Annotated in this window: 99 protein-coding genes, 3 tRNA genes and 2 pseudogenes (2 of these 104 cut by a window edge); 43 read left to right on the top strand and 61 right to left on the bottom strand. The window is 67.8% G+C overall.

What is annotated here, in order from left to right:
* A protein-coding gene (locus I4J89_RS05075) for a YncE family protein (RefSeq protein WP_196412622.1) crosses the window boundary here: on the bottom strand, positions 1-844 show its 5' portion. 857 nt of this gene lie to the left of the window's left edge; only the first 844 of its 1,701 coding nucleotides appear in the window; the start codon lies at positions 842-844; the stop codon falls past the left edge of the window.
* Between the two features lie 136 nt (positions 845-980).
* Here I4J89_RS05075 and I4J89_RS05070 point away from each other — a divergent pair, with 136 nt between their 5' ends.
* Positions 981-1,655, top strand: coding sequence for a M23 family metallopeptidase (locus I4J89_RS05070; protein ID WP_196412621.1), 675 nt, complete (start codon positions 981-983; stop codon positions 1,653-1,655).
* Between the two features lie 4 nt (positions 1,656-1,659).
* Here I4J89_RS05070 and I4J89_RS05065 read toward each other — a convergent pair whose 3' ends face one another.
* Positions 1,660-2,376 (bottom strand): MarR family transcriptional regulator, encoded by a 717-nt coding sequence (locus I4J89_RS05065; RefSeq protein ID WP_196412799.1) that lies wholly within the window; start codon positions 2,374-2,376, stop codon positions 1,660-1,662.
* A 225-nt stretch (positions 2,377-2,601) separates the two neighbouring features.
* Between I4J89_RS05065 and I4J89_RS05060 the strand changes: the two genes are divergently transcribed.
* The 5 genes from I4J89_RS05060 to I4J89_RS05040 all read left to right on the top strand — a co-directional run bounded on the left by I4J89_RS05060 (position 2,602) and on the right by I4J89_RS05040 (position 6,256).
* Entirely contained in the window at positions 2,602-3,264 is a 663-nt protein-coding gene (locus I4J89_RS05060) for a DUF4097 family beta strand repeat-containing protein (protein WP_196412620.1), read from the top strand.
* A 34-nt stretch (positions 3,265-3,298) separates the two neighbouring features.
* On the top strand, positions 3,299-4,249 hold the full coding sequence (locus I4J89_RS05055; RefSeq protein ID WP_196412619.1) for an ATP-binding cassette domain-containing protein: 951 nt from the start codon (positions 3,299-3,301) through the stop codon (positions 4,247-4,249).
* Complete coding sequence (locus I4J89_RS05050) at positions 4,246-5,028, top strand: ABC transporter permease (protein ID WP_196412618.1); 783 nt, start codon at positions 4,246-4,248, stop codon at positions 5,026-5,028. Before I4J89_RS05055 ends, I4J89_RS05050 begins: the two co-directional genes overlap by 4 nt.
* A 72-nt stretch (positions 5,029-5,100) precedes the next feature.
* A complete protein-coding gene (locus tag I4J89_RS05045; RefSeq protein WP_196412617.1) occupies positions 5,101-5,637 on the top strand; it encodes a PadR family transcriptional regulator in 537 nt (178 codons plus the stop codon).
* Entirely contained in the window at positions 5,621-6,256 is a 636-nt protein-coding gene (locus I4J89_RS05040; RefSeq protein ID WP_196412616.1) for a GyrI-like domain-containing protein, read from the top strand. The genes I4J89_RS05045 and I4J89_RS05040 overlap by 17 nt, the downstream gene beginning before the upstream one ends.
* Positions 6,257-6,308: 52 nt before the next feature.
* Here I4J89_RS05040 and I4J89_RS05035 read toward each other — a convergent pair whose 3' ends face one another.
* Positions 6,309-7,238, bottom strand: a complete 930-nt coding sequence (locus I4J89_RS05035; protein WP_196412615.1) for a hypothetical protein — start codon at positions 7,236-7,238, stop codon at positions 6,309-6,311.
* Between the two features lie 251 nt (positions 7,239-7,489).
* Between I4J89_RS05035 and I4J89_RS05030 the strand changes: the two genes are divergently transcribed.
* Positions 7,490-7,732: a hypothetical protein gene (locus I4J89_RS05030; RefSeq protein WP_196412614.1), complete on the top strand. Its 243-nt coding sequence runs from the start codon at positions 7,490-7,492 to the stop codon at positions 7,730-7,732.
* On the opposite strand, the gene I4J89_RS05025 is transcribed toward I4J89_RS05030, so the two are convergent.
* Positions 7,729-8,970, bottom strand: a complete 1,242-nt coding sequence (locus I4J89_RS05025) for a PP2C family protein-serine/threonine phosphatase (protein WP_196412613.1) — start codon at positions 8,968-8,970, stop codon at positions 7,729-7,731. The genes I4J89_RS05030 and I4J89_RS05025 overlap by 4 nt on opposite strands.
* Positions 8,971-8,986: 16 nt before the next feature.
* Positions 8,987-9,247, bottom strand: coding sequence for a hypothetical protein (locus tag I4J89_RS05020; protein WP_196412612.1), 261 nt, complete (start codon positions 9,245-9,247; stop codon positions 8,987-8,989).
* Between the two features lie 314 nt (positions 9,248-9,561).
* Here I4J89_RS05020 and I4J89_RS05015 point away from each other — a divergent pair, with 314 nt between their 5' ends.
* The 4 genes from I4J89_RS05015 to I4J89_RS05000 are packed head-to-tail and all read left to right on the top strand — an operon-like array spanning position 9,562 to position 13,329.
* Positions 9,562-10,833, top strand: a complete 1,272-nt coding sequence (locus tag I4J89_RS05015; protein WP_196412611.1) for an AI-2E family transporter — start codon at positions 9,562-9,564, stop codon at positions 10,831-10,833.
* Complete coding sequence (locus tag I4J89_RS05010; RefSeq protein ID WP_196412610.1) at positions 10,830-11,813, top strand: diacylglycerol/lipid kinase family protein; 984 nt, start codon at positions 10,830-10,832, stop codon at positions 11,811-11,813. Before I4J89_RS05015 ends, I4J89_RS05010 begins: the two co-directional genes overlap by 4 nt.
* Positions 11,782-12,573: a GAF and ANTAR domain-containing protein gene (locus I4J89_RS05005; protein ID WP_230858327.1), complete on the top strand. Its 792-nt coding sequence runs from the start codon at positions 11,782-11,784 to the stop codon at positions 12,571-12,573. The genes I4J89_RS05010 and I4J89_RS05005 overlap by 32 nt, the downstream gene beginning before the upstream one ends.
* Before the next feature lie 24 nt (positions 12,574-12,597).
* Entirely contained in the window at positions 12,598-13,329 is a 732-nt protein-coding gene (locus I4J89_RS05000; RefSeq protein WP_196412609.1) for a GAF and ANTAR domain-containing protein, read from the top strand.
* 6 nt (positions 13,330-13,335) lie between these two features.
* On the opposite strand, the gene I4J89_RS04995 is transcribed toward I4J89_RS05000, so the two are convergent.
* The gene (locus tag I4J89_RS04995; RefSeq protein ID WP_196412608.1) at positions 13,336-14,358 is read right to left on the bottom strand and encodes a fatty acid desaturase family protein; all 1,023 of its coding nucleotides are present in this window, start codon (positions 14,356-14,358) and stop codon (positions 13,336-13,338) included.
* A gap of 317 nt (positions 14,359-14,675) precedes the next feature.
* On the opposite strand from I4J89_RS04995, the gene I4J89_RS04990 reads away from it, so the two are divergent.
* Positions 14,676-15,101: a DUF5994 family protein gene (locus I4J89_RS04990; RefSeq protein ID WP_196412607.1), complete on the top strand. Its 426-nt coding sequence runs from the start codon at positions 14,676-14,678 to the stop codon at positions 15,099-15,101.
* A 14-nt stretch (positions 15,102-15,115) separates the two neighbouring features.
* Here I4J89_RS04990 and I4J89_RS04985 read toward each other — a convergent pair whose 3' ends face one another.
* The 3 genes from I4J89_RS04985 to I4J89_RS04975 form a co-directional block, all read right to left on the bottom strand.
* Positions 15,116-16,777 carry a Na+/H+ antiporter gene (locus I4J89_RS04985; RefSeq protein ID WP_196412606.1) on the bottom strand — a complete coding sequence of 554 codons (1,662 nt, stop codon included), beginning with the start codon at positions 16,775-16,777 and terminating at the stop codon, positions 15,116-15,118.
* Between the two features lie 65 nt (positions 16,778-16,842).
* Positions 16,843-18,093: a WD40 repeat domain-containing protein gene (locus I4J89_RS04980; protein WP_230858326.1), complete on the bottom strand. Its 1,251-nt coding sequence runs from the start codon at positions 18,091-18,093 to the stop codon at positions 16,843-16,845.
* A 69-nt stretch (positions 18,094-18,162) separates the two neighbouring features.
* Positions 18,163-21,561, bottom strand: a complete 3,399-nt coding sequence (locus tag I4J89_RS04975) for a PQQ-dependent sugar dehydrogenase (protein WP_230858325.1) — start codon at positions 21,559-21,561, stop codon at positions 18,163-18,165.
* Between the two features lie 249 nt (positions 21,562-21,810).
* Between I4J89_RS04975 and I4J89_RS04970 the strand changes: the two genes are divergently transcribed.
* Positions 21,811-24,030: an MMPL family transporter gene (locus I4J89_RS04970; protein ID WP_196412796.1), complete on the top strand. Its 2,220-nt coding sequence runs from the start codon at positions 21,811-21,813 to the stop codon at positions 24,028-24,030.
* Positions 24,031-24,126: 96 nt separating this feature from the next.
* Here I4J89_RS04970 and I4J89_RS04965 read toward each other — a convergent pair whose 3' ends face one another.
* From I4J89_RS04965 to I4J89_RS04940, 6 genes are all read right to left on the bottom strand, one after another.
* Positions 24,127-24,672 carry an alpha/beta hydrolase gene (locus tag I4J89_RS04965; protein WP_309238203.1) on the bottom strand — a complete coding sequence of 182 codons (546 nt, stop codon included), beginning with the start codon at positions 24,670-24,672 and terminating at the stop codon, positions 24,127-24,129.
* Between the two features lie 21 nt (positions 24,673-24,693).
* Positions 24,694-25,398, bottom strand: a complete 705-nt coding sequence (locus I4J89_RS04960; protein ID WP_196412604.1) for an alpha/beta fold hydrolase — start codon at positions 25,396-25,398, stop codon at positions 24,694-24,696.
* An 11-nt stretch (positions 25,399-25,409) separates the two neighbouring features.
* Positions 25,410-26,363, bottom strand: a complete 954-nt coding sequence (locus I4J89_RS04955) for an alpha/beta hydrolase (protein WP_196412603.1) — start codon at positions 26,361-26,363, stop codon at positions 25,410-25,412.
* A 33-nt stretch (positions 26,364-26,396) separates the two neighbouring features.
* Positions 26,397-26,858 carry a RidA family protein gene (locus tag I4J89_RS04950; protein ID WP_196412602.1) on the bottom strand — a complete coding sequence of 154 codons (462 nt, stop codon included), beginning with the start codon at positions 26,856-26,858 and terminating at the stop codon, positions 26,397-26,399.
* Positions 26,859-26,989: 131 nt separating this feature from the next.
* Positions 26,990-28,282 (bottom strand): helix-turn-helix domain-containing protein, encoded by a 1,293-nt coding sequence (locus I4J89_RS04945; protein WP_309238187.1) that lies wholly within the window; start codon positions 28,280-28,282, stop codon positions 26,990-26,992.
* Positions 28,279-29,532: a serine hydrolase domain-containing protein gene (locus tag I4J89_RS04940; protein ID WP_309238186.1), complete on the bottom strand. Its 1,254-nt coding sequence runs from the start codon at positions 29,530-29,532 to the stop codon at positions 28,279-28,281. The genes I4J89_RS04945 and I4J89_RS04940 overlap by 4 nt, the downstream gene beginning before the upstream one ends.
* Before the next feature lie 169 nt (positions 29,533-29,701).
* On the opposite strand from I4J89_RS04940, the gene I4J89_RS04935 reads away from it, so the two are divergent.
* A complete protein-coding gene (locus I4J89_RS04935) occupies positions 29,702-30,517 on the top strand; it encodes a helix-turn-helix transcriptional regulator (protein WP_196412600.1) in 816 nt (271 codons plus the stop codon).
* A 207-nt stretch (positions 30,518-30,724) separates the two neighbouring features.
* Complete coding sequence (locus I4J89_RS04930; RefSeq protein ID WP_196412599.1) at positions 30,725-31,378, top strand: lysophospholipid acyltransferase family protein; 654 nt, start codon at positions 30,725-30,727, stop codon at positions 31,376-31,378.
* 18 nt (positions 31,379-31,396) lie between these two features.
* On the opposite strand, the pseudogene I4J89_RS04925 reads toward I4J89_RS04930, so the two are convergent.
* The 12 genes and pseudogenes from I4J89_RS04925 to I4J89_RS04870 form a co-directional block, all read right to left on the bottom strand.
* A pseudogene (locus I4J89_RS04925) lies at positions 31,397-31,740 on the bottom strand (VOC family protein); the annotation flags it as partial.
* Positions 31,741-31,742: 2 nt separating this feature from the next.
* Positions 31,743-32,198 (bottom strand): iron chaperone, encoded by a 456-nt coding sequence (locus tag I4J89_RS04920; protein ID WP_196412598.1) that lies wholly within the window; start codon positions 32,196-32,198, stop codon positions 31,743-31,745.
* Between the two features lie 190 nt (positions 32,199-32,388).
* Positions 32,389-32,556, bottom strand: coding sequence for a Uma2 family endonuclease (locus I4J89_RS49305; RefSeq protein WP_196412597.1), 168 nt, complete (start codon positions 32,554-32,556; stop codon positions 32,389-32,391).
* 30 nt (positions 32,557-32,586) lie between these two features.
* Positions 32,587-32,748 carry a hypothetical protein gene (locus I4J89_RS04910; RefSeq protein WP_196412596.1) on the bottom strand — a complete coding sequence of 54 codons (162 nt, stop codon included), beginning with the start codon at positions 32,746-32,748 and terminating at the stop codon, positions 32,587-32,589.
* A gap of 198 nt (positions 32,749-32,946) precedes the next feature.
* Positions 32,947-33,267 carry a MerR family transcriptional regulator gene (locus tag I4J89_RS04905; protein ID WP_196412595.1) on the bottom strand — a complete coding sequence of 107 codons (321 nt, stop codon included), beginning with the start codon at positions 33,265-33,267 and terminating at the stop codon, positions 32,947-32,949.
* 868 nt (positions 33,268-34,135) lie between these two features.
* Positions 34,136-34,408 carry a hypothetical protein gene (locus I4J89_RS04900; RefSeq protein ID WP_196412594.1) on the bottom strand — a complete coding sequence of 91 codons (273 nt, stop codon included), beginning with the start codon at positions 34,406-34,408 and terminating at the stop codon, positions 34,136-34,138.
* 316 nt (positions 34,409-34,724) lie between these two features.
* Positions 34,725-35,099 carry a SpoIIE family protein phosphatase gene (locus I4J89_RS04895; protein WP_196412593.1) on the bottom strand — a complete coding sequence of 125 codons (375 nt, stop codon included), beginning with the start codon at positions 35,097-35,099 and terminating at the stop codon, positions 34,725-34,727.
* Positions 35,100-35,460: 361 nt separating this feature from the next.
* On the bottom strand, positions 35,461-36,420 hold the full coding sequence (locus I4J89_RS04890; protein ID WP_196412592.1) for a diacylglycerol/lipid kinase family protein: 960 nt from the start codon (positions 36,418-36,420) through the stop codon (positions 35,461-35,463).
* An 84-nt stretch (positions 36,421-36,504) separates the two neighbouring features.
* On the bottom strand, positions 36,505-36,801 hold the full coding sequence (locus I4J89_RS04885) for a hypothetical protein (RefSeq protein ID WP_196412591.1): 297 nt from the start codon (positions 36,799-36,801) through the stop codon (positions 36,505-36,507).
* Positions 36,802-36,923: 122 nt separating this feature from the next.
* Positions 36,924-37,268: a transketolase-like TK C-terminal-containing protein gene (locus I4J89_RS04880; protein WP_196412590.1), complete on the bottom strand. Its 345-nt coding sequence runs from the start codon at positions 37,266-37,268 to the stop codon at positions 36,924-36,926.
* A 305-nt stretch (positions 37,269-37,573) separates the two neighbouring features.
* Positions 37,574-38,755: a glycosyltransferase 87 family protein gene (locus I4J89_RS04875; protein ID WP_196412589.1), complete on the bottom strand. Its 1,182-nt coding sequence runs from the start codon at positions 38,753-38,755 to the stop codon at positions 37,574-37,576.
* An 871-nt stretch (positions 38,756-39,626) separates the two neighbouring features.
* Positions 39,627-41,768 carry an RICIN domain-containing protein gene (locus I4J89_RS04870; protein ID WP_196412588.1) on the bottom strand — a complete coding sequence of 714 codons (2,142 nt, stop codon included), beginning with the start codon at positions 41,766-41,768 and terminating at the stop codon, positions 39,627-39,629.
* A 201-nt stretch (positions 41,769-41,969) separates the two neighbouring features.
* Here I4J89_RS04870 and I4J89_RS04865 point away from each other — a divergent pair, with 201 nt between their 5' ends.
* From I4J89_RS04865 to I4J89_RS04855, 3 genes are read left to right on the top strand one after another with little or no spacing between them, the layout of a single operon-like run.
* On the top strand, positions 41,970-43,250 hold the full coding sequence (locus I4J89_RS04865) for an ABC transporter substrate-binding protein (RefSeq protein WP_196412587.1): 1,281 nt from the start codon (positions 41,970-41,972) through the stop codon (positions 43,248-43,250).
* Position 43,251: 1 nt separating this feature from the next.
* A complete protein-coding gene (locus tag I4J89_RS04860; RefSeq protein WP_309238185.1) occupies positions 43,252-44,169 on the top strand; it encodes a carbohydrate ABC transporter permease in 918 nt (305 codons plus the stop codon).
* Positions 44,166-45,071 carry a carbohydrate ABC transporter permease gene (locus tag I4J89_RS04855; protein ID WP_196412586.1) on the top strand — a complete coding sequence of 302 codons (906 nt, stop codon included), beginning with the start codon at positions 44,166-44,168 and terminating at the stop codon, positions 45,069-45,071. The genes I4J89_RS04860 and I4J89_RS04855 overlap by 4 nt, the downstream gene beginning before the upstream one ends.
* On the opposite strand, the gene I4J89_RS04850 is transcribed toward I4J89_RS04855, so the two are convergent.
* The gene (locus tag I4J89_RS04850; RefSeq protein ID WP_196412585.1) at positions 45,064-46,077 is read right to left on the bottom strand and encodes a substrate-binding domain-containing protein; all 1,014 of its coding nucleotides are present in this window, start codon (positions 46,075-46,077) and stop codon (positions 45,064-45,066) included. The two genes, I4J89_RS04855 and I4J89_RS04850, sit on opposite strands and share 8 nt — an antisense overlap.
* A gap of 60 nt (positions 46,078-46,137) precedes the next feature.
* Here I4J89_RS04850 and I4J89_RS04845 point away from each other — a divergent pair, with 60 nt between their 5' ends.
* The 4 genes and pseudogenes from I4J89_RS04845 to I4J89_RS04830 form a co-directional block, all read left to right on the top strand.
* Positions 46,138-48,495 (top strand): glycoside hydrolase family 3 N-terminal domain-containing protein, encoded by a 2,358-nt coding sequence (locus tag I4J89_RS04845; protein ID WP_196412584.1) that lies wholly within the window; start codon positions 46,138-46,140, stop codon positions 48,493-48,495.
* Between the two features lie 579 nt (positions 48,496-49,074).
* Entirely contained in the window at positions 49,075-49,752 is a 678-nt protein-coding gene (locus tag I4J89_RS04840; RefSeq protein ID WP_196412583.1) for a PilZ domain-containing protein, read from the top strand.
* A gap of 365 nt (positions 49,753-50,117) precedes the next feature.
* Positions 50,118-50,384 (top strand): hypothetical protein, encoded by a 267-nt coding sequence (locus I4J89_RS04835; protein ID WP_196412582.1) that lies wholly within the window; start codon positions 50,118-50,120, stop codon positions 50,382-50,384.
* 739 nt (positions 50,385-51,123) lie between these two features.
* Positions 51,124-51,303, top strand: a pseudogene (locus I4J89_RS04830) (transposase); the annotation flags it as partial.
* A gap of 30 nt (positions 51,304-51,333) precedes the next feature.
* On the opposite strand, the gene I4J89_RS04825 reads toward I4J89_RS04830, so the two are convergent.
* A complete protein-coding gene (locus I4J89_RS04825; protein WP_196412581.1) occupies positions 51,334-51,891 on the bottom strand; it encodes a zinc finger domain-containing protein in 558 nt (185 codons plus the stop codon).
* A gap of 245 nt (positions 51,892-52,136) precedes the next feature.
* On the opposite strand from I4J89_RS04825, the gene I4J89_RS04820 reads away from it, so the two are divergent.
* On the top strand, positions 52,137-52,769 hold the full coding sequence (locus tag I4J89_RS04820; RefSeq protein ID WP_196412580.1) for a zinc finger domain-containing protein: 633 nt from the start codon (positions 52,137-52,139) through the stop codon (positions 52,767-52,769).
* A 166-nt stretch (positions 52,770-52,935) separates the two neighbouring features.
* Here I4J89_RS04820 and I4J89_RS04815 read toward each other — a convergent pair whose 3' ends face one another.
* Positions 52,936-53,862 carry a hypothetical protein gene (locus I4J89_RS04815; RefSeq protein ID WP_196412579.1) on the bottom strand — a complete coding sequence of 309 codons (927 nt, stop codon included), beginning with the start codon at positions 53,860-53,862 and terminating at the stop codon, positions 52,936-52,938.
* Between the two features lie 143 nt (positions 53,863-54,005).
* Between I4J89_RS04815 and I4J89_RS04810 the strand changes: the two genes are divergently transcribed.
* A complete protein-coding gene (locus tag I4J89_RS04810; protein ID WP_196412578.1) occupies positions 54,006-55,469 on the top strand; it encodes a hypothetical protein in 1,464 nt (487 codons plus the stop codon).
* Positions 55,470-55,642: 173 nt separating this feature from the next.
* Here the strand turns inward: I4J89_RS04810 and I4J89_RS04805 are convergent, their stop codons facing one another.
* The 15 genes from I4J89_RS04805 to I4J89_RS04735 form a co-directional block, all read right to left on the bottom strand.
* The gene (locus I4J89_RS04805) at positions 55,643-58,525 is read right to left on the bottom strand and encodes a pPIWI_RE module domain-containing protein (RefSeq protein ID WP_196412577.1); all 2,883 of its coding nucleotides are present in this window, start codon (positions 58,523-58,525) and stop codon (positions 55,643-55,645) included.
* A 29-nt stretch (positions 58,526-58,554) separates the two neighbouring features.
* The gene (locus tag I4J89_RS04800; protein WP_196412576.1) at positions 58,555-62,040 is read right to left on the bottom strand and encodes a pPIWI_RE_Z domain-containing protein; all 3,486 of its coding nucleotides are present in this window, start codon (positions 62,038-62,040) and stop codon (positions 58,555-58,557) included.
* Positions 62,033-63,190 (bottom strand): pPIWI_RE_Y domain-containing protein, encoded by a 1,158-nt coding sequence (locus I4J89_RS04795; RefSeq protein WP_196412575.1) that lies wholly within the window; start codon positions 63,188-63,190, stop codon positions 62,033-62,035. Before I4J89_RS04795 ends, I4J89_RS04800 begins: the two co-directional genes overlap by 8 nt.
* The gene (locus I4J89_RS04790) at positions 63,162-64,610 is read right to left on the bottom strand and encodes a PD-(D/E)XK nuclease family protein (protein ID WP_230858321.1); all 1,449 of its coding nucleotides are present in this window, start codon (positions 64,608-64,610) and stop codon (positions 63,162-63,164) included. The genes I4J89_RS04795 and I4J89_RS04790 overlap by 29 nt, the downstream gene beginning before the upstream one ends.
* Positions 64,611-65,127: 517 nt before the next feature.
* Positions 65,128-65,847, bottom strand: a complete 720-nt coding sequence (gene drmC, locus I4J89_RS04785) for a DISARM system phospholipase D-like protein DrmC (RefSeq protein WP_196412574.1) — start codon at positions 65,845-65,847, stop codon at positions 65,128-65,130.
* On the bottom strand, positions 65,837-67,894 hold the full coding sequence (gene drmB / locus I4J89_RS04780) for a DrmB family protein (protein WP_309238184.1): 2,058 nt from the start codon (positions 67,892-67,894) through the stop codon (positions 65,837-65,839). The genes drmC and drmB overlap by 11 nt, the downstream gene beginning before the upstream one ends.
* Entirely contained in the window at positions 67,891-71,580 is a 3,690-nt protein-coding gene (gene drmA / locus I4J89_RS04775; RefSeq protein ID WP_196412573.1) for a DISARM system helicase DrmA, read from the bottom strand. Before drmA ends, drmB begins: the two co-directional genes overlap by 4 nt.
* Positions 71,577-75,647, bottom strand: a complete 4,071-nt coding sequence (locus I4J89_RS04770) for an Eco57I restriction-modification methylase domain-containing protein (protein ID WP_196412572.1) — start codon at positions 75,645-75,647, stop codon at positions 71,577-71,579. The genes drmA and I4J89_RS04770 overlap by 4 nt, the downstream gene beginning before the upstream one ends.
* Positions 75,647-78,781 carry a DISARM system SNF2-like helicase DrmD gene (gene drmD / locus I4J89_RS04765; RefSeq protein WP_230858425.1) on the bottom strand — a complete coding sequence of 1,045 codons (3,135 nt, stop codon included), beginning with the start codon at positions 78,779-78,781 and terminating at the stop codon, positions 75,647-75,649. The genes I4J89_RS04770 and drmD overlap by 1 nt, the downstream gene beginning before the upstream one ends.
* Before the next feature lie 404 nt (positions 78,782-79,185).
* Positions 79,186-79,809 carry a hypothetical protein gene (locus I4J89_RS04760; RefSeq protein WP_196412571.1) on the bottom strand — a complete coding sequence of 208 codons (624 nt, stop codon included), beginning with the start codon at positions 79,807-79,809 and terminating at the stop codon, positions 79,186-79,188.
* Positions 79,802-80,242, bottom strand: a complete 441-nt coding sequence (locus I4J89_RS04755; protein WP_196412570.1) for a hypothetical protein — start codon at positions 80,240-80,242, stop codon at positions 79,802-79,804. The genes I4J89_RS04760 and I4J89_RS04755 overlap by 8 nt, the downstream gene beginning before the upstream one ends.
* A complete protein-coding gene (locus tag I4J89_RS04750) occupies positions 80,239-80,952 on the bottom strand; it encodes a hypothetical protein (protein WP_196412569.1) in 714 nt (237 codons plus the stop codon). Before I4J89_RS04750 ends, I4J89_RS04755 begins: the two co-directional genes overlap by 4 nt.
* A complete protein-coding gene (locus tag I4J89_RS04745) occupies positions 80,945-81,214 on the bottom strand; it encodes a hypothetical protein (protein WP_196412568.1) in 270 nt (89 codons plus the stop codon). The genes I4J89_RS04750 and I4J89_RS04745 overlap by 8 nt, the downstream gene beginning before the upstream one ends.
* Positions 81,215-81,260: 46 nt before the next feature.
* On the bottom strand, positions 81,261-81,995 hold the full coding sequence (locus I4J89_RS04740) for a YbaB/EbfC family nucleoid-associated protein (RefSeq protein WP_196412567.1): 735 nt from the start codon (positions 81,993-81,995) through the stop codon (positions 81,261-81,263).
* Positions 81,996-82,287: 292 nt separating this feature from the next.
* Positions 82,288-83,142 carry a replication-relaxation family protein gene (locus I4J89_RS04735; RefSeq protein WP_196412566.1) on the bottom strand — a complete coding sequence of 285 codons (855 nt, stop codon included), beginning with the start codon at positions 83,140-83,142 and terminating at the stop codon, positions 82,288-82,290.
* Positions 83,143-84,040: 898 nt separating this feature from the next.
* Here I4J89_RS04735 and I4J89_RS04730 point away from each other — a divergent pair.
* The 5 genes from I4J89_RS04730 to I4J89_RS04710 all read left to right on the top strand — a co-directional run bounded on the left by I4J89_RS04730 (position 84,041) and on the right by I4J89_RS04710 (position 88,502).
* Positions 84,041-84,382 (top strand): hypothetical protein, encoded by a 342-nt coding sequence (locus tag I4J89_RS04730; RefSeq protein ID WP_230858320.1) that lies wholly within the window; start codon positions 84,041-84,043, stop codon positions 84,380-84,382.
* Positions 84,382-85,836, top strand: a complete 1,455-nt coding sequence (locus I4J89_RS04725; RefSeq protein ID WP_196412790.1) for a site-specific integrase — start codon at positions 84,382-84,384, stop codon at positions 85,834-85,836. The genes I4J89_RS04730 and I4J89_RS04725 overlap by 1 nt, the downstream gene beginning before the upstream one ends.
* Before the next feature lie 672 nt (positions 85,837-86,508).
* Positions 86,509-87,378: a hypothetical protein gene (locus I4J89_RS04720; protein ID WP_196412565.1), complete on the top strand. Its 870-nt coding sequence runs from the start codon at positions 86,509-86,511 to the stop codon at positions 87,376-87,378.
* Between the two features lie 78 nt (positions 87,379-87,456).
* Entirely contained in the window at positions 87,457-87,963 is a 507-nt protein-coding gene (locus tag I4J89_RS04715; RefSeq protein WP_196412564.1) for a helix-turn-helix domain-containing protein, read from the top strand.
* Complete coding sequence (locus I4J89_RS04710; protein WP_196412563.1) at positions 87,960-88,502, top strand: DUF6036 family nucleotidyltransferase; 543 nt, start codon at positions 87,960-87,962, stop codon at positions 88,500-88,502. Before I4J89_RS04715 ends, I4J89_RS04710 begins: the two co-directional genes overlap by 4 nt.
* A gap of 136 nt (positions 88,503-88,638) precedes the next feature.
* Here the strand turns inward: I4J89_RS04710 and I4J89_RS04705 are convergent, their stop codons facing one another.
* From I4J89_RS04705 to I4J89_RS04690, 4 genes are all read right to left on the bottom strand, one after another.
* Positions 88,639-89,628, bottom strand: a complete 990-nt coding sequence (locus tag I4J89_RS04705) for a cellulose binding domain-containing protein (protein ID WP_196412562.1) — start codon at positions 89,626-89,628, stop codon at positions 88,639-88,641.
* 1,275 nt (positions 89,629-90,903) lie between these two features.
* Positions 90,904-90,976 (bottom strand) — tRNA-Arg (locus I4J89_RS04700).
* A 39-nt stretch (positions 90,977-91,015) separates the two neighbouring features.
* Positions 91,016-91,106, bottom strand: a tRNA-Ser gene (locus I4J89_RS04695).
* 387 nt (positions 91,107-91,493) lie between these two features.
* Positions 91,494-92,003 carry a hypothetical protein gene (locus I4J89_RS04690; RefSeq protein WP_196412561.1) on the bottom strand — a complete coding sequence of 170 codons (510 nt, stop codon included), beginning with the start codon at positions 92,001-92,003 and terminating at the stop codon, positions 91,494-91,496.
* Between the two features lie 217 nt (positions 92,004-92,220).
* Between I4J89_RS04690 and I4J89_RS04685 the strand changes: the two genes are divergently transcribed.
* A complete protein-coding gene (locus tag I4J89_RS04685) occupies positions 92,221-92,769 on the top strand; it encodes a hypothetical protein (protein ID WP_196412560.1) in 549 nt (182 codons plus the stop codon).
* Here the strand turns inward: I4J89_RS04685 and I4J89_RS04680 are convergent.
* Positions 92,727-93,500, bottom strand: coding sequence for a CPBP family intramembrane glutamic endopeptidase (locus I4J89_RS04680; protein ID WP_196412559.1), 774 nt, complete (start codon positions 93,498-93,500; stop codon positions 92,727-92,729). The two genes, I4J89_RS04685 and I4J89_RS04680, sit on opposite strands and share 43 nt — an antisense overlap.
* Before the next feature lie 97 nt (positions 93,501-93,597).
* On the opposite strand from I4J89_RS04680, the gene I4J89_RS04675 reads away from it, so the two are divergent.
* Positions 93,598-94,707, top strand: a complete 1,110-nt coding sequence (locus I4J89_RS04675) for a globin domain-containing protein (RefSeq protein WP_196412558.1) — start codon at positions 93,598-93,600, stop codon at positions 94,705-94,707.
* Here I4J89_RS04675 and I4J89_RS04670 read toward each other — a convergent pair.
* Positions 94,704-96,233 (bottom strand): peptide deformylase, encoded by a 1,530-nt coding sequence (locus tag I4J89_RS04670; protein WP_196412557.1) that lies wholly within the window; start codon positions 96,231-96,233, stop codon positions 94,704-94,706. The two genes, I4J89_RS04675 and I4J89_RS04670, sit on opposite strands and share 4 nt — an antisense overlap.
* A gap of 354 nt (positions 96,234-96,587) precedes the next feature.
* Between I4J89_RS04670 and I4J89_RS04665 the strand changes: the two genes are divergently transcribed.
* The gene (locus I4J89_RS04665; protein ID WP_196412789.1) at positions 96,588-97,310 is read left to right on the top strand and encodes an IucA/IucC family C-terminal-domain containing protein; all 723 of its coding nucleotides are present in this window, start codon (positions 96,588-96,590) and stop codon (positions 97,308-97,310) included.
* Positions 97,311-97,427: 117 nt separating this feature from the next.
* Here the strand turns inward: I4J89_RS04665 and I4J89_RS04660 are convergent, their stop codons facing one another.
* Positions 97,428-98,519, bottom strand: a complete 1,092-nt coding sequence (locus I4J89_RS04660) for a calcium-binding protein (RefSeq protein ID WP_196412556.1) — start codon at positions 98,517-98,519, stop codon at positions 97,428-97,430.
* 76 nt (positions 98,520-98,595) lie between these two features.
* Positions 98,596-100,578, bottom strand: coding sequence for a DUF6311 domain-containing protein (locus tag I4J89_RS04655; RefSeq protein ID WP_196412555.1), 1,983 nt, complete (start codon positions 100,576-100,578; stop codon positions 98,596-98,598).
* 280 nt (positions 100,579-100,858) lie between these two features.
* Between I4J89_RS04655 and I4J89_RS04650 the strand changes: the two genes are divergently transcribed.
* Positions 100,859-101,572 carry a class I SAM-dependent methyltransferase gene (locus tag I4J89_RS04650; protein WP_196412554.1) on the top strand — a complete coding sequence of 238 codons (714 nt, stop codon included), beginning with the start codon at positions 100,859-100,861 and terminating at the stop codon, positions 101,570-101,572.
* Between the two features lie 63 nt (positions 101,573-101,635).
* Here the strand turns inward: I4J89_RS04650 and I4J89_RS04645 are convergent, their stop codons facing one another.
* The 4 genes from I4J89_RS04645 to I4J89_RS04630 all read right to left on the bottom strand — a co-directional run bounded on the left by I4J89_RS04645 (position 101,636) and on the right by I4J89_RS04630 (position 105,289).
* A complete protein-coding gene (locus I4J89_RS04645) occupies positions 101,636-102,166 on the bottom strand; it encodes a YbhB/YbcL family Raf kinase inhibitor-like protein (protein WP_196412553.1) in 531 nt (176 codons plus the stop codon).
* 348 nt (positions 102,167-102,514) lie between these two features.
* Entirely contained in the window at positions 102,515-103,342 is an 828-nt protein-coding gene (locus tag I4J89_RS49300; protein WP_230858319.1) for a C40 family peptidase, read from the bottom strand.
* A gap of 235 nt (positions 103,343-103,577) precedes the next feature.
* The gene (locus I4J89_RS04635; RefSeq protein WP_196412552.1) at positions 103,578-104,231 is read right to left on the bottom strand and encodes a DUF4352 domain-containing protein; all 654 of its coding nucleotides are present in this window, start codon (positions 104,229-104,231) and stop codon (positions 103,578-103,580) included.
* A gap of 95 nt (positions 104,232-104,326) precedes the next feature.
* Positions 104,327-105,289, bottom strand: a complete 963-nt coding sequence (locus I4J89_RS04630; RefSeq protein WP_196412551.1) for an NAD(P)H-quinone oxidoreductase — start codon at positions 105,287-105,289, stop codon at positions 104,327-104,329.
* 67 nt (positions 105,290-105,356) lie between these two features.
* Between I4J89_RS04630 and I4J89_RS04625 the strand changes: the two genes are divergently transcribed.
* Positions 105,357-105,441, top strand: a tRNA-Ser gene (locus tag I4J89_RS04625).
* Between the two features lie 61 nt (positions 105,442-105,502).
* Here the strand turns inward: I4J89_RS04625 and I4J89_RS04620 are convergent.
* Both I4J89_RS04620 and I4J89_RS04615 read right to left on the bottom strand, forming a co-directional pair.
* On the bottom strand, positions 105,503-105,928 hold the full coding sequence (locus tag I4J89_RS04620) for a hypothetical protein (protein ID WP_196412550.1): 426 nt from the start codon (positions 105,926-105,928) through the stop codon (positions 105,503-105,505).
* Positions 105,929-106,345: 417 nt separating this feature from the next.
* A complete protein-coding gene (locus tag I4J89_RS04615) occupies positions 106,346-106,621 on the bottom strand; it encodes a hypothetical protein (protein ID WP_196412549.1) in 276 nt (91 codons plus the stop codon).
* A gap of 76 nt (positions 106,622-106,697) precedes the next feature.
* Between I4J89_RS04615 and I4J89_RS04610 the strand changes: the two genes are divergently transcribed.
* The 7 genes from I4J89_RS04610 to I4J89_RS04580 all read left to right on the top strand — a co-directional run bounded on the left by I4J89_RS04610 (position 106,698) and on the right by I4J89_RS04580 (position 112,839).
* Positions 106,698-106,865: a hypothetical protein gene (locus tag I4J89_RS04610; RefSeq protein WP_196412548.1), complete on the top strand. Its 168-nt coding sequence runs from the start codon at positions 106,698-106,700 to the stop codon at positions 106,863-106,865.
* Entirely contained in the window at positions 106,856-107,134 is a 279-nt protein-coding gene (locus tag I4J89_RS04605) for a hypothetical protein (protein ID WP_196412547.1), read from the top strand. The genes I4J89_RS04610 and I4J89_RS04605 overlap by 10 nt, the downstream gene beginning before the upstream one ends.
* Entirely contained in the window at positions 107,131-108,219 is a 1,089-nt protein-coding gene (locus tag I4J89_RS04600; RefSeq protein ID WP_196412546.1) for a hypothetical protein, read from the top strand. Before I4J89_RS04605 ends, I4J89_RS04600 begins: the two co-directional genes overlap by 4 nt.
* Positions 108,220-108,248: 29 nt before the next feature.
* Positions 108,249-109,937 (top strand): helicase HerA domain-containing protein, encoded by a 1,689-nt coding sequence (locus I4J89_RS04595; RefSeq protein ID WP_309238182.1) that lies wholly within the window; start codon positions 108,249-108,251, stop codon positions 109,935-109,937.
* A 135-nt stretch (positions 109,938-110,072) separates the two neighbouring features.
* On the top strand, positions 110,073-111,305 hold the full coding sequence (locus tag I4J89_RS04590) for a helix-turn-helix domain-containing protein (RefSeq protein ID WP_230858318.1): 1,233 nt from the start codon (positions 110,073-110,075) through the stop codon (positions 111,303-111,305).
* A gap of 324 nt (positions 111,306-111,629) precedes the next feature.
* Positions 111,630-111,974: a hypothetical protein gene (locus I4J89_RS04585; protein ID WP_196412544.1), complete on the top strand. Its 345-nt coding sequence runs from the start codon at positions 111,630-111,632 to the stop codon at positions 111,972-111,974.
* Between the two features lie 658 nt (positions 111,975-112,632).
* Positions 112,633-112,839, top strand: a complete 207-nt coding sequence (locus I4J89_RS04580; RefSeq protein WP_196412817.1) for a hypothetical protein — start codon at positions 112,633-112,635, stop codon at positions 112,837-112,839.
* A 288-nt stretch (positions 112,840-113,127) separates the two neighbouring features.
* On the opposite strand, the gene I4J89_RS04575 is transcribed toward I4J89_RS04580, so the two are convergent.
* The gene (locus I4J89_RS04575) at positions 113,128-113,730 is read right to left on the bottom strand and encodes a C40 family peptidase (RefSeq protein WP_196412543.1); all 603 of its coding nucleotides are present in this window, start codon (positions 113,728-113,730) and stop codon (positions 113,128-113,130) included.
* Complete coding sequence (locus I4J89_RS04570; protein WP_196412542.1) at positions 113,727-113,945, bottom strand: holin; 219 nt, start codon at positions 113,943-113,945, stop codon at positions 113,727-113,729. Before I4J89_RS04570 ends, I4J89_RS04575 begins: the two co-directional genes overlap by 4 nt.
* A gap of 26 nt (positions 113,946-113,971) precedes the next feature.
* On the opposite strand from I4J89_RS04570, the gene I4J89_RS04565 reads away from it, so the two are divergent.
* Positions 113,972-114,286, top strand: a complete 315-nt coding sequence (locus tag I4J89_RS04565) for a hypothetical protein (protein WP_196412541.1) — start codon at positions 113,972-113,974, stop codon at positions 114,284-114,286.
* Between the two features lie 246 nt (positions 114,287-114,532).
* Positions 114,533-115,343: the 5' portion of a pentapeptide repeat-containing protein gene (locus I4J89_RS04560; protein WP_196412540.1), read on the top strand. Its footprint extends 689 nt past the window's final position; the window shows 811 of its 1,500 coding nt (coding positions 1-811); the start codon lies at positions 114,533-114,535; the stop codon falls past the right edge of the window.

Below are 115,343 nucleotides of genomic sequence, written 5' to 3'. Positions count from 1 at the left end.
CGGTCGTCTGGTTCGCCACCGAGATCGCGACCCGCCCGTCCGAGGCGACGTCGACGCCGTTGGCCCGGGCGAACGCCGGGTAGGTCGCGGTGGTCGACAGGTCGGCGACGCTCTCCTGCCACTCGGCGTCACTGGTGACCCGGATCAGGTGTGCGCCGTCCGCGGTGAAGGCGGTTTCCTCGATAGCACTGCCCTGGTCCACCTTGCGAGCGGTCACGACTTCGGTCCCGGACGAGACGTCATACACCGTGGCGGTGCCACCGCTGGTGGACTCGTCGGCCGTCACCACCAGCACGCCGGGTGCCGCGTGGCTGGAGAAGACGACCGGTGCGGAGTCGACGAAACCGTCGGCCTTCTCCGAAGGATGCAGGTGCACAGTGGAGTCGGCCGGATCCACCGACCCGAAGCCGCCGGCGGACCCCTCCGCGTACCCGAACCACAGTTTTCCACCGGCCGGCGCGACCGAATACGGATTCCGGTCACCGACCGGGTAGAGCTTCGGATCGGCCAAGGTCGCGGTGGGCACGACGGCGATCGCGTGGGCCTGCCCCGCTGCCACGTAGAGCTGGCTGGAGTCGCTGGACAAGGCGAGACCGTTTGCCCACCCCAGTCCGGTCAGCTGACCGACCACCGCACCGCTGTAGTCGGTCGCGATGACCTTTCCGGCTACCGGATCGCTGATGAAGACACGCTTGTGGACCCCGTCGACGACGACGTCACCGAACGAGCTGATCGCCAGGGGCGCCTGGGAGTCAGCCGAGGCGACGCCGGAGCTCACCGCGAAGGCGAGCCCGGAGATGCCGACAAGGATCGATGCCGCCGGGGCGATCCGAGACTTTCGCATGATCAAGAGCGTACGGATCGATTGACGGGTCCAAGATCGACCGAAAGGACGAGTCGTACCCGGTTCGTCGTAACGACTCCGCTACGGCGTGAGGGCGGGACAGCGCAGCGCCCTGTTCTCCGCTTAAGGTGGCGCGATGCGACTTCGTACCAGACTGTCGGCATTGATGGTCTTCGCCGCATGCCTCGCCGGCTGCGGCAGCGACGGGCAGCCTGCGGCGGCGCCCGCGGCGCCGCAATCCGTGCAACAGCCCGCCCCGGTGCCGGCTCCCACGGACCTCGAGCTCGCTGCGGCCGCCGCCAAACCCAGATACGTCTTTCCGGTACGCGCGAAGAACGTCTCGTTCCACAAGACCCACGCCGGCTACCCGGCCACCGACATCTTCGCCGCCTGCGGCAAGCCGATCCTCGCCACGACCAGCGGCGTCGTGCTCGAGGTGAGCCGGGTCGACAGATACGTCCCCGGCAAGCCGGCCGGTCCCAACAACGGCGGCAAGTTCGTCTCGATCCTGGGCGACGACGGGGTTCGCTACTACGGCTCGCACCTGAGCAAGGTGCAGGCCGGCATCAAGAAGGGCGTCCGGGTGAAGGCCGGTCAGGTGATCGGCAAGCTCGGCAAGACCGGCAACTCCAGCGGCGTCTGCCACCTGCACTACGGCATCTCGCCGCCGTGCAAGAAGACCGGCGACTGGAAGGTGCGGCGGGGTGTGGTCTGGCCCGCGAAGTACCTCACCTCGTGGCGCAAGGGCGGCCAGAAGAGCCCGGTCGCGGCCGTGACGGCGTGGAAGAAGAAGCACAACTGCAAGGCCTGAGCCGTTACCGCTCGGCTTTCGTGTAGAGGATCTCGCGTGCCTGCTCCGCGGCCCGGACGATGCTCTCGCCGATGAACTCGACGAAGCGGGCGATGCTCTCCAGGCGGACCGCCGCCGGAGTGTCCGCGCCGAGGATGCTGACGCCCTGCCGTGCGGTCTCCGCGAGCTGGGCGTTGGCTCGGGCGCTGGCGATCGTCGACTGGTAGAAGACGTCGTCGTCGACGACGTAACGCTCGCGGCGGCGCTCGTCGCGTTCCCGGCGAACGAGACCCAGGCTCTCGAGCAACGTGATCGCTTTGGAGATGGACGCGGCGCTGACCTGCAGGTGCTGGACGAGCTCGGACGCGGTGACGGTGCCCGTGTCGGTGGTGTAGAGGCGGGTGAGCACCCGAGCCGTCATCTTCGGCAAGCCCGATTGGATGAAGACGGCGGCGAGGGTGTCCTCGTAGTCGCGCACGGCTTCGGTATCGCGCCCGTGCGGCTGCGCGGGCGCCTGTGACCCCCGCGACGTGGACTGCCTGCGCCGATGGGCGCGGCGCTCGGTGGCGTGGTGGGCCAGGTCGGCGCGGTAGGCGGTCGGCCCGCCGTTGCGCATCACCTCACGCGTGATCGTCGAGGTGGGCCGATCGATGCGCCTGGCGATCTCCGCGTAGGCGAGCCCGTCGGCCAGCCCCAACGCGATCTGCTGGCGTTCCTGCTGAGTGAGCCTGCCTCCCGGCATCGCCGCCTCCTTCTCCTTGCTGGACCACCGCAGCATAGCGTTCACTCTCTAGCCATTGCAACGCGTTGAGTCGTGGCGTTGCATTATCTTTCAAGGCCGTTGCAACGAAATACTGCCTTTGAACTGGGCATTTACGTCTCGGATGCAACAAGCATGTTGCCTGATATCTGAACGCAACGTAGCGTTTCTCACGTCAGAAACGAGCGACGAACCCCGGAGAACACGATGCTGAAGTTCGACACCCCCGCCCCGATCGCGACCGTCCTGAACATCCCGGCCGGCCGCGTCCAGCTCATCGCCGCCGACCGCGCCGACACCACCGTCGAGGTCCGGCCCGCCGACCCCGGCAAGCGCCGCGACGTCCAGACCGCCGAGCAGACCACCGTCACCTACACCGACGGCGTCCTGCGCATCCACACCGAGCCCAAGAACCCGCTCTTCGGTTCGTCCGGATCCGTGGAGGTCACCGTCCAGCTGCCGGCCGGCTCCCGCGTCGAGGCCAAGACCGAGAGCTCCGAGCTGCGCGGTGTCGGCCGCCTCGGCGACGTCACCTTCGACGGCGCCTACCGGCAGATCAAGATCGACGAAGCCGCCGATGTCCGTCTCTCCGCCGTCGACGGCGACATCGAGATCAGCCGGCTCACCGGCTCTGCCGAGATCAGCACCCCCCGCGGCGACATCCGCATCGCCGAGGCCATCCGCGGCACCGTCGTGCTCACCACCCAGTCCGGCGACATCTCGATCACCGCCGCCGCCGGCGTCTCGGCCGCCCTGGACGCCGGCACCGGCTACGGCCGGGTCAGCAACGCCCTCAAGAACGACGGCACGACCGACCTCGACATCCGCGCCACCACCTCGCACGGCGACATCGACGCCCGCAGCCTCTGATCTCGCCCGCAGTCAGTCTCTGAGGAGCAGAACCATGACCAACCTGGCCATCGCAGCGCACGGGCTGCGCAAGTCCTACGGCGACAAGGTCGTGCTCGACGGCGTCGACCTGGCCGTTCCGGAAGGCACGATCTTTTCCCTGCTCGGCCCGAACGGCGCCGGCAAGACCACCGCCGTCAAAATCCTCTCCACCCTCATCTCACCCGGCCCGGCCTCCGGCGCCATCCGGGTCGGCGGCCACGACCTCACCGCCGACCCGCAGGCGGTACGCGCCGCGATCGGCGTCACCGGCCAGTTCTCCGCCGTCGACGGCCTGATCACCGGTGAGGAGAACATGCTCCTCATGGCGGACCTGCACCACCTCTCCAAGCCCGAGGGCCGCCGGGCCGCCGCCGAACTGCTGGAACGCTTCGACCTGGTGGAGGCCGCGAAGAAGCCCGCCGCCACCTACTCCGGCGGCATGAAACGCCGCCTCGACATCGCGATGACCCTGGTCGGCAACCCCCGGATCATCTTCCTCGACGAACCGACCACCGGCCTCGACCCGCGCAGCCGCCACAACATGTGGCAGATCATCCGCGAGCTCGTCTCCGACGGCGTCACCGTCTTCCTCACCACTCAGTACCTGGAAGAGGCGGACGAACTCGCCGACCGTATCGCCGTGCTCAACGACGGCAAGATCGCCGCCGAAGGCACCGCCGAGGAGCTGAAGCGGCTCATCCCGGGCGGGCACGTCCGGCTCCGCTTCACCGACCCGGCCGCGTATCAGGGAGCCGTCGCCACACTGCCGGACAGCACCCGCGACGACGAGTCGCTGTCACTGCAGATTCCCAGCGGCGGCAGCCAGCGCGACCTGCGCTCCATCCTCGAACGGCTGGACTCCGCCGGCGTCGAGGCGGACGAGCTGACCGTGCACACCCCCGACCTCGACGACGTGTTCTTCGCCCTGACCAGCACCGACCAGCCCAAGGAGACCGTCCGATGAGCACACTTGCCCTGGCCGCACGCGACTCGTCCACGATGCTGCGCCGCAACCTTCTGCACGCGCGGCGCTACCCGTCCCTCACCTTGAACCTGCTGCTCACGCCGATCATGCTGCTGTTGCTGTTCGTCTATATCTTCGGCGACACGCTCGGTGCCGGGCTGGGCGGCGGCCGCTCCGAGTACATCGCGTACCTCGTCCCCGGCCTCCTGCTGATGACCATCGGCAGCACCGTGATCGGCACCGCGGTCTCCGTCTCCAACGACATGACCGAGGGCATCATCGCCCGGTTCCGCACCATGGCGATCCACCGCGGTTCGGTGCTCGTCGGGCACGTCATCGGCAGTGTGCTGCAGTCGGTCATGAGCGTGGTCCTCGTCGGCGCCGTCGCCGTGGCCATCGGCTTCCGGTCCACCGACGCGACCGTCCTGGAGTGGCTGGCGGCGTTCGGGCTGCTCGTGCTCTTCGCCCTGGCGCTGACCTGGATCGCGGTCGGCATGGGGCTGGTCAGCCCGAACGCCGAAGCCGCCAGCAACAACGCGATGCCGCTGATCCTGCTGCCGCTGCTGTCCAGCGCGTTCGTCCCGGTCGACGCCATGCCCGGCTGGTTCCAGCCGATCGCCGAGTACCAGCCGTTCACGCCGGCCATCGAAACCCTGCGGGGCCTGCTGCTCGGCAGCGAGATCGGCCACAACGGGTGGCTCGCGGTCGTCTGGTGCGTGGGACTCGCGGTGCTCGGCTACTTCTGGTCGACCTCGACCTTCAACCGCGACCCGAAGTAGTCGCATTTCCCAGGCCCGAGGGGCGGCGGCGTACGCCGCCCCTCGGGCCTATTCTAGCGCTAGAATACTGCCGTGGATCTGACTCCGGCTGAACTGACCGTGCTGGGCCTGGTGATCGAGCGCCCACAGCACGGCTACGACCTGGAGCAGATGATCGAGCAGCGCGGGATCCGGCAGTGGACCGACATCGGCTTCTCCTCGATCTACTACCTGCTCACCAAGCTGGAGCGGCGCGGCCTGCTGCACGTCCCGGACGCTCCGGCCGCCGCGAAATCCCGTCGCGTCTTCCACGCCACGGCCGAAGGCCGCGAGGTCGCCGCGCGTACCGCGCTGGTTCTCATCGCCGAGCCTCGGCCGGCGCCGAGCCCGCTGCTGGTCGGCGTCGCCAACCTGCCCCTGCTCTCACCGCGGGAATACGCGCGGGCGCTGCGCGCCCGGCTGGCGCGGATCGAAACCCGGATCGCCGCGGTCGAAGCGGCGCGGCAGGCGCAGGCCTCCGTCCTCCCGCCGGCGGCACGAGAGGTGTTCTCGTACTCACTGAGCCTCCTGGAGGCAGAAAGGCAGTGGCTCGCCACCCGAGCCGAGGTGCCCGATGACGAACAAGATTGACTTCCGGAAAACCCTCGACGCCTACCGGGCACGAGCGGGCCAGATCCGCATCCTGGCCGTCCCTGACCTGCGCTATCTGATGATCGACGGCCACGGCGATCCGAACACGTCACCCGCCTTCACCGAGGCGGTCGAAACGCTCTACCCGGTGGCGTACAAGTTGAAGTTCACCAGCAAGAACGAGCTCGGGCGCGACTACGTCGTCCCACCTCTGGAAGGTCTGTGGTGGGCCGAGGACATGGCTGCCTTCACCACCACGCGAGACAAGTCCCGGTGGGACTGGACGCTGATGCTCATGGTCCCCGACTGGATCGATCAGGCCACGTTCGTCACCGCCGTCGAGCGAGCCGGCGCGAAAAAGCAGCCGCCACGTCTCGGCGACGTCCGCCTGGAGTCCCTGGCTGAGGGCCGGTGCGTCCAGACCCTGCACGTCGGCTCGTTCGACGACGAGGCGGCCGTGCTCGCACGACTGCATCACGAGTTCATTCCCGGCCAAGGCCTCCGCATGGCCGGGAAACACCACGAGATCTACCTGAGCGACTTCCGCAAGGTAGCGCCTGAGAAACAGCGCACCATCCTCCGGCAGCCGGTCAGTTCCGAGACGCCGGCCGCCGCGTAGCAGACGAACGGCCCCGCGGAGTTCCGCGGGGCCGTTCCAGGTCGCAGCCGGATCAGCCGGCGACCGTGATGTTGAAGGTGGCGAGGTTTGCGCCGTCGGTCTGCGCGACCACGTCGCCGGCGACCTCCACCAGCGTCGTCGCGGTGCCGATCGGACCGGCCGGGGTCTCGGCGGGCGCGGTCAGCACCCACTCGAAGGCTCGCTCCTGGCCCTCGGCCAGCTGCCCGCCGTACAGCGTGCAGCTGACACTGTTGCCGCCCGGCGGGATGGGCAGCTGATCCCCACCGAAGCAGACCTCGCTCGGCTCGATACGCGACAAGCTGTCGATGCCCGCCGGCGTCGCCAGCTCGGTGAACAGGTCCCGGTGCGGGGCGTCGCTGTTGTTGCGGACGGTGACCGGCACACGGCCGGCGAAGGTGCCGTCCTCCTGCCGGGTCAGGGTCACGTCGCCCGCCGCCACGCTCAGCGCCTGGGTGGTGTCCGCCACGTACGGACTCGGGTTGCGCAGCGACCCGGTGGTGGAGCGGAACAGCGCGGGGAACTCAGCGGTGACACCGTCGACCTCGACGCTGCCGTTCAGCGGTGCGATCTGAGCGTACGCCTGCGGCTTCGCCGGCGAGCGGAACTGGACCGTGACCACGGTGCTGCGGCCGGGCTTGATGACCTTGTCGAGCCCACACATCGCGATGGTGCGATTGTCCGGCGTCGTGTTGTGGCCGCAGCCGGAGGCACCCTCGGTCTGGACGAAGGTGTACGGCATCGGCTCGGTGATCGTGATGCCGCCGCTGAAGGGCTCGCTCGTGCCGTTGCGGACGACGATGCGGATGCTGCCGGTGTGGCCGTACTCCGCCGGTTCCAGGATCAGGCGGTTCACGGCGACCGTCACGGTGCCGACCGGAGCGGCCTGGGCCGCGACGGCGCCGCCGAGTACGACAGAACTCGCTGCGAGCGCGATGGCGCCCGCGCGCATGAGGGTACGCAAGTGTGACTTCTCCTCTACATCGATACCCCGTACCGGGCGGTTCGCGCCCGGTGATCGATTCGGGAGTCACCCTAGCGACGATCGACCTGTCTCGCTGCCTCAATCGGTCCGCTTCGGACTCGAAGGGCGCCTTGACGTGCGCTTCCGCAGCCCTCGGTCGGCCAAGAGTGAGCTATCTCGCAAGCCTCTTGCATTCGGCCGCGATCGCCTCGCGTGGTGTGATCGCGCATCCGGCCGGGTAGATCCACGGAATGACTTCGCACGATGAGGACTCCTTCCGGCAACGGACCGCCGCGACGATGCACGACACCGCGGAGAAGCTGGAAGTCGCCGAGGCCATCCTGCATCGCAGCGCCGAGGACTCGCCGGACCCGGCCACCACCACACGGCTGCACACCCTCGGCGACGACGTCACCGCGCAGGCACGGGCCATCGCCGAGCGCGCCGACCTGCTCACGCAGGCGGACACCGACCGCCAGGAGGCCCGGCGCTAGACCGCGCCGATCGGTGTGCTGGCGCGGTGGGGATCGGCGCCGGCGGTGGTGTCGCGAGTGTCGCCGTGATTGCCGTGCCAGTCGAGCACCAGCAGGCAGGCATCATCCGCCAGGGTGGGCCCGGCGACCTCGAGGACGAGGTCACCGATTACGCGCACGACCTCACGGGGATGCAGCCCGCTCAGCTCCCGCAGTCGCACGGGCAGGTCGAGAGCGGCCGCGCCCCGCTCCAGCATGCCGTCGGTGACCAGCACCAGCCGGTCACCGGGCTGCAGACTGATCTCGACCTCCAGGTAGGTCCGGTGACGTAGCACCCCGAAAGGCCGGTTGGCCGGCAGCGCCACCGGCTGGGTGATCCCGTCGCGGACCAGCAGGGGCGTCGGGTGTCCGGCGTTGACGACGGCCAGGATCCCGGTGCGCAGGTCCAGGCGGCCGACCAGACCGGTGGCGAGAGTGAACCCGCCGGGAGCGTGGTCGAGCAGCGCGTTGTTCGCGTCCTGTGCCTGTTCGAGCAGGGTGCCGCCGCCGCGGCGGGTGTTGCGCAGGCTGCCGACGCACAGGGTCGCGGTCAGCGCGCTCTGAACGCCGTGCCCGACGGCGTCGGTGATGCTCAGATGCAGGTGATCCCGGGCGACGCTGTAGTCGAAGGTGTCACCGCCGATGCTCGCTGCCGGTTCCAGCCATGCCGCCAGAGTGAACGAATCGGCTTCGCAGGTGAACGACGCGGGCAACAGCCGACGCTGGATCTCCGCGGCGAGGGTGAACGGAGTGGTGCGCTGTCCCCACTCGAACAGGTCGGTGTGCCGGCGGTTGGCGATGATCACGAACGCCAGGGTGTGCGCAGCCCTCGACACCGTCTGCACGACTGCCTCTGAGGGCGCCAACGGCAGGCCGATCTCCAGCAGTCCGATGGCTTCCCCGCGTTGGGTAACCGGCGCTCGGACCACGAACATGCCACCGGATTCCTCGATCAGCACGCGCTGGCTACGCAGCGCCTGTTCCGGTGGCCCGCCGTCGAAGGGCAGCACCATCGCGACGTCGCGGTCCTGCTGACGTCCGTCGGGCAGGTCGCCGAACGGGACGTGCGACAGCCGTACCAGGGCGCGGCCGCTCATGTCCGCCATGAGGAATGACACCGACAACGCGCCGAGGTGTGCCCCGATGCTGCGGGTCACCGCCACCACTGCGTCGACCGGGGCGGCCTTTTCCACCTGGAGCAACACATCGCTCAGATCCATACCGCATCCGCACTGGCTACAGATATTGGCCCGTGTTCTCGCTGTCCTGCTTCGCCACCCGTACGGAAACCACGTTGGCAAGGTTGATGAGCACGGCGGTCTCGTCGGCCTCACGGTTGTATCTGGCTCGCGTCAGGATCAGACTGCGCCGCTCGTCCAGGGCCCGGGCAATCGCCTCGACCGCCTCTTCCGGACCCGCGAAGTCGCTGGTCAGCACCGACACGTCCTCACCGCCGACCGGGTGGAAACGGACGATCAGTTCAACTCTGTCCGGCACGATCCACTCCTGCCGTCCTCGATCCGCGACCGTAATCGGAGTCGCGATTCACCACGAATCGCTATCAAAATCAACGTAGCACGCATTGTTGATCTGAACCGACTGCCGAGGCACAGTTTGCGATCCGCCCGGTGGGGTAGTCCTGATATACAACGTTCGATGCCGTGATCATGCCATTTGCCTGGTCACGGCGGCCGTCCGGACCGCTGCGGCCGCATTTCCTCTCTGCCGCAGCAGCTTGTCCGCACGATGCGTTGTCGTCGACGTCCCAGCTCCGAGCGGTTCTCGTTCCACGTCGGTGAGGAGCTGACGAGATGCCCCTGGTCTGGGTGGACACCGCCCGTAGGCGGGCACAGAACCGGTTGTCGGTCGCCCGGCGCACCTGGACACCGCCACCGTTCACCGCGGATCCGTCGCTCGGTGAGGCGTCGGTCGTACTGGTGGAACAGGCCACCCCTTCGGTGGACGACGGTCTGCCGCGCGGCGTACGCCTCGCGGGGGCCTGGGCCTGGCGGATCATCCTGTTCATCGCAGCCGCGTACCTGCTGATCCGGGTGATCAGCATGCTCCGGATCGTGGTCATCCCCATCGCGATCGCACTGCTGCTGGCCGCGCTCTTCGAACCGCTGGCGGCCGCCCTGCGTAGGCGGCACATGAACCGCTCGCTCGCTGCCGGGCTCGTTCTCGTCAGCGGGCTGATCGTGGTGTTCGGCGGCCTCACGCTCATCGTGCAGACGTTCATCTCGCAGCTGGACGACCTGAGCACGCAGGTCGGCGAAGGCATCGCCGAGGTGCAGGGGTGGCTGGCCCAAGGACCACTGCACCTGTCCCAGAGTCAGCTCAGCGACGGTCTGGTCCGGCTGCAGAACGCGATCACCGAGAATCAGGGCGCACTGACTTCCGGGGCGCTGAGCACCGCCACCACCCTCGGCGAAGTCGTGGCCGGCTTCTTCCTCGTACTGTTCACCCTCTTCTTCTATCTCCGTGACGGCGGGCAGATCTGGACGTTCGTGTGCCGGATGCTGCCGCGTACCGCCCGGATTCCCGCCGCCCGGGCCGGGCACTACTCCTGGCACACCCTGGTGTCGTACGTACGCGCCACCGTCCTTGTCGCCTTCGTCGACGCGGCCGGCATCGGCATCGGTCTCGCGATCCTGCGCGTTCCCCTCGCCCTGCCGCTGGCGGCCCTCGTCTTCCTCAGCGCCTTCATCCCCGTCATCGGCGCCACGCTCTCCGGTGCCGTCGCCGTCCTGGTCGCACTGGTCACCGTCGGCCCGATCAAGGCGCTGATCGTCCTGGCCGTGGTCATCGCCGTACAACAACTCGAAGGCCACGTCCTGCAACCACTGATCATGGGCCGCGCTGTCGCCCTGCACCCGCTGGCCGTGATCCTCGCCATCGCCATCGGTGTCGTCGTCGCCGGCATCATCGGCGGGCTCGTCGCCGTACCGGTGCTCGCAGTGCTCAACACCGCCATCCGATACCTGTTCCACCACCCCGACGGCGAACCGACCCCGGATCGCGAGGCGCCGGGAACCAAGCCGGCTGACGAACTCTCACCCGCGGAAAGCGAGTTGCCACGATGACGGTCACCACCGGCCAGAGCAGGACCAACCAGGCGCCCCGATCGGCGGTTGTGGTCAACCCTTCGAAGATCGACGACATCGGCGAGCTACGTCGTACCGTGGATGACACGCTGTCGGCGGCCGGCTGGCCGGCCCCGCGATGGTTCGAGACCACCGCGGACGACCCTGGCCTCGGGCAGACCCGCACGGCCATCGAGTCGGGCGTCGAGGTGATCTTCGTCTGCGGCGGCGACGGTACCGTGATGTCCGCGGTGTCGGCGCTGGTGGGCACCGAGGTGTCGATGGCCGTTCTGCCCGCCGGTACCGGCAATCTGCTCGCCGCGAACCTGGGGCTGTCGACCGATCTGGCCGCCGGTCTCGCCGTCGCGCTGGAGGGCGGCCTTCGGCACCTGGATGTCGGCGCCTTCGAGGGCCGGCACTTCGCCGTGATGGCAGGCATGGGCTTCGACGCCCACATGCTCGAAGCGACGTCGGACACGGCGAAGGCGAGCATCGGCTGGCCGGCGTACGTACTCGGCGCGGTGAAGCATCTCAGGGACCGGCCGATGCGGGTCACGGTGAGCATCGACGGCGGGACGCCGATGCGGCGCCGCGCCCGGTCGGTACTGGTCGCCAACGTGGGCCGGCTGCAGGGCGGGGTGCGGCTGTTAGGTGACGCGCAGCCCGACGACGGCATCCTGGACATTGCCATCCTGACGCCCAACACGCTGCGCAAATGGGTACGCCTGGGATGGGGGCTGCTGCGGCGCAGCGACCGCGTCCCGTCGATGGAGGTCTTCCGCGGGAGCCGGATCGAAGTGATCAGCAACCGGCCGCAGCCGCGTCAGCTCGACGGCGATCTCGTCGAGACCGGTGACCGGCTGCTCGTCGAGGTCATCCCGCAGTCCCTCTGGCTGTGTGTGCCGCAGCCGGCCGAGGATCCCGATCTCGCCGCCGACGAAGCGGCGGATGAGCTACCGACTTGGTCCGGCGTGGGATGAGACCCATCGGTCGGCGGTCCTCTCCCGCGCACCCGTCGTCATGACTTCGGCCGCGAACGAGGATGAGCACCGGACGCTGGTCCGGCGGCTCATCGAACGGCAGCCGGCGGATCTTGGCCTGCTGAAGCGGATCTGCGTCGCCTCCGCCGAGGCGTTGTCGGCCAGCGGTGCCGGGATCAGCGTGATGACCGCCGACGGGACGCGGGGAGTGTGCGCGACATCGGATCCGGTGAGTGAACGCGTCGAGGAGCTGCAGTACGTTCTCGGCGAGGGTCCGTGCATCGACGCCTTCGCGGCTCGCCGGCCGGTGCTCGCCGCGGATCTGTCCGATGCCGCGACCTTCCAGTGGCCGGTCTACGCTCCGGCCGCCCAGGACGACGGCGTATGCGCCGTCTTCGCGTTCCCGCTGCAGGTCGGGGCTGCACGGCTCGGCGTCATGGACATCTTCCGCGACCATGTGGGCCGGTTGACCGGTACGGAGCTGCAGACGGCGTTCACCTTCGCGGTGGTCACCGTGGAGGCGCTGCTCGACATGCAGCAGAACGGGGTCGCGCGCGACGGTGACGACACCGCGGTCCTGGATGTCGGGCGCCGCGCCGAGCTGTTTCAAGCGCAAGGGATGGTCATGATGCAGCTGGGGGTATCCATCGGTGAGGCACTCGTACGCATGCGGGCATACGCCTATGCCGAGAACCGCCGTCTCGAGGACGTCGCCCGCGATGTCGTCGAGCGACGGCTGCGGTGGGACGGTAACAAGTAATGAACGGCCATCAGGAGGCACGGCATGAACACCGTTTCTGCTGAGCGGCTAGCCACGATCTTCGTGGAGGCCGCCGATACCCTGGTCGACGAGTTCGACCTGCTCGAATTTCTGCACATGCTCACCGACCGGGCCCGCAGCCTGGTCGAGGCGGCCGCCGCCGGGCTCATGCTGGCCGACGAACGGGGGCAGTTGGAGTTCATGGCGGGTTCCGACGAGAACGTCCGCCTGGTCGAACTGTTCCAGTTGCAGAACGACCAGGGCCCGTGCCTGGAGGCGTTCCGTACCGGGCAGCCGATCATCAACATCGACCTGGGTGCCGCGACGGACCGCTGGTCTCGCTTCGCGCCGCGGGCGGTGGAGGCGGGCTTCCGGTCCGTCCATGCCTTCCCGCTCCGGCTGCGCACTCAGGTGATCGGCGCGCTGAACATCTTCGGCAGCTCCGCCGGCGGAGATTTCCACCCCGCCGACGTCCCGATCATGCAGGCGCTCGCCGACGTCGCGACCATCGGCCTGATGCAGGAACGCGCGATCCGCCGCAGTGAAGCGCTTACCGAACAACTACAGGGAGCCCTGAACAGCCGGATCATCATCGAGCAGGCCAAGGGCGCCCTCGCCCAGGTGCACGGGATCACCGTCGATGAGGCGTTCCGCCGGATCCGCGCGTACGCCCGGAACAACAACCGGCGGCTCACCGAGGTCTCCGAGCTCATCGTCACCGACCTGACCCGCCTGCCAGGCCTGATGCAGCCCTGACCGGACCTACCTCCGCTTGTCGCGCAGCGGGGCGCCCACCTCGTGCAGGTGCCGCAGTGCCTGCCGGTACGACTCGACCAGCCCCGTCTCCACGTACGGGACGCCCACCTGCGCGCAGTACGCCTTGACGATCGGTCGCGCCTTGCGCAGGTTCGGCGTGGGCATGGCGGGGAACAGGTGATGCTCGATCTGGTGGTTCAGACCGCCCAGCGCCGCGTCGATCAGCCAGCCGCCGGCGACGTTGCGCGAGGTCAGCACCTGCTTGCGCAGATAGTCCTCGTCGCCGGTCGGATGCGGCATCCCCTTGTGGTTCGGCGCGAACGTCATCCCGAGGTAGACACCGAACACCGCCTGATGCACCGCGGCGAACGCGAGCGCCTGCCAGGGCGACATGACGACGAGCAGAACGGTCACGTAGGTCACCAGGTGCAGGGCCATCAGGCCGGCCTCCAACGCCCGGTGCTTCATACCGGGTCGCCGGAGCGCCTTGATGCTGGAGATGCGCAGGTCGATGCTGAGCAGAGACAGCAGAGGGAAGAACAGTCCCGCCTGGTGACGTGCGACGAAAGCCTTCAGCCCACGCCGGCCCAGCGCCGACTCGGTGGCCCAGATCAGCAGCTCCGGCTGTACGTCCGGATCGAGATCGTCATGATTGGGATTGTTGTGATGGCGGGTGTGCTTATCGACCCACCACCCGTAACTCATCCCGACCCCGACGTTGCCGACCGACCGGCCGACCAGATCGCTGGTTCTCCTGGTGCGGAAGACCTGCCGATGGGCCACGTCGTGCGCCAGCAGGGCGACCTGCGAGAACGCGACGCCCATGAACCCGGCGACAGCGAGTTGCCACCACGACGAGCCGATCAGGAAGACGGCCGCCCAGGCGGCCGCGAACATCACGGCCACGACGGTCATGCGTACGGCGTAGTAGGCCGGTCGCCGCTCGAGCAGTCCAGCCTCGGTGATACGCCGGTTCAACGCGGCGAAGTCACTACCGGCCGTCCTCGGCCGGTCCAATGCGGACGTCATGACGTACGGGCCGCAGACGTGCTGAAATCGGGTCGCCGCGAAGCGGTACAAACAGGATCAAGAGCGCTCATCGCGCGACTCCCTCGCAACATGCTCCCCGCCACGATCGGACGTATTGGGTGAGCGGGACTTTGACGCAGGTTGCGGGAGTCTGGACAACCCTGCTTGTAGTGCTGGGAGAAGTACCCCGTCGCGCGCCCGTTAAACAGCGCCGAGGCGCGTACGGTGAAGGAATACCGGCTTCACGACGTCTCCCGACGAGCGCACCGCGCCCGCCCCTAGATGGCGCGGATGTCGCCTACACGGAAGGCCCGCTGATGCCCAAGACCGCCGACGCCGCACGACTGCGGCTGGACCCACATCCTTCCCGGACCACCCTCCTCGACGGCGCTTGGTGGCCCCGGTCGACCAACGCGATCACCGAGCTCCCCGGTCTGGTGGAAGCTCTGTCCGATTCCCGGGGTGAGATCACGCATGTGCTGCTGAACCCGGCCGAGTGGGACCTTCCGCATCCCCCGCGGGCCCACGCGGGCCGTTCGGCGGCACGGCTCGGCTGGTATTCCTCCCAGCCGGCCGGGCTGATCACCATCATGAGCGACTTCGGGCGCGACCGCTTCGACCTGCTGGTCGTCCCGCCGGACGCGAGCCCGAAGTCGGCCGACGCCGCCCTGACCGCCGCGGCGAACGCCGAGGACAACCAACACACCCCCGAGCTTCTCGCCCAGATCGAACGCGTCAGCTGAGCGGCTCCGCCGCCCTACCGTTGCACCGGCCGGTCCGGCAGCAGGTGCTCCTCATGGTCGAGTTCGCGTTCCAGGATGCGCAGGCCCTCGTCCGGAAGCCGGCCGGAATCACGCCACCGCAGCAGTTCCTCCCGCTGAGCGTCGAGCGCGGTACGGCGTACGTGCAACGCGGCCTCGTACAGCGGTGACACCGGCAGTCTGGCCGGATCGCTCTTGCGCAGGAGGGCGACCCGGCCACGGTATCGGGCCAGCCGCGCCCGCAACTGCGCGCGCATCGTCTCGATCTGATGGACGTGGATGTCGTCGTGTTCCTGCGCTTCCAGATCGTCGAGGGCGACGAGAGCCGCCTCGACGGAAGCCGCACGCGCCTCGTTACGCAGGCGGGCCTTGTCGTTCTCGTTCGCGCGCAACCCGAGCGCCCGGACCAGCGGCCCGAAGGTGAGACCCTGCCCCACCAGCGTGACGAGGACGACCACGAACGTGCAGAACAGCAGCAGGTCGCGATCGGGGAACGGCGTTCCATCGGCGGTGACCAGCGGCAACGTGAAGATTGCGGCAAGGCTGATCACGCCCCGCGTGCCCGACCAGCTCAGCGCGACGACCTCCCGGCCGGTCAACGGCGCCCCGTCGTCCGCCTCGGCGTCGCCCTTGCCTGATCTGTCGCTGCCCAGCCAGGTGTGCAGGGACCGGGGCAGCGACTGGGTCAACAGGAGCCACAGGGGCCGCAACAGCAGGACGACACCGACCGTGATCGCGACGGCGACGACGATGGTGGACGGTTCGTACTTCGCCAGGCCGCGGACCACCGCCGGCAACTGCTGACCGATCAACAGGAACACGAAGCCCTCGAGCAGGAAGTCGACAAGCCTCCACACCGCGCTGGTCTGCAGCCGGCCCGCGCCGGAGGCCGACCGCGGCGTGTGGTGCCCGACGATCAGCCCCGCCACCACGACGGCCAGCACGCCGGAGACATGTATCTGCTCGCCGAGGAGATAGGCGCCGAACGGAACACTGAGCGAGACCGCGTTGGCAATCAACGGGTCACCGCTCAACGGCCGGGACAGCAGGCGGACAGCGAAGGCGACCAGCACACCCACGGCCACCCCGCCGACCGCTGCGATCACGAACTGGCCGAGCGCGGCCGGCGCCGAGAAGCCGCCGTCCACGGCCGCCGCGACGGCGACGCTCAGGATGGTGAGAGCGGTGGCGTCATTGAGCAGCCCTTCACCCTGGATCAGGGTGACGAGACGGGGAGGTAGGCCGGCCTTGCGGCCGACCGCCAGCGCGGCGACCGGATCCGGCGGAGCCACCGCCGCACCGACCGCGATGCCGGCAGCCAGAGTGGCGCCGGCAACGAACCACGCGAAGCCCAGGCCGATCACCAGCGCGGTGAGCAGGACCAGAAAAACCGACAAACTCACCACGGTACGCAGATTGCGGCGGATCCCCAGCAGCGAGGAATCCAGGGCCGCGCTGTAGAGCAGCGGCGGCAACACGAAGGTCAGCACGATGTCCGGTTCGAGTGTGATGTTGGGTCCCGGCAGCAGCGCATAACCGACGCCGATGATCGGCAACATCGCCGCGGCGGGCAGCCCGGTCAGGTTGGCGACCCACCGCACCACCACGACCACGGCGACAGCGGCAAGGACGAAAGCCAGCAACACATGGACGCTCATGCCCTGACCTTTTCCAGGGAGCGGCCCCGGCATCCGCGATGCGTACGGTAAGTGACACCGCTGGGTCAGGCCGCGGTCTTAGTGGTGAGGCGCCACAGCCGAACCTTGCCGTCGTCGCCGGCGGTGATCAGACGTTTGTCGTCCGGGCTGATCCGCACTGCCCAGACCGGCCCGTCGTGCCCGGTCAAGGGCGAGCCCTCGGGGCTTCCGGTCGCGGCGTCCCACAGCCGTGCCGTCCCGTCGTCGCTGCCGGTGGCCAGCAGCTTTCCGTTCGGGCTGAACCGCATGGCGCGGACCGGCCCGGCATGACCGGTGAGGGGTGCGGCAGCCGGCCGACGGGTCGCCACGTCCCACAGCCGTACGGTGTTGTCGCCGCCGGAAGAGGTGGCCAGGCGTGTTCCGTCGGGGTTGAACGTGAGGGCGTACACCGGTCCGGAACTGCCGGTGAGTGGTTCGCCCGCGGGTTTGCCGGTGACCGGGTCCCACAGCCGTACGACGCTGCCGCCGTCAGAGGTGGCCAGGAGATGGCCGTCGGGGGTGAAGCTCATCGCGTACACCGGGCCGGGGTTCGCGGCCAGCGGCTCGCCGATCGACCGACCGGTGCTGGTCTGCCACAGCCGCACGGTGTTGTCGGCGCCGGCCGTCGCGAGGAGTTGGCCGTCCGGACTGAACACGACCGAACTGACCGCGCCGGCGTGACCGGTCATGGTGCGTACCAGAGATCCGGTGCCGGAATTCCACAGCCGAGCCGTGCCGTCGTCGCCGGCGGTGGCCACCAGTTTCTCGGTGGAGCTGAAGGTTACCGAGCGCACCGGCCCGACGTGGCCGGTCAGCGGCGATCCGGACCGCTTCCCGGTGGTGGGATCCCACAGCGACGCCTCGCGGTTGCCGGCGACGGCGAGCAGCTTGCCGTCGGCGCTGAACGCGATGGAGTTGATACGCCCGATGCCGCTGGCGAGCGGCCGTTCGGCCCGGCGTCCGGTCGCCGTGTACCACTGCCTTACCGCCCCGTGGCCAAAGGTGGCGAACACTTTCCCGTCCGGGCGCACGGCGATGATTCCCGCCTTACCTGGCACGACCCTGCGGGCGCTGGCGGCGCCGAAGGGCTCGCCTGCGGCGTCCGCGACCTGGCTGTGCGCTACGAGCTCCGGATTCAGGGCGAGCGCGGATTGCGAGTCGGCGCGCTCGGTGGCGACGGTGGCGGTGATCGCGAGCAGCCCGATCATGGCCGCGGCGATGGCCGGGCCGATGCGTCGTCGATGACCACCTACCAGAGAGTCGCTGTAGGTGTCTTTACGGTCTCTCTGCGTAGTCATTTCTGCACCGTAGCGATCTTGTCCGTCGGATGTTCGGCGCCTTCGCCGCGATTCATCCGGCCGGGTGCGCTACGAGGCGTAGATCGAGTACTTCGCGGTCCAGCGGGTGGACGTACCGAACGAGGACGGCCATGTGCCGAACGGGCGCGGCTGGCTCCAGGCACCCTGGTTGGCGCTGCCGGCGTCGTAGCTCATGTTGTTGTCGCCGTTGGTGTTGTACATGAGCCAGTACGCCGTGTTCGGCGCCAGCGTCGCGGCGACCGGCCGGCTGTTCCACGAGTTGGCGGTCAGCGTGCCGGACGTGCTCGACGCCACCAGCGTGCCCGGCGAGCCGTTCACGTCGGTGTAGACCGCCACCTGGTACTGGTTGGCCGGCGCGGCCTGCACCGCCTTGAGGTAGACGGAGATCTGGCTCACCGTGAGCGCGGTGGAGCCGTTGACGAACCGAGAGCCGTTCATGTAATTCATGTCGCCGGAGTCCAGCGAACCGCCCACCTCGTCGTACCCGAACCGCGGGGCGCTCGGGTCGATCGTGGTGAACGAGAACTGGTGGTCGGCCGCGAGCGCGTTGCCCGCCGAGTCGGTGACGCCCGTCCGGACGGTGACCGTGTACTGGGTGGAGGCGGCCAGCGCCGCGGACGGCGTGATCGTCGCCGCCTGGTTGGCCGCGTCATAGGCGACCGTCCGGTTGACCAGCGTGCCGCCCGGACCGCGTAGTTCCAGGTTCGCCGGGGTGATGCTGCCGGCCGCCATGCCCTCGCTGAACCGTACGGTGATCGGCGCATTCAAGGCCACTCCGCTGGCGCCGCCGGCCGGCGTAGTAGAGGTCACCGCCGGCGCGGCGGTGTCCGCGCCGGTGGTCGCGTAGATGGAGAACTTCGCGTTCCACCGGCTGGACCCGCCGAACGTCGCCGGCCAGGTGCCGAACGGCGTGGACGCGCTCCAGGCGCCCTGGTTGGCCGTTCCGGCGTCGAAGCTCATGTTGTTGTCGCCGTTGGTGTTGTACATGAGCCAGTACGGCGTGCCGGCGGCCAGCGTCGCGGTGATCGGCCGAGTGTTCCACGAGTTGGCGGTCAGCGTGCCCGACGTGCTGGTGGCCAACCGGGCACCGGGCGAGCCGTTCGCATCGGCGTAGATGGCGAGCTGGTACTGATTGTTCGGCGCCGGCTGCACGGCCTTCATGTACACCGACATGGACGTGACCGTGGCCGGGTCCGACCCGGTGACGAACCGCGAGCCGTTCATGTGGTTCATCTCGCCGGTGTCCAGCGACGTCCCGACCTGGGTGTAGCCGATCCGCTGCGGCGCCGGGACGGCCGTGTAGGTCGCGGTGTACGTCGTCGCCGCCGTGGGCGCGGTGATGACGTGGGTCTGCGCCCCGCCGTCGGACCACGACGCGAACGCCGAGGAACCCTGCGGCGACGGCGCGGACACCGAGTTGGTCGAGCCCTGGATCACCGTACGCGAGAACGGCGTGGTGCCCGACGACGAGCCGACGGTGAGCTGGAGTCCGGACGGCACGGTGTTGAAGGTCAGGTCGACCGTCTCAGGGTCCAGCCGGCGCGTCACGACGTGCCTCAGGCCCTCCTGGTCGGTGGCCACGAGCCGGAGCTCCAGATAGGACGGGAACTCGTGATCGGGCGCCTCGAACGACCCGGACGCGACGCCGGTCCAGCTGCGGATGGCGTGCTCGTGGCAGTTGTCCGGCGCGGAGCAGTGGTGCATGACCAGGTCCCAGTCGAGGCGGGACGCGGGTAGGTCGCCCTGCTGCGGATCGGTGGCGTGGCCGGAGAAGGCGATCGTGTCGCCGACCTTCCAGGTCGTGCTCACGGTCGGCGTGTCGATCACCGCGGTCGGCGCCTCGTTGCCGGGCGTGATGCTGACCGTGCTGGTGTGGGTGGCGTTCAACGTGTCGGTCACCGTCAGCCGCGCGGTGTACGAGCCCACCGCGTTGTAGGTGAACGTCGCCGTCGGCGAGGTGGAGTCGGTCACCCCGTCGTTGGTGAAGTCCCAGGCGTACCGCAGGCGACCCTCGTCGGCCGGATCGGGATCGGTGGAGCCGGCACCGTTGAACGTCACGGTCAGCGGCGCCGGGCCCTGCGTCGGCGACGCGTCGATGACCGCGCTCGGCGGCTGGTTGCCCGGGAAGTAACGCACCCGGCGGATGGTGCCGCCCAGGTCGGCGTAGTAGAGCTCGCCGCCGGGGCCAACCTCGAGGTCGACCGGGCCGGCGGCGTCGGAGACGAACGTCTGCAGGTTGGCCGCGCTGGGCAGGCCGCCCGGCGTGGACGGCAGCGACGCCCAGATGCACCGGCGCGAGTAGTCGGCGAAGAAGATCGCGCCGTTGTACGCGTCCGGATAGGGACCGCCGGCCGTCGGGTAGAACGCCACGCCGGTCGACGACGAGCTCCCGGTCGGGCAGGCCTCGCCCGCGACGAGCTTGCTGGCGTGGTTCCAGGCGACGAACGGCTGGGTGTGCGTACCCGCCGGTGCGGTGTAGAGGTTTTCGCAGATCGGCAGGTTGGCGCTGTCGTACCCGGGCTGCCGGCCGTTGCCCTCCCAGCACGGCCAGCCGAAGTTGGTCACGCCCGCGGTGGGGTCGACCACCCGGTTGACCTCTTCCCAGGTGGTCCACCCGGTGTCGGAGATCCAGGTCTCGTTGGTGCCCGGCCGCATGGTGATCCGGTACGGGTTACGCAGGCCGTTGGCGACGATCCGGCGGGTGTTCGGGTCGGCGGAGCCGATGTTCGGGTTGCCGGCCGCGGCCGCGCCGGTGGCCGGGTCGAGCCGCAACAGCGTGCCGTCCAGCTGCGTCTCGTCGGCCGGGGTCCGGATGTCCTGAGCTCGCAACGCCCCGCCCTCGCTGGGCGGGTCGGCGCACGGGTTGGTCGGCGCACCGGCGGGCAACTGGCCGTAGTCGACCGCGCTGAAGCTTGCGCCGTCACCGGCGGCGACGTAGAGCATCCCGTCGGCACCGAAGGCGAGGTCACCGATGGAGTGGCTCGGGAACTGCTGACACCAGTCGTGCAGCAGCACCTGCTCGCTGCCGGCGGTGTTGCCGCTGGCCCGCAGGCGGGAGAGCCGGCCGGTGACCACGCAGCGCCCGTTGTTCGCGTTGGAGCACACGTCGTTCCAGACCGGCGCGGTCTCGCCGGGCGGCGCGTCGTAGGTGTACAGCACGTAGACGTACGGGTCGGCGGGGAAGTCGGGCGCCAGCGCCATGCCGAGCAGGCCCCGGTCCCACTGGTTGTGCACGTTGACCGACAGGTCGGCGAACACCGTCGGGGTCGTGTCGGCGAGGTCGTCGAAGATCTTGATCCGGCCGCCCTTCTCGGCGACGAGGACGCGACCATCCGGCGCGAACTCCAGATCGACCGGCGAGCTGAGGCCGCTGAAGACGATCTGCTCCTGGAAACCGCTCGGCAGCGCGACCGCGGTCGCGGGCTGCGACCCGACGAACGACGACATCGCGAGCACGCTCGCAAATGCGACAAACCCATTGAGCGTACGCCGAAGCACGGGCATTCCCCTCCCCGGTCGGGACGGCTGTCCCCGTCCCAGAAGAATGACGAAATCCTATTTGGACGACGGGTCTCCGGGGCGTCGGCTGTCCGACTCGACCGCCCGCCGACCGGCCAGAACTGGCCATACGTCCGGAGGATGCACGTCGATCGATGACTGGCGCTCCACACACGAGGGTGTTTGCATGCCCCGGTGATGCTCATTGCGCTCGGCCGTTCGTGTGCCCGCCGGCGGTGGCCGATTCTCGGCGCCTGGCTCGTCCTGCTCGTCGCCGGGCTGGTCCTGGGCGGCCAGGTCTTCGACCGGCTCACGACCACCGACAGCCTGCGGAAGGACGCCGAGTCGCAGCTCGCGGACCGGCGGATCGACCAGTTGCAACCCGAAGGTCCGGTGGTCGTCGCCGTCGTCGGCGGGCGCGACGTGTTCGAGCAGGCGCTGGTCGACGACATCACGGCGGTCACCGGCGAGATCCGCGAGATGGACGGCGTCGCAGAGGTCGAGGACCTGTACGGCGCTCCGGGCGGGCGGATCGGTGCCGACAACCGGCGTTCGATGATCCGGGTCGAGCTGGAGCGCGGCCTGCCGGACGACCGGCGGGAGCGGGTGGAGGACGCGGTCGCCGACGCGCTGCACCGCATCGACGCGCCCGAGGTGCTGGTCGGCGGCGATAAGCTCGCCGAGCGCGCGTTCGCCGACCAGGCCATCGCGGACACCGCCTTCGGCGAGTCGGTCGCGATCGTCGTCCTGCTGATCGTGCTGGTGCTGATTCTCGGCGGTTTCGTGGCCGGCGCGATCCCGCTCGCCGCCGCGCTGGCCACCGTGTCGGTGACGCTGCTCGGTCTGTTCGGGCTGACCGCGCTCACCGGGGTCAGCGAGTTCACCGTCAACGTGGTCACGCTGCTCGGTATCGGGCTCGCCGTCGACTACGCGCTGCTGGTGATGGCTCGGTTCGTCGAGGAGCGCGACGCCGACCCCGACGCCCCGGTCGCCGACCTGGTCGCCCGCACCGTCGCGACCGCCGGCCGGACCGTACTGATCTCCGGGCTCGCCGTCGCCGCGGCGATGATCGGCCTGGCCGCGTTCGCCGAACCGCTGCTCGGCGCGATGGCGCTCGGCGGGGCGGTCGCGGTGCTGCTGGCCACCGCGGCCGGGCTGACCGCCGTACCCGCGCTCATCTCCGCGGCGCACCGCCGCATCCCGCGCTCCCGCGACTCGACTCGGGTGCTGGCGTTCCGCCGCGCGGTCGCGCTGCGTCGCCGCGCCGAGCCCGGGCCGGGCCTGCTCGCGCGGCTCGCCGCATTCGCGCAGGGCCGGCCGGCGCCGGTCGCCCTCGCCGTCGTGGCCGGCCTGCTCGCGCTGTCGCTGCCGTTCCTGCTCGCGGTCAATCTCGAGAACTCCGACGCCCGCGCGCTGCCCGCCTCGGCCGAGACACGCAAGCTTCAGGAGGCGGTGCAGCGCGACTTCAGCGGCGGCCAGGCAGACCCGATTGTCGTACTGGTCGACGCCGACCCGGCCGATTCCCCGATCCGCGACTTCATGAACGCGCTCAACACGCTGGACGGCGTGCTGCGGGTGGAACCGCGCCCCGACATCCTCGGGGCGGCCATCATCGACGTCACGCCGGAAGGCGAGACCGCCGGCCAGATCTCCCGCGACGTCGTACGCGCGATCCGGGCTCAGGACCCGCCGTTCCCGGTGCTCGTCGGCGGCGCCGCCGCGGAACTGGTCGACTACCGCGACTCGGTGGCCAGCCGTTTCCCCATCGCGCTGCTGATCGTCCTGCTGCCCACGGCGGCGCTGCTGTTCGTGCTGACCGGCTCGCTGATAGTGCCGCTCAAGGCGCTGCTGATGAACGCGCTCACCCTGCTGGCCACGCTCGGCGTGCTGGTCGTCGTATTCCAGTGGGGCATCGGCGACGCGCTGCTCGGCTTCAACTCATGGGGCGCGATCGACGTCACCACACCCGTCCTGCTGTTCGTGTTCGTGTTCGGGCTCTCGATGGACTACGAGGTGTTCCTGCTCGCCCGGATCAAGGAGGAGTGGGACGCCCTCTCTGTTTCCGGACGCCGCCCGCCAAACGGCGACCAAGCCGTACGCGCCGGCATCGAAAAGTCCGGCCCGGTCGTCACCGCCGCCGCGCTGTGCATCGGCGTGGTGTTCCTCGGCTTCCTGCTCGGCGACCTGATCGCCGTCAAGGAGATCGGTTTCGCGATGGCGGTGGCGCTGCTGCTCGACGTCACGGTCGTCCGCGGCCTGCTTCTGCCTGCACTGATGAGCCTGCTCGGTGAGTGGAACTGGTGGGCGCCGGCGCGGCTGCACCGGCTGCACGAGCGCTGGTTCGCGCCGCCCGCCGGCACCCCGGAGCGGGCGGCCGCGCGGTTGTCCGTGCGCCGGACAGCGAGCACGCATCGGTAGAGCCGCCGTCTCCGCGGTGCGTATGCCGCGCTGCCTGTGCGGATCGTCGGCCGTGACCCTTTCCATGGGTCACGGCCGTCATCTCGATCTGTCAGATCATCGCGCTGTAGCAGCGCGGACGATCAGGTCCGCGACAGGGCGCGGGTTCGACACACCGACCGCGTGCGACGCCTTACGAATCTCGATCGTTGCCCGGGAGCCGGCGCGATCGGCCATCCAGCGCTGGGCCTCGACCGGGATGTTGTGGTCGGAACCGGCGACGAGGAACCAAGAGGGGATGTTCTTCCATGCCGGCTCCCCGGAACCCTCGCTGAGCGCCGCATCACGGATCGGCCGCTGCGTCACGGCCATCAACGAGGCCTGTTGCTTGGACACATCGGCCGCGAACTGTTGCCGGAACAGGTCCTGCCGAATGTAGAGGTCAGTGGTTCCATCAGCGAGCGGCACCGGAGCGAGGGTGCCGCCGAGTGTGCTGCCGGGGAACTTGCTGGACAGCTCGAGTGCGCTCTCGCCCTTGTCGGGTGCGAACGCGGCGATGTAGACGAGCGCCTTGACGTCCGGGTCGCCGGCGGCGGCGTTGGTCATCACCGCGCCTCCGTACGAATGGCCGGCGAGCACGATCTGGCCTGGCACGGAGTTGATGACGGCCCGAGACCGACGCGGTCAGACGACCGAGGCAGCGGCCTGGAGGATGACTCCGGCGACTGCGGCGGGCTCGGAGGCGGGGATGGCGTGCGACGCTCCGGGCAGTTCCACACGTTCACGGGCGCCGGCACGCTCGGCCATGAAGCGGTGCGCTTCGAGCGGGATGTTGTAGTCCAGCTCGGGGTAAACGAACCAGGACGGCACGGTCTTCCAGGCCGGCTCGCCGGATCCCTCGTTGAGCGCCGTGGTGTTCAACGGGCGCTGGGCGACGGCGTCGAGAGCGGCGCGCACGGCCGGGACGTCGGCGATGAACTGCTGGTGGTACCGGTCCTGCCGGATGTACAGGTCGACGGTGCCGTCCGGGAGCGGCACCTCCTTGAGGGTGTCACCGAGGGTTCCACCGGGGAACTTGCCGGACAGCTCGCCGATGCTCTCGCCGGCCTCGGGTGCGAAGGCGGCGACGAACACGAGCGCCTTGACGTGGTCGTGGCCGACGGCGGCGTTGGACATGACAGCCCCGCCGTACGAGTGACCGACGAGCACGACCGGTCCGTCGACGGTCGCCAGGATGCTGGAGACGACGGCGGCGTCGCCGGACAGGCTGCGCAACGGGTTGGGCGCGGCGATCACCGGGTAGCCGTCGGTGAGCAGCCGCTGGGTCACCTCGTTCCAGCTTGCGGACTCGGCGAACGCGCCGTGGACGAGGACGATGGTGGGTTTCATGGCAGGGCCCTTCAGCGGGTCGACAGGACGGTGGACAGGAAGTCGGCGGCCTGGCGGATCGCGCCTTCGGCCGCCCGGGTCTCGCGCAGCGCATTGAGCATCACGAAGTCGTGGATGATGCCCTGGTAGCGCACCGCGGTGACGGGCACGCCGGCTCGGCGCAGGTTGTCGGCGTACGCCTCGCCTTCGTCACGCAGGACGTCGGCTTCGGCGACGATGACCAGCGCCGGCGGCAGCCCGGTCAGCTGCTCGGCGGTGGCGCGCAAGGGCGAGGCGGTGATCTCGGCACGCTGGGCCGGGTCGGCGGTGTACTGGTCCCAGAACCACCGCATGGCGTCGCGGCGCAGGAAGTAGCCCTCGGCGAACTGCTGGTACGAGCCGGTGTCGAACCCGGCGTCGGTGACCGGGTAGAACAGCACCTGGCCGGCAAGTGGCAGATCGCCCTGCTGCTTGGCGGTCAGCGTGAGAGCGATGGCCATGTTGCCGCCGACGGAGTCCCCGGCGACCGCGATGCGGGCCGGGTCGAGCCCGTGGGTGGCGCCGTGGGCGACGACCCACTGCGCGGCGGCGTAGTTCTCCTGAATGGCGATCGGGTACGCGGCCTCGGGCGAGAGGCTGTAGTTGGGGAACACCACGGCGGCGCCGACGCGAACGGCGAGTTCCCGTGCAAGGCGGTCATGGGTGTGGTCGTTACCGAACACCCACCCCGCGCCGTGGATGTAGAACACCACCGGCAGCGGGCCGGTCACGCCGGTGGGCCGGAAGACGGTCACCGACACCGACCCGGTGGGGCCGCCGGGAACGGTGAGCGTCTCCTTGTCGGTGCCCGGCACGTCGGCCGTGGGGCTCTGCACGGCGTCGACGGCCTTGCGGCCCTCGGCGGGCGGGATCTGAAACAGGTAGGGCGGGTCGGCGGTCGCCTCGACGAAGGCCTGCGCGGCCGGTTCCAGTACGGGCTTGTTCATAGGGGTACTCCGGTTCGGTGTGCGAAGCATCGGTCAGGACGTGATCTCTACCTGGAGTTCCACCTCGACCGGGCTGTCCAGTGGCAGAACCGCCAGGCCGACGGCGGAGCGGGCATGGATCCCGGCCGAGCCGAAGACGTCGTGCAGAAAGGTGGAGGCGCCGTTGAGGACCTGGGCCTGGCCGGTGAAGGACGGCAGCGAGGCGACGAAGCCGGTCACCTTGACGACGCGGACCACCGCGTCGATGCCGACCAGGGCGTCCACTGCCGCGAGGGCGTTCAGTGCGGCGGTACGTGCCAGGTCGGCCGCCTGAGCGACGTCGACACTGTCGCCGACCTTGCCGGTGATCGGCAGTGTCCCGCCGACGAAGGGCAGTTGGCCGGAGGTGAAGACGTACATGCCGGAACGGATCGCCGGTGTGTAGCCGCCGACCGGTGTGGCGACATGCGGCAGGGTGATGCCCAGCTCGATGAGCCGGTTGTTCCAGATCCCCATGGTGCGCCCTTTCGTGTCGCGGCCGGGCCGGCTCCTGCCGGGCCCGTAGTTGATCTCACCCGGTCTGAGCGCCGCGGAACACGCGAGAACGCATGCAGAAGTAGTTCCGCATGTGCAGTTGCCGGCGGCGGCTACGGCCGAACGCGCTCGGCGGCCGGTTCCTCCTCAGTGAGCCGCTCCCGGGCGAACAAGCGGATCAGATTGTGGAAGCGGTACCGGCCGTCGACATGGGCTTGCAGGAGGCTCAGCTCGACGAGTTCGTCGAGGGCGTCCTCGATGCCCTGCGAGTCCGCCGGATCGAGTGTTCTTGCGAGCAGCGCGTCGAAGTCCGGGACGGGCGCCAGCGACAAGCGGCGGAACAGCCGGCGAGCCTGCGGGGACAACTGTTCGTACGAGAGGCTGAAAGCAGCAGCGATCCGCAGGTCCCCGGCGATGAGCTGGTCGAGCCGTCGGTGTTCGTCGGACAGCCGGTCGGCCAGATGCCGCACTGTCCATTGCGGCCGGCTCATCAGCCGGTTGCCGGCGATGCGCAGCGCGAGAGGCAGCCGTCCACACAGCTCGGCCACCTCGCCGGCCGCGTCGGGTTCCCGATCGCCGATGATGCGCCGCAGCAGTGTCGCCGCGTCCTCGGCCGGTAGCTGCGTGAGGTTGAGCCGGTGGACGCCCTCCAGCCCGGCGAGCAACCGGCGGCTGGTGATGACGGTCAGCGAGGGCCCCGGACCGGGCAGCAGAGGCCGGACCTGCGACTCATCCGCGACGTTGTCGAACACCACCAGGACTCGCCGGTGGTGCAGCAGTTCCCGGTACATGCCGGCCCGGTCGGTCTCCTCTGCCGGGATCTCGTCGTCTCGGACGCCCAGCGCGCTGAGCAGCCGGGCAAGCGTTTCCGCGGCACCTGACGGGCGGGCATCCATTCCCCGGAGGTCGACGAAGAGAGTCCCGCCGGTGAACGCCGCACCGAGCAGGTGAGCCGCCTGCACAGCCAGCGTCGTTTTGCCGGCACCGGCGGTTCCGGAAACGGTCACCACCGGCGCGACCGTCGGTGCCGGCCGGGCCGCGGTCGCGACGCGGCTCAGCTGGGCCAGTTCCCGGCTACGGCCGGTGAAATCGGGTACCGGACGCGGCAACGCACAGCAGCCGACCGGCACGGTTGCCATGGCCCTCGGGCGACCGGCCCTGGCCGCGGCGAGGAAAGCCGGCTGCTCGGCCTCCGGCAATGCCAGGGCCTCGGCCAGCGCCTGGACAGTACGCCGTTGTGGCGCGACGCTGCGTTCGCGTTCCATGTCGCTGATCGCGCGGGCGCTCACTCCCGATCGCTCCGCCAGTTGCTCCATCGTCAACCCGGCCGTGTGCCGGTGTTCTCGCAGCCGGCGACCGAAGGTGGCTGTTCTTCGCCCGGCAGGGTGGGTCGTCCGATCGATCACCGGTAGCCTGACCGGCTTCGCCGGTGGCCGGACCCGTGGCGTGTCCGGGCACTCGCGGTGTCAGGTCGCTGCGGCATCTCACCGAGCACGCTGACGAACAGCGCCTCGCGCAGCGCCACCTCGCGCGGGTCGTCCCAGAGGTGGAAGCCGAGCCGGTTCATGGCGTAGGCGAATCCGATCCCCGTGTCCGGATCGGCGAAGCCGAAGGAGCCGCCCAGGCCCATCGTGCCGAATGCCTTACCGGAGGCGGATCCGAAACGGAACGCGGGGAACGGCTTCACATATCCCAGCGAGTACTGGGTTGGCAGGCGCAGCACTTGATCAGCGAGCCCTCGGGACGGCGCTTCTGCCGGGCTCTTCAGCGCGTCCAGCGTTGATGCGGTGAGCCCGAGCCCGGCGCCACCGACCGCGGCTTCGCCGTAGAGCCGCGCGATCGATCGCACCTGGCCGATACCGTTGACGGCGGGGATCTCCGCCGCCTGTACGTCGGGCCGGTTGATGTTGTCGGGGACGCCGAGCACCCGCGGATTCTGGAATGCTCGGGCGCTCAGGCTCCACGGATTCGCGAACGCCCACGCGAAAGCCGGCGGCATCGCGTTGACGTGGACCATCATCTCCCAGGTCCGGAAGCCGTGGATCCGGGCGATGCGGCGGCGATCGACGCTTGCCGGCAGGCCGATGTGAAACTCGAGGTCCAGTGGCGCGGCCACCTCCTCGGCGAAGAACCGCCCCAAGTGCCGGCCTTGCGGGTCGACTCGGCTGACGAGCTCGCTCTCGTACCAGCCGAGCGTCGTGCCGTGATAACCGTGACGCTCCCCCGGCGTCCAGGCCGGCCGCTGCTCCGCCAGCGCCGTGGCCAGCGCCGCAGAGCCGGACAAGTCACGCAGACCGAGCGGGCGGTCGATCACCGGCAGCCCCGCCTGATGAGACAGCAGCTGACGCACGGTGACGTCTGCCTTGCCGGCGGCCCCGAACTCCGGCCAGTAGGCCGCCACCCGCTGGTCGTAATCCAGCAAGCCGCGTGCGTGCAGGACCGCGACCGCCATCGACGACACACCTTTGCTCGTCGAGAAGACCGGCACCATCGTGTCGCGCTCCCACGGCTCGCGTGCCACCCCGTCGCGATAGCCGCCCCACAGGTCGACCACCTTCCGGCCGTCGCGATAAACCGCACAGGCAGCGCCGATCTCCCGCCCCTGCTCGAAGTTGCGCCGGAACGCATCGGCCACCGGGCCGTAGCCCTGCTCCACATCACCGCGAACCATGGCAGACGGCACGTGAACTCTGAGCACCAACTCGACCTCTTCCTCATCCGCGAGACACCGAACGGTGGCATGAGGTGCAGGTACGTGCCAGGGATCGGCACTCCCTGGCACGCAGCACAACGGGAGGTCAGAAGCCGCGTCGTAAGATCACGAGGTGAATCGCGAAGAGTTGGCAGACTTCCTGCGACATCGCCGGGCGGCCCTCATCCCGGCTCACCGCACGGCCCGCCGAACCCGCGGACTGCGGCGCGAAGAGGTCGCCGAGCGCGCGTACATCTCGATCGACTATTACACCCGGCTCGAGCAGCGGCGCGGGCCGCGACCGTCACCCGAGGTAGCGTCGGCGCTCTCCCGGGCGCTGGACCTCACCATCGACGAACGCGACCACCTTTTCCACCTGATCGGCCATAACCCGCCCCAGCAGACCGCGGACCTCGACCGGGTCGATCCGGGGTTACGCCGAGTGCTGCATGCGCTCGAGGGGAATCCCGCAATGGTCATCTCGAACCTGGCTCACACCCTGTTGCAGAACCGGTTGGGCCTGGAACTATTCGGTGACCAGACCCATTACACGGGTCTGGCCCGAAGCGGCTACTTCCGGTGGTTCATGATGCCGGAGGAACGCAGCATCTATCCCGTGGACATCCACGCCGCACAAAGCGCGACCTTCGCCGCCAGCGTCCGGGCAGCGGCGGACCTCGAGCCCGATCCCGCCGAAGCAGAACAGATGATCGCGACGCTGCTGGCCGGAAGTGCCGAGTTCCGTCGTCTGTGGGACAACCATGAAGTAAGGCTCTGCCGGCAGGAGACCACGTCGCTGCTGCACCCGACGGCAGGCCGGGTGGACTTCGACTGCGAGGTCATCTTCAGCCACGACCGCCGGCAGCGGATGCTCGTCTTCACGCCCCGCGACGGCACGGATCTGCGCAACCTGGTCGCATCCGGTCAGCCGAGCGGCCACGCCACCTGACCTTCTGATCTGTGGGCAGCAAGCAATCGCTCGACGCCAGAGCTTGCTGACGCCACACCACGCTGCCGTCGCGTTGCTGAGGGCCGCTCCACCTGTTAGACAATGCCGGGTGAGTCGCCGTCTCTGCGTTGTGAGGACGGTATTCGCGAGCAAACCAGCAAGCGGCCGCTGGTGAAACGGCATTGGCCTGGACAGTGAGAGTGAGCCATGAAGCGCAATCGTCCTGCCGCTGCTACGAACGACGCCAGCCGGATCCCGCCGGTCTACCGAGCGGTCATGGCGGCGGCTGGACCGATCGTCCGCTGGTGGGGCCGCCTCGAGGTGGTCGGCTTGCACCACCTCCCGATGCACGGCGCGACGATCGTCCCGGCCAACCACGACAGCGCGTGGGACCCGGTGGTCATCGCGTTCGCCGCTCGCCGGCACCGGCAGATCCAGGCCCTCGCCAAGTCATCGCTCTGGAAGAATCCGCTGCTCCGTCGCGTGCTCGACGGGATGGGACAGATCCCCGTCCGGCGCGGCCAGGCCGACACGGACGCGCTGGATGCCGCGGTGCAGTGCCTTTCCGCCGGCGGCTGCCTCGGGATCTTCCCGGAAGGCACCCGCTCACAAGGCAGGCAGCTGCGTGCCCGAAGCGGTGCCGGACGCCTTGCTCAGGCCGTGCCGCAGGCCCGCATCGTCTGCGCGGCGGTCTCCGGGACCGTGGACATCGCCCGTTTTCCGCGACGCCCACGGCTGAAGGTGACATTCTTCGAACCCACACCGTCGTCGCCGTCGGAATCCGCGTTGGAACTAGCCATCAGGCTGACCGCCGAACTCCGCGCCGTAGCGCCGGTGGCAGCGGCGGGACGACACTCATAGGCGACACCGCGCCGTCAATGCCTGGAAGACGGCGGAGAAGCCGGCGAACAACGCCTTCTTGGCGGGTTTGCGGATGGTCGCCCCGTGCCGCGCGGCGGCATCGAGGGTATTCCGTACGTCACAGGCTGGCCGACGATGTAGCTGAGGACGTAGCCGCGATAGCCCGGGGCCGTGGGCTCGGTTCCCGCCCGTGCGGCCAGTACCTCGACCGGGCACACCGCCAACTGGGCGACACCGTGCAGATCCAGCTCCACCCGCTCGTCGCCGTGGCGGACGGCGGTTGGCGAGAACACCGACGCGTAGAACGCCTGCGCGGCTCGGACGTCGGCCGCGCCGAGCGTGATCACGTCGGGCAGCAGCATGCTCAACCCACGGCCTTCTTCAGCAACGGCCGGATCATCGCCTCGGCCTCGTCGCTCAGGTCCGTCAGCGCGAACGACGTCGCCCACAGGCCGCGGGCCTCGTCGAGTTTCGCCTCCGTCGAGAAGCCGAACGTCGAGTAGCGCTCCTTGTCAGCCTGGCCGCTGCGGAAGAAGCAGATCACCTTCCCGCCCAGGGCGTAGGCCGGCTGGCTGTACCACAGCTTCGGCGCCAGCTCCGGAACGGTTTCCTTGATGATCGCGTGCAGGCGCTCGGCCACCCCGCGGTCCGGTTGTGCCATTTCGGCGATCTTCGCCAGCACGTCCCTCTCGTCGGCCGCCGCCCTGTCCGCGCTCTTCGCCCGGCGCGCCTGCGACCGCACCTCCGCCGCGCGGTCCTTGACTGCGGCGCGCTCGGCCTCGGAGAGGCCATCCTTACTGGAATTCGAGGCTGGGCTCACTAGAGTCTGCTCCTTCGTCGTCGTCGACAGCGTCCCGATGAAGCTAACGGGGAATGCCGCGGCCTTACTTCTCCATTCCTGATCAGTCCAAGGCTGCCGCCCATAGATTGACGGAGACTCGCACCTCGGACGCCAACGGCGCCTCGGAGGTCGAATGGCGGGGCAGCTCAGGAGATCTCAGAAACGGTAGTCAGCAACCACGCGATGGGCTGCGGCCCGCGGGATCCGGCTCGTACTCACCGCTATCGGTGTTCAGGCGGTGCCGGTGCACGGTAGTGACGCTGTCGCGCTCGACGATCCAGTAACCCGGAATCCCGGCCTTGGCGTATTCCGCTGTCTTGATCACCCGGTCGACCACTTCGGAACCGCGGGGATACCACTTCGACGGCTAGTAGTAGTCCAGCCGTGCCGGCGTAGCTCGGCGAGCCGGACGCGGCATGCCCTCTGCCCCCACCGTCAGATCCGGGACCCGGCCACCGCCCACGTTGATGCCGCAGTCCGTGACGACCTGTTCCGGGCCATAGCCGTTGGTGAGGAACCAGGCGATCATCCGAGAAAACGAGGAGCGCGTGGTCGGGATCCGCGGGCGGCGCGACTGAGCGCTCCCTCGAGGGCTGATAGCAACCACGAACAGAAGGCATCTGATCCATAGGCCACTGAGGTCCGTCGGCGCATGGTGCAGATCCGCGTGGGGCGGTACGACAAACGGTCCCTCTCGTGCTGGAGAAGGACCGTCGGGCGACATAAGTCAGGCAGCGTCCGCGTGCCGTCGGTGCTGATAGCGCTGGTTGAGCCGGAGAGCGTCGTCGAGCTGGTTCTCGAGGATGATGATCCGGCAGGCGGCTTCCAGGGCGGTGCCGCGGTCGACCATTTCCCGGGCCCGTGCGGCGAGACGCAACTGGTAGCGGGAGTAGCGACGGTGCCCGCCACGGGACCGGAACGGGGTGATCAGTTTGGCCTCGTCGAGTCGGCGCAGGAAGTCCTGCGAGGCGCCGGTGATCTCCGCGGCGCGACCCATCGTGTAGGCGGGGTAATCCTCATCGTCGAGCAGGTCATCCGGTTGGGCCATACAGATACCTCCATGACGAGGGCCCCGGCGCGGAAGCGCCGGGGCCCAGGGCTACGGGTTTACTACACCATTTACCGACAGGTTCGTCGGCTTGTCGTATCCACACCGGCCGCGAACTTCAGCGGCTTGCGGTGCGAGGATCGCATAAGCGTGACCGGAGACCACCTCACGTTCGATGGAGACTGCGGTGTCCACCCCAGAACCAGAACTGCGTCCTGACGGCGGGCGATCCAACGGTGCTGAACCCTCCCTTTCCTCTGCTTCCAATACCTGTGCTGCTGTAGTGCCTCTGCCGGTGTCGGAGCCCCACGCAAACTTCATGGCCCCGCACGTACGGCAGATCGTTCCTGCATCAGGCAAAGCCCTGAACGTGCATCGGCCCTACCTGTGTGCCTTGACCTGGAACTTCGTCAAGGTCTTGACTGCTACTTCACTGTCTTACAGCGTGCGGTACTACGTACTTCTTCTTCGATTGCATCAGGCAGAACCCTGAACCCGCATCAGCCCTGCCTGCATGTGCCCTGACCTGGAATTACGTCAAGGTCTTGTCTTGCCAATAACTAGTTTTGCTGGGGTGCGGTCGTGCACTCCATTGCGGTGCCGAGCGAGCCGCGAACATTCCCGGCCCTGCTTGACGCTCGGACTGCTACGTCTGCGTCTTCAACGATCTTTGCTGTCAACGGGAGAAACACTAACCGGCCATACCGAGAAAGTCTAGTGGGTTCGACATAGATTTCCTGAGCCGTGGCTTCCAGCTTCGGCACGCATCGAAGATGGTGCGCTTCCCGCCCACTGCGCAGACCACAGCACCTGGTCAGCGCGGTGTCTGCTCCGGCTGCTCCTGATCATGTAGCCGCGGGACGGGAGCTCACGGTGAGGTCATGCGCCGCTTGTCGGATGCGGCAACCTCTTCGGCGCTGCTGACGGCCCAACGTTCAGTACGGCTGTCGTAGAGGATGATGCTGCCGTCGTACAGGACGATCCGGTCACGGTAGCTGTCCGGGTCCGCCGCCGTGGTGGCCTCCTGATCGAACTCCGCGAGCGCCGGAATGACGTCGGCCAGAAGGATCGCCATCGTCATGGACGGTTCGTCGAAGGCGCGATTCAGTTTTTCGGCGACCTCGTGCGCAGTGGCGGTCATGGTGAGTCCTTCGTCGTGCGCGCTGGTGGGAGTGGGTGCGGTGCCGGTGGACGGTGCTGTGCCCGCGATGGGTGCCGCTCATGCGCCGTGCACGCACGGGCGGTTCCGGATGCGTCAACTGCCGCCGGTCATGGCTTCCCCGCGATGTTGCCACGTGTAAGCCCTGCTGCCGGTCGACCGGGCCGCAACGTGGTCACCCGATCCGACAAACTCGTGGCGTGCACTGCGGCGTCCGTCGCTTGAAACGACCTGACGCTGGACAGCACAACGCCTCTGCTGTGGCGCGGTAGTGCGTCCCCGGGGCGTTCGCCGGTGGTTACGCGGCTGCGGTGGCGGGTGTGCTGCTGCGGTGGAGGTCGGCGGCGGTGTGGCGGATGGTGCCGTGGCCGCCATGCCAGTCGAGGACCAGCAGGCAGGCGTCGTCGGACAGGGTGGGTCCGGCGACGTCGAGGACGCGGACTACTTCGCGAGGGTGTTGACCGCTCAGTTGCTGCATGCGCACGGGCAGGTCCAGGGCGGCGCCTCGTTCCAGCATGCCGTCAGTGACCATCACCAGCCGGTCGCCTGGCTGCAACGCGATCTGCGCCTCCCGGTAAGGGCGGTGGCGTAGCACTCCGAAGGGCCGATTGGCCGGAAGCGGCACGGGCCGGGCGGTGGCGTCGCGGATCAGCAGCGGGGTGGGCAACACCACCGCGACGTCCTAACCCTGCCGCCGGGCGTCCGGTACTGCGCCGATCGGTACGTGGGGCAGCCGAACCAGGGCGCGACCACATGTCCGCAACCAGGAACGACACCCACAACGCCTCGAGATGGCTGCCGATGCTGCGAGTCACCGGCTCCAGGGCGTCGGCCGGGGCGGCCCGCTCGACCGCGAGCAGCACATCGCTGAGATCCACACCGCTCCCCCCGCTGCCGGTCAAGCGAGGCAGCATAGACGCGAAAGGTGTAGCGAGGGTGTGTAGCACCTATGGGCGGCACGTCACCTCTGCGGAACCGCCGCCGTGAGCCGTCCGAACAACGCGTCCGCTCGCATCACCGGTAGAGATCCCGGATCAACGCAGCTCGCGGGCGTCGCGCTCGACCGCGGCCGCGTCGTGGGTGAGGTCGGGGTCGGTGGCGGGTTGGGGCACGCAGAGCAACAGAGCCTTCGGTCGTACGGTGACCGTCAGCTCCTTGCCGGGGTCGATGAGGTCGCCGTCGAGTTGGCGTGGCTGCGCGCGCTTGCTGCGGATCTGCACGCGGGTGGCGGTGTAGGTCTCCATGCGCGGCACGCGGTGTTTGCGGCGCAGCACGCCCCAGCCGAGGGCGGCCCAGTGGCGCAGGGTACGAGGGCTGAGGATGGCGACGTCGAGCAGCCCGTCGTCGGGTTGTGCGTCGTTGAGCAGTCGCATGCCGCCCTGCAACCGGCCGACGTTGCCGACGATGACGGTGCGGGGCCGGCGGGTGAAGGACGGCTTGTCGTCCAGTGTGATGCGCAGGTGCATGGGGCGGTCGCGCAGGTGCTGGGCGGCTCCGGCGGCGTAGGCGAGCCAGCCGATGTGTTTCTTGGCGGTGTCGTTGGTGGCGTCGAGCATGTGGGCGTCGAAGCCCATGCCGGCCATCACCGCGAAGTTCTGCTCGCCGACCGCGCCCACGTCAATGCGGCGGCGTCCGCCTTGCAGGACGACTTCGAGGCCGGTGGCGAGGTCGCCTGCGAGTCCCAAGTTGGCAGCCAGGAGGTTGCCGGTGCCGGCGGGCAGCACGGCCAGGGCGACGTCGGAGCCGGCGAGGGCGGTCACGCAGGCCATCACGGTGCCGTCGCCGCCGCAGGCGAAGACGAGTTCGGCGCCGTCGCGGACGGCTCGGGTGGTCTGGCCGGCGCCGGGGTCGTCGACGGTGGTCTCGAGCCACATCGGTTCCGGCCAGCCCTCGGCGGTGAGAGCGTCGGTGATGGCGCGGCGCAGTTCGTCGAGGTCGGGCACCTTCACCGGGTTCACCACGACGGCTGTTCGTAGGGGGCCCGTACTGGTCATGACGTCCACGGGAAAGTCCTTTTCAATAGGGGAAACGCGACCGCCGCCGCCCCGTCGGGGGTCGGCGGCGGTCGTCAGCGCTCGTCAGGCGTCGGCGTGGTCGCGGCTGCCGGACTTCGCCAGGCCGCGGCTGACCAGGTAGCCGATGGTCAGCAGCACGACGTAGAACCAGGCGCGGTCGGCACGGAAGTAGTCGCCGCCGGCGCCGTTGTCGCCGTTGCCGTTGCCGTCGACCACCAGGGAGGCGATCAGGACAGCGACCGTGATGACCACGTACGCGATGAACTCGGTGGTCTTGAACGCGGCCTTGGTCTCGGTCGAACGACGACGCAGCGTCCCGTTCACGGAAGCGTCGGTGCGGTTGGTGGTGGTGCTGGACATGATGTCTCCAGGAGCCGACTATGCGTGGACCGCTACCGCTCTGACGGCACGGGGTTGAGAAAGCTTTGCAGGCGATGACTATTTATCGCCGTCAATTAAATGAATGCCCTGATTGAATTCCTCTAAACGGGACGTACGTCACTCGGGCCGATCGCCGGCGCCGCCCGTGATCGGGAGGCGGTCTGCTGGTCGCCGCCGGGACGGACCAGGCCGGAGGTGGCGTGGATGCTGTCGCGGGCCGCCTGAGCGACGGCTTCGGCGGTGATGCCGAACTCCTGGTAGACCCGCTGGTGGTCGGCAGAGGCGCCGAAGTGCTCCAGGCTGATGATGCGCCCAGCGTCGCCGCCGATGTCGCGCCAGCCCTGGCCGATCCCGGCCTCGACGCTGACCGGCGGGCGCACCGGCGGCGGCAGCACCTCGTCCTGGCAGGCGGTGGGCTGCTGGGCGAACCATCCCCGGCACGGCATCGACACCACCCAAGCGGTGATGCCCTCGCCGGCGAGCAGGCCACGGCGTTGAGCAAGTAGGTGCCGGGGGTGAAAACAGGTTCAGGCCCTGTCGAGCGTGGAGTTGATCCGGGCGGGGCAGTCACTGAGCTTGGCGACGTAGGATTCGCATCGAGATACGAGGTGTCCGGGTGTTCAGCCCACTGGCACCTGCGGAGTCGCGCCGCCGAGCGGGCACGAAGATCCTGTGGCGGCCGGCGTTGTCAACGTAGAGGTAAGCCTTCTCCCCGGCGACGGGGGTGATCGTTCAGCCCCAACTTCGAGGCCTACACCGTGGAGTTTGTCAGCGTGGGGAGCGGACGCCGCTCGAGCGCCGGCCAGCCCCGACTGCCGAGTTTCACCACCGCCCAGATGGAGAGGGCCAGGGCGGCGAGGAGGTAGGCGTTACCGGGAATGTGCTCGACCAGGCCCCACCTGTACTCGCGCCTGTCACCCCACGGTGGCCACGCCAGCGGACGCGCCACGAACACCGCGATCCACCCGACGCCCGCCCACCGGCCGTGCTCCCATAGCACCAGCCCGACAGGCACAGCCCACACCCAGTGGTGAGACCAGGAGACCGGCGAAGCGAGCAACATGGCTAACGCTCCCAAGCTGGTGCCGAGCACCCGGTCGCCACGGCGCCACCACACGGCGCCGACGACCACGACCGCAAGAGCGAGCGGCCCGGCGACCGCGAGCCACAGCAGAGTCGGTGGCGGACCGTCGAACAGCCGGGTGAGCGCGCCGAAGACCGATTGGTTGTGGGAATTCTCCGGGGGACCGACCCTGCCCGCCTTGATGAGATTGTGGGTCCAATACGCCCTCGCCGAGCCGGGGATCATCAGGAACCCGATCGCGACGGTGCCGGCGAAGGCCAGGAGCGCCCGTCCCGCAGTCGTCCGACGACCGACCAGCACCAACAGCACGACGAACACGAGCGGGGTCAGTTTCACACCGGCTGCGACACCCACGAGCACGCCAGACCAGCGCCGTTCCGACCCGACCAGGTCGATGAGGACCGCCACCATCAGCAACAGGTTGACCTGGCCAAAGGTCAGGTTTTGCCACACCGGTTCCAGAGCCAGCGCCCCAACGGTCAGCAGGGCGACCAGCCACCGAGAGACGGTACGGCGATACGCGCGGCACACCATCAGGACGACGCCCGCCAGCGCGCCTACCGACACCGCAGTCCACAACGCCGTGGCCAACCAGCCTGGCAGCAGCGCCAGCGGCACCATCGCCACCGCCGCGAACGGCGGATAGGTGAACCGCAGCCCGGTCACCGGGTCACGGGACCCGTAGAGCGGCAGACCGTCAAGCACGAGCCGGCCACCGTGCTGGTAGGCGGAAAGATCCACGAATCCCCCGTGGAGGCTTAGCTTCGCGGGTGCATCCGCCCAGGCAACCGCACCTGCCAGGACGGCAACGGCGACGACCACGGCCAGGACCGGGCCGAGCCCCTCCAACGCGCGTGGCTTCCTCACCGGAGCAGGTACCGATGCGAGGCTGTAGCCCCGTCGCACGCTCTGCGGATCCGGAGCCGTGGTGAAAACTGCATGTCCGCCATCATGCAGGACGCCATGATCTGGATCTCTCCGCGGAACGTTCTCTGTCGGATCCTCCGCTGCACTCAAGCCTCCGGCAGCTGGTTCAGTTCTGCCCGGAGGGCGCGGCGGCCATGGCGAGGCATGGACGCGCGCCCGCCAAGAACGCCACGCGCCGGAACTCCCTAAAGCCCCTGGTCCGATGGCCAATCCAGAACAACCGATCACCACAGGATCACCACGTCCCACTTAACGGGATTCTGGTGGCCTAAGAATGGGAAACAAAAAGGCCGTGATCCGCGTTTCCGCAGGTCACGGCCTTTTTAAGAAGTGCGCCCGAAGGGACTCGAACCCCTAACCTTCTGATCCGTAGACAGCGCCGCAATCACCCCTGATCGGAACCCCATTGGCCCCGCCGAGGTGCGCCCAGTTTGGGACTATTCACTACGCTTCAGCTCTCAACAACTTGTCTCACATAATAAGATGGCCGGACCTGTGAACGAGTCGCGCGTCATATCTCCCGGCCGAAATTTGTCCGCCATGCAACTCACAGCCCCCTGACTACAAGGGCTATGTCCTGCATCTACGGTGTCCGCAAGGCGCTGCGCTCCACGCCAACTCGACCCGGCCGGCTGAGTCGTCGTTTGCGGCCTGCCCGATGGCTCTGGGGATTGACTGCACGGATTTGCCTTTCCTCGGCGATGTGGGGCTACTTCGATCGGGAAGCGTGCCGGGCCCGGAACCGATTACGAAAATGTCGCCGTAGGAGCCGGGCCCGGTTTGTCGATGCCGGTTATCCGCGGGTCCAACGCTGGGTGGCGTTGCCGAAGGCGGTCCAGAGCTGGACCGGTGAGCCGTTGGTGGTGCCCCAGTTCGCGACGTCGAGGACGAGGCCGTTGGACCGGTTGACGATCGACCCGTCGACGCGCAGCGACCACTTCTGGCTGGTCTTGCCGTTGCAGGTCCACAGGATGGGCCGGGTTCCGGCGGTGGTCCCGTCGTTCTCCGCGCCGAGGCAGTTGTTGTTGATCCGCAGCTCCCCGGCGGCGGTCGCGGTGATCCGCTGGTTGGCGTTGCCGGCGGTGCAGTCCCAGATCTGCGCACGGGCGCCGACCGCACCGTTCGGGATGTCGAGGCAGCGGCCGGAGTTCACGCCGGTGAGGGTGAACGGCACGTCGGGGTCGGCGACGAGCTGCCACTGCTGGGATTGGTCGGCGGCGAGCGGCCGCAGGTCGGCGGCGCTGGTCAGGTACAGGCTGGTGTTACGCACCGAGCGGATCCGGTGGTAGCCGTCCCCGGTTGCCTCCAGGGTCCACTGCTTGTCGGTGGCGCCATCGTCGACCCACTGAGCGACGCGCTGCCCGCTGGTGGCCGTGCCGGTCCAGATCGCGACGGCGCGGCCGCCGGCCTTGTTGAGCAGGGTGACGCCGGCGCCCTTGGCGGTCAGGTGCCAGCGCTGCCCGATCGCGGTGGCATCGCGGGCGGCCAGGACGAGGTCGGGTACGTCGCCGGTGAGGTTGGCGTCCTGGGTCTTGCCCGAGGCCGGGGCCAGGGCTTGCCCGGTCTGCCGGTTGACCAGCGAGTAGTGGGTGCCGTCGGAGCGACCGAGGTCGACCTCGGCATAGCGGACCGGTCCGACGCTGCCGCCGGCCCAGGCTGCCTGCAGGATGAGCACCCGGCCGGTGCCGTCGACGTACTGCAGGTTGCGGCTGTATCCGGCGGCCATCGTGGTTTGGTATTCCTTCCACGTTCCGGTGCTGGAGCCGGACTCGTTGACCCAGACGTTGCCGCTGCCCGCCGCGTTGTAGACGATCCGCCCATCAGGCATCGGTAGCAGCACCGGGCTGCCACCGGTGGCCAGGGTGCGGCCGCCGGCCGGGACCGGGAGGGCGGTGATGGACGCGTCGCCGACGGTGTGGAACCGCAGTGGGTCGTCGGCGATCTTGTAGTGCACGTTGGCGCCGCCGCCGAAGAACTCGTACGTCAGCAGCCACCTGCCGTCGGTGGTCGGTGCGATCGTGGTCATGCCGGGCCGGCCGCCGCCGATCTTGCCGCCGGAGGTGTTGCCGGCGACGTCGACGACGGGCTGGCTCCACGCGGTGCTGCGCCCGTCCCATGTCTTGTGTACGAGGATCTGCCCGTGGGAGTCGGCGCCGGCGCTGTTGGCCGGGTCGAGCACCGGCACACCGGTGGTGGCGTTGTAGCCGGTGTATTCGTTCTCGTCGGAGTAGTAGGCAACGAGCTGGCCGTTGCGGGCGACCAGGTGCGGTTCCCACAGCGGGTCTACCTGGGCGTACGTGTTGGCCGCCGACACCCGGCCGATCGCTCCGGCACTGCCGCCCTGCCAGCCACCGGTGGCGATGATGTTGACGATGCGCCAGGTGGCGCCCTGGTCGGTGCTGGCATAGAGGGCGAGCGCCAGGTCGCGGCGGTCACCGTCGCCGGATGGCGTCCACGCGGGGTTCGCGGCCTTCTGCTCGCGGTAGTAGGCGTCGTCGCCGGACACCACGCTGGACAGCAGCAGGGTGCCGGCGGCCAGGTTGCCGACGGTCTGCGGCAGCACGTACAGGTACGGGTTGGTCCAGTTGCTCGTGTACCTGGCGTACTGGCTGTCGCTCGACATATACGCGGGCGCTTTGACGTCGGCCAGCTTGCTCCAGCTGGCGCCACGGTCGTCGCTGGCGTAGACGGGCATGGTCTGCCCGACCGGGTCGCTCTGGCTGTTCTCGAACGCGGCCACGATCCGGCCGCCCGGCAGCTGCGCGGACTTGGGGTAGAGCACGCAGGGCCGTTTGTTGCAGGCGGCGGTGTTGCCGGCCACGTAAAGGTCGGCGGGATTCGGCTGGTAGGCCGAGGCGTTCGCCGCGGGGACGGTCGCGGCGGTGACCCCGAGGGCGAGGGCGGTCAGGGTCCGTCGGAGGCGCGATGCGGGCATGGGCATCCTCGAAAGGTGGGGGGAGCGGATGTTGACGGAAGTCTGAAACACCAATGAACGACCACTCAAGGTCTACGAAAAGTTTTCGTAACCTGTGCGTTGCGGACGCTTGTCCGGCGATGCTTCGTCGTGACAAATTCCGAGCCGAAAGTGCTGACAACGCACATCAACCGAAGCGAAAACTTTTCGTAAGGACTTGCCATGAACCGAAGAATTGCCCTCATCGCCAGCGCGCTCCTGGCCGCCGCCGTCGTCACCGGATGCGGCTCGTCCGGCCCGGCGCAGACCTCCGCGGAGGCCGGCCTGACCATGTGGGCGCTGTCGGATCAGACCACCCTCAAGGCCTCCGTCGACGCCTACAACGCCGACCACCCGGACAACAAGATCACCCTTCAGCTGTACGCCAATGACGATTACAAGCAGAAGCTGCGGGTCGCGTTCGGCGCCGGCCAGGGTCCGGACATCTTCTTCAGCTGGGGCGGCGGGGCGCTCAACGACTACGTCAAGTCGGGCAAGGTCGCCGAGATCACCGCCTCGGACGTCGACACCAGCAAGTTCACCCCAAGCGTGCTCAAGACAGCCACCTTCGGCGACAAGGTCTACGGCGTACCGGCCAACGGCTTGGCCCCGGTCGTTCTGTACTACAACAAGGAGGTCCTCGAGAAGGCCGGCGTCCAGCCGCCGAAGACCCTCGACGACCTCAAGGCCGCCGTCGCCACCCTCAAAGGCCGGGGCGTCACCCCGATCTCGCTGGCCGCGAACTCCAAATGGCCCACCCTGATGTGGCACGAGTACCTGCTCGACCGGGCCGGCGGCGCGGAGGTCTTCGACCGCATCGGCGCCGGCACCACCAGCGGCTGGCTGGATCCGTCGGTCACCGAGGCCAACCGGCTGCTCCAGGAACTCGTCGATCTCGGGGCCTTCGGCGACAACGCCTCCTCGCTCTCGTACGACCAGGGCGCGGCCACCGCGCTGCTGTACACCGGCAAGGCCGCGTTCGAGCTGATGGGCACCTGGGAGTACGCGAACATCGTCAAGGCCGCGCCGGATTTCGTCTCCTCCGGCAAGCTCGGCTACCTCGCGTTTCCCACGATCACCGGGGGCCAGGGTGACCCGGGCGCCATCGTCGGCAACCCGTCGAACTACCTGTCGGTCAACGCCGCCACCAAGGACAAAGCCACCGCGATGGCCTATCTGAAGGACTACGTCCTCAACGACTCCCAGGTCGACGCCTACCTGGCCGCGGGCAGCGTCCCACCGGTGAACGGCCTGGAGAACAAGCTGTCGGCAATCACCACCCCGGACAAGGCCTGGCTGCAGTTCGTCTACGGCCTGGTGCAAAAGGCGCCGACCTTCCAGCTGTCCTGGGATCAGGCGCTGCCGTCCGAGCAGGCCGACCCGCTGCTGACCAACGTCGACGAGTCGTTCCTGAAGAAGATCACGCCGGAGCAGTTCGGGCAGAACATGAGCAAGGTGTCCTGACGTGACCGTTCCGCGTACCTCTTATCAGGACGCGCGAGCCTGGCGGCGCCGCAGTGCGGGCGCCGCCATGGCGGCGCCCGCACTGCTGCTGTTCGGCCTCTTCGGCGTCGTCCCGCTGCTCGGCGTCATGGTGCTCAGCTTCGCCGACTGGGACGGGCTCGGCGAGCCGGGCTGGGCGGGGCAGGCGAACTGGGCGGCGGTACTCACCGACCCCGGGACCTGGGACGCCCTGGCGCTGACCATCAAGGTGATGGTGGTCAGCTGGCTCGTGCAGACACCGATCGCACTCGCCCTCGGCCTGTTTCAGGCCGCCACCGGCCGCCTCCGGGCCATGCTCGCGATCCTCTGGTTCCTGCCGCTGCTGCTGTCCGCGGTCGCGATCGGACTGGCCTGGCAGGCGCTGCTCGACCCGACGTTCGGCCTCGGCGCCACCCCGGGCCTCGGCTGGCTGGCCCGGCCACTGCTCGGCGACCCCGACCTGGCCCTCTACACCGTCATCTTCGTCATCGCCTGGCAGTTCATCCCGTTCCACGCACTGCTCTACCAGGCCGGGATCAGGCAAATTCCGGTCTCGCTGTACGAGGCGGCGGCCATCGACGGCGCCAGCCGTACCGACCGGTTCTGGCGCATCACCCTGCCGCAACTGCGCTACACGATCGTCACCTCGACCACGCTGATGCTCGTCGGCTCACTGACCTACTTCGACCTGATCTTCGTGTTGTCCGGCGGCACCGGCGGACCCGGCACCGCCACTCGGGTACTGCCGCTGGCCATGTACATCACCGGCTTCCAGGCCCACGACATGGGCCGCGCCAGTGCCATCGCCACCATCCTCGTGCTCACCGGCCTCGCTCTGTCGCTGGTCACCACGAAATGGTCCGGTTTCACCCGCATGAACAGCCAGCAGGAGGGCTCATGACCACCACGGCACCGGCGGACCCCACCCGCGCGGCCGCCCCGGTCACCCGGCACCGGCCATCCCGCCCGCCCCGGCGCTCATCGGCCCACTCCTTCTACCGGACGATGACCGGCAGCGCCGCACTGCTGTGGGCCGCGATCGTCGCCGTCCCGCTGTACTGGGTGATGATCACCAGCCTGCGCGAACGCGCCGACTTCCTCACCAGCAGCCCGCTCTCGCTGCCGGAGAACTCCACCCTCGCCAACTACCGCACGGTGCTGGGCGGAGGCTTCGGCACCTACCTGTTCAACAGCGTGGTCGTGACCGCCGTGACCGTCGTCATCACCGTCACGGTGTCGCTGATGGCCGCCTTCGTGATTGCCCGCAACAGCTCACGATGGGCCCGCTGGTACTTCCGGCTGTTCCTGCTCGGCCTGGCGATCCCTCTGCAAGCCGTGATCATCCCGGTCTACCTGCTGATCATCAGAATGCAGCTGTACGACAGCCTGCTCGCGATCATCCTGCCGTCCGCCGCGTTCGCGATCCCGATCACCGTGATGATCCTGGTCAGCTTCCTGCGTGACGTCCCGGACTCGCTGTTCGAAGCGATGCAGATGGACGGCGCGGGGGAGTGGAAACAGCTGTTCAACCTGGCGCTGCCCCTGACCCGGCCCGCGATCGTCACCGTCGTGGTCTACAACGGGCTGCAGGTCTGGAACGGCTTCCTGTTCCCGCTCATCCTCACCCAGAGCAACGAACAGGCCGTCCTGCCGCTCGCGCTCACCCTGTTCCGCGGCCAGTTCGGCATCGACGTCCCCGCCACCATGGCCGCCGTCGTCCTGTCCACCCTGCCCATCCTGATCCTGTTCATCGTCGCCCGGCGTCAGCTCATCGCCGGCCTGACCGCCGGATTCTCTAAATGAGCCGCGCGGTCGACTCCCGGACCACGAGCCGGGTCGCGAGCTCCACCCGCGGCGACGGCGGCACCCGGCCCTCGGCCATCTGGATCACCGTCCGCACCGCCACCCGGCCCATCTCCTCGAACGGCTGGCACACCGCCGTCAGCGGCGGCGACGCCATCGACGCCACCGCCGTGTCGTCGAACGACACCACACTCAGATCGTCCGGCACCCGCCGCCCGGCCCGCCGCGCACCCTCCAGGGCGCCCAGGGCCTGCGCATCACTGGCCGCGAAAATCGCCGTCGGCGGCTCCGGCAGCGCCAGCAACTCGCCGGTAGCGGTCACCGCCTCGTCGAAGTCGAAATCACTGGCCTTGATCAGCAGCGGGTCGGCCGCGATCCCAGCCTCGACCAGCGCGGCCCGGTAACCGTGCAGCCGCGCCGCCCCGGCCACCGAATGCGGCCGCCCGGCCAGCATGCCGATCCGCCGGTGTCCCAGGCCGAGCAGATGCTCGACCGCGGTCCGGCCACCACGCCAGTTGGTCACCCCGATACTCGGGATCTCGATCGCCGGCTCGCTCAGCGGATCGACCAGAACCACCGGGATGTGCTGCTCGACGATGCGCTGCTGGTCCTGCTCGGCGAGCATGCTGATCACCAGGATCATGCCGGCCGCGCCCAGCGCCTCGCACTCGTCGAGCCACTTCGCGATCGGCTGCCGGTTGGTCATCCCGATGGTGGCCTGCGTGCCGGCCTCGGCCGCGCCGGTCACGATCCCCCGAACCACTTCGAGGGTGTACGGCCCGGCCAGGTCCCTGAAGATCGTCAAGATCTGGCCCGGGGCGGCCCCGGCCGAACCCGGCCGCCGGAAGCCGCGTTCGGCCAGCAGCGCCTCGACGCGGGTGCGGGTCGCCTCACCGACGTCACGGCGGCCGTGCACCACCTTCGACACCGTCGACACCGACACCCGAGCGGCCTTCGCGACCTCGCTGATGAGCCCGTGCTGGCCTGCTGACCCGCGCTGCGCCACTCGTTCCGCCCTTTCACGCCCGGTACCCGGGCGTCACCGTACATCCACGAGGAGCCCTCGATGACCACCACGACCCCGCACCCCGCCCCAACGGGTAACTCCCCGGACGCAGGCGGCCGGCCGTGGACCGATCCGGCGCTGCCCGTCGCCCAACGGGTGGAGTTGCTGCTCGCCGAGCTCACCGTGGCCGAGAAGGTCGCCCAGCTGGGTAGCGCCTGGGAGGACGTGGAACCGTCCGGGCCCGAGGTCGCCCCCGGCACCAGCCTGCTCGGCCGCGTCGGCGACCTGGAACAGACCGCCCGGCACGGCATCGGCCAGCTCACCCGCCCGTACGGCACCGTGGTGCGCCAACCGATCGAGCATGCCCGCGCGCTCGCCGCCCGGCAACGTCAGGTGATCTCCCAGAGCCGGCTCGGCATCCCGGCCATGACCCACGACGAATGCCTCACCGGCTTCACCGCGTTCGCCGCCACTATCTACCCGACGTCCCTGGCCATGGCAGCCACGTTCGACCCGGCCCTGATCGGGCGGGTCGGGCACGCGATCGGCGCCGACATGGCCGAAGCCGGCGTGCATCAGGGACTCGCGCCGGTCGTCGACGTGATCCGCGACTACCGGTGGGGACGCTGCGAGGAGACCTACGGCGAGGACCCGTACCTGGTCGGCGAGATGGGTGAGGCGTACGTCCTCGGCCTACAGGCCGAAGGAGTACTTGCCACCCTCAAACACTTCGCCGGATACTCGGCGTCGATGGGCGGCCGCAACCACGCCCCGGTCAGCATCGGCCGCCGCGAACTGCACGACGTCATCCTGCCGCCGTTCGAACGCCTGGTCGCCGCCGGCGTCGCCTCGGTCATGAACTCCTACGCCGACCTCGACGGCGACGCGCCCGCCGCCAGCCACTGGCTGCTGACCACCCTGCTGCGCGACACCTGGGGCTTCGAGGGAACCGTGGTCTCCGACTACTGGTCGATCCCGTTCCTGGTCAGCGCCCACCGCGTCGCCGCGGACCTGCCCGCGGCGGGCCGGGCCGCCCTGCGCGCCGGCCTGGACGTGGAACTTCCCGACCAGCGGGGGTTCGACAACGCACTGGCCGAGGCCGTCGAGCACGGCGACATCGACGAGGCCGACCTCGACCGCGCCGTCCGACGCGTGCTGCGGCAGAAGATCCAGCTCGGCCTCTGCGACGAAGGCTGGGCACCACCCTCACCCCCCGCCGCGCTAGACCTCGACAAACCCGCCAGCCGAGACCTGGCCTACCAGGTGGCCCGCGACAGCGCCGTGCTCCTGAGCAACGACGGAACACTGCCGCTCCCCCAGCAGGGACGCATCGCAGTCATCGGACCCTGCGCCGACGACGTACGCACGATGCTCGGCTGCTACAGCTTCCCCAACCACGTACTGTCCGACCGTCCCGAACTCGGCACCGGCGTCCCCATCGTCTCGATCCGCCAGGCCCTCGCCGACGAACTCCCGGACGCGCAATGGGCGTACGCCCAAGGTTGTGACGTGCGCAAACCCGACGCCGCCGGGATCACCGCGGCCGTCACCGAAGCCCGCGGCAGTGACCTCGCCGTGCTCGTCGTCGGTGACCGGCCAGGCATGTTCGGAATCGGCACCTCCGGCGAGGGCTGCGACGTCGAGGACCTGCGCCTGCCCGGCGTGCAAGAGGAACTTATCGAGGCGGTCCTGGCCACCGGCACACCGACCGTACTGATGATCGTCTCCGGCCGTCCCTACGCGGTCGGCCGGTTCCGGCACCAGGCCGCCGCGATGATCCAGGTGTTCCTGCCGGGAGAAGAGGGCGGCCGAGCGGTCGCAGCACTGCTATCCGGCCGTGAGAACTTCAGCGGACGCCTGCCGGTGCAGATTCCCACCTCACCGGCCGGACAGCCCTACACCTACCTGCACGCACCGCTCGGCGACCGGCAGAGCGCCCTGTCAAACCTCGACCCAACACCGGCATTCCCGTTCGGCCACGGCCTGTCCTACACCACCTTCACCCTCGGCGACCTCACGCTGGACCGCACCGACGTCCCGGCCGACGGGCAGCTCACCGCCACGGTCGAGGTCCGCAACACCGGATCCCGACGCGGCTCGCAGATCGTGCAGCTGTACTTCACCGACCCGGTCGCCCAGGTCGCCCGGCCAGTGCAGGCCCTCCTAGCCTTCGCAAAGGTCGAACTCGACCCCGGCCAGGCCGCTGCCATGAGCTTCGACATCCACACCGACCGGTTCGCGTTCACCGGCGCCAACGGCGTGCGCATCGTCGAAGCCGGAGAGATCAACCTGTCGGCCGGCTTCTCCAGCACTGACACCACCGCCTACGCCACCGTGACCATCACCGGCAGCAGGGAAACGACGGGCCGGCTGAGCCAGTACCACGTGCCGGTACAGGCTCGCGCCCTTCCCAACTGACCGGGTTCCCGGCCGATGGCAGCGCCATGTCGATCGGCACCGTCGTGCCAGGACCCGGACCACGGAGGCGGAGGCCGAGCCCGCGCTGGTCGTGCTGGGAAGACCCCGCGACAGGCTCACGGCCCAAAGAAGGCATGCCGGTTGCGAACGGTCGCCGCCCGCCACCGCCGCACCAATCTGCAGATGCGGACCCTGAGATTCAGACGATCAACGCAATTCTTCTGGTGGATGAATGGATGGATCGTGGCTCGGATGGGGTCGGCCGGGGAATGCCAGACGCGACCAAAGGGGACTGTCGCGGCGCTGCGGGTCACTACAACCTTCTTCACGAGACGAACGTTCCGCTGTCAGACCTATCGGAGGAGCGCGGAAGCTGCTGAGTTGGCATCGGCCACCGCCGATGAGCTGAAGCCGCTACCAGCACTTCGCCTGCCGGACCCTAACGTGTCGGGTCCCAGACGACACGGAGATCTCATCCGGTTCTGTGCACGATCTCACCAACACTCACATTCGCTCCCTGCCAGCCGACTGAGGATCCGACTCAATTTCCCGGCAACGGGATCATCACGGGGATGTCAGATGATCAATGGAATCCTTCCGAAGTCAGTCGCCGAGACCGCAGCCATCAATCCGCCAGAGGTCGGTACGCCTGTCTTCCTGGTACTGAGCGAAGGCGTGAACCTGCGCTCACGCCTGGAGTCGGTCGACGGCCCGGCCTTCACGGTCGCCGCTCCGTTAGAGATTGCCGGCCCGGCGCTGCTCGAACAAGGTCATAGGTTCGACGTCTTCTGGGCTCCGCCACGCACCCGCGTTGTACTGCCGAGCCAACTGGTCGGAATGTCGGAGCGAGCGCCGCTGCGGTGGACGCTTGTGCCCACGGCGACCGCCCGGATCGACAACCGACGCCGGTTTGTACGCGGCGGGGCCGGCGCCGCGGTACGACTCGATGCCGAGGTGAGCGGCCAGCCGACAGAAGGCGTGCTTCTGGACATCAGCGAGGGCGGCGTGCGGTGCTGGATCGACGAGCCCATGTCGCTTTCCCGCGGCGATCGTATCCGGGCCACGGTGTGTCTAGGTACCAGCGAGGCTCAGCTGAGTTGCACCGTGCACACGGTACGCAGAGCTCCCTACGGAGACCCGGGGCAGCACTTGATCCTCACCTTCGACGCCAGGGAGGACGTCGCCCAGATGATCCGGCATTACATTCTAGCTTGGGAGATCGGCGAGCGTCGCGAACGCGAACTATGCACGCCGTAACACTCTGCGGGCGCCGCGGTTGTTGCGCTGGCAAGTGCTTGTCCGGCGCCGCCCAAGACCCCGGCGCACACCGGCGGTTCGCCGCCGGTGTGTTCTTCTGCTCGGGAACAGCGGTCAGCGGTTGAGGTAGGCGGCCAAGCCGCCGAGTTCTTCGCTGGCGATGAGCACCGACCGCACGGTCCGGCCCCACACCACAACGCTCACCGTGCCACCCGGAGCCGACCGACCGCGAACCCCGATCCCTCCGGCACCGCCGCGCCAGCCCGTGCCACCGATTGTGATCTGACTACGGCACCCGAGAACTACCTACCTGTGATTAGCTCAATGCTGGTGACCTTGGCCGCTGGGCGCGATAGGCAGGATGAATGATCGCCGACAACATGCCCACGTCCCCGGCGCATCGGCCGCGGGAGGCCGTCAAGGATGCGCTCGAAAGCCCTGACAGGCAGTGGCGGGTCGAGGTCGTCCGGCGTGGTCGCAGCGACTTCTATCGGCTCGTTAACGGCAACAACGTGATCGACGGCTTGGCGATCACGACCCTGCAGCGCCTTCTCGCCGAAGCGGGCGTCGACATGGCCGACCTCGTCCCCGCCGACGACACGGACACGAACCCGCACGCCGGCGCCGCGTAAGCGCGCCCGTTCAACCTCCGGCTCCAGCCAGTGCTCGAGCATGCGCCCCGCTCCGCCGAACACTGATTATGGTCCGGTGTCAGACTTGCCCGCGGTCACGCACTGTAGTCGGCTCACGTGACGACCCTAAGCCGGGATAGCGCCGCAGAATGTCCAGCCCAGGGCGCAAATCCACTGTGGAACGACAGCCGGGCGACACGCGATCACCATCGAATCACCACGGTCCCGCATAGTGGGATTTTTTCGGTTGAAAATGGGAAACTAAAAGGCCGCGACCCGCGTCTCCGCTGGTCACGGCCTTGATCGTTTGTGCGCCCGAAGGGACTCGAACCCCTAACCTTCTGATCCGTAGTCAGATGACTAGTGGTCGCGAGTGCACTCTGTAGGCTCCGGCTCAAACCCGTTTCCGAAGACATATTGGCAGCTCAGAGCCGCTCTACGTTTCCGCTGGTCCGGGCCGAGTGCAGGACTCAAGCGCCTCGTTGATCGATAGCCGCAACTCGAACGTGCTGATGCGGTCGCGCCCGTGCTGAAACGGTCGCCGACATCCGATCACCACCGGATCACCACACGACGCCATTACACAGCATAGGACCCGCTTCAATCAGTGCCGCTCAGGGCGAAGTGCCAAGGTTTCTGCGGTCGAGCTACCGCGGTATGACGCCCGCCGTGGCGACATGCGATCACCTGCGGATCACCATCCTCGACACGGCCGCCGCCCATCACTCCAAGCCGCCGCCGAAGTCCGTTCCCCGCCCTCCCGGTGCCGCCTGTGCTGAGCGTGGATGACTTCGCGCTGCGCCGGGGCCGCCGCTACGCGACGTTGCTGATCGATGCGATCACCCATCGCCGTGTCGATGTGCTGCCCGACCGCAAAGCGGACACCCTGGCCGCGTGGCTGCGCGACCATCCTGGCGTGGTCCTTTTTACAGTCCCGTGAGCGAAGGGTTCACCAATATTGACTGGAGTGATTCTGCCAGCGCGTGGCGTGGATGTTGGTGCTCGGTCGTCCCGAGGTAGTGCGGCATGGGCGCTCGGCCGCGGCGTGGCAGCGTGGGCAGGGCTGGTCTGCCCACGTCCAGATCGGCAGAGCCGCGGTGGGGTCAGCCTGCTGGCGGTGGTGATCGAGGTGACGGGTCAGGATGGCGCGTTGTTCGTCCAGGTCGTAGGAGGAGTCCTCGTGTTCCAGCCACGTGGATGGGTCGGCTGGATCGGCGGCTTTGCCACGGTTTGCTGGGCAGTAGGTACATACGGCGAAGTAGAAGAGCCCAGATGAGCGGGCGATATGGGGTTCGGTCGAGGCGGGCCGGGACACTCCGGTGTAGTCCGCGTCGTGGACGGGATAGTCCGGAGGCGGTTCCGCTTCGGTAGGGATCACGGGGCCGGCGACCGCGTCGGCGATCCGTTCCAACGCCTCAGCGATCCGTTGGAGGTAGCCCTCAACCTGGCCGAAACTGCTCGGTCCATGGCTGGTCGGGTAATGACCGCCCCGTGGCAGGTAGTTCACCGGACAAGCGTATGAGGAGCACCGACGTCCGACGTCATGACCATGGTCGCCTCGCTCGCACGTACGGATGTACCGGACTTCGATCAGCCTGACGCGAGACGGTTCACGCTAGAATCCGGCGTCGATCGATCTCAGCTGAACGTTGGGGCGGGAGTTCCGGCATGGTGAACGACGATGGACCGCAGCCGCACCGAGAGGGCCGGCCTGTGGCCTGGGATGGGTACTGCGGCGAGCCGGTCGCCTGGTTGACGGTCGGCGAACCCGTCCTCGGCACCTTGTACGGCGGCTCGGGCCCGATCGCTTACACCCATCTCCTGACCGTTGAAGAAGCCGTTGAGGTGTACGGGCCGATCAGCGAGTGGGTCGTCGGCCCGCAAGGCGGTTTCCGCCGGGTGTGTTTCGGCGAGACGTTGTTCTCCAGCGCCGAACTCGGTCGCGGCTTCGACACTCAGACGCTGCCGGAAGGCATCGTGACGGTCGAGGATCCGGACCTGGACTGGCCGTGCCCGCAGTGCGGTGCCGCACCGGGTGACCGCTGCAGTGGAGCGTCCAAGCACCGGGTCAGACGCGCCCGCGGCGAGGATTACCAGCGTCTTCAAGACGAGATGAGCCAACTCCGGGAGACCATCGCGAAGCTGCGCAAGCAGAACGAACTGCTCGACGAACAGGTCCACGCCTTTCGGCGCGAGCAACGCAAACGAGTGCCGATCTGTAGCAGGCCCACCCGGGCGGGGCGACCGTGCCAGGCCGACGCGATCATCTATCCGACGCCGATCGAGTCGTGCCGTATCCACCTCACGCCCGAGGAGAAGACCATGCTCGCCGCCGCCGAGGCTGAGCGGCGGGCCGAGTTCACGATCCGCCCTAGCGGGGATTGAGCCAGCCGGCTGGACCCGGGCGGCAGGACGGCACTGCGATGCGCGCGGCCTTCCCCGGCACAGCGGTGGATCGAGAATCGCCGTTGGCCTTCAGGGGTTCGCCGGCGACGGCTTGTCGAGGTGTGGTGCGGTGCGTTGAGAGGGAGCGGCCCTGGCAGACGGCTGTCTACCAGTGGCGGCGCCGGTAGACCTTGACTTCGCGTACGGGTATCTCGGACCAGTGCAGTGGTCGGTCGACGACTGGGCGGGCGAGGTAGGGAGTGATCCGTTCGCGTTCGTGTTCTTCGGCGAATTGTTCGGCTCGTGCGGTTTCGCCGGCCAGGTCGAGGGCTTTGATGAGTTCGACGACGAGTAGGTCCAGGCGGTGGTTCTCCGCCTCGGCGGCCGTGAGGCGTTCGTGGGCGGCGACGGCGCGGTGGCCGCACCATTGCCGCAGCAGTTCGTGTTCGGGTCGGACATGCTTGCGGTACCAGTAGTACTCCCATTCCGGGCTGGACTCCTCGCCCTTGCGGAAGGGGTGCGGGCCGCCGTGTTTGCACTTGTGTCGGGCCTCTGCTTCCTCCTCGATTACGTGTTCAAGGATGGTGTGCGAGTGGGCGCGGCAGGCGACCTCCGCGATCGCGATCGTGCCGGCGGGCGAGACGACCGTGCCTTCATCGGTGGTGAGCCACGGGACCTTCTCGAGGAGTTCGTCGACGGGCATCTGAAGGATTTCGGTCAGCGCCGCGCGGTCTTTGATGATTGTTGCGTTCTCGACCGGGCGCCAGTCCAGTTCTGCTACCTCCTCCGGGATGAGAGTGGAGTAGACGGTGCTCACCGCGCTCTGTTCGACGGAGTCAAGTTCGAAGTCGGCGATGCGCTGCCAGGCTGCTTGCTGGGCGTCGTAGGCTTCGACATTCGCCCACCGGGTCTTCAGCCGGGATGACGGCACGGTTTGCACGCGGTGGCCGTCGTCGAGGAACTCCACCTCGATACTCGCGGTGGTCTTCTTCGGGGTGACGGCCTTGATGCGTACGCGTTCCGACGGTTCCGTGTCTCGAAGCCGGTAGACCCATTCGTCGCCTACGACGTACCGCGATGCGTCGAACGCCACCTGAACCGCCCTTTCGGATGCCGGCCTGCCGCGAGGCGCTGTGACCCGGGTGTGCAGGACCACTCTGACATCGACCGATGACTTACGCCTACCGGATGATGAGGGTCTATCCCGGCGAGGGAACGGCTCGGTATAACTGGCCGATGGTCGACATCGCTGCCCCGTTGAAGCCGCACCAAGTCGAGGTGCTGCGCTGGGTAGAGGCCGGATGCCCCGAAGCGGAGATGCCCGGCGAAGGCGCGAAACACACCGCGCGAGCCTTGCAGGGCCGTCGCCTGGTCACGGTGTCACGTCGAGACGGCCGCTGGTCCGCTGCCTTGACTCAACGCGGCCGCTACTACCTCGACCACGGCCGGCACCCAGAGCTGACCGACACGGCGAGCGGTGCCCCTTCGAAGAACCCGTCCACGCCAGCAGTCTCGGGCGGAGTGGGCCAGCAGCCGACGGCGCGGACCGCGATGATCCAGGAAGCGACCACGCTGATCGAGCGGCTCCAGACCAGCGGCGGCACCGTGACAGTGTCGGATCCGGATACCGAGACCCGCGCGAGCTATCGGCGCGCTATTCACGCCGCCAAGCAGCACAAACTCGTGCCGGACGGCTACGACCTGCGGCACACCGGCCGCAACACCGGTGACCTCGTCATCCGCCTGTACTCGGCGACGCAGCCCTATGACACCGATTGGAACCGGCTGAGGCTCGGCCAGAGTGACGAGCGTGTCACCGCGGCCGCCGACTACAGCGCCCTGGAGCGGGATCCCACCAACCTGGGGGTAACACCGGAATCTGTCCCGCGGGTGCTCGCCGTGCTCCGGGCGATCAACGACGCCGGGGTGCCCCGGAAATGCCGGGTCGGCGTCAACCTCACCACGAAGAACCCGAAACCGTACGTCAAGTTCGGCAGCGCCCGGCGCTCGCTCGACTTCTTCGAGGAGTACGACCAGGTACCCCACGAGCTCACCGCCGAGGAACGGAGAACGAAACGCTTGCGCCCCTGGGCACACATCCCCGAGTTCGACAGGGTCGCCACCGGCCGTCTCAGGCTCGAGATCAGAGAGTCCCAGTCCGGCCACCAGCGCCTCATCTGGCGCGACATCGCGAACAAGAGCCTAGAACGACAGGCCACTCGGATCGTCGCCGACATCATCAAGACCATCGAAGAGCAGGAACAGATCGCCGCGGCCTTCCGGGAGCGCGAGAAGGAACGGCAGGCCGCAGCGAGACTCGCCGCACAACAGGCAGCCGAGGAACGCCGCCGCCGCGACATCGAACGCGAAGCGAAGTGGACGTACGCGATGGAGAAGGCCCGCCGCCTGGCCATCGAGGAGTATCGCAGCACGACGTTCGATGCCATGATGGAGCAGTGGCGGACCGCCGCGGAGATGCGGATGTTCTGCGACACCCTGGAACATGCCGCCGCCACCCGGGTACCCGGCAACAGCCAGCTCGCCGCCTGGCTGACCTGGGCACGCGCTCACGCCGACAAGATCGACCCCACGGTCGGCATACCCACGCTCGCAACGATTGACTTCGCCCTCGAACCAAGCCCAGAAGACCTACGTCCGCACCTGAACGGATGGAGTCCATACCGTCCGGAAAAGGAGTAGGGACTCCGCAGCCAGCCGACAACAGGTGAATCCCGAGGCATGAACATCGTCAGCGGTGGCGGATGACCCTCAGCACCGCTGAGGGCCATCCGTCCATCTCGCCGGAGTCGTTGCTGACTGTCCCCGTGGGCAGAAGTCATTCGGCTCGCGGGGGAACGGCCGTAATCGGGGGCTCAGATTTCGAAGTCGAAGGCTAGCTGAACGTCGCCTTCGGGTTCGGGTTGCTCGTCGATGTTGTCGCCGTCGTCTTCGAGGGTGTCGTCAGCGGGTAGGGCGTACTGGTTCGTAAGCCGGGCGACGTGCATGATCAGGGGCCGGCTGAGGGCCGCTCGGTAGTCGTCGAAGCAGTGGCGTTGCTGGTGGAGGTATCCGGCCCAGGTGGCGGGGTCTTCGCCGGCGGGATGAGCGGCGATGAGGATCTCGAGCAGCTCGGCGTTCCAGGCCGGTTTGGAAGGATCGAGATAGTTCCTAGCCTTCTGCGACTGCTCGTCGTTGGCCTCATGATCTTCTGATGGTCCGGGGGCATCGACCTTTGCCGAGGACTCCTTGTAATGCGGAGTGAGTTTCGCCAGGTCAATGGTGATGGAGGTATGGGTCTGCGGCTTGTCAACAGTGCTGTAGTAGACGCGTGTTTGCTTGGTGCTTCCGGTGCCGTCGTCGTGTCGCCACAGCCCGTCGGAGATGCCGACGCTGTCGCCCTCGAACGCCCACGACTCAGGCGTTTCGAGGCGTTCGTTGCCGCAGATCCGTGCCAGCCTCATCTTCTTGCCGAAGAGACTGATTCTCTGCGGCCGTAGGTCGCCAAGCTGGAGGTGGTCAGACCGGATGTGTGCGTTCTGCACCGTGGGGAGCCGGTATCGGATGTTGTGGGCTTCGGTGACGATGAGGGTTTCCGTGTTGCGGAACCTGGTGAGGGTGCTTCGGATGAAGGCTGCGAGACGCTCTTTTTGTTCATCTTCCTTGGCGGGGCTGGCGTGGTAGTTCGTTCCGGCTAGTTTCTTGAGCAGGGTCGGGTAGGGCACCCAGTCAGCCATGCCTTCGGCTTTACCCATGATGTGCTTTTGACCGGGCCGGATCAGGATCGCGACCGGGATGAAGATCTGGTGTGTGTTGGTGTCGTCGTTGCGTCGCTTGACGACCCAGAAGGCGAGCTGCTCGAGGTCGTCGGGGACGGCGTTTCTGAGCCGGTGTTGGGGGACGAAGCGGACGCCGAGCTGACGGAGGCAGTCGTCCCAGGCAGCCTCGGCTCGGTGCTGGTTGCTGGCTTCTTCCTTGGCGAGGTCTTTGCCGGGGAACTCGTCGGGGCGAATGAACTGGCTGACCATGTCGGCATCGGCGCAGCCCATACGGATCGCGAACTTCGGGTCCGTGGTTCGTGCGGTGAAGGCTTCCGCGCCTTGGAGTTCGATGAGGGCAAGGTGCGGAGTGTCGCCGACATCTTCGGCTAGTTCCTTCATGGCGGAGGCGACCAGTTGGCGATGTGCGGCGACGGCTTCGTCGTGTTTCTTGCCACGTTGGGGAACGGATCCCGCGCCGAGTGCGGCGCCGAGTTTGCCGAGGGGTCGGGCGTAGATGGTGAGGGTGAGGTTGTTCACCGCCCAGGTCCAGGTGTCGTCGCCTGTCGGCTGCTGGTGGGGCAGGTCGAGCATGCGTTCGACGGTGGCGAGGAGGCGGTCTCGCATTCCCTTGCCATCGCCCTGGTAGAGCAGGACTACGGAGAGTCGGCCGTCCACTGCGGCGGCCACCTGTTCACGTCGGACGAGCGCGTTAGCCTTCGAGATTTCAGCGTTGACCGCGTGGGCGGCTTCCTGCTTTTCGAGGACTTGGGCGCGTTCGGCGTCGGTCTGGTTTTTCTTCTCTTGAGGCACGCTTTCGAGTTTGGTGAGGCTGCGGCTGGCCTTGCCGCCGATGGGCACGCGGGTCAGGGGCTGGTCGAGGTTGAATTCGGGCTGTAGGCAGGTGCCGATCCAGTTGATGAGGCGGCTGCGTTCGGCCGGCATGATGCCGGTGCCGACCTGGTGGTTGGGGCCGCGCATGGTGGTGTGGTAGGTGACGGCGGCAGTGACGCCGTCCCGGCCGAAGATCCAGGCGTCTGATTTACCGGCGATTTGCTCGGCTGCGGGGAGCCTGTCCAGGGCACCGATGCGGTTGAGGATCTGCTCGGTACCGCCGTTGCGCCAGCCCATGTCACGGGTGTCGCGGTCCCAGACCAGGTGAGCGACGGCGAACTTCCGCGAAACCGGTGCGTCGGTGACGAACGGGCTGGTCGATTGCAGGAGCGTGGAGGCACCCCAACGGCCCTTGGTGTGGAGTTCGCCGCTGGTCCAGCGCCGGATACCGACGTCGACGTGCAGTCTCAGAGTGGGGTCGAAGGCCTTGGTGCGCAGCGCGATCTTGATCGTGGCGCTGTAGTACCAGGTCCGGATGTTGCTGCCTCTACCGGTGTGGTGTTCCAGCGGCGGCCAGGACACGAGTTCGGCGTAGCCGTTGGCGGGGTTGGCTGCGACTTGCCGGAATCGTACTGATTTGCCGCCATGCTCGTATGCCTGGCCTGCGATCTTTGCGGCGGCATAGTCGGGCAGCAGGGTGAACAGGTGGGGTTCAGGGACCGCGGTTCGGCCGTCGGACAGCTCGTGAGCGAGCAGGTCGACGGTCGTTGGCGTCCACTTCAGGGTGCCTGCGCCGAGTTTCGTGATTGTCGGCAGGATTAGCGCTTTGCCGTCATCGGTAGTGGGCAGGTCGTGAAGCCAGGCGTTGATGAAGGTCCGCATGATCGGCGGCGGGAACGGCTTGGTGGCGAACAACCACGGGTTGGTCTCATCGAGGTTGGATCTGGTCGCGGTGGAGACCAGATCGGGAGCCGCGGTGCGCATCAGTGCGTTGAGGCGCCCGATCGGTACTTGCTGAGCCCGGGCTCGTGAATCCTCGCGCCAGCCAGCGGTGAAAAGGTCGATGATGGGCCGGCGCCAGGAGGCGGGAAAAGTAAGCGTGTGCAGCGGGATCTTGAGGTCGCGGGTTGCCACGAAGGCTGCGGTTTGGGTGTGGTCGTAGCGCATCAAAGCCCCTTTCTGGCAGATCCGGGTGGTCAGTTCATGTCGCGCAGAGCGCGGTAGAGCGGGTCATAGAGGGCTTCGACCAGCGACCGGTCGATGGCCGATTTCGGCGAGTCGGGGTCGAAGTAGGGAGCGAGTTCGTCCAGCATGCTGAGCAGCAGGCTCGTCGAGGGGGTGTCGTCGCCGATGAAGCCCGATTCGCGGGGAGAGAAGGCGCCGTCGACGAAGTAGACGCGGGCGGCGACACCCCCGCGCACGAGTCGTCCGATGACTTGCCAGATGACCACCAGTTGATCCCAGGTGAAGGCGGATTTCTCGTCGGGCGGCAGGCTGGTCCAGGACAGGCGGCGGGTGAGAAACCGGTGCCATTTGCGGGCGGCTTCGGCCCGGAACCGCAGGCCGGCGTCGTCAGGGCTGCCCGCGGCCAGGGCGGTCTGGGTGAAGCGCTTGCCGGGACCTCTGACCTGGCGGACGGCCCAGTCGTTGATCGCTTGGGTGGCCAGGGTGATGTCGTCCGGGCGGTGGTGCGGGCGGGCGAGGAAGTACACGGTGCCGATGGCGGCTTTGCCGCCTGGGATCACGATGTTGTGCCCGCGTTCGACGGCCAGCAGCGGGGCGATCAGTAGCTGTCCGCCGATGTCGGGGAACTTGGTCAGCTCGCCGCGGCGTAGGTGGAGCTGTTTGATGTCGGCGGGCAGGTTGCTCCAGGAGTGGTCGAGGTCGGTGTCGTCGGATACCAGGACCGTGACGTTGCCGGTCCATTCGGGCAGATTGTTGAGGTAGTGCCCGGCGCGTTGGGCTTCGGCGTAGCTGCCGACCAGGAGCAGGATCCGGCGCCGTTGCGGGTCGTCGATGTCGTCGAGTTCCTGGTGCAGCAGCGACGTCGTGCCGGTCAGGCTGGGGTCGGGTGCGGCGAGCTGGTGCAGCATCTGCTCGAGCTGGGCGGGCCTCTGCCGGGGGTCAGTGCCGGACAGTCTCAGGGCGGTGGTGACGCCGGGTGGGTAGAGGAAGAGCGTGCGGAAGGTGCTCTCCTTGATGGCGGCGACTTCGTGTTCATGGGGGCGGAGTACGGCGTCGACCTGGGTGTGCAGGTGGTATCGGCTGGAGGTGCCGGCCCAGCTGGTGGCCGACATCAGTAGCACGTGCGGACCGGGCCGGTTGTCCACGGTCGGGATGTCGGTCAGTTCCAGCAGGAGCTCGCGGCCGACGCCGTTGCAGCGGAAGAACCGCAGTTCGCCGCTCTGGTCGCCGTCCTCGTTACGGTCGCCGGCTTGGAACTGGAAGCCGAGCACGTTGCCCATGGGGGATTCGGGGACCACCGGCATGTAGTCCTTGGGTGGCCGTCGCGAGAGCACGTTGGAGGTGGAGTCGAGGTTGAGCGCGGCTTCGACGCGGGGCCACAGGAGGGTCATGCGGTCGAGGCGATCGTGCAGGACGGCCAGGACGAGGGTGAACTCGAAGCGGTGGAGATTGGCGTCAAGGTCACCGGCGACGGAGGCGTTGTTGGGTACCAGTCGGCGCAGTAGTTCCTTGAGGCGTTGTCGGCTGTATTCACGGACGAATACCGCGCGGGGTGCGTGCAACAGTTCCGTTGCCATCGCCACGAGGGCGTTGACCAGTTCCGTGGTCGTGTCCTCGGGGCCTCGGCTGCGCAGCGGGGTCAGTGGGGAGTCGCGGAAGTTGCCGAGGATGGTGTCGACGCGCTGGAGTTCGGCTTGCTGAGCTGCGAGCTTATCCTCGTCGATGGCCACGGTGTGCTCGTCACCGTTGCGGCTGCGTTTGCGCAGATCGGGGAACCACTCGTTGATCAGCCACTGGTGCAGGGTCATCGCGCTGAAGTAGTCCTGCGTGATCCAGCGGCGCAGCGGTTCGTCGTTGATCAGCATGGAGTAGATCCGGTCGGTGGCCGTGATGACCGTGTTCAGCGCGTTGTTCCAGTCGTCGATCTCGTCGCTGGACAGCTGTAGCCGGCCCTGTGCGGCCAGCTCGGTGAGCTTGTGTTTGCCGACCTCGTCGAGCCACGACTCGGAGCCACGAGCCACAAGGGTTGCCGCCGGAGCGAATGCGGTGTCCAGCTGCATCTGTACCCGGTCGGCCTCGTCGACGATGATCAGGTCACTGCGGCGGCATGCCAGTTCCAGGTAGCGCATGTTCTCGTCGTTGAGGTGGTCAGGAATACGGCTGTGCACGAGCGCGGCCGGCGTGGTGACCCAGATCTGCGCGTCGACCAATTCGCGGGAGGCGCTGTGCCGTGGACATGCGGACCACAGGGGACATCCGTGTCGTTTGGGCCGCGCGGGCTTGCGGCGCCGCCGGAAGCCGATGGCGGCAGGGTCGGGATCGTCGTGCTCGATCTCAGCTTTCTCGACGTCGTCAGCGTTGTACAGACCGGTGCACGGCGCTGCAGTGATGGCCAATGCTCGCCGGGCTTCGAATCCCCGCAGTGCATCGAGTGGGCAGGCGCTCGACAGATGCGCGAACCCTGGATTGTCATGGTTGAGCATTGTCTGGGTGGCGGACTCGCTTCGCCGGTGCAGCCGCTGAATGTTGCGTTCGAGGGTTGACTTGCCCAGGATCGGGGCCGCATGGATGCCGAGGCGACGGAATTGCTCGGTGATGGTCAGGACTTCTGCTACGTCACCGACGACGATCGTGGTCCGGCGCCGGGCGGCCGGATTCTCGCGGGTGGCCAGATGGAAGGCCACGATGTCGCGGATGGTCGACTTGCCGGCGCCGACCATGCCGACCATGTTCATCAACTTGTCGATGCGCAGCTGTGCGTGCGGCAGGAACGCCTCTGCTGTTTCGTCGCGTACCAGCAGCTCGACCCGCTTGAGACGCTTCTTCCAGTCGTTGGTCTTACCCGGGGTGCCGGCTTCGGTGCGGTCCATGGCGCTGGCCGCGGCTTCCAACTCGTCCATGGTGACGGTGATCGGGTCGCCTTTGCCCATGGGAACGGCGTTGGCGTCGTGCCCTACCAGCGGCCTCAGGCCGACCAAATCGGCAGGGATTTTGACGGAGTGGCGCTGGTCTCGGACATAGAACAGTTGGTCGCCGGCGCCGGCGATGGGAAGCTCGCGTCGTTCCAGTGGCGGCGGCTGGGTCAGCAGCCGTTCGTAGACATCCTCCCGGTTGTGGGCGGGCGTGGGTTTCAGCGGCTCGGGAAGATCGTCGATGGATGGGAACGTGTAGCCGCGCAGCGTGATGTCGACCTCGAGGTACATGTGCAGCGAGTTGTGCCAGGTATAGCGACGGCTGCGGTCCCATAGAAAGTGCCGGGCGCGGCGGATCATCAACCGGGCATCGTCGCTGCGGACATCGCCGAACGCTTCTTCGTAGGGATAGCCACTGAGTAACGTCCACAGGTCGCGTACCGGCCGTGCCGGCATGACGCGGGTTCCGAGGTAGATGGCCAGCTCGACGTCGAGTAGATCACCGACGGCGAAACCTGCGGGCGCCTTCCACGAGCCGCGGAACTCGCTGGCGAACTCGCTATGCCAGCTGCTGCGATCACGCATCGTCGCCTCCCGCAGCGCCGTTCTTGCGCAGCCTGGTCAGGGTGGTGGTCACCAGCCGCAGGAAAGCCTTATCGCTGAGCAAGGTCACCTGCTCCCTGACCTCCGGTGGACAGAAGTGTTCGAAGACGATCTTGTAGTCATCGCGGTCGTCGAACCGATACTGCGGCACGACCAGAAAGGCACGGTTGTACGGCGGCTCGGGCCGGAAGCGGGTCGCGCTGTACCCGAGCAGGGCCGGGTTGGCCCGGTCTTTCACGTCGATGGCCCACACCTGCCGGTTCGGCAGGGTGATCCGCAGGTCATAGGCGTCGCAACCCGGCCACATCTCCGGGACGAGGCCCTTGCCGATGAGTTTCTTCTCCAACTCAACCTCGGCCAGGCCGGGACCGGTGATGAACATGCGCAGTGGCGCCCGCAGCAAGTACAGCCCACCGGTCGAGCGGTCGTCGATGAAGTCGCCTGGGGTGGCGTGGGCCTCGCGGCGGCAGCGGTCAAGTTCGCAGCGCCAGGATCGGCCGTCCGGTTTGAGCAGACAGTGGCAGCGCGAACAGGTGGCGAACCGGCCGTCGGCAGCGCGGTAGGCGGCCGGAGCCGGCTCGTAGCACCGGTTCACCGTCTCCAGGACGATACCCAGCTCAGGATGCTCGCCGATCAGCGTGGCCTTGTCGATGCCGGTCAGGACCGGCTTGTCGATCAGAAGATAGCGGAACGCGGTGTACGACTGCGGCGATCGTGCCGCCTGGCACTGCGCGAAAACCGTACGGATGATCTCGTTCTCGAACAGCTCGGCGGCGGCATCGTGAGCGGAGACCTCCCACTCGTAGCACCGCTGGGTCGGCACACCTGTCTGCACGTCGACGAGGTATTCGTCCAGATTCTCGGCTTCCGGCGGTAAGTCGAACGGCCACTGCCCGATCGGCTTTGTCGTCGCCCAACGCGCCATGTCCGCGACACTGCTCGGCGGGTCCATCCCGCGTAGCAAGCATTGCAGGACCACGTGGTTATAGGCCTTCTGCACCTTGTCGGCATAGATCGGGTCCGGCGACCTGTCGTGACGTGACAGGCTGACCAAGGCGGTTGCCACCATGCGCAGCAACGTGACCCCGGTGAAGTCGGACAGATCAGGCGGGCTGTTCTCGGTCAGCACCACGGGCGGTCTCCTGAGAGGACGGCAGCGGATCCGTCTCCGCCGCGCTAGGACACCACCTGCTTACCGGACAGGTACGACAGTTTTCCCCCGGCGTCGCGGCGAAGGTGTCGTCCTCCCGCCACGGCCGTGCCATCCTCCGCAAGGCCGAGTACGCCTCGGCGAGCTGCTGCGGGTCTGCAGGATCAACCATTAAGAGATCTGCACCGCCCGGCCGAAGAATCTCCAGCTCGACACGGGAACCATCGACAGGACCGCCGAGCAGACCTCGTCCGAGGACCGCTGTTGCCAGTGCGACCTGCGGATACTGTGTGAAGATGTCGCTGCCCTGCTGACGGCGACGGGTCGTCTTGGTCTCCCGGAATACCCAGGCGCCGGCATCGCGGTAGACAAGATCTGGCTTGGCGATCACCAATACCTGGGCGGCGGTGTCTTGAAAGACGAGAGTTTTCTCGATCGTAAGATCTGAGGTGTCCTCTTGGACAGGACACACGGATGGGTGATGCGCGAGCATCCGAATACCCGCTTCCGCGGCTTCGGTGTCGAGGTCCCATCGCGGGTCGGGCCAGCCGGCATCCGTCGGCATGTCTTCGTGCCGGCACGGTCTGTCCGCTCTGGCATGCAGCGTTTCCAGGTGATGGTGGACCGCCTGGCCGATCCGCGCCGGGACGGCGTACTCATCCACCTTTGGTAGATGCAGCGCACGCAGATGATATTGGGCCGGGCATGCGTCGTAATAGCGCAGATCGCTGATCGACACTTGGCGTAGCTTTGCTCGCCGGTACGTAGGCAGCCCCAGCAGGCCTGGCGCTCGCACCACTTCATCGCAGGCGAGCACAAGACGGCATTTCACGCAATCGCCACCGGGCCGGCGGGCCTCACCTCGAATGACCTGAGCCGCTGCGCCACGTCCCCCTCTCTCGTGAAGAGCGGATGCCTCCTCGGGCGTGCCATCGAATAGGACCTTCCTCAGCCCATCAGACAGATCGACCTCGGCGACCACCACACGTGACACGTCCTCACGCGCCCGGACGAGAAACTCCCTCTCCCAGTCCTGCGGCCACGGCGCAGGACGTCCGAACGCGCAGGTGTAGGCGGCGACGGCAATCTCGACGTCGCTACGTGGTCGCTTTAGCATGTTCGCGACTCGCAGCAGCCGCAGCTCCCGCATAGATCCGTCCGCCGAGCGATAGCGCCGACCCCAAGCCCACAGCTCGCGCACACCCTGATCGACATGCTGAACTACCCACCAGCGCGCCTCCGGTAGCAACGCCGGCGCCGCCATGCAGGCCGATAGGTAGCTGCGAACGGCATGTCCGATGAAAGAGGAAACACCCTCCTGCACCGGCTGGCTCTGGAAGACCGCATTCAAAGCCTCGTCGACCGGCAAGCGATCGAACTCGACGGCGTTCAGCACGTCCATGGCCAGCCGCACCGGCACCGGCGGCTTGTCCCGTCGTGGCCAGGCTACGGGTTTGAGCCCCGGTCTCGACTTCACTGCAAGATGCAGTGAGCACCGGTGGTCTCCCCCCGTCAGAAGGTTCATTCCGACTCGGATGGGTGACGTACTGCCCACGAGTTCAGGCGGCACGGTCCATTCCCTCGCGGGCGGCGTCTCGTTCGGCAGCCTCTGACCTGGAACCTGTAGAAGGGTGTTGCGGTGTTCCCTGGGCATCGGCGTACTGTCCGACATCGCGCTCCCGTGGCGAGGATGACCGCAGAGTTCAGTACTTTGACCTTTATCGCAGGCCGTAATTATTAGACAACGGTGAGTGGAAACGCCAGCAGGCTCCCACGGCGGGGTGTACAGGCCCATCCGCGCAGCCGCCGCACAAGTCCGCTTCGCACCCCGCCCCTCTCGTCGATCTCCCCACCGGAGCCCTCGGCTCTAGACGATCAAGCTTGACCGCTCGACGTGCACTCGAAGCCATGCGGGCCAATCAGTTTTGGGACCCTACGGGCTCATAGAGCAGGCCGTGTTTGCTGCGCATGAGGGTTTCGATCGACTCGGCGAGGACGGTGTCGTGGATCAGCAGGCCGAGCTCGATGTTCGAGTTTTCGGCGCTCCATGAGAAGTTCGCACTGGTCAACAGCGTCACCGTGTGGTCGACGACGATGAACTTGGCATGGCTGACGAGTGGCTTCGTCGCTCCTGGGGCGGTCAGGGTCCGGAGCACAGTGGCTTTCGGCAGGTGGGCCGCGACTGCGGCCGGGGAGCCGGCGGTCGCGTCCAGGTAGACGGTGACGGCCAGGCTCGGGCGGGTGGCTGCGGTTTGCAGGGAACGCCACATCGCCGAGTGCGGGGTGAAGTTGAAGCTGGAGCAGACGATCGACATGCGGGCGTCGTCGATGATCCGCTGGGCTTCGCTGGTCAGCCGGCCGATCGTGGCGTGCGGGCCTGGCATGGTCCAGACCGGGGTAATGGCGGTCTGAACCGACCTGGCACCGGCGATGGCCCGCAACACCACTACAGAGGTCTCGCGGGCACTCGGGCCGATCCCAGCCTCGGTGAGCAACTGCCGCGCCTCGCTGCGGCGAGCAGCGTGAACTTCCCTCAACGCCTGGCCGGTCGTTGCTCCGGCCTGAAAAAGCGCAGCGAGGCGAATTGCTTCGTAGGCGGTCAGAAAAGCGCCGAGCGCCTCGTGGGGGTCAGTAGCCATCGACGGCACCGAAGAAGCCGGGTACTCGCTCGTCGTCGATGGTGGGCAGGGTGAGCAGGAATCGGCGATCAAGGAAGCGGTTTGCCCGTTCGCAGGAGGTCTCCGAGGCGAACGAACAGCAGTGGCAGGCCGCTCCGTGGAGGAAGTCCTCGCCGTGGCGTGGGGTGCGCTGACCGCACACCGGGTCGGAGGAGCATCGGGCAGCCCGGTGCAGCGCGTCGGCGACGAGGCGGCGGAGCCGTTCGGGCTGGCTAAGGGCGACGAGACCACCGAGGGTTCCCTCGCTGTCGGAGGCGGTGGTGCAGATCAGCAGTCCGGCGGCGGCGGGGCGGTCGGGGGTGGCGTGCCAGGCGTAGAGGCGTTCGCTAAGGCTGGCGGCGCCGTAGCCGCAGGACATGGCCATCTCGCGGATCAGGATGTGCGAGAGCGTGTGGATCAGCCAGTAGCGAGGTTCGGGAAACCGGGTGTCCGGGTCGATGTTGGCCGCGGTGGCGGAGAACCGGCGCGCGAAGTTGTGCCGGTGGGCCTGCTTGTGGGCTTTCCACAGGCTGGTGTTGACGATCTGCGTCTCCCAGTCGGCGACCTTGTTCTCGTCCAGTTGCAGGAAGATGCCTTCGCCGCGGTCTTCAGTGGCCGGCACCCAGGTCGGGCGGCCGTCACGGGTAAGTTTGACCAGCCGGGCGGCCAGGTCGTTGACCCGGTCCATCTCGTCAATGCGGGTGAACCCGAGAACCGCGTTGATCTTCTTCATCCGGTTGACGGCGATGACCCGGTGGATCTGTTTCGGTAAGTCGGGACTGGTCGCCGTCTCGGTGACCATGAGGCCGCTGGCGTCCTGCTGCTGCGCGAACAGTGTGGGTTTCTGCAGGTAGTCCCATTCCGGCACGAGGAGCTCGACCGGGTCCCATTGGCGCAGCTTCTCCTTGCGGTCCTCCTCCGACGGCGGCGGCGCCAGCGCCTCGGCGGCCGCAGCGGTCAGCTCCTCGTCAGAGACATCAGTGAGGTCGCATTTGTGGGCTTTGAGCAGCGAGCGCAGGATCTTCGGCACGCCCGCGTAGTCGGCCAGCTCTTCCTCGGTGAGCAGGGTCCGCATGCGAGTGGCGAGTGCGATCTTGTCCTGCTCGGCGGAGCGCGGCATGACGATGATCGACTGGGTGGAGGCGAACCAGAGGTTTGAGGCGCCCATCATCATCAGGGTGGTCGGCTGTCCGCAGCTGCTGTCGAAGGCATTTAGGTGCGGGTGCCGACCCCGGCAGTCGGGCAGCTTCCGTTTCCCGGACGCGCCTTGGGCTTCGCTCATGCCGCGCCGCTGCTTGCAACGTTCGCAGACGATGACCGCGCCAGCACCCTGGCCGATGTTGCTATCGATCAGTTTTAGGTCGGGCTGGGGTGCAGCTGGACAGGGCTTGCCGCGGTGCGCCCACAGCGCGTACGGGAACTCGTCGAGGTGGCCGTTGACGCAGGCCAACAGGTAGCGGGCAGGCACCGCTGGGCTGCGGCGGGTCTTGCCCTTCGTTCCCGGGGCCTTGCCCTTGTTGAGGCCGCGGCCTGGGCAGCTGAGGTGCTCGAACGTTGCCAGGTCAGGTCGGAACGGGTGGGTGTTGGTGTAGGAGAACCGTGACAGCGGTCCCAGGTAGTCGCAGCCGGTGCACCGCAGCCACTGCGGGAACACCCGGGCCGGGATGCCGAGGTCAGAGCCCTCCTGGGACATCGCCCGGGCCTTCGGCTGCCAGGGGAACGGCCGCAGCTGCTGTACCCGCGGACCAAGGTGCAGCTGGACAACCTTGAGCAGCCGCGGTTCCTCGATGAAGGGGATGGTCTCGCGGCGGCGCCAGATCGGCTCCCAGTCGTCCAGGCCGGCGGGCATGATCGAGAACTGGGGCAGGTCCATGATCGAGCCGACGCCGTAGGTGTAGAGCAGCGACGAGGGACGGGCCGAGCCGACCTTCGCCCGGTTCTTGGCCTGGGCGTCCTCGCTCTCGCTCAGCGGGTCCATCGGCTCCGACGACTCGAAGATCATCTTGTTGGGGTCGTCGACTGTGGTCACGGCTTATCTCCTTCGGGCAGCTCCCACACCGGCGCATCATCGGGTTCCATCACGAACAACCGGCCCGGCAGCGGGCTCACCAGCAGGTTGATCTCCGGCTGCACCTCACGCATCGAGTGCGCGACGACGAACGGCGCCCGGTCCGGCTGCGCCTGATGTGCCTTCGCGTTCTCCGGGCTGATCAGCAGCGGCAGGTACGTGTCGTTATCCCCGGTCCGCTCGTAGACGAGAGTCTTGTGCTGCTTCTCCGCGTACTTCCCACGGGCGTGCCACTGGTCGAGCCGGTTGATCAGCCGCTGGTACGCCTGCGTCATCAGTTCGTCCATCTGCGCGGCCGGTTTGATCCGGTCATACAGACGGCCGACCAAAGCGGTCAGGGCGGATCCCTCGTCCCGCACCTTCCACGCGTTGCGCTCGGGAGACAGGCCGTCGCCGCGGTGGGCCTGGATCACCCGGGCCGCGCTGACCAGCACCCCGTCGATACCCCGGTCGAGCGCGGTCGGCGAGAACGGGGTGACCGAAAGCGCTTCGACCTGCGAGTAGAACGTCTCGTGGTAGTGCCGGAACTGCTCGTAGTGCGCCAGGTCACGGGGGCGGGCCCAGTTGCCGAGGGCTACCACCAGGCCGGGCCGGTTCGCGTCACGGCCGACGCGGGAGGACGCCTGGATGTATTCGGCGGTGTTTTTCGGCTGTCCGACGACCAACATCAGGCCGAGGCGCTGCACGTCTACGCCGACCTGCAGCATCGAGGTAGCCAAGACCACGTCGAACGGGTCGGCCTTCGGCCGCGCGGTCTTCTCCCCTGCAGCTTCCTTCTCGACCCGCCGGCGCATCGCCGCCGTGGTGGCGTAGCCCGGGTCGAACTCCAGAGACAGGTTGTCCAGGGTACGGCCGATATCTACCGACGCGATCCGCGAGGTCAACTCCCCGGTGACCAACCGGTTGTACGAGCCGAGCCGACGGGGGAAACCTGACCCCGGCCGGGGCTGACGAACCCGGTTCTGCACGTCGTCGGCGACGTACCGGGCCATACCGGCAAGCTCCCGGGTGGCGTTGAAATAACCCACCAAGGTCATGTACGGGTCGGCGGCGGCACCGCTGCGGTCGAACAGCAGCTGCCCTGCCAGCAACAAGACCTCAGCAACTCGGATCTCGGCGCTCGACAGCCGCACCCCCTGGGCGCTGACCCCGATGTAGCGGCGGCCCGGAGTTCCCGGCCCGATCGGCACCTCTTGAGAGAAGTACGTGTCGGCCACATCCAGCACCTGCGGCGGGAAGATCTCCACACCCCGTCCGTACAAGCCCCGGACCTGATCCTCGGCCCGCCGCACCGTGGCCGTCGACGCCACGATCATCGGCCGAACCGGAACACCGTCCGCGGTCTCCCACGACGCGAGCGTCTCGACCGCCACCTCGAACAGCCCGACAGCAGTGCCGAGCGCACCGGTGATCAGGTGCAACTCGTCCTGGATGATCAGATCCGGCGGCCGCAGCCGGCCGACCGGCCGTACCGTCGCCGCCGAGAGACCAGGCTCGGCCTTGTGCCCGGTGGTGATCTCGCAGCCGGCGTAGTCCGGGTGCACGTAGCCGTGCCGACCGCAGTAGCGGCCGACGTAGCCGAACAGCGCAGCAGCCTCCCCCTCACGCGCCAACCGGGCGAACTTATCGACCGTGGCGATTACGAACGCCGGCGGCATCCGGTAGATCTCCTCGTCCACCGTCAGCATCGGCAGGCCCTCGTCGACCTCCCCGCCCTTCGCGAACGGGCACCGGCCGAGGTCGTCACCGCAGAACACCAGGACCCGTCGGGTCGCCTTGATCGGCTTCACGTTCGCCGCACTGATCGGGCTACCGCACCACGGACACCGCTGGACCTGCAGCACCGTCAGCCGGTGCCCGCCGTACGCGTGGGCCTTACGCAGTTGCTCGTCGGCCTCGTCCCAGCGTTTCGGGCTGACATCCGTGCCGACCCACAGCCCGATCCGGAACGGTGTGCCACCCCAGGTCGCCACATCCCGGCGACGAGCCAGCTCGGCCGCACACACCAGCGCGGTGGCCCGCTGGAACTGCTGCGCGGTGAGCAGCCGGAGCGTGTACCGCATCAACACGGCCACCCCGTCACGGCCGTCCAACGGCCCATCCGCGGATGCCACCACCTGCTGCCGGCGCCGGATTGCGAACGTGTACGCGGCCAGCCCCAGATACGCCTCGGTCTTGCCACCACCGGTCGGGAAGAACAACAGTTCCACCCGGGCCAGCTCACCGCTGCGGATCGCCGCGGTCGGGTCGGTCAAGGCCGGCAACTGCATGAGGATGAAGGCGAGCTGGAACGGCCGCCACGCCGACGGCGACTCCTTCTCTTCCTCGACCACCATGGCTTGAGCAGCATCAAACGACAGGTTCGGGTCCGAGCTGCGCTTCGCCGAGATCTGAGAGTGAATCCGCTGGTCGCGCATCACCTCGTTCATGAACCGGAAGCAGGCGAACGCCTCCGGATCGGCGACGATGTGGGCAAGGCCGGCAGCAAGCCGTTGCCGCACGGCCCGGGCTTCCTCGATGACCTCCTCGGCCAACTCCCGCAGGTGCTCCGGGAGACCGGCGGCCGTCTGCGCTTGCCCCTTCTCGCCGTCCAGCCAGTCCGCATATCCGTCCACCAGCGGGCGGAGCCCGTCACGAACCTGCTCCGGGCTCGCCTCGGCGAGTTCGTCCATACCGAGCAGCGCACCCTTGACCGACCGTGCCCGGGTCTGCGGCGTGTCCGCAACCGGAAGCCAGGTCGTCCACACCGCGGTAGCCCGGCGGGCGTCCTTGTCCGCCTGCCAATCCACCGAACAGGTACGGCCGACCGCGTACTCCAGCCGGTTCCGGTACTGCAGGTGCAACCGCCGTACCTCGTCGTCCTGCTCAGGCCACTCGTGTTCCATCACGTCCCGCACCGGCAGGAACACCGCTGCACCGCCCGCGTCCACGTGCAGCTTGGTCTGGAAAAGCCACTCGTTCACCGGGATCGTCGGCGGTGTCTCCCGATCGTTGACCAATGCGATCTCGATCAACAGCCGGCTTCGCGGCGCGTCGTCGTAGGTGTCGATCCGCAGGCAGATGTCACCACTCAACGACCGGGTGTACGTCCGCCCCGCGATCAGATCCGGCACGGCGATCTTCTCGACGATCCCGACCGGCGTACGCCGGTACCGCCGGACCGGCCGGCCCCGCTTGTCGACCTCGTCGGTCTTCACGCTCTCGTAGGTGCCCCACGTCGCGGTCACCGTGAACTCGGCAAGCTCCTTCGGCACCTGGAACCGCAACCCCATCGACGACGGGATCATCAACCCCTGCTTCGGCGCCTTGTCATCGACGTCGTCTTCCTCACCGTCGACGTCAGCGCCATCAGCCGCCTCGGCCGGAATGCCACGCTGAGCATGAGCAGCAGCCGTATCCGACCGGACACCGACCAGCCCATACCCATCCTCGGACCCGTCAGGATCAGCCTCCGGCTCCGTCAGCTTCACCGGCGCGATATGCCCGACCAGATACAACTGCCGCGGACTCACCGGCAGCAGTTCCTCCGGCCCACCAGCCGGACCGAGCAACTCCCGCTCGATGACGTCGACCAGGTTCTCCCGAACCGTGAACGACTTCCCATCCGGCTCGAACGCCAACTTGAAACCCGGTACCGGCTCCGTCACAGCAGCGTCTCCTGGTTCTCGTTCGCAGCCGGCCGCCGACCGCTTCCTCGGGCCGTCCTAGCCGTCGCCTTCTTGGGCTTCTCCTTCTTGCCCTGCGCCGCTGCGCGCCGCAGATTCTCCGCCAGCAAGCGATCCAAGATCTCCACCCGCGCCGCCGGGCTCACCGTCCACCGCGTCATCTGACGGTACGAATGAAACCCATGCTCCAACGGCACATCCGACCATCCGTATGCTGCCATCACAGCCTCATCTAGGGCGACATGTAGCTGCCGTATCTGCAGGATGTCCGGATCCTTATGATCAGGATCGTTGACAAAGTTATAGAGCTTCGTCAACCCCAGATTCCTCCGGAGCATCATCTCTCGGCGAATGGCATCCAACTCCGCCCCCACTTCTCCGAGCAGAGGTGTCGACGAAGGACGCGGAAAGGTATCGAATACTTCTGAAGGAGTATAGTTGACGTCAGTGCGGAGCGTAACACTGTATTTGATAGCCCAGAGTTGGTGAACGCTCGACGAAAGCACCGCCTGGTCAGCGAATGAATCAGTGGCGAAAACGCCTAGCTTGTTATTGAAAACCTGCCGAGTGGGAACACGCATCGGCATAACAGTTTTACTGACTAGGGCGATCACCAGCACCTCGCGAAGATTCGCAATCGCCGCCCGCATCGTAGGGGCATTTCTCCAATACTGCCACCAGCGGTCACGCCTAGAACTTTCATTACCCTGCCGCGAATCAAGCTTCCCGAATGTTGACAGGCGGCTGAAGGGTGCTGTGAATGACCTCGCCTCCTCTTCACTGCGATCATTGAAATCAATAACCCATCGAGAAGCCGAGCAGTCAGACCGAGAGTTCAAGTCCTCACCATTGAGGTAGGGGAAGAGAACTTCACGGTTCCGCCGATCTTCGGCCATCCATGCCTGAGCCTGCCCCACCTCGAGCACGAACTCCATACCGAGAACGGTGCAACCCACAAAGCCGATTCCTTCGTTTTCGAGTAGGCGAATCGGCGCGCCCTCGACCGAACCTGCAGCCTCTAACATCGTAGATATTTGAGGAACGACCACACCATCAGCGCTCTTGTGCGCTTCGCTCGCTAGTACACTTTTCGTTCCCCACATTGCCGCGTATTCCAGGTTCGCACTTGCTGATGGCCAAGGCGCGCTTTGCACTGACCGAGTCAACGTAAATCCGTTTTTTACTACTTGGTCGAGGCCAACTTCGCGACTAGCTCCTTGCGCGACGCTATTGGTTGCGATCAAGCCCAGTACACCGTTTTCGTTGAGCAGGCTGACAGCGCGCAGAAGGAAGTAAGCTACTAAATCCGCTCGCCCCTTGGCCCCATTTGCCAACTGATTGACCAGCCACTCACGGACATTTGTTCCCACTGTGCCGCTGAGCATTTTTGCCCCCAGAAAAGGGGGATTCCCGATGATGGCGTCGAAGCCGCCGTGGTCGACGATCACGTCAGGGACTTCGAGGACCCAGTGCAGGGGTTTCCAGCGCTCGTAGTCGGTAGTCACGGTCGGAGTCAGGCCCAGTTCGATGATCTCGTCGAGCATCGTGGGGTCGGCTTCCGCCGTACCTCTGGGGATTGCGGCCCGGACAGCTTCGGCCAGGCTGTCGTAGCTCTCTTCGAGGGTTCTGGTGGGTGCTCCGCCGAGGCGGAGACCGGCGGCGATGACTCCGTCGGCGGCCTTGCTGAGGAGTGCGGTGGAGGTGTGGAGCTGGGCGAGCAGGCGGGTCTTCGCGGTGGCGCTGCGCTGGGGGTCGTTCTCCTTGACCTCGCTGGCGAGTTCGCGTCGGATCGCGACGGCCGAGTTGATGATGTTCTTGATGTCGACGATGCCGGTCAGTGGTGCCTGCCGGAACTTCGGTGCGTCGATGTGGAGTTGCTCGAGCTGGCGGAGGTTGGTGAGCCCGAGCAGAGTGTTGCCGTGCAGGATCTTGTCATCGACGAAGGAGAACGGCAGGTCGCGGTCGAGGGAGACCAACCAAAGGGAGAGTTTGCACATTTCGACGGCCATTGCGTTGATGTCAGCCCCGTAGAGGCAGCGGGCGACGACTTCGCGGATGGCGTGCTGTTTGAGGTCACGGTGGACGGCTTGAACGGAGCCGTGCTTGTCCCACGCTTCGACGAGCTTGTCGGCGAGATAGCGGGCGGCGGCGACCAGGAAGGCACCGGAACCGGCGGCGATGTCGGCAACCTTGAGGTTCAAGATCTCATAACCCTGGCGGATCTGCCACTCTTCACGGTTGGGCGTCTGGTGCGGGCCTGGGAAGTAGCAGAGCGGTTCGAGTGCGTGCCGGGCGACGCGTTCGGCGAGGTCCCGGGGCGTGTAGTGGGCACCGGCGTTCTTGCGAGACGGGGTCTCGGTCACAAGCAGCCCGTCGGCGAGAACCACGGTTGGTCGGCCGCGCAGGTCGGGTCGGGTGACGGTGGCCCACCGTCGGAGCCGGTCGCGGAGTTTCTGGTCTTCGGTGATAGCCCGGAGGTGCCGGTCGGCATCCTCGCTCGGCGTCGCGGCGAGGAGCTTGGCGAGAGCGTTGGCACTGGGTGCGACAGCGCCAGGCTGGTGGTCTTTGAGCCACGCAATGATCGCCTTCGCGAGCGCGGCCGGCGTGCCGTGCTGCTCGGCGAGGCGTTCGAGCAGAGTCAGGGAGACTTCGGGTTCGGAGCCGGCGGTGCCGACTAGCCCCAGGTGGATCTCGTTGACGCGGGTGCAGGTGTAACCAAGCAGACCTTCGTAGATATAGCCGATCTGTTCGACGTCGATGTCACGGAACGAGATGCGGCGGGCGTCGCCGCCCTTGAGCTGGGCAACCTGCACGGAGCGCAGGACGTGCAGCATGACCCAGTCGGAGACGGGCAGGGCCAGGGTGCTGTTCTCGCTCGAGACGGTCAGGAACGGGTGCCGGTCCGGGTCGAACAGCGAGCCACCGTACGCGGGCATCCGCATGTTCTCGAAGCTGGCGCCGCGGTACAAGGCCTGGCTGGTGGCCAGCAGGCGGTGCCAGGTCAGGTAGGTGCTGTCCAGGGACTCTTCGCCGTCGCCGATGTTGCGGTGTTCGAGGGCGTCCAGGTCGCCGCTGATGCCGTACCCCTGAAGGAACAGCTCGCTCTGCGGCAGCAAGCCGCGTTCCTCGGCGAAGAGCAGGAAGACGACGCGCATCATGACCGTCACCGCAGCCGAGTAGGTCTCGTGTGGGTCGGCCGGCAGCGGGTCAGGCAGGCCTCGGCGCCGGTGGTCGGTGGAGACCTCGTCGAACGCCTGGATCAGCAGTTCGACGGCGCGGCGTACCTGGGCGCCGAGGGCTTCGGTGATTTCCTCGGCGGCGGCGACGGACTCCTCGAACAGTTTCGGGAGGCGTTCGTTGGGGTCGCCGCCGATGATGTACTGCCGGGCGGTGACGGTGAGGAACGCGTTGCGGGTCAGCGGTTCCTCGACCCAGGTCTGGGCGTCGACGATGCCGGAGGCGACCATCGCGTCCGGGCGGGCGCAGACCAGTGCCCACCAGCGGCCGTCGGTGACGATGCCGATCGTGACACCGGAGGCGCGCAGCATCGCCTCCATGCGGTCGATGGCGGTGGCGGCCCAGCCGTCGGTACCGGTGCCGTGCAGGCTGTCGGTCTTGGCGACGACACTGACCAGCGCTCCGATCCCGTCCGGGCCGCGGAGCGCTCCGTCCGGGACGACCGCCAGCCTGCGGTCGGGTGAGTACCCGGTCACGCCCGGCGCGGACTCGGGTCCCCAAGCCAGCAGTTCGTTCCAGCCGACCACGTCACGCAGCACGGCCTGCACCCAGACGTCACGGGCGTCGGCGTACTTCGCCTGCCGGGTTTGATCCTCGGGCTCGATGTCGAGGGCCTCCCAGGCGTGGTCGAACGCCGGTTTGGCCTGCCGCAGCGTGTCGAGGCGGTCCGGGCCGAGGGCGGGGATGCCCTGCGGCCAGACCCGTTTCAATGGCGGGATGGCGAGGAACGGCCCATCGGTCTCGACGAGCTCCAGCCAAGCCCGGTGCAGTTCGGCAGCGGTCTTCGGGCGGAGAGTACGGGCGGGGGGCATCAGCGTGCTCCTCCTCGCTGGGCGTCGGCCGGGGTGAGCGCGAAGACGACCGCGGCGGCGGTGGTGTGGGGTTTGATGTCGCGGTAACGCTCGGTAATCGCCGCGACTTCGCGGGTCTCCTCGTCGCCGAGTTCGTCCAGGCGGCGGCGCATCGCTTCCATGTCCCTCTGCCGTTGCCGCTGCTGGTCGTCGGGCAGCAGCGTGGCCGCCTCCTGCGCCTCTTTGGCGGCCAAGACGTCCAATGATTCGTTCAGGTTGCGGCGGAACGCGGCGAAGATCTCCCGTGCCCGGGTGACGTCGGCCTGTTCCCGCTTGGTCAGCTGGTCGCTGACGCGCTGCTGCCGAGTTTCGGCGCGGCGGCTCATCGACTCGAACAGCCGGGCCCGCAGCGGCGAGTCCGGTTCGTTCCACTCCTGCACCAGACCGTCGCGGACATCGGTTGCGGCCAGGATCAGGGAGCCGGAGTCGAGGGCCTGGTCGAGGAGGCGTTCGGCGCGTTCCTCGGCAATCGCGCGGCGGCCCCGTAGCCGTACGCCGGCCAGGAAAATCTCCTCGTGCAGGCGAAGGCCGCCGCGGCCGACCAGGACCATGCGGGTGACCGCGGCGACGAACGACTCCTCCAGATCGTCGACGACAACGGCGGTGACGCGGTGCAGCGGGGCGTCCACGCTCCACAGCGACCGCCGCAGCAACCGCTGCGCTTTCTTCACCAGGGGATGCCCGAGGTGTACGTAGACGACGTCCTTGTTGCCGGCGGCGGCCTGGTCGTTGAAGGTGATCGGCCGCCACACGCCGGGCTTCGAGCGGGTGTCCAGGCCTTTGAGCGTCGACTGCCAGGCCGGGCCGAGCGCCGGTACGACGTAAACGCCGTCGTCGGCGGGGTGGTCGCCGGAGACGGTCAGGGGCGGCTGGTGGCTGATCCGCAGGGCGGTGTCCACCACCCGGCGCAGGTTGTCCGGCTCGAGATGCAGCTGGGCCTTGCTGTCGTCGTATCCCTGCTCGAGCTGAGTCAGCTGGCTGTTGAGGTCCATGCCGCCGGCCAAGGCGCGGGTGATGACGGCATTGCCGTCGAGGGCGACTTTCTTGCCGCGGCGCGTGGTGGCCGTACGGGTGAAATGGTCCTGGATCTCTTCGGCGATGACCTGGTTGACCGAGCCGAGGTCCCGGGCGACCGTCACCACCTTCTGCGCGATCCGGCCCATGAACTGCATATCCGCGGCGTAGATCGTAGCGGACCGGTCCGGCATGAACTGATACACCAGCGGCGTCTGCTTCTGCCCGTAGCGGTCGATCCGGCCGATCCGCTGCTCCAGCCGGGACGGGTTGAACGGGATGTCGAGGTTGATCAGACGGTGGCAGTAGTCCTGCAGGTCGATGCCCTCGCCGGCCGCGTCGGTGGCCAGCAGCACCCGGACCGGGTTACGTGCCGGGTCGGTGGTGAAGTGCTCGCGGATCAGCTCCCGTTCCTCGGTCGGGGTCTGGCCCTGGATCACCTCCAGCACGTCGTCGTAGCCCTGCTGCACCAGGACCCGCTGGACCCATTCAAGTGTGTGCGCGTACTCGGTGAAGATCACGACCCGGTCGTTGGACCAAAAGCCGGACGGCCGGCAGATCGCTTCCAAGGTTCTGATCAGCGTGTCGAGCCGGGAGTCCGGCCGACTCGCGAACTCGAGGCCCCATTCGGCCAGCCTTTCTAGCTCACCGGTCCCGGCCGCCACCAGCGGGTCGCTGGACTTGCTGTTGCGCAGGACGGTCGCCTCGTCCTGCTCCCAGAGGCCTTCCTCTTCGTCGGACTGGCCTTCGCCGAGGATGTCGTCGTAGTCCCAGTCTGACGGCTCCTGTCCTACCGAGCGGGCTTCGAGGTACGACTGCAAGGTCATGCCGAACGCCCACGGGCTGGACAAGAACCTTTTCTTGAACAGCATCGCGGTGATGTCGCCGGAGGCCCCGGTCCGGTTGGCCTTCGCGCTGTCGGTCAGGATCCGGTCGAGCAGGGAGAACATCTCCTGCTCCTCGGCGCTGGGTGTGAATGCGATGCCTTTCAGCTCGCGGGGCCGGAAGTTCTTGTACGCCAGGGCCGGGTCGGACTTGAGCCGGCGGACCGTGACCTCGGTCAGCGCCTTCTCGTCCAGCAGGGCGCCGCGGCTGAACCGGCGTGAGTCGATCATCTCCATCAGCGCGGTGAACGACTCCGGGTGCCCGTTGTGCGGGGTCGCGCTGAGGAACAGCCGGTGCTCGCACTTCTCGGCCAGCTCGCGCACCGCGATCGTTCGCTGCGTGTCGACAGCGTAGCCACGGCCACCGCCGATCGCGGACGGGCTGGCCGGCGCCACGTGGTGTGCCTCGTCCACGATCATGATGTCGAACGCGTACCGCCGGGCGGTCTTTGTGCTCGCCGCCTGCGCAAACACGTCCCTCAGCATCCGCTGTGCCCGCACGCTCGGCAGCCACGCCATGCTCACGATCACCCTGGGGAACAGCTGGAACGGGTTCGCGTGCAATCCGTACCGACGGCGTACATCGCGCATCATGTCGCTGTTGATGATGGTGAACTCGAGCCCGAACTTGTCCCGCATCTCGTCTTGCCACTTCAACGCCAGGCTCGGTGGGCACACCACGATTGCGGTCCGCGCCCGGTGCCGGAGCAGCAACTCCTGCACCACCAGCCCCGCCTCGATCGTCTTACCAAGGCCGACGTCGTCCGCCAGCAGCAGGTTGGTACGCGGCGACGACAGCGCCCGGCGCAGCGGCTCTAACTGGTACGCCTCCACGGTCACGCCCGAGTGGAACGGCGCCTGCACCCTCCGGTCATCGGCAGAGGTGACCGCACCCCACCGCATTGCGTCGACGAACCCGGCCAGAGTGTTCGGATCATCGAAGGCGTCTCGGTTGATCTGAGTTGGCAGGCCCTGGGCCGGGGTGACCGTGTGGCCGACCTCCAGTTCCCAGACGACCGTCAACTCCTCGCCGAGACGGTCCTCGTCCAGGGCCTGCAGGGTGATGGCGTGGTTCAGGGAGGCGACCGCCTCATCAGCCGGGCTCCGCGGCAGCCCCTGCTGTTCGACCTTCGCCACAGCCCAGGTAGAGCCACGAACCTCCACTACCTGACCCGGTTCGGGAACCGTGCTCCGCATGCCACCCGAAGCCACCGACGACGTCTCCACCGCTGACATAGCCACCGTCGAACATTAACGGATCGTGCCCGACCCAGTTACAACCTGTCTCTGTTCGACTATCGCCGATGTCAGACATAGATCCTGGCCAGCGCAGCCGCCCGCTTATCGACAAGGTTGATACGGCGAGTTGGCGGCTGCGGGGATCACTCCGATGCGCTCGGCAGGCGGTTAACTTGACTCGGCCTCCGACAAGGGCCGTCCGAGTTTATGCCGTAACTAACACATCATAAGCGGCATTCCGCGTGACAGGACGGCGACCGACATCCGATCGTGTCGTTGCCGGCCGCCGGCACGGCAGGCCGACGTCGAGCCTCTCGAGCAGACGCAGGCGCCCAGCGCAGCGCGTGGGTCCGGCGAACCAGCTAATGCAAGTCGGGCGCCGGGCGGGGCGGATCGAGGAGGGCCGCCAGCGGTAGTACCTCGGCGGCGATGCGTGGCACCTGCTCGGGATTGAAGCGCCCGCGCCGCACGACAACCAGGTCGGTGCCGCGCACGGTCCAGGACGACGGAACGGCTGCGGCCACCTGCGCCTCGATCAGCGCCGGGGGAAGCCAGCGTGGATCGGCGGTGCGGATGCGGAAGGCGCGGTCGAAGTCGGGCCTTCCTGTCTGGGCACCGGCTCCGAGAAGCCGGGACACCGTTCCGCGCGGTTCCACCTCGGTGTCCGGCAGCGGGCGGCGCAGCATCGCCACGGCCGCCACGAAGAAGCTGGTGTTGGTGTCGGCGTCGGTCACCGAGCATTCCGCCACCGTGATCCACCGGCCCTGCGGTCGCCCGGACACGGCAAAGCGCACCTCGCCCGGGACCCGCCGGCTCCAAGCGACCTGGGGCCGGGCGGTGAATGTCCATCCGTGCCGGTCGGCCCAGTGCCGCCAGCGGTCGTGCTCTCGGTGGTCGCGGCGACGCTGGGCCGCCGTCACGGCGGCGATCATGACCACCATCACCAGGCAGAGCAGGCCACCGGCGGCGACGATCGGCTCACCCATCCTGGGTCCGGCGGGTCGCAGCACCGGTGACGACGATTCCGCCGAAGGCGTCCCCCACGGCCAGCACGATGCCGAAGATGGGGAGCACCGCAGCCATGGCGCCGAGGCCGGAGACGAACACGACGACCGCCAGCGCGACGATCACCGCGCCGAGCCGCAGCCGTGCCAGGGTGACCGCGGTGCCGGCGAGTCCATGGCTGCGCCGGCCGCGCATCAGGGTGATCACCGCGAGCATCGCGAGCGCGACGCCGGCGACAGCCGAGACGCCCATCACGGCGAACGGCGCGGCCTGCGCGATGGTGAAACCGCCGTCGCGGTACGCCTGCCAGGCCGTCCAGCCCAACCAGACCAGCACGCCGTCGGCTATCGCGACCACCGCGACCGTGACGGCGAGCAGCGTGTTACCGCCGCGCTCGGCCCGTGCGGCCGTCATGCCGTGCCCGCCGGCGGCCAGTGGCCCCGGAAGAAGGCGGTGTCGTCGAACTTCTGCCGCAGCGTGGTGTTCGCCGAGGTGCAGGCGGACTTGAGCGTCTCGCAGCCGACGATCAACGCCAGTGAGGCGGTCAGCGCCGCACCGCCGGCGATGATCGGTGCCGCCGGCATGCCGAGGATCGTGGCACTGGAACCGAGGGCGCCGGCGATGCCGATCGCCAGCGCGAGCAGCGCCCCGGCCACGGCCGACCAGAAGGCGAAGACGCCGCCTTGTAACTGACCCAGCGCTGCCGCGAGGCCGTCCGTGAGGGTGGCCTTGACCTTCTCCAGCGCTGCCTTGTGTGCCGGTAGCATCTGCCGGTACGCGTCGGCGGCGTCGCCGTCCCAGTTGTCGTCGACGGTGAGCAGCCCGGCGTCGGCGGCCTGCACCTGGCCGCTGACCGGTACACCGACCCGGTCGCTCCACGCCGCGGCGGTTTCCGACAGAGCCGACAGCGAGCCCATGTTGGACAGGATCGTCGTCAGGTTGTCCCAGATGCGCCGCATGTGGGCGCAGAAGTCGTCCCAGCCCTCGCGGATCGTGGCCTGCAGCGGAGGCGGGATGAAGCCCATCTTGCCGTTTATTGAGTTCTGCAGTTCGACGGTCTTGGTGTCGATGCGGCTGATGGTCGAATGGATGCGTTCGAGAAGGACGGCCTCGGTGCTACTCACGGGGTTCCCACACTCCCTCGAGGTCTCGGGCGGCTCGTTCGTCGTTCGCCTCGTACTCGTAGGCGACTTGGTCGAGCTTCGCGCTCAGACCGCTGTACACCTCGCTCGCCTCCTCCAGCAGCATCACGACCTTGCGCTGCAGCTCGGTGTACGTATCAAGCAGCCCGGTCGGCAGAGAGGCCCAGGACAACTCGCCCGGTCCCAGAGTCAGCAGGCTCGCCTGATATGCCGCCTGCCGGGTCACCGACGCCACCTGCTCCACGAGTCGGCGTCTCGGTGTAGCGCGTCCAGCGCGGCCCGCAGAGTCATCAGCCGGCCAACCCAAACCGGCGGGCGAACCCGAACGGATCCTGCATCACCCGCTGCGCCTCACCGAGCGGGCTGTCAGCGATCAGCCGCTGCACCCCATGCGCGGCGACCTGTTCGTACGCCGTCCGGAACGCCGCGGTGAGCTGCCGGGCGAGATTGGCCTCGTGCGCGTCGCGCAGCCACCTCCGGTTGAACCGTACGGTCGTGACGTCACCGCCGCCGGTCAGCGCCACGGTCACCTCCCGGTGCGGGCTGTGCCCGGCATGGGTGGCACGCAGGGTCTGCCGCAGCTTTCCGGAGACCTCGTCGAGCCCCTGCTCGATCGACTCGACCACCGTGAGCAGCGCCGCCAGCGCGGCCTCCCGCTCGCCGTCGGTCAGCGGACACGACGTGATCGAGTCCAGCTCCCAGGGGAGGTCGCCCCTGGACGGCGGCGGAGTCGGTTCGGCGGGCTCGGAGTACGCCTCACTCCATGCGGTAAGGCGCCGCATCGAGGCGTCTCGCGCCGCTTCGATCACCGCCTCGCCCAACTGCTCGTCCGACAGGTACGACCGCCAGTCACTCGCCACGGTCACCACCGCGACCCGGCCCTGATCGTCAAGCATGACCGTCATCGAGCCGGTCGAGTCCGAGCCCGGTTCGCCGGACGCCCGCGCCGCCTGCCGGGCGCGCCGCACCACTGCCTCGCCGTCATCTCTCAGGGCGGCGAGGGCCTCCAAACGATCATCGAACATCGGTCTTCCCCGCTTCGGCGATCTACGGTTCTTCGACTGTCTCGAATCCGGATACCCCGTGCAACGCCAGCGGGTTCAACCGTCCAGGTGCCGCAGGAGCAGCTCAGCGTTAGGAACGCCGTCCTCTCGCTTCGCACGGGAGCGGCGATCCGCCTTTCAGGTAAGCCTGAGGGCGGAACGATTCGGCTCGAAAACACCTGCACGCTTCGGCCCGGCAGCCGCACGACCGCTCGGCAGGAACGAACTCCGGGCCGGCGCCGTGGAAGGGCCTCTTGCCGGTGCCGCAACGACATCACGGCTCACGACCCAGATCGCCCAGGCTCAGGCGCCGTTCCGCGGCACCGGCCACAGCCCACAATGGTCCGGCCGGGGTCAGTTGCCGGGACGCGGCGGTGTCGCGGGCGCCGGTGAGCACGGGCGCCATCGTCGGTAGCTCGTCGAGACGGTGGCGCAGGTTGCGTTCGCGGGCGGCGGAGTGCAGCCAGAACAGAACCGGCCAGGCTTGCTCCAGCGTGATGAACAGTTCGCGATATCCGGCGAGCTTGTTGATCAGTACGTCGAGTTGTTCAGCGCCTGTGTCGTACTCCAGGAAGAACCGCACCTGCCTGCCGTCCTCGGCCCATACGCCGTACCCGTCAGGTCGTATTCGAGGCTGGTACGCGAGCACCGCGACCGAATCGCTGGAGCCGGCGAACGTGCCTATCCGCCGGCAGGCTGCCTCCGGTAGCCACTGTTCGAGTTGTGTGCCCGGGTGGGTGCGGGCGTGGCCGGCGAGGTCAGTGAAGAACTGGTTGACGCCGAGTCGATGGGCCAGGCTTCGGGTGGAGGTCCAGCGGCGGCGTTCGAGGCGGGCGTGGTCGCGGCGCGGTGGCCGTTCGTCGCGGGCCGCGGCGACGACTTCGGCGCCGAGCTGGTCGATGAGCCAGTGGTAGGGATACGAGCCGCCGTCGGCGCGCTGTGGGCGGAAGCGGGCGATCAGCCGCAGCCGGTGGAGGGTGCGCAGTCGGCGCTGGCAGAAGTCCAATGACGGGAACAGTGCGTTGGCGAGCTGGAACGTGGTGAGGACACCGTGGTCGTAGAGCCAGCCCAGCAGAGTCCGATCGCGGGCGGTGAGCTGGGACTGCACCCGCAGGACGGGATCATCCATGACACGCCCCCGGGGGAGAGACCCGAAGGATTACAGGGTCTGTCGGAGCACATGCGTGGTGCGGTGACAGGCGGGTTGACCTGCGGTGTGAGCCGGTGATGGGGGTCGGTTCGGGGGTCCGGTTGAAGACTGACCTCAACACTGGCGGCAACGCGGACGTCCGCACTGACACCCGAACCGTCGTCGATGGCGAAGATGTGGACTGCAACAGCGTTCTCCTCGAGTTCAAGATGCGGTGGAAGTGGTGTGGTGCCGTCCGGAGACCAGCGCGACCTGCTGAGCCCGGTGCGAACGGCGGCGATGCTGCCGGCGCGCCATCGCCTTCGACCGCAATCGGGACGGCGACTTGGTCTTCCCGCCTGGGCAGCGGCGCGCCGGGGAGGAACTGCGGTGGGCCGCACGGTGCCGCTCTGGCGATTGCCGATCGGTGTCAGGCAGCCAGCTGAGGCATCCGGCGGCGGAGATGTCGACGACTCCACGCCCTCAAACCGGGCTTTGTCAGTCCTGGCGAACACTCCCCGGTCTAACAGGGTTCTGACAGACCGATCACGATCTCTGACAGCACAGGTCAGAGGCCACTCGCCAGGGATCGGCGCGACGGTCGCGCATGATCGCTCGTCTGACAGTGGTTCGTACGCGACGGTCTGACAGCACTGTCGGCGAGGTGCAGTTCCGACTCTGTCAGATCCGAGGCTTCGGCTGGTCGCCGCATCTGATCAAGGCGCTGAGCTGCACTGTCAGACTTTCGTCAGGTGTTGTCAGATCGCTGTTAGACCGGGGAGTGTTCGCCAGGGCTGACAAGAGCCGGTTTGAGGGTGTCTGCGCATCCCCGTCGCACCAGCGGCTGTCCAGGGATGCGCCCGAACCAGCCGTCTCTTCCGACAGGAGCACCCTCACCATGAGCGCCACCTTCAGCCACGACCCCTCCACCGGCACCCGCGACGGTCTGTGGACCGAGGCACGCATTCGCGCTCTCGGCGCCGTCACCGATCTGCCCACCGCTGCCCGGATCTTCGGCCTCGGCCGGTCCCTGGCCTACGACCTCGCCCGCACCGACCGGTTCCCGACGCCGGTCATTCGAGTCGGCACCCGCTTTCGCGTACCCGTCGCCGGCATCCTCACCGCCCTCGGCATCCCCGCCGACGGTGACTTGACGTCGTCGGCGACGCGGAGCGTGGATCACCACGGCGGAATCAGAACGCCCGCCGTCCACGACCACGTTGAGCAGGGAGAACCGTGATCAGCGAAGGATCCATCAACAAACGGTGCGGCTGTAAAGACGCCACCACCGGGAAGCGGCTCAACAGCGGCTGCCCGAAACTGCGCCGTCCCGGCGGCTCGTGGAGCACCACCCACGGCGCCTGGGGCTACCAACTCGAATTGCCCGTCCCGCCCGGACGCGGCCGCAGGGTGCTACGCCGCAGCGGATTCGACGACCGCGACAAGACCCGCACCGAACTCGACCACGCCCGGTCGCTGCTCGCCCTGGCCGGCGACGACACCGGCCTCGCCGTACAGATCGGTGACCTGCTGCAGGCCTGCAAGAACGGCATCCCGCTGCCCGACCGCGACACGGTCGCTGCCCGCGTCCGCGCCGGTGTCCCCGCCACGGCGCCGACCACCACCGGCGAATACCTCACCGAATGGCTGGCCGGACGGCGCGGGCTCTCGCCCAAGACGATCCGCGGGTACGGCGACCACATCCGCTCCTACCTCATCCCGCACCTCGGCGAGATCCCGCTGCAGAGTCTGCGGACCAGCCACATCCAAGCCATGTTCACCGCGCTCGACGCCCGCAACGAACAGATCCGCACCGCACGAGCCAGCCCCGATCCCCTCGCACGCAACAAGTTCCGTGGTGTCCGGCCGATGGGCGCATCCAGCATGCGCCGCCTGTACGGCACCCTGCGCGTGGCGCTCAACGACGCCGTCCGCCGCGCCAAACTGATCCCCAACAACCCGGCCCTCGGCATCGAACTCGAATCCGGCACGCGGCCGAAGGCACGCGTCTGGACCCCCAAGGCGATCGAGCTGTGGAAGGCCACCGGCGAGCGGCCCAGCCCGGTCATGGTCTGGCGACCCGAGCAGGCCGGACAGTTCCTCGACTACGCCCAGAAACACGACGCCGTCCTGTACCCGCTGTTCGAACTCATCCTGCACCGCGGACTGCGGCGCGGCGAAGCTATCGGGCTACGCGACTACGACGTCGACCTCAACGAGGCCTACCTCAGCATCGTCCAGCAGATCACCACCGTCGGCTACACCCCCGTGACGCGCAAGGTGAAGAGCGACGCCGGCGACCGGATCGTCCCACTCGGGCCCACCACCGTCGCCGGTCTAACCGCCTACCTCGACATGCGGCGGCGCTGGCAACAGGTCAGCGGCGAGAGCTGGCCGGACACCGGGCTGTTCTTCGTCCGCCCCGACGGACAACCGTGGCATCCCCAAGCCATCAGCGACCGGTTCGACCACCTCGTCACTAGAAGCGGTCTACCGCCGGTGCGGCTGCACGATCTACGGCACTGCGCCGCCACCTATCTGCGCCACGGCGGTGCCGACATGAAGGAGATCCAGGAGGTCCTCGGGCATTCCACCATCGGACTCACGTCAGACACGTACACCTCGGTCATCCTCGAACTACGGCGGCCGAACGCCGACGCGGCCGCCAACCTCATCCCGCGCGAAGCTGCATAGGGAACGAAGTCCGACCGGCCGGCCCACCCCACAAGGTGGGCCGGCCTTCGTTCGTCCAAAGACCGGAGCGACGGTGCGCGGAACGCCACGTGCCGGACCTCCCTCATCGGGAGGCCCGGCAGCGCTGCCATAGCGGCGGCCACAGGCCGACCGCCGTGGTACCGATCTGGTTGAGCAGCCACCTGACCGGGTGCAGGAACGATCGCGTGACTTCGCCGAACGGTCAAGTGCTCTGACCAGGCACGGAACGGCCCGGTCGGCACCTGACAGGCCAGCGCACGGCGGGGCTCATTGTTTCGCTCGACGCCGCCCGAAACGGACCGTTGACACCTGCCTCGGCGCTTCGCCGGGCCGGTCGGCTTGGACCAGCCCGTCGATTGATGGCGGCGCCGAAGTTGGCATTGTGCGGCTACCCTGCACCGGCTTACCGTGAGCGTCGGGACAGCGGTCCGTCCGCATCCCCATCTTCGATAACTGAGCCTTGCGCTCGCCGCCTCTCTCGCGGAGCCCACTTCACGGCCACTTCGGTCAAGGGCTGACGACCCCGCTCGCGGCCTTCTCTCTCTCGCCTATCACGACGTCTCGTCTTCTTGGACGGATCGCTCGTCTCGCGCACCCATGCGCCGCCACGCCCGTGGCCGTCGCCGTACCCCGTCCGCGAGAGGAACTGCAGTGACCACGAATCTCATCAAGGCATGGCTGACCAGGACCTTCCCGCTACGGCACCTTTTGTGCGCCGAGATCGGGGCCGACGTGTGCAGCCGAATCCCCATTCCGGTCGACGTCGACGACAAGTCGTTCCTCGGCGACCTCATGGAACTGGCCATCGGGCTGTCGCTCTGCGATCAACCGCCCTACCTGCACTTGTTCGACGTCCTCGGCGAGGAGCGGGCCGCCAGGTTGCTGCCTCTTGCGGGCTACCACAGGACCAGCGTGCTCGCTACAGGCCTAGATTCGTGGCAGCGCAGTGGAAGGAGAGCCGAGCCCGCCAAGTTCTTCCTTGCTGCGTATCGCCTGGCTCAGGTCATGGAGTTCATGAATCCGCGTTCGGGTGCACGGCCGAAGCCCGATGCCGTTGCGCGCTATCTCCGGCAACACCCGGACGCACTGCCTCACCACGGCAGCGAAACAGTCTTCGAGTGGCGGGCGTTCGCCGACCTGTGGGCCAGCTACAACAGCGGCTTCCACACGGCGCTCAATTCGTACGGGAAAGTGACGGCACATGTAACTTTGCTCGGCGGTCTCCGGTGCGCCGACTTCCTCGTCGGCACCACGGTGCTGGAGGTCAAAAGCGGACGGCTGGACATAGCCGACTACCGCACCCAACTGATCGATCAGATGATCAGCTACAGCCTGCTCGCCCATCACGACGAGCGCCCGGTCACCCACGCCGCTGTCTACGCCATCCGCTACCAGCGACTCTTGCGCTTCCCAATAGAGCGGCTGCTCAACCGCCTCGCTGGCCACCCCATCGACCTGGACAAGACCAGCGCAGACTTGGCCGCGTTGCTACAAGACTCACGAGGCGAACGGGCAGCCTGAACAGGGCCCAACTGCCAACTCAACAGAGCGACCAAGCATGAATTTTGTGTTTTTGGCGTTTACAGCTAGCCTCGAACCATGGTGACGATCAGTAGCGGGCTCTTGACCACCGGCGAGGTGGCCACGCTGTTGGGCACATCGCGCCAGCAGGTCGTGAACCTCTGCGAGCGGGGCGATCTGCCGTTCGTCATGATCGGCAAGCACCGCAGGGTCGAGCGCAGCGCCGTCGAGGCGTTGCGCCGACCCAAGCCGAAGCTGACGCGCGATCAACTCAAGTCGCTGTGGCTGCATCAGGCGGTCGCCGGCAGCCTCGTCACCGATCCGGACGCGGTTCTGAGCAAGGCTGCTGACAACCTCGACCGGCTCCTGGTTCAGCACCAGGGCACCATGACCGAGGTCTGGCTGATGCGGTGGCGCGACAAACTCAGCGAAGGGCCCGGTGCCGTCCTCAAGATGCTGACCTCGGAAGACCCGGAGGCCGTGGAGCTTCGGCAAAACTCCCCCTTCGCCGGAGTTCTTTCCCAACCTCAACGCCAACAGGTTCTCAAGGCCTTCACTCGCAGCGGTTGGGAGAACGCGGCGTGAGACGTGAGCAGCTGGAGCACGTCCTGCGGGCCGCGAGCCAGATCGCGGAGGATCCCGACGTTGTCGTGATCGGCAGCCAGTCGATCTTGGCAGCGATACCGGAGGAACGTCTTCCGCGCGAAGCCACCGCCTCCATGGAAGTCGACGTGGCGTTCTTCGATGATCCGGACAACCGCAAGTCCGATCAGGTCGACGGTGCCATTGGTGAGCTCTCGCCGTTCCATGAGATGAACGGCTACTACGCCCAAGGGGTCAGCGTTTCGACGGCAACGCTGCCCCGCGGGTGGCGTGATCGCCTGGTGCTGGTCGAGTCACAGAGCACGCAGCCTGGGCGCGGTTACGCACTCGACCCGCACGACTGCGTGGTCTCCAAGCTGGTAGCCGGCCGGGAGAAGGACCACGCCTTCGCCAACGCCCTGATCGAGGCCGGGCTGATCGACCCCATGGTCGTCGCGGCCCGCATTGACACCCTGGAGGTCGACCCTCGGGTCATGGACCGCCTCAAGCGCTGGATCGGCATGTACACGTCCGCGGAGTAGCAGCCGGGCGCGCAAGGCTTGCCGTCAGCATGGAAAGAAAAATGGCCGCAGCCCACGTTTGTGCAGGTCACGGCCATTTCGATGAAGTGCGCCCGAAGGGACTCGAACGCCCGGCGAACCGGCAGCCGGCAGCGATTCAGGATCTCGATGTGGGCGGGGCTTTCGATGTGGCCGAGGCGCTGGGACCCGGGTCGATCGAGATCATGACCTGCGTCGGGGTGGAGAGGTTGCCGGCGCCGTCGAAGGCGCGAACGCTGACGAAGTGTGTTCCGAAGCCGAGCCGCACCAATGCCGTGGTGCCGCCGACCCGGCTGACGACCGCGCCGTCCAGCGCGACCTGGTAGCCGGCGACGAACTGGTCGTCCCGAGGCGCGTCCCACTGGGCGGTGAAATAGCCGCCGCTCGGGCTGACGAGTCTGAGGTTCGTCGCCGGGCCGGGCGGGGTGACGTCCGGTGAGGTGCCCAGGCCTAGGGTCGCGAACGGGGAACGGTTGCCGGCCGCGTCGACCGCCCGTACTCCGAAGGTCATCACCATCGGCGGTGGGATCGGCATGCTGTGGCTGGTGGTGGTCACCGTAGCGATCGGGCCCGAGGTGGTGCCGGTGTAGATCTCGTATCCGACGACGCCGGTGTCGTCGGTCGACGCATCCCAGTGCAGGGTGAAGGTGTTGCCCTGCGTGTCACTGCGGAAGTTGGCCGGTGTGCTGGGCGGCTGGGCGTCGCGGACGGCCGGATTGCCGGCACACGGCCCGCCGTTGAGCAGGCACCACTGCGGCACGCCGGGACCGGAGGCGATCCAGCCGAAGGACGTCGACGCGCCCGGGTCGAGACTCGCGTTCCACGAAGCGCCGGTGATGACGTAGTGCGTACCGGTCCGGGTCACCACGGCGTTCCAGCTGTGGTCGAGCGTGGTGCCGTCCAGCAGGTCGAACTCCACCCGCCAGGCCGCCATGCGGTCCACGCCGTCGTTGGTCACCGTCATCCTGCCCACATAGCCGGTGGGCCAGGCGTTCTCTTTCAGGAACACGGCGGCGGCCTGGGCGGGTCCCGGAGTGAGCGTGATCGTCGCCAGTCCGGCCACCAGCGCGACCAGGACCGCGGACACGCGCGACGCGAATCGACTCATGTCGATACAGGCTACGCGCTGGATTTGATTGCGGACGCAGCGTGTCAGGATGTGGAATGCGCTGCGGCTGATGTTTCTCCGCGGCCGGCGCGTGGGGCGGCCTGGACATCCCGGAACGGCGTCTCTTGGAGAGAGGCCAGCGCGCCATCCAGAGACTTGAAACGCGCGTCTCACCTCAAAAAGGGTTACGGCAAGTGGTGTCGGTGACGCGTGAAAGCTGACCCAGGTGGCGGGCGCTACCCACGGCGCGAGACAAGACGCAGCCCGCCGCTTCGCGAGGTGAGGCGCAGCAGATAGAAAACGTGCGCCGCTGGCCTTCTCGTCGGAGTCGCGCGGACCAGGGGGGCAGCGGCGGCGAGCTGTCAATCATTCTCAGGGGGATTACCTCTTCCGGGCCATGCGCCTTCGTCGATTCGCTAGGCATTGCGGGCATCGTGGTGGTGATCTGCCGGTCGCGGGTCGGCTGGGGGAACTGTGCCTTACGGTGCGCCGCTCCTTCTGCGTCAACACCGCATATGGATGCGGACGTTCGCCGAATAGGTCGGCAGGCTGACTCGCCGTTGGTCGGGTTTGAGCGAAGGGGTCCGGCGGATGCTCACGGCGATCGGCTCGCGCTGGCTGGTCGGGCCGGTGCGCCGGCTGGCACAAGTGAGACATGACCGCTGGCTCCGGAGCAGGCTTTCCCGGGACAGCCCCGCAAACCGGATGTCCGCGCAGTCGACGGGCCGCCCACCGCGATCCGCAGATCACCACACTGCGGTGATGCAGGCCCTCGGATCCAGATCCACGGCGGCCGCCGTCGCCCCCGGGCACATCCCTGGGTTACGGCGGCGCGACACTACTTCGGCATCCGCGGACGGCTTGCTCAGTACCGCCTACCGGCCTGCGCACCAAAGAGCCTCAACCCCTGTTTCGCAGGTCACGGCTTCGATCTTTTTGTGCGCCCGAAAGGACTCGAACGCTGGCCAGCACGGCCGCGTGAGGTACAGCCCGCCTAGCAACGCCGCGGGTCAAGCACGCTTATCCGGCCTACCTGCCCACTAACGACGACGTCGAACGACCCCGTCCTGACAGCCCTTACGACAGACCACCAACACAACCATGGACCTGTCCGGACGGATGCGGTGGTCAGCATCAGGACGGGCAGGCCAACCCAGAACAACCGATCACCACCGGATCACCACGTCCCGCATGACGGGACAACAGGCAACCAAATCTGGGATAGAAATAGGGCCGCAACCAACGTTTCCGCAGGTCACGGCCCTAATCATTAAGTGCGCCCGAAGGGACTCGAACCCCTAACCTTCTGATCCGTAGTCAGATGCTCTATCCATTGAGCTACGGGCGCTCGTTCAGTGCTCAGCCAGCATACACACCAGCTTTCGCGCGGAGACTCCGGGATTCGAACCCGGGAGGGGCTTTAAAACCCCAACCGCATTAGCAGTGCGGCGCCATAGACCAGACTAGGCGAAGTCTCCCCGGCGGCCCTGCGGCCACCGAGGCTTGAGAATACCGGACCCCGCGGACGCGGCACAAAGAGGCCGCCATATGCCACGCCGCGGATCTTCTCAACCGGCCGCCAACAGGCGAAACGTCGCATCAACGGCTAGGCTTCGTTCGATGGAGGAGAACATCGGCCGGGATGCCCGGCGCGCACGCGATACTCGGGCCGCGTTCACCGCGCCCGAGGCGTCCGCCTCCGCCGAGGAGCCCGAGGAGCGGCCGGTCCGCCGTAGGGCGGCTCCGGCGGTCACCTTTCAACCCCCGCAGCCTGGTCCGAGTGCCGAAGGTCACGCTACGGGTGACTCCCCACCGCCTTCTGGAGTGCGCAAGACCGCACGAAAGGCGGCCGGAAAGGTCCCGCCTCAGCCGGCACGTTCGCCCGCCAGTGCCGAAGCGCTGCCGGTAGACCGCCAAGCCCCATCGCCGGAGGGAAGCGGGGTGCCGACCACGCCCGCACCTGCCAAGGCAACGCCTGCTGCTGTGCCCGCAACGCCACGCGCAAAAGCCGCGCCCACAAAGGCGACGCCTGCGCCCAACGCGGCGCCGACCGCACGCCCGAAGGCGACGCCCGCGCGCGAATCAGCAAAGGCAACGCCGACACCCCCAAAGGCAACGCCCGAACCCACGCCGCCCACCGCCACACCGGCGCCCACAAAGGCAACGCCCGCGTCGGCTGCGCCCAGTGCAGCGCCGACCGCACGGCCGAAGGCAACACCGGCAGCTACGAAGGCGACCTCCGAACCCGCGCCGCCCACCGCCACACCGGCACCCACAAAAGCGACGGCCGCACCCCCGCAGGCAACGCCGCAACCCACACCCACAAGGGCGCCCGCCAAGAAGGCCGCGCCACGCCCGGCCCGCAAAGCGGCCATACCCAAGGCACCCCCGAACACCCAGGCACCCACCGACGGCCAGGCATCCGCTGACAAGACGGCCGCCAGAACCACCCCCGAAACACCCACCCCGGCTCCCCCCGGCCGCAAAGCCGCCCGCCCTAGCAAGGCCGTCCCGGACGCAGCTCCGACCACGCCGGACATCGCCGAACCAACCGCCAAACCGCCAACGATCACCCCGGCCGCCGCCATCGCAGTGCGGCCGGAACCCGCCACCGCCCTGGACCTCTGGCCGGCCCTCCTCGCGAATCCCAGCCAAGCCCAGGAAACCCTCGCCCAAGCCGCAGTCGAGACCATCGGTCCGCGGGCCCAGGCCTGGGCGGACGGCATCCGCGCCACCTACCCCAACGCCACCACCGAGGGCCTGGCCCGCCTGGCCACCCTCCGGTTCACCCGCTCGGCGGGACTGCGGGCCGGTCTGGGTGCGATCGCTGGCCCGTACGCCCCGGTCGCCCTGCTCGTTGCGGCTGCGATAACGCAGGCTGAGCTGGTGTTGCACCTGGCCGCGGCGTACGGCCGGAATGCGACGGACCCGCAGCGTGTCGCCGAGCTGGTGCGCCTGGTTCCGTTCGAGAAGCGCTGGCTGGCCGGCTGGGCGGCCGTGCGTCTCGCCGATCGGGCGTGGCCGGGCGTCAGCCTGGCCGCCTCGGTGCTGGGCAGCCGCAGCGCTGCCGACAGCACAGCGGTGCGGGCGCGGCGTTTCTACAGGGAGAGCCAGTCCAGCCAGGATTCCGGCAGCAGCTGATAGCCGACGAAAGCGGTGATGTCGAGCAGGCTGTGCGCCACGATCAGCGGCATCACCCGCTTCGTCTTCAGGAAGAACAGCGCGAAGACGACGCCCATGATCGCGTTGCCGACGAAGGCGCCGAATCCCTGGTAGAGGTGGTACGACCCGCGCAGCACCGCTGAGCAGACGACGATCCACACCAGGGACATGCCGGATTGGCGTAGCCGGGTAATGAGGTAGCCGACGACCACGACCTCTTCGAGTACGGCGTTCTCGATCGCGGCGAGGATGAGTACCGGTACGGCCCACCAGTACGGCTGGAGTCCGGACGGGACGATCTGCGCGTTGATGCCGAGCTGCAACGCCGTGTAGACGAGGAGCAGCCCGGGGATGCCGATGCCGACGGCCAGTCCGACACCCCAGCCCAGGTCGTACGCGGGCCGGCGGAAGTCGATGCCGAGGTCTCGGCCGGGTGACATGTTGTCGCGCTTCAGCAGGTAGATCACCAGGACCACCGGGATGAGCGCGAAGAAGATGCCGAGCACCTGGTACGTGAGGTCCAGGTAGGGCCGCGGCGACACGGTCGGGTTGAGGGTGGCGGTCTGCTGGGCCAGCGGCTTGTCGGCGGTGAGTTTCGCGGTCAGCGACACGATGGCATAGACCGCGGACTGCCCGAGGGACAGCAGCAGCACGATGACGATCTCCGGGAGGTACGTCCGGCCGGTGGCCTGCTGTTGTTCGAGCGTCACGCGACAACTTTAGATGCGGCAGCGACACGCCGAGCAGGGTGACGAGTCGCACTTTCGGTGCGTCGTGTTCCCGACTGTGCTGACCACTCTGAATGGCATGGGAGACCTCGCACGCTTGCTCAAGGAGAGCTGGAGTCTCGTCGAGGAGCATCAGGACAAGGTTGCCGGCTACTTCTACGCCCGCATGTTCCTGTCTCATCCGGATCTGCGGGATCTGTTCCCGGTGCAGATGGACGTGCAGCGTGCCCGGCTGCTAGGGGCGATCGTTACCGCCGTGCAGACGCTGGAGGATCCCGAGAAGTTCGACGATTATCTACGGGCGCTGGGCCGGGATCACCGGAAGTTCCACGTGGAACCGGAGCACTACGAGGTCGTGGGTGGGGCGTTGATCGAGGCGATGCGGACCTGTGCGGGCGAGCAGTGGGGCGTCGAGTACGACCAGGCATGGGCGGACGCGTACGCGGTGATCGCCTCGAAGATGCTGGCCGGGGCGGACGCCGACCCGAACCCGCCGTACTGGCACGCCGAGGTGGTAGCGCACGAGCGCCGGGCCCGCGACATCGCGGTGTTCACCGTGCTGCCGTTGCAGCCGCTGGAGTTCCGCGCCGGTCAGTACCTGAGCCTGGAGGCTCCGCGATATCAGCCGCGGCTATGGCGCACCTATTCACCGGCGAACGCGCCGCGCCGCGACAACACGCTGGAGTTCCACGTCAAGGCGATCGGCGCGGGCTGGGTGTCCAGCGCTCTGGTGCGGCGGTTGAACACCGGCGACATGATCAAGCTGGCCGCCCCGATGGGCTCGATGACGCTGGACCGCCGGTCGACCCGGGACGCGGTGTTCGTGGCCGGCGGTACCGGGCTGGCGCCGATCAAGTCCCTGCTGGAGGAGTTGACCCGGTACAACCGAACCCGCTGGGTGCACGTCTTCTTCGGCGCGCGGACCCGGGACGACCTGTACGACCTGGCCGACCTGAACCGGCTCGCCGCCCGTTACCCCTGGCTGTCGGTGGTGACGGCGTGCAGTGACGATCCCACCTTCCCCGGCGAGAAGGGCAACATCTCGGACGTCGTGGCCCGGTACGGCCCCTGGCAGGAGCATGACTTCTTCGTCTCCGGCTCCGGCCGGATGGTGAAGGCCACCTTGAAGACGCTGGCCGAGCTTCAGGTGCCGTCGGTCCGGGTCAAGTACGACAGCTTCACCGACTAGTAGTCCCAGGGACGGCCGGTCTGCTCGTACTGCGCGACCGGCACCAGCTTGGAGTCGGAGTTCATCCGATCCACGTAGAGCCGGCCCTCCAGATGGTCGATCTCGTGGCTGATCAGCCGGGCCAGGGCACGCTCGAACGTGGTGATCACCCGGGTTCCGTCGAATCGGGCGTGCTCCACCTCGATCCGCAACGGGCGGGACACCATTCCCCGGTAGTCGAAGAACGAGAGGCAGCCCTCGTACTGTTCGTCGCTCTCGGTCGACTCGTCGACGACGCGGGGGTTGAGCAGCACAACCGGCTCGATGTCGTGCTCCGGCGGGCGGACCACGGCGGCCGCCACCGGGACACCGATCTGCGTCGCGGCCAGACCGACGCCCTTGCTGAACTCGTGCAGGTCCTGCAGCCGGCTCAGTGAGGTCAGCAGGCGGGTGACGGTTTCCCGGGCGGCCGGTCCTTCCCGGGGTAGCTGGAAGTGGCGGGCCCGCTGCCGGAGCAGGTCGGATCCGCGCTGGATGATGCCGATGCCGCGCATCCGGTGCGAGGCCCGTGGCAGGGCCGGCTCCGGTGGTCCGGTCTCGTCGTAGACCGGTGCGTCGGCGCCGCGGTACCGCCATTCCAGCCGGTACCGCGCGTTGAGCAGGGGCGCGTCGGTTGACCACTCGAAAATGGCGCGACCTCCCTCGATGCGGCGTTCCAACGGGGTACGGACGGGCACCTCGGCGGCGAGGGAAGCCTCCACACCCCAGACCTGCGGTTCGAAGCTCTCCGGAAAGTTCAGTCGTACGGTCAGCGACCGGGTGGGCAGCCGGACGGCCCGCTGGAACCACTGCCCCCACTTCTCCTCGCCGACCGTGTACGCGTACGCGATGGTCGTACGCTCACCGGGGTAGAGCGGGAATTGCCCGCGCTCGTTGGCGAAGAGCAGCCAGATCTCCTTGGCCGCGTCCCGGTCGAGCTTGACCCGCCACTGCATCGGCTCGGCGGCATCCCCTTCGCCGGCCCGTGCCCGCACGTCCATCTCGTCGAAGGTGAGCGGGTTCTCCCGGTGGTGCCGGTTGGAGCCGGCCGGGTCGTGCGGGTACCGATCCACCGCGATCTTCACCAGGTACCGGGTGACCGGCTCGACCCCCGCGTTGTAGAGGGCCCGGCTCACCCGGCAGCGGTAGGCCCCGTTCGTGTAAACCAGTTCGGCGATCTCGCGTTCCACGACCAGACCGGTGCCGGGCGGCAGCCACTGCACCGGCACCGGTGGGTCCCGGTGCAGCGCCGATCCGCGGGCGTGACGCAGTTCGTCGTACTCCTGGAAGCGTTGCCAGATCGCCCCGCCGGCGCTCAGGACCGCTTCGGCGCGGCGAGCGAAGTCTTCGGTGGGCTTGTGCCGTCGTCCCTCGACGTGGCTGACATAGGAGGGGTCGAACCCCATGCGCGCGGCAAGCTGCTTCTTTGTCATCCCGCGCTCGACCCGCCATTGCGCAAGCGCCGTAACGAACTGATCTGCGGCCCGTTCAATGGGCGAGGTGGTCATCACGGATGTCCCCTTCGCGACGGCAACCTCAGTGTCGCTGGCACTAGTGTCCGTAAGGGGCTAGTAGCGCGTTGCCGACAAATGCCTTGACGAACCCGCGAAGGCAGCAACGCTACGTAAAGTAATTCTCGCTCAAGGTATCCGCCCGAAAGATCCTGCCGGTTGGTGTGGTTAGGCTATCCTTAACCGGGTACGGTGGGTCGCCTCAGATCCTTCCGTCAAGCTGGCGAGGAGAAGTGCGGTGACTCAGCGACCAGTGTCGCCGCGGGCAGGCAAACGCCCGTGACCATAACGTTGGACCTCACGCGTCCCCGCCTGCACCCGCTCGCCCCGGTCACCGCGACCCTGCGGGCCATGTTCGGCACCAGCACCGAGATCCCCGGCCTCGCTCCGGACCTGGTCACCCGCGATCTCGCCGGCTGGACGCCGGCCGCCCGGCTCGCCGATGTGCACCTGGACACCCTGCTGGACACGGCCCGCCGCCGGTGGCACGCGCAGCCGCACGCCGCCGCCGCGCTCGCCTGGAAGGCGTACACCTACTGGCTCGCCCTGCCCGCCGTCCTCGGCTGGGCCTCCGCGCGCCGGGTTCCGCTGCTGACCGCCACCGACGTGGTGATGCACTTCGACGACCCGCGTCCGCTGCTCACTCTCGGCCTGCGCCCGGACATCCCGGTCGCCGTGCTGCCCACCGACCCGCTGGCGATCAGCGGACTCCCGCAGGTTCGTGTCGTCGCCGACGAGGACGCCCTGCTCGCCGAGTTCCGGCGCTCCCTCTTCGACGAGCACCTCAGCCCGCTGCTCGACGCCATCCACAGCCGGGTCCGGCTCGGCAAACGGACGCTGCTCGGCTCGCTCGCCTCCGGCGTCGCATACGGCGTGCTCCGCTCCGCGGACGCCCTGCCGGGTTCGTCCGCGGAGAACATCGACCGCCTGCTGGGCACGCTGGGCGTCCGCGATCTGATCGAGCTCGTCCCGGGTCCGCTCGGCAAGCTCGACGTGCAACGCAAGACCTGCTGCCTGGCCTTCACCCTGCCGCAGCCCAAGGTCTGTCCGGGGTGCTGCATCAAAACCATTTAGGCGTACGCCTCGGCAAAGTCCCCGAACTGTCCGGGTCGGCGCCGTCGTGGTCCAGCTGATCACTCGGCCGCCGGGCTGAGCAGGGGGTCCGGGCGAACCCGAACCCCCGCCGGAACGTCAGCTCCGCTCGCAGCCGACCTTGGCGTCGCCGCCGTGCGCCTCGCAGAGATCACCTTCCGCGGTGCCGTTGGTGCCGCCGTCGAGCCGGTCCTGACCCTTCGGCTCGGTCCAGTCGTAGCCGCTGACGTAGTCGTCGCCGGCCCCGCCGTACAGCTTGTCCTGGCCCGCCTCACCGGCCACCAGGTCGTCGCCGCCCAAGCCGTAGATCACGTCGTTGCCGGACCAGCCGTACAGGTAGTCGACCCGGGCGGTGCCGTAGAGCACGTCGTTGCCCTCGCCGCCCTGGATCTCCTCGATGTCAGTGGCGAGGGTGTCCTTCTCGCCCTTCGCACCGTCGTCACCGGTCACCCCGTCCGCGTCGGCCTTGATGCCCTTCGTGTACGTGATGTAGGTGACCGCGTCACGGTCACCGGCGCCGCCGGAGACGTAGTCGTTGTCGCTGCCGTAGTCCGCCGGGCTCAGGCTGAATCCGTCCTGGCCGGGACCGCCGTACATCCGGTCGTTGCCGTTTCCGCCGTGGAACGAGTCGTGACCGGCGTCGCCGAGGAGCACGTCGTTGCCGTCCTCGGCGGCGAGCCAGTCGTCCCCGTCGCCACCGGAGAGCCGGTCGCTGCCGTCGTCGCCGTGCAGCTCGTCCTTCCCGCCGCGCCCGTAGATCTTGTCCGCGCCGCTGCCGCCCTGGATGAAGTCGGCGCGCGGGCCACCGTAGATCTTGTCGTTGCCGGTACCGCCGTCGCTCGTCAGCCCCAGATCGGTGCTGTTGACGATCGAGTCGTTCCGGTCGTACGTGAAGATCCGCAACCGGGTCGGCGCTTTCGACGGGGTGCAGCGCACCTTGGTCTTGTCGCCCTTGACCGCCTTGCAGCCCTTGCCGGCCTTGACCGCGACCTTGTCATCGATCGTGATCGTTTTGCCCGAGCGAGTCACCACGACCTTGTTCTGCTTACCTTTGGCCGCCTTGTACTGCACCTTCGTCGTCGACACGACCGAGGCGACCCCGGCGGTGGCGGCGTGGGCCGGAGCAGCGAACGCTCCGGCAACGGTGATCGCGGCGAACATGGCCGCGGCATAGCGCACGGACTGTGGCATGTGGATCCTCCCGTGGAAGTGGGAAGATCATAGAACGATACCGTTACGACGCGCGGCCCCGTATCGACGCGTGCCGTCAGGACCCTGCGGCCAGCACCACTTCCGGCTTGTCCACCAGGTGGCGGACGTCCCAGAGCCAGACGCCGCCGGTCCACGTGGGCCGGAAGCCGAGCAGGTCGGACATCGTGCGCAGCATCTCGATGTCCCGTGCCTGCGGCGTGAGCACCACCACTCCGGCCTTCCAGAAACGCAGGTCGGCGAGGGTCATCTCACGCCGGGCGTCGGTGACCTCGGGGATCGGGTTGCCCTGCCGGATCGAGGTGATCAGTCCGCTCGTCGGCCGCCACGGGGGCGAGAAGATCGCGCTGCGGTCGGCCGGGTTCTGCGGGTTCTGGTTCGGCAGCAGGGCGTACGCCCCGGCGATGCGCATGTCCTGCCCGGTGTACGCGGTCCAGCGCAGCGGATCCGGGTAGCTGCTGTCCGGCAACGGCAGACTGACCACGGTGTGCTCGTCGTCCACGTACTGACGCCAGGCGCCCGTGGTGACGAACTCCGGCACCGGGTCCATCGGCGTGGTCTGCAACGGGGTCGGCGCGAGCGGGACGAGCGCCATCGCCACCGCCGTGATCATCGCGACGCGTACCGGGCCCCGCGCGTGCGGCTGGGACCGGACCAGGTCGGCGGCGCGCTGGCAGCCGAGGGCGAGCACGATGCCGACCATCGGCGCGATCGCCATCGCCCACCGGGTGGGCACGGCCGAGTCGAGGACCGGGATGCTGTGCATGATCGACCAGATGCCGGGGATGCCGGTGTTGATGCCGTTCAGGTAGATCCGTGGCCCGAGCGACATCGCGGCGAAGAAGACCGCTATCGCGCCGACCGCGACCACCGTCGCGTTACGCCGCATCCAGAGGATCAGCCCGAAGAAGAGGATGACCAGGCCCCAGCCGAAGAAGGCGTTCTCCTCAGCCGGGTTCTGCGACAGCATCGACGCGACGGCGCCGTTGCCGGCCACCGACCGGCTCGAGTAGGCGGTGAACGACGCGAGGTCGGCGCCGAAGTTGCGGACGAACTCGGCCAGGCCCTGGTAGCTCTGCGGCCCGAAGAACTGCACGCTGAGCGGGTAGGCCAGCGCGGCGAGCGTGGTCACCGCGGTGATGCCCAGGCCACGGAGGAACGGCAGGACCTCGCCCGGGTGACTCCTACGCCGGACGGCCGCCATGATCAAGCAGTAGAGGCCGAGGCCGACCGCGGTCATGAAGAGGATCTCGAGATTGAGGAACGCCTGCCAGATGAGCAGGCCGGCGAGGATCAACCCGTTGCGCAGGGCGCGACGCGGAACGCGCAGTTCAAGCGTGCGCCAGATGATCAGCGGAACCAGGAACTGCGAGACGATGTTCGGGTGGCCACCGGCGTGCGAGATCATGCTCGGCGCGAAGGTGCAGAAGAGAGCGCCCACCCAGGCCGCCAACCGCGAGGCCACGAAGCGCCGGGAGAGCACCAGATACCACGAAGCCCCGGTAAACGCCAATGCACAGGTGAGAAATACGTTGAACGCCACATGCGGACCGAACAGAAGAGTGATCGGCGTCAGTGGCAACGAAACGGCCAGCACCGACGTGTTGGCCATCATGTTCACCCCGTCGGGGTAATTCATGCGGTCCGAGAAGAACGGATACACGCCATCCGTGAGCACCCGGGCACCGTGCGCCAGCATCCACTCGAAGAAAGCTTGATCCTGCGGATCATCACGCAGTTCATGATCAAGATTCAGCCACAACGGTGCGGTGACGAGGAGGGCGACGGCTACGAAACTGGCGATTGCCAGAACGTCACGCCAAGCGAGCACACGCCACTTCGGACGGTGCCGATCGGGGCGTATGGCCTGCTCTTCGGCCACTTCCTTGGGCGTGACAAGGGTCACCGCGGCATCCGGCGTGACGGCAGCCCGAAGGGCGAGCAGCTCCGCGTCCAGGTTGTCGTCGGCGGTCACTTGGCGCGGCCGGAGAACGTTCTCGCCGGTCGACTGGCCTGTCGAGTCAAAACCCGTAATCGTCATAGCATCGGCGAGCCTAACCGAGGTTCTCAAGAAGCCGACGTTGAGCGCCCCAGGCGTGATAGAGACGATATGTACGCGTGTTTTCCGCGTGTCCCGCACGTGGTGTCCATCTGGTGGACTCCCACGATGCGTAACCCATCCAAGTACCCAACCGCGCTATGTCTCAATCAGGCCAAAAAATCAGCGGCGGACCACGGTCAACTTTCGGATAGGCGCGGCAGATGGTTAACTTCTCCGGTCCCGCTGTCACTCAGATCGGCAAGATGAGGGAACCTCACCTATGGCAGACATCACTGGAGACCAGCGGATCCAGTCCGAAGTGCTCGAGGGCCTCGCCACGGCCGTGAACCACCGCCGGTGGTTCGTCGAGCTCGCGCTCCCATACCTCGGGGACAACCCCATCGAGATCGGCAGCGGCCTCGGTGACTACGCGATCGAGTGGTCCGAGCACCTCCCGCGGTTCACCGCGACCGAGGCGGACCCGGACCGGCTGGTTCTGCTCAAGGAGCGGATGGCCGATCACCCGGGCATCGACGTCAAGCAGATGCTGCTGCCGTCGCCGGAGGCGAACGGGGAGTACAGCGCCGCGGTCTCCTACAACGTGCTCGAGCACATCGAGGACCACGTGGGCGCGCTGCGCAGCATGAAGGATCTGGTGCGCCCCGGCGGCCGGGTCATCATCATCGTGCCGGCGTTCATGTTCGCCATGAGCCAGGTCGACATCGCGACCGGACACATCCGCCGCTACACCAAGAAGACGCTCTCGGCCGCTTTCATCGAGGCCGGCCTGGAGATCGAGAAGATCCACTACGCGAACGCGCTGGGTCTGATCGGGTACTACGGCGCCACGAGCATCTTCAAGCTGGCCCCGAAGGAGGGGCCGATGGTCAAGGTCTACGACACCCTGGTGCTCCCGGTGACCAAGGCCGCGGAGCGCGTCGTGAAGCCGCCGTTCGGGCAGTCGGTCTTCTGCGTGGGCCGCGCGCCGCGCTGACGCGTACCCCGAAAAAGTCGAGATGGCCGCCGGCGATGCCGGCGGCCTTTCGTTGTGCGGGTCTCAGCCGCGAACCTGGAAGGTCGGGCGCACGGTCGCCCGGGCGAGGGTGTGGAAGGCGAGGTTGAAGCCGACGTACGCCGGTGAGGCGTCCGGGGTGACCTCGAGGCGGTCGACGTCGATCGCGTGTACAGCGAAGACGTAGCGATGCGGCCGGTCGCCGGGCGGCGGGGCCGAGCCACCGTAGTTGCGCTCGCCGTAGTCGTTGCGCACGCAGAACGCCCCGTCCGGCAGGGGATCCACGCCGCGGTCCAGGTCGGTGACCGTGACCGGCAGGTTGACCAGCACCCAGTGCCAGAACCCGCTGCCGGTCGGCGCGTCCGGGTCGAAGCAGGTGACCACGAACCCCCGGGTCTCGTCGGGGAACCCCGACCAGGACAACTGCGGCGAGAGGTTCTTCCCGCCCACACTGGTGTGCACGAAGAGCTCGTCGAGCGGCTGCCCATCCGTCACGTCCGAGCTGGTCACCGTGAACGACGGGACCGGCGGCAGAAGATCGTACGGGTCGGGAGCCAGGGCGCGGTCAAGACTCATGGTGGCCTCCGGCGGCGTAGCAGGTAACTGAGGCCTGTTCACGACCCACCTTGCGAGTGAACAAGTCTCATCGGTCAGGGTTTCCCGCGTTGGGCCGAGACTAACCGGCGTATGTGACCGGCGCCTTTCGTCGGCATTGCGCCGTGCCGTCACTCGAACGGGTAAACACACAGGTGGTGCGCTTGCGAACAGCCCCGGTCGGTAATGCTTCTGTCAGACATCCGACCGGGTGTGTGCGGCCGAGATCCCCGCGCCCGGTTGCGATCGGCCGCCACTTCGGCGGTCAGCGAGCGGGCACCCGTCATCCGGCGGGTGCCCGCTGCTGTCCGGGGTTCTGGCCACGGAAAGCTACAGGCGCGCCACCCGGAGCCCGCGGTAGAGCTTGCGGTAGACCACGCCGGTGCGGTGGTTGCCGGCGTCGATCATCATGCCGCGGCCCATGTAGATGCCCACGTGGCCGGGGCCGACCACCAGGTCACCGGGCCGGGCCTGGGAGCGGGTGATGGTCCGCGCGCGGCGGGCCTGTGCGCCGGACGAGTGCGGCAGGCGCAGGCCGGCCCGGGCGTACGCACGCCTGGTGAAGCCCGAGCAGTCGAAACCGCCGGGTCCCTCGCCGCCCCGCACGTACCGCTTGCCGACCTGGGAGCGGGCGAAGGCGATCACCGCGCCCATGCTCCGGCCGGGGCGGGTCCGCAGGCGCCGGACGGCGGTGCTCCGGGTGACCTTGCGAACCGCGACCGCACCACGCTTCGCCACGGTCGTCCGCCTCTGCTGGACGACCACACGCCGGTGCTGCGTGCGGGCCGAGTGCCGGGCCGCGGGGCGTTCAGCCACTCGCGCCGCGGGACGGTTGTTCAGGCGTATCGGACGGCGGGAGGCTGGTGTCACCACCGGGCGTACCCGGGCCGTCGCGCGTACGGCCGGCCGTCGCGGGATCGAGCGGGACGCACGCTGGCTGGTCGTCACCCTCTCCTGGAGATTCGCGGGAAGCGGGATCTCCGATTTATGCGTTTGGATCAGGAACTGTCGTTCCTGGATCTCCTCGCCAAGCGGGAGAGCTGGCAGCTCCGGTGTGGCCGGCAGGGCCCGCGGCGGCGTCGTGACGGCCTCCGCGGCGTGCTCGACCGGTTCCAGGGCCGGTGCGATGACGGCCAGCGCAATGGCGCCGGCGGTCAACACACGGCGCGTCGACGTACCGTGCAGTGTTGCCTCCGAAATAGGCCCGGGGCACTCGCGCGAATCCCATCGGTGCGGGGCTGATGCTGCCTGCCACGCTTTGCCTCCGTCGAAGGTGGGCAATGGGAACCCGGACATCCGCGTATTCCGTGGACCATGCCAACACACCATCGAATGCGCCGTGGCTGGATTCACATAATTGATCCCCCAATCTCGAAAAGATAAAGGCCGTCATTCACTGAACGGGTGGCAGCGTCATGCGTACGCCCGGTGTGGACATCGAGCCGTGCACGGAGACCTCGCTGAGCTGGGCATCCGTCGGCACGTCGAAGGGCAGCACGCCCGCCACGGTGTCACCCGGAAGGATCTCGTTGAGCAGTGTCGGACTGCGATCGTTGAGAAAGACCGCGGCCTGGTCGGCGACGGCGTAGGCTACGCCGTTGGCGTCGTAGACCCGCTGTGCGCCGCTGTCGAACAACTCCGGCTCGGTGCCGGTGTTCTTGACCGTCACGCCGAGTAGGCAGAATTGCCCGCCGGGCAGCTGTTGCAGGTCATCCGGGCCGACCGACGACACGCCGCACCGCAACGAGGTCACGGCGAACTCGAAATTGCCGGCCACCGCGCCGTTCGGCACATGCCGGCCCATCGTCGCCGGACGACGGTCAGCGGTCACCACCGCCCAGACCCCGAATCCGATCAGGGCGAGCGTCATGACGACCCCGCCGGCGATCCAGATCCGGATCTTCCACCGCAGCGCTCGCGCCTCGGAGGCGTGGTCTCGCGACGGGACGGCACGAGCGGTCGCGGAACGATGCGGTGCGTACGTCACGGTGTCCCCCAGCGGTTGGAACGGGAGCGCGGCCGAGTGCCGGCCGCGCTGTCCGTCCATGCTGGGATCGCCTGGGACCGACACACCCGCGACTCGCCGCATATCGGGCCGTATCGGTCATATAACTCGGCTTTTGTTCCCCCGAAGGAGTGAAATCAGCGCAGGAGAAGAATCTTGCCGAGGTGGTCGCTCGACTCCATGAGGTCGTGGGCGGCGGCCGCCTCGGCCAGAGGGAAGGTGGTGTGGATGATCGGTTTGATCAGACCGGCCGCGACAAGCGGCCACACCCGATCCCGCACGCCCGCCACGATCCGCGCCTTGTCCGCCGGCGGCCGCGCCCGCAGCGCCGTCGACGAGATCCGCCCCCGCTTGGCCATCAGCTTGCCCAGGTCCAGCTCGGCGGAACGCCCGCCCTGCATCCCGATCACCGTGATCCGGCCGTCGGCGGCCAGCGCCTCGATGTTGCGAGCGAGGTACTTCGCTCCGATGATGTCCAGCACCACGTCGGCGCCGCGGCCACCGGTGCGGTCCAGCACCTCCCGTACGAAATCCTGGGTCTGATAGTCGATCGTCAGATCGGCGCCCAGCGCGCGCAGCCGCTCATGCTTCTCCGCCCGGGCCGTGACCAGCACGGTCGCACCCAGCGCGACGCCCAGCTGGATCGCGAACGTGCCGATGCCGCTGCCGCCGCCGTGCACCAACAGGGTCTCGCCGGAGCGCAGCCGATCCCGGTCCACCACGTTGGACCAGACCGTGCAGGCCACCTCCGGCAGCCCGGCCGCCTCGACCAGCGACAACCCGGCCGGCACCGGCAGGAGCTGCCCGACCGGCACCGCCACCCGCTCGGCATAGCCACCACCGGCGAGCAGCGCACAGACCCGCTCGCCCACATGATGCCCGGTGACGCCCGGGCCGAGCGCGCTGATCACGCCCGAGCACTCCAGCCCCGGAAACTCCGAGGCGCCCGGTGGTGGCGGGTAGAGGCCCTGCCGCTGCGACACGTCAGCCCGGTTGACCGCGGTCGCGGTCACATCGACCACGACCTCACCCTCGGCGGCCTCCGGATCCGGCACCTCGGCCCAGACCAGCTGCTTGTCCTCGATCACGATCGCGTGCATGGGCTCGACAATGCCCTACCGGTACGACAAGAACACCGAGCGGGTGGCAAACTGGAGCGGCACTACGGGAGGGCTCGCCTAGTGGCCGATGGCGCCGGTCTTGAAAACCGGTATGGGGAAACTCATCGTGGGTTCGAATCCCACGCCCTCCGCCCACTCCGGCCCAGGTCAGCGGGTATGCCGACCTGGGCATGGGGGGCTAGTGGGGGGACCTCAGCTCAAACGGCGCGGACCGGCGGGGAAAGCGACCACTTCTGCGGTGGTATCTCCTAGATCGTTCCGGTTCAGCGGCTTTTGCACCTCTAGACCGGCGGCGAGCCGAGACGTACGCGCAGCCAGCACCTCAGTGTGTTCGTCGATGTGATCCAGCCGCTCGTTGACTGCGGCGATCTGTTGCTGAAGCGCTTCGACGGCCTTGGTCAGCTCGACGCTTGTGCAACGCTCGCACTGGCCGGGATTCCTCCGAAGAACGAGGACGACCGCGGCCATCGCAACGAGGACGACAAAGGATGCACCGACCATGCGCGGCCTGCTGATCGGCTGGATGTCAACGCCGAACAGCAGCATCGTCGCTGCCCCGAGGAGAGCGGCAGCACCGCTCAGGACGACGTAAGCCCAGGGGCTGCGGGTGTGTTGCATGTGGACCCTTCTCTCCGATCACGTGCCGGTTTCCGGTGTGGCGGAGGAGACGTGGCTGGCGGACGCCTCCCGACATTCGCGCGTCACGACGGAGTGCCACACCTTCTAGCCGGCGCAACTCCCGCTCGCTGACGCTGGCCGTTCTAAGGCAGCGGCGGCTGACCCAAACGCCCCTTTCGAACCCACGTATCCAGTCGTGGGCAGCTGCCCCAGCTGCCTGCGTCGATCTGCATCGCTCCCCCGTGCTTCGAACGTATGTTCGAACAACCTTAGTACCTTGATCACGGACTTTGGGTAGGGAGGTTACGAGATCACCACGGATTGTTAAATGTCCTAATCAGACAGTCGTGACCTGGCCGTTCAACGGATGCACTGTCCGCTTCTACTGCGGTAGGGCTTTCCCGACTCGCAACGTTTCTACTGGCCGCGATGGGTTTGCTCGGACTCCTCCAAGAGCCGGCGCACGTCAGCCGGGTCGGCGATCCGCTGCTTTCCGCCGGGCTTGAACTTGAACCCGATCTGGTTCCCCAGGAGCCGATGCGCGGTGGACGCAGATACGTCCAGCACAGTTGCGAGATCGCCGACACGCAGCCACTCCCCCTCATCGAGGGCACGGCGCAGTTCGTCGCGGCTTCTCGGCATCAGCAGGGCTCCCATCGCAGGTGCGCTGATCGTATCGACCCCGCCACGCATGAGCGATCACCCCTGATTCTCGCGTCGCCAACTCTGTCATCTACGCCAACTCTGTCATCTATGTCATGATGGCGCCATGACGCCGCTGATGCTGAACGCCTTGCTGGCTCTGATCGGCCTGCCGCTGATCGTCGGCACCATGACCCTGATCGCCTGGGCGCAGTTCCCGGAGATCCTGCGCCGCCCGCAGCCGCCGCGACCGCTGGACCCGCGCGCCGGATGGGCGGTGGCGACGTGGGCCTGATCGCCTACCTGCGCCGCCGTTGGCTGTCGACCGGGTTCACCGTTCTGCTCTCCGGCTCGGCCATCAACATCTGGATCCAAGACGGCGGCAAAGCGCTGATCGTCATCGCTGCGGTCTCCGTCGGCCTGGTCCTCGTGATCGCTGCCGAGTTCCTGCTGTCCGGCTATCACGTGGCCAAGCACTCCCTCGTCTACCAGCACGAACTGCCGAGAGTCGCCCGCGGAATCCGCGCACTCGAAGCCAACCGCCACAAGGAGAGCCACCAGTGACCACCGACCTGTCCTCTCTGCTGGACCGCCGCGAGGTCATCGCCGCCGGGCTGCTGCTCTCGGTCGTCCTGCTCACCTGGGCTGGCCGCCGGCTGGCTCGCTCCAGCCGCCCCGACGGGCCGCTCTCGCGCATCGCCATGATCATCGGTCTCGGCTGGTCGTCCGAGGCTGTCTGGGAGCTCACCGGGCGCATCCCTGGCTTCCCCGCCGGGCCCCGGGTCCTGCTCTTCGCCGTCCTCGAGATCCTGCTGCTGGTCAGCATGATCCGCGCCGACCGGCACGTCCGGGAGCATGGCTGGCCCGGTCGCGCCGGCACCACGGCGTGGATCATCGCCGTTTCGATGGGCCTCGTCGCCGCCGCTGTCTCCCACAGCGCGGCCGAGGCGCTCCTGCGCCTCGCGATCCCGCTGCTGCTCACGAAACAGTGGTGGGACGGCCTTGTCGGCGACCAGGCCAAGCGGCCGGAGTGGGCAACGAGCTGGCGATGGACACCCCGGCGGTTCCTGCTCTGGCTCGGCGCGATCGAGCCGGGCGAGCGTGACGTCGAGACCGTGCACCGCGAACGGCTGACACAGCAGATGACCAATCTGGAGTTTCGCCGGCGACACGGCTCCGAGCGTCAGCGGAAGCGCGCCGCGCGGCGGCTGGCCCGTCTGTCGCTGGCCGCCGACGACACGATCATCGACCAGGTCCGCGCTCGCGTTGACCGGGCGGTCTGGTTCGAGGTGACGCACCCGGCGGAGCCCGACAGCGCGATGCCGCCCGCCGTCCCGGCGCGCCAGGCCGCGTCAGTCAGGGCCGCCAGAATCCGTCACGGTCGCAAGCTCCGCACCCTTCGCGTGACGCACCTCCCGAAGCCTGTCACCGCAGCTCAGCCGACCCGGCAGGAGGAGCGGCAGAAGGACGAGATCGAACTCGTAGTAGCCGCCATCAAAAGCACCCGGCCCGAACTGCGGCCCAAGCGCCTCGCGCACCTCGCCGTCACCTCCGAGTCCACGGCGCGACGGGTTCTCCAGCGAATCGACGGCCAGACTCCAGCGCGCGTCAACGGTAAGGAATCCGACCTCGTGGCGGCTGGATCGTGACAACCGCCCCGCCAACCTTTCGCCGCGTCGTGGGCCGATACGTATCCGGGCGCCCGCTCGACGGCAGGACCGGATACCCGTACCTGACGCGCGGCGCCGGCAGGTGGCCCGGATGGAAACGGCAGGCGCTCCGGCTCGGCGCGCCCGCCGCGACGGTGCTCACCGTCGTGGAACCACACCAAAGCATCGGCGTCGCCAGCACGGCCGCGGCCGTGGCCGCCTGGCGGGGCCGAAAGCAGCTGCGTCGCCGCCGGTTTGACCGGGCTTACGTCGCGCCGACCTTGACCGCGATCCGCACGCCCCTCGGCCTGGAGACCGGGGTGACGCTGCACGTCGACCCGCAGCTGGGCAACCTCACGCCCCGGCTCGCCAAACCGCTGTCGCCCGCCGAGCAGGCCGTTCGCCTGTGGTACGGCCAGCGGATCGAGCCTGTGCTGCGCTACCTGCCCGACCGCGTGCAGCGTCTGACCTGGTGGATGCAGGAGCAGGCGAAGCCCTGGACGCAGAAACTCGAGGTCTTCCGCCGGCCGGGTGAGCAGCTGGGGCCGCGTATCGAGCTGACTGTGCAGACGCCCTATCTCACCGCAGAGCAGCGGCAACTCGTCTCCGCGATCATCAACAGCAAGGTCCCGGTGTCTGACCTGGTCGAGTCCTGGGATCAGGTCGGTGCGCAGGTCACCGCCCGGTGGACTGTGCGGAAGCGGCCGCCCGCCCAGGTCGGCTATGACCGGGTGCTGGAGCACATCGACCGCCTGGCCGAATGGGAGTTCTACGTCGGGCAGGGGCCCGGCGACCGGCCGGTCATCTTGTCCCTGCGCGACGACTCCCCACACATCGCCGTCTCGGCCGGATCCGGAGCGGGCAAGAGCGTGCTCGCCCAGCTCATCGCCGTGCAGGTACTTCGCCGCGGCGGCCGGGTGATCATCCTGGACCGGAAGGGCTCGCACCGGTGGGCCCTCGGTGTCGACAGAGTCGACTACTGCACCAAGCCGGAGCAGATGCACGAGGCGCTGATCCGGGCCGCCGAGCTGGCCAACAAGCGCAACGACGACGCGTTGCACGAGGCCGACGACTGGGACCCGGGACCGCGAGTCCTGGTGATCTGCGAAGAGCTCAACGCCACCATCGGGCAGCTCACGAACTACTGGGCGGAGATCCGGGAGAAGAGCGACCCCAAGCGGTCGCCCGCAGTGAACGCTCTCGGCGAGATCCTCTTCATGGGCAGAAGCGCCAAGGTCAACGTGCTTGCGATCGCGCAGATGCTCACCGCGCGAGCGATCGGCGGGCCGGAGGCGCGCGAGAATTTCGGCATCCGCTGCCTCGCCAGGTACACCGTAAACGCGTGGAAGATGCTGGTGCCGGAGGCCGGCATGCCGCGCTCTTCGCGCACGCTCGGCCGATGGCAGATCGTTGTCGGCGGCGTCGCCACCGAAGTCCAGGTGGCCTATCTGAACAGCCGCCAGGCTAAGGCCCTGGCAAAGCCCGCGGAAAGCCCTGATAGCGCGCTGAGCAGCGATGTTACTGGTAACGGTAACAAGATGACCTTGCGCCAGGCCTCAGATGCCGGCGTGATCCCCTGGGGGTACAACGCGGCGAAGATGCGGCTCCACCGCACGGACAAGGCGGCCGCGCCGAAGCCGTGCGGGAGCGACGGCAAGGCGTTCCTGTACGAGCGTGCCGATCTCGAGCGTTGGGCGAGCCGCACCACCAGTGGATGATCGGTATCGATCTCAATTCGATCGGTTGACTTGATTGCGGCCTCCGTCAGTGTTGTCACTCCTGACGTACCGTCGATGTTGGCGGCCGGAGTAGCGGCCGGCCGCCGCACCCTGTCCTCTACCAGGGAGCACGACATGGCGGATCTAGAGCTGTCCGAACTGTCTTTCGGCGCGCGTCTCCGCGCGCTTCGCGAACGTGCTGGAAAGACGCGACCAGTGCTCGGAGGCCTCGTCGGCAGGTCCAGCGATTGGGTGAAAGCCCTGGAGACCGGCAAGATGCTGACGCCGCGCATGCCGATGCTGATCCGCCTTGCCGAAGCGCTCGACGTGCAAGACCTGGCCGAGCTCACAGGCAGCCACAGAATCCCCGTCGGCAGCATCACGAAGGCATATGTGCCCGGTACTGATTCAGTGGCGCAGGCACTCCTGAAGCCGACCGCAGCCGCGCACCCGCCTATCCCTGTCGCCGAGCTGGTCGGCCGCGTTGATATGGCCTGGGGTATCTGGCACGGGTCCACAACCGAGCGATCAGCGATCGCCGCGGTGCTGCCGGATCTGGTTGCGGTCGCCCGTGCCACCGCAAGCGCCGCTGAGGGCACCGACCAGCGCCGAGCTCGCGCCGAACTCGCACGCATCTACCACCTGGTGCAGCTGCTCAACGCGTATCAACCCGCCGAGCAACTGAGCTGGTTGTCCGCGGACCGCGCTTTCACCGCCGCGCAGGAGGCTGACGACCCGGCCGCCGCGATCATCGCTGCCTGGTACTACGCACATCTCTACCGGGCCAGCGGCCAGACGGATTTGGCCATCGAGATGCTCACCGAAGCACTCAGCCGCCTCACGCTCCGAGACGACGAGCAGCCGGACACGCTCGCCGTGTGGGGCCTGGGGCACCTCGGCCTGGCCCTGGCGCACGCCAAGGCGGGACGCAGCGGCGCCGCACTGAAGCACTGGGATACAGCATCCGAGACCGCGCGAAGCCTTCCGAACGGCTATTACCATCCGTGGCTGCTGTTCGGTGTTCCCGCGATGGACGTCTACCGGATCACCATCGAGACCGACCTTGCGCACTTCGGTGAGGCCGAGCAGATCGCCGAGCGCGCCGACTTCAAAGCCCTGCCGTCGCACACTCGGAGAGCGTTCTTCCTGATCGAGCAGGCCCGCAGGTGCCGCGGAAAGCAAGACGACGTCGGCGTTGTCTACTTCCTGAGCAAGGCCCTCCGGGAGTCGCTGGACACCACTAGGCACCACCCCGTTGCGCGCTCCGCGATCGTCGAGCTGGTCGACCGGCCCGGAGTAGTTGGTGAGGACGCCCGGGAACTCTCCCTCGTAATCGGGCTGGACGGGGACAGGGGATACGTCGGGTAGGGGGAGAAACTCTCCCCCTCTGCCCCACTGGCCCGCCTTAGCGTCCTGTTCAGCGGTGGTGGGCATCCTGGCTGGCGCCCCGTGCCTGCCGCCGCGCCAGTTCCCGGAGCAGCTCGGCCGAGCGGAGGCGATGAGCGTGGGCAGGCGGCGGCGATACCCGCTGGAACACGGACGGCGGCTGCTATGGCGGCGCGGCAGACCATGGAGGGTCGGTTGCAGATGCGGAGTTGACGCCCACCCGTGTCCAGCGGTGCGCCAACGCGCTCAGCTCGGCGAGCTGCTCCGGGCTCCCCGCCAGCCGGCCGACGTCCGGCGGTGACGGTGATGGCGAAGGACTACCCGCCGGCCGTCTACGTCCACGACAGGAGCCGGTGCGAAGGCGCCCCGCCGGGGATCGAGTACCCGCCCCGCGCGGTTGCTCAGGCGCATCCGAACGCTCGGCCGCACACCTGCTTCAACAACGAGACGATCACCAGCGGCCGGAAAGTCACGCTCGAGCACATCGACTACGAGACGCACGACTACAAGCCGTCCACGATCATGACGTGCGAGATCGGCATTCAGGCCACGCGGCCGCTGTGCGAGATCTGCCGGGGCACTCACGCGGAGGCAACTACTTCGGAACCCACGAAGCCGAACTTGCTCATCATCCCCGGCGGTGGCCGATGAGCAAGCAATGGCCGGGAACTGATGCGATCAACGTAACGCTGCCCGACGGAACTCCAGTCGGTTGCGTTCAGACCGTGGTGATCGACGGGACGAGGCGGTGGAAGAGCTGGCGCCCGGAGGATCAGATCCCGCCGAACGTCGGGCCAATCGGCGTGCACCAGGACCAGGCGCAAGCAGAGGGGTATTTGAAGCAGCTCGCGAAGTATGAGGCTGTGACACCTGCACCGTAGGTCCAACCGGCCGCGCAGCTCGAGGCGCTGGGGGCGCCCGTCGCCAGAGGACGACCGACGCGACCCCAGGGGAAGATGGCGTTAGGCATTCGTACACTCGTTCGTCTTCGCCGTCGCCTATACGGCCCTCACAGCAGCCTGAAGCCCGACGACTTTCTAGCCCCGCGTGACGAGACAGTCACGCATCGCAACTGGAGCGGTACGCCGACCTCGACGCGCACATCGGTGTCGAAGACGTAGCGGATCAAATCGTAAGGCTAGGCCGAACTGGCTATATCGATGGGGATCCAGCTCCTGCGACAAGGCCCGATACCGTGCATTCTGAGTTTCGTCCGTAACCTCCCGGGCGGATCATCGTTGCGTCTTTTATCTCTCGTCCCCGGGTGTGCTTCCCCAAAGGGGGGGTCTGCCCAAAGAAAGGTACGAGAGTGGGAAACGACACGAAACCGGGTGCGCACGATCACCGGGTCATCTACTACATGATCGCCGCGATCGTCGCGGTCATCGCAGGCGTGAGCATGGGGCTGCTCTCCTACGCCGGAGGTATCAACCCGCCGCTGGCGGTCGCTGCCGGCCTAACCGCCACCGGTACGACGATCTGCTGGCTTGTGCAGCTGATCCATCGGGAAGGTTGAAGCGGCTCGCCGCGCTGCTGGGGCATTGAGACGCTGCCAGCAGCGCGGCCCACTCGCGATGACGGCCCCGCCGAACCAGCAGGGCAGATCTTCGCGGTTGATACGGGCCCGGTACCACCCGCACGGTGCCACCGTTGCGTCGAGCGGCTGAGGAAATGGCCTCGGCGTTTCGTGTTTCTACTGGGAGGCGCGTTCGGTGCGCTGACATCGCTCGGGCCGACGGTAGGCCCGGAAACGACGAAAGCGCCGCTCCCCAAGACAGGGGAGCGGCGCTTCGTTGATACAGGGCTAGAGCACGCAGACGTCGCCGAGCTGCGCCGCACGCCACCACAAAGCACCCGGTGTCACGTACGCCGGCGGACGGCCATCGCTGAACAGCTGCACACCGGTACGGCGGTACGCCTCGTCGACCAGCTGGGAGCAGATCGCCCGGCGAGGCAGGCCGGTCAGGGTGTGGCGCCGCTGCACCCACCGCGCCAGCATGCCGCGCGGGTTGGCCGTGGATCCGCCGGAGAGCGTGAGCCAGGCCAGGGCCGCGTACTGGCCGAAGCCGTACGGGGTGTGGATCATCTCGGCGGCGTGCTTGGCGACCAGGGCGCGCTCCTCCTCGAGGAGAGGCAGCCGCGCGTACGCGAAGCCGGGTCGCACCCGGTCGGCGAGCTCGGCGAACCGGGCACCGTTCGGCATGGCCTCGATCACGGTGGTCTGGTCGATGACGACGAAGGCGTGAGTGATCCAGCCGGAGGTCTCCACCGGGCGGCCACGGAGCAGGGCGACCAGGTCGATCGCTGTTTGCCCGGCGAGCACACCTGCACCGACCCGGCCCTTGATCGACGAAAACCCGATGTCGCCGGGCCGGAGGTCAGTGACAGAGCTGATCGTCAGATTCATACCGTCGCGCTCGGGCTGTTCTTGTCACCGACTGCCGTTGACGCCAGGGACGTCAGGATCGACAGCACTGCGGCGCCGGCTGCGATGCCGCCGGCGAGACGCGGGTCGGCGTCGAGGATGTTGAACTGGTCGAGCGGCCACAGGCCGAGTAGCGCCTGGGCAGCCGTCTTGACCGCGCGTTCGGCGGTCTGGGTCCAGAAGACGCGCGTGCGCATAGGGTGCTCCTCAGGAGGTAGCGGGGATGGTGAAGGTGCCGTTCGGGGCGAATCTGGACAGCCGCCAGCGCATGGAGGTCGCGAAGATGACCGGCCACGCCGATCGACTGATCCAGGCGCTGGGTTGGTCGGTGGGTGACGAGGCCGTGGCCGAGTTGCACGCGATCAGCACTGACCCGGTCGTCTACGGGATCGCGCTTGGCACGACCCGGGCGATGATCGAGACCGGCGGCTGGGACCACCTGGGCCCGCTGGCCGAGCTGTACGAGGCGTGCGGCGCTGACGAAGAGGTAGCGGACCGACAGAAAGCGTGGCGGCTCGCCCAACCCTGGACGACCTAACCAACGCAAGACCTCTGGCAGGCTCGCTCAACGCCCGAATGGGTGACCGGGTGTGCATGCGTAGGCCACGATGCGTATGTGGCACGCCTACCCAAGGACAAGCAGGTACCGGCCCAGCGGGTACGGGACAGCCGTTCCGCGACGCCGGCCGCGCCTGAGCAGCAACTGTCACAGCCAGCGCCCGACCGGGAGCCGCCGCAGGTGCGGTGGCGGTGGCCGCTGTCCGACGCCGGGATCTGGACCGCCGTGCTCGCCGTGGCGCTCGTTGGCATCGCCGTGCTTACCCGCATGTGGCTGATCGCCGGTGACGTCACAGGGGCGGACCGGGCCAAGTTGCAGATCGAGGCCCTCAAGTACGCGCTCGGGTTCTCCGCCGCGGCCGGTGCCGCCGCCGCGCTGCTGCTGGCCGTCCGCCGGCAGAAGCTGTCCGAGCGCGCTCATCAGTTGGAGTTGCAAAAACAGGATCACGAGCTGCGGAAGCAAGAACACGTGGAACGGCACGCCGAGCGGCTGCGGGAACTCGAACTTCGAAGGCAAGAACACAGCGAGGACGACGCCGCCGAACGCCGGGTGACAGAGCTGTATACCAAGGCGATCGAGCAACTTGGTCACACTGACGCTGCTGTGCGCCTGGGTGGCCTGTATGCGTTGGAGCGGTTAGCACAGAACAACCCTCGCCAGCGGCAGACGATCGTGAACGTGATGTGTGCCTACCTGCGGATGCCGTACACACCGCCGGCCGAAGGTGACAGCGCTGTCACGTCGCCTTCCGCCACGGCGGAGCTGCCGCTGCCCACTCTGCGACCTTCCGCTGAAGGCAGAGACCCGCACCAGGAACTACAGGTGCGGCTCACTGCCCAACGCATCCTCACTACGCACCTGTGCCGACCCGACGATGCGATTCCGGAGCTGGCGCCCAAGTACGCGGCTGATCCGCGACAGTCCTTCTGGCCCGGCATCGACCTAGACCTGACCGGCGCCCACCTCATCGGCTGGAACCTGACCCGCGGCTCAGTACGCAACGCTCAGTTCAGCAATGCCACATTTTCCGGGAACG

It is taken from the genome of Actinoplanes aureus, from assembly GCF_015704865.1.
Taxonomy (GTDB): Bacteria; Actinomycetota; Actinomycetes; order Mycobacteriales; family Micromonosporaceae; genus Actinoplanes; species Actinoplanes aureus.
This window is presented reverse-complemented; position numbering and strand designations above follow the sequence as displayed.

What these genes read in the sequence shown, in the direction of transcription:
- I4J89_RS05070 (WP_196412621.1), top strand. Translation starts at nt 981, where the DNA reads ATGCGACTTCGTACCAGACTGTCGGCATTGATGGTCTTCGCCGCATGC.
- I4J89_RS05065 (WP_196412799.1), bottom strand. Translation starts at nt 2,376, where the DNA reads ATGCCGGGAGGCAGGCTCACTCAGCAGGAACGCCAGCAGATCGCGTTG.
- I4J89_RS05060 (WP_196412620.1), top strand. Translation starts at nt 2,602, where the DNA reads ATGCTGAAGTTCGACACCCCCGCCCCGATCGCGACCGTCCTGAACATC.
- I4J89_RS05055 (WP_196412619.1), top strand. Translation starts at nt 3,299, where the DNA reads ATGACCAACCTGGCCATCGCAGCGCACGGGCTGCGCAAGTCCTACGGC.
- I4J89_RS05050 (WP_196412618.1), top strand. Translation starts at nt 4,246, where the DNA reads ATGAGCACACTTGCCCTGGCCGCACGCGACTCGTCCACGATGCTGCGC.
- I4J89_RS05040 (WP_196412616.1), top strand. Translation starts at nt 5,621, where the DNA reads ATGACGAACAAGATTGACTTCCGGAAAACCCTCGACGCCTACCGGGCA.
- I4J89_RS05030 (WP_196412614.1), top strand. Translation starts at nt 7,490, where the DNA reads ATGACTTCGCACGATGAGGACTCCTTCCGGCAACGGACCGCCGCGACG.
- I4J89_RS05025 (WP_196412613.1), bottom strand. Translation starts at nt 8,970, where the DNA reads ATGGATCTGAGCGATGTGTTGCTCCAGGTGGAAAAGGCCGCCCCGGTC.
- I4J89_RS05015 (WP_196412611.1), top strand. Translation starts at nt 9,562, where the DNA reads ATGCCCCTGGTCTGGGTGGACACCGCCCGTAGGCGGGCACAGAACCGG.
- I4J89_RS05010 (WP_196412610.1), top strand. Translation starts at nt 10,830, where the DNA reads ATGACGGTCACCACCGGCCAGAGCAGGACCAACCAGGCGCCCCGATCG.
- I4J89_RS05005 (WP_230858327.1), top strand. Translation starts at nt 11,782, where the DNA reads ATGAGCTACCGACTTGGTCCGGCGTGGGATGAGACCCATCGGTCGGCG.
- I4J89_RS05000 (WP_196412609.1), top strand. Translation starts at nt 12,598, where the DNA reads ATGAACACCGTTTCTGCTGAGCGGCTAGCCACGATCTTCGTGGAGGCC.
- I4J89_RS04995 (WP_196412608.1), bottom strand. Translation starts at nt 14,358, where the DNA reads ATGACGTCCGCATTGGACCGGCCGAGGACGGCCGGTAGTGACTTCGCC.
- I4J89_RS04990 (WP_196412607.1), top strand. Translation starts at nt 14,676, where the DNA reads ATGCCCAAGACCGCCGACGCCGCACGACTGCGGCTGGACCCACATCCT.
- I4J89_RS04985 (WP_196412606.1), bottom strand. Translation starts at nt 16,777, where the DNA reads ATGAGCGTCCATGTGTTGCTGGCTTTCGTCCTTGCCGCTGTCGCCGTG.
- I4J89_RS04980 (WP_230858326.1), bottom strand. Translation starts at nt 18,093, where the DNA reads ATGACTACGCAGAGAGACCGTAAAGACACCTACAGCGACTCTCTGGTA.
- I4J89_RS04975 (WP_230858325.1), bottom strand. Translation starts at nt 21,561, where the DNA reads ATGTCGTCGTTCGTCGGGTCGCAGCCCGCGACCGCGGTCGCGCTGCCG.
- I4J89_RS04970 (WP_196412796.1), top strand. Translation starts at nt 21,811, where the DNA reads ATGCTCATTGCGCTCGGCCGTTCGTGTGCCCGCCGGCGGTGGCCGATT.
- I4J89_RS04960 (WP_196412604.1), bottom strand. Translation starts at nt 25,398, where the DNA reads ATGAAACCCACCATCGTCCTCGTCCACGGCGCGTTCGCCGAGTCCGCA.
- I4J89_RS04955 (WP_196412603.1), bottom strand. Translation starts at nt 26,363, where the DNA reads ATGAACAAGCCCGTACTGGAACCGGCCGCGCAGGCCTTCGTCGAGGCG.
- I4J89_RS04950 (WP_196412602.1), bottom strand. Translation starts at nt 26,858, where the DNA reads ATGGGGATCTGGAACAACCGGCTCATCGAGCTGGGCATCACCCTGCCG.
- I4J89_RS04930 (WP_196412599.1), top strand. Translation starts at nt 30,725, where the DNA reads ATGAAGCGCAATCGTCCTGCCGCTGCTACGAACGACGCCAGCCGGATC.
- I4J89_RS04910 (WP_196412596.1), bottom strand. Translation starts at nt 32,748, where the DNA reads ATGATCGCCTGGTTCCTCACCAACGGCTATGGCCCGGAACAGGTCGTC.
- I4J89_RS04905 (WP_196412595.1), bottom strand. Translation starts at nt 33,267, where the DNA reads ATGGCCCAACCGGATGACCTGCTCGACGATGAGGATTACCCCGCCTAC.
- I4J89_RS04900 (WP_196412594.1), bottom strand. Translation starts at nt 34,408, where the DNA reads ATGACCGCCACTGCGCACGAGGTCGCCGAAAAACTGAATCGCGCCTTC.
- I4J89_RS04890 (WP_196412592.1), bottom strand. Translation starts at nt 36,420, where the DNA reads ATGACCAGTACGGGCCCCCTACGAACAGCCGTCGTGGTGAACCCGGTG.
- I4J89_RS04885 (WP_196412591.1), bottom strand. Translation starts at nt 36,801, where the DNA reads ATGTCCAGCACCACCACCAACCGCACCGACGCTTCCGTGAACGGGACG.
- I4J89_RS04880 (WP_196412590.1), bottom strand. Translation starts at nt 37,268, where the DNA reads ATGCCGTGCCGGGGATGGTTCGCCCAGCAGCCCACCGCCTGCCAGGAC.
- I4J89_RS04870 (WP_196412588.1), bottom strand. Translation starts at nt 41,768, where the DNA reads ATGCCCGCATCGCGCCTCCGACGGACCCTGACCGCCCTCGCCCTCGGG.
- I4J89_RS04865 (WP_196412587.1), top strand. Translation starts at nt 41,970, where the DNA reads ATGAACCGAAGAATTGCCCTCATCGCCAGCGCGCTCCTGGCCGCCGCC.
- I4J89_RS04855 (WP_196412586.1), top strand. Translation starts at nt 44,166, where the DNA reads ATGACCACCACGGCACCGGCGGACCCCACCCGCGCGGCCGCCCCGGTC.
- I4J89_RS04845 (WP_196412584.1), top strand. Translation starts at nt 46,138, where the DNA reads ATGACCACCACGACCCCGCACCCCGCCCCAACGGGTAACTCCCCGGAC.
- I4J89_RS04840 (WP_196412583.1), top strand. Translation starts at nt 49,075, where the DNA reads ATGATCAATGGAATCCTTCCGAAGTCAGTCGCCGAGACCGCAGCCATC.
- I4J89_RS04835 (WP_196412582.1), top strand. Translation starts at nt 50,118, where the DNA reads ATGATCGCCGACAACATGCCCACGTCCCCGGCGCATCGGCCGCGGGAG.
- I4J89_RS04810 (WP_196412578.1), top strand. Translation starts at nt 54,006, where the DNA reads ATGGTCGACATCGCTGCCCCGTTGAAGCCGCACCAAGTCGAGGTGCTG.
- I4J89_RS04805 (WP_196412577.1), bottom strand. Translation starts at nt 58,525, where the DNA reads ATGCGCTACGACCACACCCAAACCGCAGCCTTCGTGGCAACCCGCGAC.
- I4J89_RS04800 (WP_196412576.1), bottom strand. Translation starts at nt 62,040, where the DNA reads ATGCGTGATCGCAGCAGCTGGCATAGCGAGTTCGCCAGCGAGTTCCGC.
- I4J89_RS04790 (WP_230858321.1), bottom strand. Translation starts at nt 64,610, where the DNA reads ATGGACGTGCTGAACGCCGTCGAGTTCGATCGCTTGCCGGTCGACGAG.
- drmC (WP_196412574.1), bottom strand. Translation starts at nt 65,847, where the DNA reads ATGGCTACTGACCCCCACGAGGCGCTCGGCGCTTTTCTGACCGCCTAC.
- I4J89_RS04770 (WP_196412572.1), bottom strand. Translation starts at nt 75,647, where the DNA reads ATGCCCCCCGCCCGTACTCTCCGCCCGAAGACCGCTGCCGAACTGCAC.
- drmD (WP_230858425.1), bottom strand. Translation starts at nt 78,781, where the DNA reads ATGCGGAGCACGGTTCCCGAACCGGGTCAGGTAGTGGAGGTTCGTGGC.
- I4J89_RS04760 (WP_196412571.1), bottom strand. Translation starts at nt 79,809, where the DNA reads ATGGGTGAGCCGATCGTCGCCGCCGGTGGCCTGCTCTGCCTGGTGATG.
- I4J89_RS04755 (WP_196412570.1), bottom strand. Translation starts at nt 80,242, where the DNA reads ATGACGGCCGCACGGGCCGAGCGCGGCGGTAACACGCTGCTCGCCGTC.
- I4J89_RS04740 (WP_196412567.1), bottom strand. Translation starts at nt 81,995, where the DNA reads ATGTTCGATGATCGTTTGGAGGCCCTCGCCGCCCTGAGAGATGACGGC.
- I4J89_RS04735 (WP_196412566.1), bottom strand. Translation starts at nt 83,142, where the DNA reads ATGGATGATCCCGTCCTGCGGGTGCAGTCCCAGCTCACCGCCCGCGAT.
- I4J89_RS04730 (WP_230858320.1), top strand. Translation starts at nt 84,041, where the DNA reads ATGAGCGCCACCTTCAGCCACGACCCCTCCACCGGCACCCGCGACGGT.
- I4J89_RS04715 (WP_196412564.1), top strand. Translation starts at nt 87,457, where the DNA reads ATGGTGACGATCAGTAGCGGGCTCTTGACCACCGGCGAGGTGGCCACG.
- I4J89_RS04705 (WP_196412562.1), bottom strand. Translation starts at nt 89,628, where the DNA reads ATGAGTCGATTCGCGTCGCGCGTGTCCGCGGTCCTGGTCGCGCTGGTG.
- I4J89_RS04690 (WP_196412561.1), bottom strand. Translation starts at nt 92,003, where the DNA reads ATGGCCGCTTTGCGGGCCGGGCGTGGCGCGGCCTTCTTGGCGGGCGCC.
- I4J89_RS04675 (WP_196412558.1), top strand. Translation starts at nt 93,598, where the DNA reads ATGGGAGACCTCGCACGCTTGCTCAAGGAGAGCTGGAGTCTCGTCGAG.
- I4J89_RS04670 (WP_196412557.1), bottom strand. Translation starts at nt 96,233, where the DNA reads ATGACCACCTCGCCCATTGAACGGGCCGCAGATCAGTTCGTTACGGCG.
- I4J89_RS04665 (WP_196412789.1), top strand. Translation starts at nt 96,588, where the DNA reads ATGTTCGGCACCAGCACCGAGATCCCCGGCCTCGCTCCGGACCTGGTC.
- I4J89_RS04660 (WP_196412556.1), bottom strand. Translation starts at nt 98,519, where the DNA reads ATGCCACAGTCCGTGCGCTATGCCGCGGCCATGTTCGCCGCGATCACC.
- I4J89_RS04655 (WP_196412555.1), bottom strand. Translation starts at nt 100,578, where the DNA reads ATGACGATTACGGGTTTTGACTCGACAGGCCAGTCGACCGGCGAGAAC.
- I4J89_RS04650 (WP_196412554.1), top strand. Translation starts at nt 100,859, where the DNA reads ATGGCAGACATCACTGGAGACCAGCGGATCCAGTCCGAAGTGCTCGAG.
- I4J89_RS04645 (WP_196412553.1), bottom strand. Translation starts at nt 102,166, where the DNA reads ATGAGTCTTGACCGCGCCCTGGCTCCCGACCCGTACGATCTTCTGCCG.
- I4J89_RS04635 (WP_196412552.1), bottom strand. Translation starts at nt 104,231, where the DNA reads ATGGACGGACAGCGCGGCCGGCACTCGGCCGCGCTCCCGTTCCAACCG.
- I4J89_RS04630 (WP_196412551.1), bottom strand. Translation starts at nt 105,289, where the DNA reads ATGCACGCGATCGTGATCGAGGACAAGCAGCTGGTCTGGGCCGAGGTG.
- I4J89_RS04620 (WP_196412550.1), bottom strand. Translation starts at nt 105,928, where the DNA reads ATGCAACACACCCGCAGCCCCTGGGCTTACGTCGTCCTGAGCGGTGCT.
- I4J89_RS04615 (WP_196412549.1), bottom strand. Translation starts at nt 106,621, where the DNA reads ATGCGTGGCGGGGTCGATACGATCAGCGCACCTGCGATGGGAGCCCTG.
- I4J89_RS04610 (WP_196412548.1), top strand. Translation starts at nt 106,698, where the DNA reads ATGACGCCGCTGATGCTGAACGCCTTGCTGGCTCTGATCGGCCTGCCG.
- I4J89_RS04590 (WP_230858318.1), top strand. Translation starts at nt 110,073, where the DNA reads ATGGCGGATCTAGAGCTGTCCGAACTGTCTTTCGGCGCGCGTCTCCGC.
- I4J89_RS04585 (WP_196412544.1), top strand. Translation starts at nt 111,630, where the DNA reads ATGGCGAAGGACTACCCGCCGGCCGTCTACGTCCACGACAGGAGCCGG.
- I4J89_RS04575 (WP_196412543.1), bottom strand. Translation starts at nt 113,730, where the DNA reads ATGAATCTGACGATCAGCTCTGTCACTGACCTCCGGCCCGGCGACATC.
- I4J89_RS04570 (WP_196412542.1), bottom strand. Translation starts at nt 113,945, where the DNA reads ATGCGCACGCGCGTCTTCTGGACCCAGACCGCCGAACGCGCGGTCAAG.
- I4J89_RS04565 (WP_196412541.1), top strand. Translation starts at nt 113,972, where the DNA reads ATGGTGAAGGTGCCGTTCGGGGCGAATCTGGACAGCCGCCAGCGCATG.